General features: G+C 71.0%; 98 protein-coding genes, 3 tRNA genes and 2 pseudogenes. 38 read left to right on the top strand and 65 right to left on the bottom strand.

The annotated features are described in order from the left end of the window. The first annotated feature begins 413 nt into the window (after positions 1-413). Complete coding sequence (locus tag ACFWFI_RS01025; RefSeq protein WP_387384006.1) at positions 414-1,430, top strand: ArsR/SmtB family transcription factor; 1,017 nt, start codon at positions 414-416, stop codon at positions 1,428-1,430. 128 nt (positions 1,431-1,558) lie between these two features. Further along, on the top strand, positions 1,559-1,975 hold the full coding sequence (locus tag ACFWFI_RS01020) for a VOC family protein (RefSeq protein WP_387384004.1): 417 nt from the start codon (positions 1,559-1,561) through the stop codon (positions 1,973-1,975). A gap of 59 nt (positions 1,976-2,034) precedes the next feature. On the opposite strand, the gene ACFWFI_RS01015 is transcribed toward ACFWFI_RS01020, so the two are convergent. The 4 genes from ACFWFI_RS01015 to ACFWFI_RS01000 form a co-directional block, all read right to left on the bottom strand. Then, the gene (locus ACFWFI_RS01015; RefSeq protein WP_387384002.1) at positions 2,035-3,201 is read right to left on the bottom strand and encodes an alkaline phosphatase PhoX; all 1,167 of its coding nucleotides are present in this window, start codon (positions 3,199-3,201) and stop codon (positions 2,035-2,037) included. A gap of 116 nt (positions 3,202-3,317) precedes the next feature. Further along, positions 3,318-3,677 (bottom strand): nitrite reductase small subunit NirD, encoded by a 360-nt coding sequence (gene nirD / locus ACFWFI_RS01010; protein WP_387384000.1) that lies wholly within the window; start codon positions 3,675-3,677, stop codon positions 3,318-3,320. Further along, positions 3,677-6,262 carry a nitrite reductase large subunit NirB gene (nirB, locus tag ACFWFI_RS01005; RefSeq protein WP_387383999.1) on the bottom strand — a complete coding sequence of 862 codons (2,586 nt, stop codon included), beginning with the start codon at positions 6,260-6,262 and terminating at the stop codon, positions 3,677-3,679. Before nirB ends, nirD begins: the two co-directional genes overlap by 1 nt. Continuing rightward, the gene (locus ACFWFI_RS01000; RefSeq protein WP_387383997.1) at positions 6,262-7,527 is read right to left on the bottom strand and encodes an NAD(P)/FAD-dependent oxidoreductase; all 1,266 of its coding nucleotides are present in this window, start codon (positions 7,525-7,527) and stop codon (positions 6,262-6,264) included. The genes nirB and ACFWFI_RS01000 overlap by 1 nt, the downstream gene beginning before the upstream one ends. A 150-nt stretch (positions 7,528-7,677) precedes the next feature. On the opposite strand from ACFWFI_RS01000, the gene ACFWFI_RS00995 reads away from it, so the two are divergent. Beyond that, positions 7,678-8,469 (top strand): sulfite exporter TauE/SafE family protein, encoded by a 792-nt coding sequence (locus tag ACFWFI_RS00995; protein ID WP_387383996.1) that lies wholly within the window; start codon positions 7,678-7,680, stop codon positions 8,467-8,469. Here ACFWFI_RS00995 and ACFWFI_RS00990 read toward each other — a convergent pair whose 3' ends face one another. The 4 genes from ACFWFI_RS00990 to ACFWFI_RS00975 form a co-directional block, all read right to left on the bottom strand. Then, positions 8,470-9,102 (bottom strand): class F sortase, encoded by a 633-nt coding sequence (locus tag ACFWFI_RS00990; RefSeq protein ID WP_387383995.1) that lies wholly within the window; start codon positions 9,100-9,102, stop codon positions 8,470-8,472. A 23-nt stretch (positions 9,103-9,125) separates the two neighbouring features. Further along, complete coding sequence (locus tag ACFWFI_RS00985) at positions 9,126-9,830, bottom strand: hypothetical protein (RefSeq protein WP_387383993.1); 705 nt, start codon at positions 9,828-9,830, stop codon at positions 9,126-9,128. 355 nt (positions 9,831-10,185) lie between these two features. Then, on the bottom strand, positions 10,186-10,662 hold the full coding sequence (locus tag ACFWFI_RS00980) for a DUF5990 family protein (protein ID WP_387383991.1): 477 nt from the start codon (positions 10,660-10,662) through the stop codon (positions 10,186-10,188). Between the two features lie 29 nt (positions 10,663-10,691). Beyond that, the gene (locus ACFWFI_RS00975; protein WP_387383989.1) at positions 10,692-11,486 is read right to left on the bottom strand and encodes an aminotransferase class IV family protein; all 795 of its coding nucleotides are present in this window, start codon (positions 11,484-11,486) and stop codon (positions 10,692-10,694) included. Positions 11,487-11,555: 69 nt separating this feature from the next. Here ACFWFI_RS00975 and ACFWFI_RS00970 point away from each other — a divergent pair, with 69 nt between their 5' ends. The 3 genes from ACFWFI_RS00970 to ACFWFI_RS00960 are packed head-to-tail and all read left to right on the top strand — an operon-like array spanning position 11,556 to position 13,012. Beyond that, the gene (locus tag ACFWFI_RS00970) at positions 11,556-12,134 is read left to right on the top strand and encodes an NADPH-dependent FMN reductase (RefSeq protein WP_387383987.1); all 579 of its coding nucleotides are present in this window, start codon (positions 11,556-11,558) and stop codon (positions 12,132-12,134) included. A 57-nt stretch (positions 12,135-12,191) separates the two neighbouring features. Continuing rightward, on the top strand, positions 12,192-12,530 hold the full coding sequence (gene cutA, locus ACFWFI_RS00965) for a divalent-cation tolerance protein CutA (RefSeq protein WP_387383986.1): 339 nt from the start codon (positions 12,192-12,194) through the stop codon (positions 12,528-12,530). Further along, positions 12,527-13,012 carry a gamma-glutamylcyclotransferase family protein gene (locus ACFWFI_RS00960; protein ID WP_387383984.1) on the top strand — a complete coding sequence of 162 codons (486 nt, stop codon included), beginning with the start codon at positions 12,527-12,529 and terminating at the stop codon, positions 13,010-13,012. Before cutA ends, ACFWFI_RS00960 begins: the two co-directional genes overlap by 4 nt. On the opposite strand, the gene ACFWFI_RS00955 is transcribed toward ACFWFI_RS00960, so the two are convergent. Next, positions 12,975-15,050, bottom strand: coding sequence for a molybdopterin oxidoreductase family protein (locus ACFWFI_RS00955; protein WP_387383982.1), 2,076 nt, complete (start codon positions 15,048-15,050; stop codon positions 12,975-12,977). The two genes, ACFWFI_RS00960 and ACFWFI_RS00955, sit on opposite strands and share 38 nt — an antisense overlap. A 67-nt stretch (positions 15,051-15,117) precedes the next feature. After that, positions 15,118-15,873, bottom strand: coding sequence for a SanA/YdcF family protein (locus tag ACFWFI_RS00950; RefSeq protein ID WP_387383980.1), 756 nt, complete (start codon positions 15,871-15,873; stop codon positions 15,118-15,120). 181 nt (positions 15,874-16,054) lie between these two features. On the opposite strand from ACFWFI_RS00950, the gene ACFWFI_RS00945 reads away from it, so the two are divergent. From ACFWFI_RS00945 to ACFWFI_RS00925, 5 genes are all read left to right on the top strand, one after another. Then, positions 16,055-16,960, top strand: a complete 906-nt coding sequence (locus ACFWFI_RS00945) for a sirohydrochlorin chelatase (RefSeq protein WP_387383978.1) — start codon at positions 16,055-16,057, stop codon at positions 16,958-16,960. 36 nt (positions 16,961-16,996) lie between these two features. Further along, the gene (locus tag ACFWFI_RS00940) at positions 16,997-18,307 is read left to right on the top strand and encodes a deoxyguanosinetriphosphate triphosphohydrolase (RefSeq protein ID WP_387383976.1); all 1,311 of its coding nucleotides are present in this window, start codon (positions 16,997-16,999) and stop codon (positions 18,305-18,307) included. A gap of 118 nt (positions 18,308-18,425) precedes the next feature. Beyond that, entirely contained in the window at positions 18,426-19,685 is a 1,260-nt protein-coding gene (locus ACFWFI_RS00935) for an NAD(P)/FAD-dependent oxidoreductase (RefSeq protein ID WP_387383975.1), read from the top strand. A gap of 96 nt (positions 19,686-19,781) precedes the next feature. Further along, a complete protein-coding gene (gene dnaG, locus ACFWFI_RS00930; protein WP_387383973.1) occupies positions 19,782-21,686 on the top strand; it encodes a DNA primase in 1,905 nt (634 codons plus the stop codon). 177 nt (positions 21,687-21,863) lie between these two features. Beyond that, positions 21,864-22,940, top strand: coding sequence for an RNA polymerase sigma factor (locus ACFWFI_RS00925; RefSeq protein ID WP_387383971.1), 1,077 nt, complete (start codon positions 21,864-21,866; stop codon positions 22,938-22,940). A gap of 80 nt (positions 22,941-23,020) precedes the next feature. Here the strand turns inward: ACFWFI_RS00925 and ACFWFI_RS00920 are convergent, their stop codons facing one another. The 4 genes from ACFWFI_RS00920 to ACFWFI_RS00905 form a co-directional block, all read right to left on the bottom strand. Further along, positions 23,021-24,946 carry an ABC transporter ATP-binding protein gene (locus tag ACFWFI_RS00920; protein WP_387383969.1) on the bottom strand — a complete coding sequence of 642 codons (1,926 nt, stop codon included), beginning with the start codon at positions 24,944-24,946 and terminating at the stop codon, positions 23,021-23,023. After that, a complete protein-coding gene (locus ACFWFI_RS00915; protein ID WP_387383967.1) occupies positions 24,946-26,679 on the bottom strand; it encodes an ABC transporter ATP-binding protein in 1,734 nt (577 codons plus the stop codon). Before ACFWFI_RS00915 ends, ACFWFI_RS00920 begins: the two co-directional genes overlap by 1 nt. A gap of 111 nt (positions 26,680-26,790) precedes the next feature. Beyond that, positions 26,791-28,236: an FGGY family carbohydrate kinase gene (locus ACFWFI_RS00910; protein WP_387383965.1), complete on the bottom strand. Its 1,446-nt coding sequence runs from the start codon at positions 28,234-28,236 to the stop codon at positions 26,791-26,793. Between the two features lie 82 nt (positions 28,237-28,318). Further along, entirely contained in the window at positions 28,319-28,621 is a 303-nt protein-coding gene (locus tag ACFWFI_RS00905; RefSeq protein WP_387383963.1) for a YtxH domain-containing protein, read from the bottom strand. Positions 28,622-28,802: 181 nt separating this feature from the next. Here ACFWFI_RS00905 and ACFWFI_RS00900 point away from each other — a divergent pair. The 3 genes from ACFWFI_RS00900 to ACFWFI_RS00890 all read left to right on the top strand — a co-directional run bounded on the left by ACFWFI_RS00900 (position 28,803) and on the right by ACFWFI_RS00890 (position 29,242). Next, positions 28,803-28,875, top strand: a tRNA-Asn gene (locus ACFWFI_RS00900). Between the two features lie 5 nt (positions 28,876-28,880). Next, positions 28,881-28,953 (top strand) — tRNA-Asn (locus ACFWFI_RS00895). Positions 28,954-29,165: 212 nt separating this feature from the next. Beyond that, positions 29,166-29,242 (top strand) — tRNA-Ile (locus tag ACFWFI_RS00890). Positions 29,243-29,428: 186 nt separating this feature from the next. On the opposite strand, the gene ACFWFI_RS00885 is transcribed toward ACFWFI_RS00890, so the two are convergent. Beyond that, complete coding sequence (locus tag ACFWFI_RS00885) at positions 29,429-30,367, bottom strand: GlxA family transcriptional regulator (RefSeq protein WP_387383961.1); 939 nt, start codon at positions 30,365-30,367, stop codon at positions 29,429-29,431. 208 nt (positions 30,368-30,575) lie between these two features. On the opposite strand from ACFWFI_RS00885, the gene ACFWFI_RS00880 reads away from it, so the two are divergent. After that, positions 30,576-31,265 (top strand): DJ-1/PfpI family protein, encoded by a 690-nt coding sequence (locus ACFWFI_RS00880; RefSeq protein WP_387383959.1) that lies wholly within the window; start codon positions 30,576-30,578, stop codon positions 31,263-31,265. Between the two features lie 48 nt (positions 31,266-31,313). Then, positions 31,314-31,640, top strand: a complete 327-nt coding sequence (locus ACFWFI_RS00875) for a hypothetical protein (protein ID WP_387383957.1) — start codon at positions 31,314-31,316, stop codon at positions 31,638-31,640. A 77-nt stretch (positions 31,641-31,717) separates the two neighbouring features. Here ACFWFI_RS00875 and ACFWFI_RS00870 read toward each other — a convergent pair whose 3' ends face one another. Further along, positions 31,718-31,840, bottom strand: coding sequence for a hypothetical protein (locus tag ACFWFI_RS00870; RefSeq protein ID WP_387383956.1), 123 nt, complete (start codon positions 31,838-31,840; stop codon positions 31,718-31,720). Between the two features lie 189 nt (positions 31,841-32,029). Between ACFWFI_RS00870 and ACFWFI_RS00865 the strand changes: the two genes are divergently transcribed. Both ACFWFI_RS00865 and ACFWFI_RS00860 read left to right on the top strand, forming a co-directional pair. Next, complete coding sequence (locus tag ACFWFI_RS00865; protein WP_387383954.1) at positions 32,030-33,298, top strand: MFS transporter; 1,269 nt, start codon at positions 32,030-32,032, stop codon at positions 33,296-33,298. Between the two features lie 349 nt (positions 33,299-33,647). Beyond that, on the top strand, positions 33,648-34,763 hold the full coding sequence (locus ACFWFI_RS00860) for an LLM class flavin-dependent oxidoreductase (protein ID WP_387383952.1): 1,116 nt from the start codon (positions 33,648-33,650) through the stop codon (positions 34,761-34,763). An 82-nt stretch (positions 34,764-34,845) separates the two neighbouring features. Here the strand turns inward: ACFWFI_RS00860 and ACFWFI_RS00855 are convergent, their stop codons facing one another. The 4 genes from ACFWFI_RS00855 to ACFWFI_RS00840 all read right to left on the bottom strand — a co-directional run bounded on the left by ACFWFI_RS00855 (position 34,846) and on the right by ACFWFI_RS00840 (position 39,812). Further along, positions 34,846-35,643, bottom strand: coding sequence for a VOC family protein (locus ACFWFI_RS00855; protein WP_387383950.1), 798 nt, complete (start codon positions 35,641-35,643; stop codon positions 34,846-34,848). 82 nt (positions 35,644-35,725) lie between these two features. After that, a complete protein-coding gene (locus ACFWFI_RS00850) occupies positions 35,726-37,060 on the bottom strand; it encodes a carboxyl transferase domain-containing protein (RefSeq protein WP_387384016.1) in 1,335 nt (444 codons plus the stop codon). 16 nt (positions 37,061-37,076) lie between these two features. Further along, positions 37,077-38,540, bottom strand: coding sequence for an acyl-CoA synthetase (locus tag ACFWFI_RS00845; protein WP_387383948.1), 1,464 nt, complete (start codon positions 38,538-38,540; stop codon positions 37,077-37,079). 60 nt (positions 38,541-38,600) lie between these two features. Beyond that, positions 38,601-39,812, bottom strand: a complete 1,212-nt coding sequence (locus tag ACFWFI_RS00840; protein WP_387383947.1) for a nitrate/nitrite transporter — start codon at positions 39,810-39,812, stop codon at positions 38,601-38,603. 160 nt (positions 39,813-39,972) lie between these two features. Here ACFWFI_RS00840 and ACFWFI_RS00835 point away from each other — a divergent pair, with 160 nt between their 5' ends. Beyond that, positions 39,973-40,404, top strand: a complete 432-nt coding sequence (locus tag ACFWFI_RS00835) for an Lrp/AsnC family transcriptional regulator (RefSeq protein ID WP_103760962.1) — start codon at positions 39,973-39,975, stop codon at positions 40,402-40,404. Here ACFWFI_RS00835 and ACFWFI_RS00830 read toward each other — a convergent pair. The 3 genes from ACFWFI_RS00830 to ACFWFI_RS00820 form a co-directional block, all read right to left on the bottom strand. After that, entirely contained in the window at positions 40,382-41,890 is a 1,509-nt protein-coding gene (locus ACFWFI_RS00830; RefSeq protein ID WP_387383944.1) for a sensor histidine kinase, read from the bottom strand. The genes ACFWFI_RS00835 and ACFWFI_RS00830 overlap by 23 nt on opposite strands. Before the next feature lie 18 nt (positions 41,891-41,908). Beyond that, entirely contained in the window at positions 41,909-42,946 is a 1,038-nt protein-coding gene (locus ACFWFI_RS00825; RefSeq protein ID WP_387383943.1) for a rod shape-determining protein, read from the bottom strand. 133 nt (positions 42,947-43,079) lie between these two features. Then, positions 43,080-43,652, bottom strand: a complete 573-nt coding sequence (locus tag ACFWFI_RS00820; protein ID WP_387383941.1) for a hypothetical protein — start codon at positions 43,650-43,652, stop codon at positions 43,080-43,082. A 123-nt stretch (positions 43,653-43,775) separates the two neighbouring features. Here ACFWFI_RS00820 and ACFWFI_RS00815 point away from each other — a divergent pair, with 123 nt between their 5' ends. Beyond that, the gene (locus ACFWFI_RS00815) at positions 43,776-44,468 is read left to right on the top strand and encodes an SCO2400 family protein (RefSeq protein ID WP_387383939.1); all 693 of its coding nucleotides are present in this window, start codon (positions 43,776-43,778) and stop codon (positions 44,466-44,468) included. Positions 44,469-44,485: 17 nt separating this feature from the next. Here the strand turns inward: ACFWFI_RS00815 and ACFWFI_RS00810 are convergent, their stop codons facing one another. After that, positions 44,486-44,920, bottom strand: a complete 435-nt coding sequence (locus ACFWFI_RS00810) for a MarR family winged helix-turn-helix transcriptional regulator (protein WP_387383937.1) — start codon at positions 44,918-44,920, stop codon at positions 44,486-44,488. A gap of 112 nt (positions 44,921-45,032) precedes the next feature. On the opposite strand from ACFWFI_RS00810, the gene ACFWFI_RS00805 reads away from it, so the two are divergent. Then, complete coding sequence (locus ACFWFI_RS00805) at positions 45,033-46,052, top strand: NADP-dependent oxidoreductase (protein WP_387383936.1); 1,020 nt, start codon at positions 45,033-45,035, stop codon at positions 46,050-46,052. A gap of 31 nt (positions 46,053-46,083) precedes the next feature. Here ACFWFI_RS00805 and ACFWFI_RS00800 read toward each other — a convergent pair. After that, positions 46,084-46,299 (bottom strand): annotated as a pseudogene (locus ACFWFI_RS00800) (cytoplasmic protein); the annotation flags it as partial. Here ACFWFI_RS00800 and ACFWFI_RS00795 point away from each other — a divergent pair. Together ACFWFI_RS00795 and ACFWFI_RS00790 are read left to right on the top strand one after the other, a co-directional pair. Next, complete coding sequence (locus ACFWFI_RS00795; RefSeq protein WP_387384014.1) at positions 46,300-46,722, top strand: organic hydroperoxide resistance protein; 423 nt, start codon at positions 46,300-46,302, stop codon at positions 46,720-46,722. Between the two features lie 183 nt (positions 46,723-46,905). Further along, the gene (locus ACFWFI_RS00790) at positions 46,906-48,423 is read left to right on the top strand and encodes an arabinosylfuranosidase ArfA (RefSeq protein ID WP_387383934.1); all 1,518 of its coding nucleotides are present in this window, start codon (positions 46,906-46,908) and stop codon (positions 48,421-48,423) included. A gap of 72 nt (positions 48,424-48,495) precedes the next feature. Here the strand turns inward: ACFWFI_RS00790 and ACFWFI_RS00785 are convergent, their stop codons facing one another. The 7 genes from ACFWFI_RS00785 to ACFWFI_RS00755 form a co-directional block, all read right to left on the bottom strand. Continuing rightward, positions 48,496-49,653 (bottom strand): aldose epimerase family protein, encoded by a 1,158-nt coding sequence (locus tag ACFWFI_RS00785; protein WP_387383932.1) that lies wholly within the window; start codon positions 49,651-49,653, stop codon positions 48,496-48,498. Between the two features lie 27 nt (positions 49,654-49,680). Further along, the gene (mmsB, locus tag ACFWFI_RS00780; RefSeq protein WP_387383930.1) at positions 49,681-50,925 is read right to left on the bottom strand and encodes a multiple monosaccharide ABC transporter permease; all 1,245 of its coding nucleotides are present in this window, start codon (positions 50,923-50,925) and stop codon (positions 49,681-49,683) included. Continuing rightward, positions 50,922-52,472 carry a multiple monosaccharide ABC transporter ATP-binding protein gene (gene mmsA / locus ACFWFI_RS00775; protein WP_387383928.1) on the bottom strand — a complete coding sequence of 517 codons (1,551 nt, stop codon included), beginning with the start codon at positions 52,470-52,472 and terminating at the stop codon, positions 50,922-50,924. The genes mmsB and mmsA overlap by 4 nt, the downstream gene beginning before the upstream one ends. Positions 52,473-52,504: 32 nt before the next feature. After that, entirely contained in the window at positions 52,505-53,614 is a 1,110-nt protein-coding gene (chvE, locus tag ACFWFI_RS00770; RefSeq protein WP_387383926.1) for a multiple monosaccharide ABC transporter substrate-binding protein, read from the bottom strand. A gap of 130 nt (positions 53,615-53,744) precedes the next feature. Next, complete coding sequence (locus ACFWFI_RS00765; protein WP_387383922.1) at positions 53,745-54,728, bottom strand: hypothetical protein; 984 nt, start codon at positions 54,726-54,728, stop codon at positions 53,745-53,747. Between the two features lie 111 nt (positions 54,729-54,839). Then, complete coding sequence (locus ACFWFI_RS00760; protein WP_387383920.1) at positions 54,840-55,859, bottom strand: zinc-dependent alcohol dehydrogenase; 1,020 nt, start codon at positions 55,857-55,859, stop codon at positions 54,840-54,842. After that, positions 55,856-57,010 carry a mandelate racemase/muconate lactonizing enzyme family protein gene (locus tag ACFWFI_RS00755; protein ID WP_387383919.1) on the bottom strand — a complete coding sequence of 385 codons (1,155 nt, stop codon included), beginning with the start codon at positions 57,008-57,010 and terminating at the stop codon, positions 55,856-55,858. Before ACFWFI_RS00755 ends, ACFWFI_RS00760 begins: the two co-directional genes overlap by 4 nt. A 111-nt stretch (positions 57,011-57,121) precedes the next feature. On the opposite strand from ACFWFI_RS00755, the gene ACFWFI_RS00750 reads away from it, so the two are divergent. Continuing rightward, positions 57,122-57,913, top strand: coding sequence for an EI24 domain-containing protein (locus ACFWFI_RS00750; protein ID WP_387383917.1), 792 nt, complete (start codon positions 57,122-57,124; stop codon positions 57,911-57,913). A 52-nt stretch (positions 57,914-57,965) separates the two neighbouring features. Here ACFWFI_RS00750 and ACFWFI_RS00745 read toward each other — a convergent pair whose 3' ends face one another. Further along, positions 57,966-58,958, bottom strand: a complete 993-nt coding sequence (locus tag ACFWFI_RS00745; protein WP_387383915.1) for an aldose epimerase family protein — start codon at positions 58,956-58,958, stop codon at positions 57,966-57,968. A gap of 11 nt (positions 58,959-58,969) precedes the next feature. Continuing rightward, the gene (locus ACFWFI_RS00740) at positions 58,970-59,884 is read right to left on the bottom strand and encodes an SGNH/GDSL hydrolase family protein (protein ID WP_387383913.1); all 915 of its coding nucleotides are present in this window, start codon (positions 59,882-59,884) and stop codon (positions 58,970-58,972) included. Positions 59,885-60,242: 358 nt separating this feature from the next. Between ACFWFI_RS00740 and ACFWFI_RS00735 the strand changes: the two genes are divergently transcribed. Beyond that, the gene (locus tag ACFWFI_RS00735; protein ID WP_329228467.1) at positions 60,243-60,737 is read left to right on the top strand and encodes a DUF3145 domain-containing protein; all 495 of its coding nucleotides are present in this window, start codon (positions 60,243-60,245) and stop codon (positions 60,735-60,737) included. A 246-nt stretch (positions 60,738-60,983) separates the two neighbouring features. Here ACFWFI_RS00735 and ACFWFI_RS00730 read toward each other — a convergent pair whose 3' ends face one another. From ACFWFI_RS00730 to ACFWFI_RS00690, 9 genes are all read right to left on the bottom strand, one after another. Beyond that, positions 60,984-61,838 carry a histidine kinase gene (locus tag ACFWFI_RS00730; protein WP_387383911.1) on the bottom strand — a complete coding sequence of 285 codons (855 nt, stop codon included), beginning with the start codon at positions 61,836-61,838 and terminating at the stop codon, positions 60,984-60,986. 21 nt (positions 61,839-61,859) lie between these two features. After that, complete coding sequence (locus ACFWFI_RS00725; protein ID WP_387383909.1) at positions 61,860-62,471, bottom strand: hypothetical protein; 612 nt, start codon at positions 62,469-62,471, stop codon at positions 61,860-61,862. 12 nt (positions 62,472-62,483) lie between these two features. Further along, the gene (locus tag ACFWFI_RS00720) at positions 62,484-63,935 is read right to left on the bottom strand and encodes a hypothetical protein (RefSeq protein ID WP_387383907.1); all 1,452 of its coding nucleotides are present in this window, start codon (positions 63,933-63,935) and stop codon (positions 62,484-62,486) included. 49 nt (positions 63,936-63,984) lie between these two features. Next, on the bottom strand, positions 63,985-64,464 hold the full coding sequence (locus tag ACFWFI_RS00715; RefSeq protein ID WP_387383905.1) for a hypothetical protein: 480 nt from the start codon (positions 64,462-64,464) through the stop codon (positions 63,985-63,987). 306 nt (positions 64,465-64,770) lie between these two features. Next, on the bottom strand, positions 64,771-66,033 hold the full coding sequence (gene fabF, locus ACFWFI_RS00710; protein WP_387383904.1) for a beta-ketoacyl-ACP synthase II: 1,263 nt from the start codon (positions 66,031-66,033) through the stop codon (positions 64,771-64,773). A gap of 79 nt (positions 66,034-66,112) precedes the next feature. Continuing rightward, positions 66,113-66,361 carry an acyl carrier protein gene (locus ACFWFI_RS00705; RefSeq protein WP_028439857.1) on the bottom strand — a complete coding sequence of 83 codons (249 nt, stop codon included), beginning with the start codon at positions 66,359-66,361 and terminating at the stop codon, positions 66,113-66,115. 63 nt (positions 66,362-66,424) lie between these two features. After that, positions 66,425-67,456: a ketoacyl-ACP synthase III gene (locus ACFWFI_RS00700; RefSeq protein ID WP_387383901.1), complete on the bottom strand. Its 1,032-nt coding sequence runs from the start codon at positions 67,454-67,456 to the stop codon at positions 66,425-66,427. A 13-nt stretch (positions 67,457-67,469) separates the two neighbouring features. Continuing rightward, the gene (locus tag ACFWFI_RS00695) at positions 67,470-68,384 is read right to left on the bottom strand and encodes an ACP S-malonyltransferase (RefSeq protein ID WP_387383900.1); all 915 of its coding nucleotides are present in this window, start codon (positions 68,382-68,384) and stop codon (positions 67,470-67,472) included. Between the two features lie 89 nt (positions 68,385-68,473). Beyond that, complete coding sequence (locus ACFWFI_RS00690; protein ID WP_387383898.1) at positions 68,474-69,673, bottom strand: PucR family transcriptional regulator; 1,200 nt, start codon at positions 69,671-69,673, stop codon at positions 68,474-68,476. An 81-nt stretch (positions 69,674-69,754) separates the two neighbouring features. Between ACFWFI_RS00690 and ACFWFI_RS00685 the strand changes: the two genes are divergently transcribed. Continuing rightward, entirely contained in the window at positions 69,755-70,423 is a 669-nt protein-coding gene (locus ACFWFI_RS00685) for a pirin family protein (RefSeq protein WP_387384012.1), read from the top strand. Between the two features lie 86 nt (positions 70,424-70,509). On the opposite strand, the gene ACFWFI_RS00680 is transcribed toward ACFWFI_RS00685, so the two are convergent. The 5 genes from ACFWFI_RS00680 to ACFWFI_RS00660 all read right to left on the bottom strand — a co-directional run bounded on the left by ACFWFI_RS00680 (position 70,510) and on the right by ACFWFI_RS00660 (position 75,879). After that, positions 70,510-71,166, bottom strand: coding sequence for a response regulator (locus tag ACFWFI_RS00680; RefSeq protein ID WP_387383896.1), 657 nt, complete (start codon positions 71,164-71,166; stop codon positions 70,510-70,512). A 1-nt stretch (position 71,167) separates the two neighbouring features. After that, positions 71,168-72,352, bottom strand: coding sequence for a sensor histidine kinase (locus ACFWFI_RS00675; protein WP_387383894.1), 1,185 nt, complete (start codon positions 72,350-72,352; stop codon positions 71,168-71,170). A gap of 4 nt (positions 72,353-72,356) precedes the next feature. Then, positions 72,357-74,561, bottom strand: a complete 2,205-nt coding sequence (locus ACFWFI_RS00670; RefSeq protein ID WP_387383892.1) for an MMPL family transporter — start codon at positions 74,559-74,561, stop codon at positions 72,357-72,359. Between the two features lie 120 nt (positions 74,562-74,681). Then, complete coding sequence (locus tag ACFWFI_RS00665; protein WP_387383890.1) at positions 74,682-75,356, bottom strand: HD domain-containing protein; 675 nt, start codon at positions 75,354-75,356, stop codon at positions 74,682-74,684. A gap of 49 nt (positions 75,357-75,405) precedes the next feature. Beyond that, positions 75,406-75,879, bottom strand: coding sequence for a hypothetical protein (locus ACFWFI_RS00660; RefSeq protein ID WP_387384010.1), 474 nt, complete (start codon positions 75,877-75,879; stop codon positions 75,406-75,408). An 86-nt stretch (positions 75,880-75,965) separates the two neighbouring features. Here ACFWFI_RS00660 and ACFWFI_RS00655 point away from each other — a divergent pair, with 86 nt between their 5' ends. Together ACFWFI_RS00655 and ACFWFI_RS00650 are read left to right on the top strand one after the other, a co-directional pair. After that, on the top strand, positions 75,966-76,307 hold the full coding sequence (locus ACFWFI_RS00655; protein WP_387383888.1) for a PadR family transcriptional regulator: 342 nt from the start codon (positions 75,966-75,968) through the stop codon (positions 76,305-76,307). Then, complete coding sequence (locus ACFWFI_RS00650) at positions 76,304-76,978, top strand: permease prefix domain 1-containing protein (protein ID WP_387383886.1); 675 nt, start codon at positions 76,304-76,306, stop codon at positions 76,976-76,978. Before ACFWFI_RS00655 ends, ACFWFI_RS00650 begins: the two co-directional genes overlap by 4 nt. A gap of 34 nt (positions 76,979-77,012) precedes the next feature. On the opposite strand, the gene ACFWFI_RS00645 is transcribed toward ACFWFI_RS00650, so the two are convergent. Then, positions 77,013-77,390, bottom strand: coding sequence for a winged helix-turn-helix transcriptional regulator (locus ACFWFI_RS00645; RefSeq protein ID WP_387383884.1), 378 nt, complete (start codon positions 77,388-77,390; stop codon positions 77,013-77,015). 103 nt (positions 77,391-77,493) lie between these two features. On the opposite strand from ACFWFI_RS00645, the gene ACFWFI_RS00640 reads away from it, so the two are divergent. Beyond that, on the top strand, positions 77,494-77,859 hold the full coding sequence (locus ACFWFI_RS00640) for a DoxX family protein (RefSeq protein ID WP_387383882.1): 366 nt from the start codon (positions 77,494-77,496) through the stop codon (positions 77,857-77,859). 12 nt (positions 77,860-77,871) lie between these two features. On the opposite strand, the gene ACFWFI_RS00635 is transcribed toward ACFWFI_RS00640, so the two are convergent. Genes ACFWFI_RS00635 through ACFWFI_RS00615 form a run of 5 tightly spaced genes read right to left on the bottom strand, consistent with a single transcriptional unit; the run spans position 77,872 to position 80,246 of the window. Further along, entirely contained in the window at positions 77,872-78,273 is a 402-nt protein-coding gene (locus ACFWFI_RS00635) for a hypothetical protein (protein ID WP_387383880.1), read from the bottom strand. Positions 78,274-78,322: 49 nt separating this feature from the next. After that, positions 78,323-78,847, bottom strand: a complete 525-nt coding sequence (locus ACFWFI_RS00630) for a hypothetical protein (RefSeq protein ID WP_387383878.1) — start codon at positions 78,845-78,847, stop codon at positions 78,323-78,325. Positions 78,848-78,892: 45 nt separating this feature from the next. Further along, a complete protein-coding gene (locus tag ACFWFI_RS00625; protein ID WP_387383876.1) occupies positions 78,893-79,159 on the bottom strand; it encodes a DUF397 domain-containing protein in 267 nt (88 codons plus the stop codon). Continuing rightward, positions 79,119-79,967 carry a helix-turn-helix domain-containing protein gene (locus ACFWFI_RS00620; RefSeq protein ID WP_387383874.1) on the bottom strand — a complete coding sequence of 283 codons (849 nt, stop codon included), beginning with the start codon at positions 79,965-79,967 and terminating at the stop codon, positions 79,119-79,121. Before ACFWFI_RS00620 ends, ACFWFI_RS00625 begins: the two co-directional genes overlap by 41 nt. Positions 79,968-79,985: 18 nt before the next feature. Further along, positions 79,986-80,246: a hypothetical protein gene (locus ACFWFI_RS00615; RefSeq protein WP_387384018.1), complete on the bottom strand. Its 261-nt coding sequence runs from the start codon at positions 80,244-80,246 to the stop codon at positions 79,986-79,988. On the opposite strand from ACFWFI_RS00615, the pseudogene ACFWFI_RS00610 reads away from it, so the two are divergent. Next, positions 80,142-80,465, top strand: a pseudogene (locus ACFWFI_RS00610) (ATP-binding protein); the annotation flags it as partial. The gene ACFWFI_RS00615 and the pseudogene ACFWFI_RS00610 sit on opposite strands and share 105 nt — an antisense overlap. Before the next feature lie 2 nt (positions 80,466-80,467). On the opposite strand, the gene ACFWFI_RS00605 reads toward ACFWFI_RS00610, so the two are convergent. Continuing rightward, positions 80,468-81,289 (bottom strand): serine hydrolase domain-containing protein, encoded by an 822-nt coding sequence (locus ACFWFI_RS00605; RefSeq protein WP_387383872.1) that lies wholly within the window; start codon positions 81,287-81,289, stop codon positions 80,468-80,470. A gap of 86 nt (positions 81,290-81,375) precedes the next feature. On the opposite strand from ACFWFI_RS00605, the gene ACFWFI_RS00600 reads away from it, so the two are divergent. Together ACFWFI_RS00600 and ACFWFI_RS00595 are read left to right on the top strand one after the other, a co-directional pair. Beyond that, the gene (locus ACFWFI_RS00600; RefSeq protein ID WP_387383870.1) at positions 81,376-81,831 is read left to right on the top strand and encodes a MerR family transcriptional regulator; all 456 of its coding nucleotides are present in this window, start codon (positions 81,376-81,378) and stop codon (positions 81,829-81,831) included. Positions 81,832-81,836: 5 nt separating this feature from the next. Continuing rightward, entirely contained in the window at positions 81,837-82,853 is a 1,017-nt protein-coding gene (locus tag ACFWFI_RS00595) for an aldo/keto reductase (RefSeq protein WP_387383868.1), read from the top strand. A gap of 138 nt (positions 82,854-82,991) precedes the next feature. Here ACFWFI_RS00595 and ACFWFI_RS00590 read toward each other — a convergent pair whose 3' ends face one another. From ACFWFI_RS00590 to ACFWFI_RS00580, 3 genes are all read right to left on the bottom strand, one after another. After that, positions 82,992-83,813, bottom strand: a complete 822-nt coding sequence (locus ACFWFI_RS00590; RefSeq protein ID WP_387383866.1) for a hypothetical protein — start codon at positions 83,811-83,813, stop codon at positions 82,992-82,994. A 799-nt stretch (positions 83,814-84,612) separates the two neighbouring features. After that, positions 84,613-85,635 (bottom strand): ABC transporter permease subunit, encoded by a 1,023-nt coding sequence (locus ACFWFI_RS00585; RefSeq protein ID WP_387383864.1) that lies wholly within the window; start codon positions 85,633-85,635, stop codon positions 84,613-84,615. Then, positions 85,632-86,618 carry an ABC transporter ATP-binding protein gene (locus tag ACFWFI_RS00580; protein ID WP_387383862.1) on the bottom strand — a complete coding sequence of 329 codons (987 nt, stop codon included), beginning with the start codon at positions 86,616-86,618 and terminating at the stop codon, positions 85,632-85,634. Before ACFWFI_RS00580 ends, ACFWFI_RS00585 begins: the two co-directional genes overlap by 4 nt. A 291-nt stretch (positions 86,619-86,909) precedes the next feature. Between ACFWFI_RS00580 and ACFWFI_RS00575 the strand changes: the two genes are divergently transcribed. Both ACFWFI_RS00575 and ACFWFI_RS00570 read left to right on the top strand, forming a co-directional pair. Beyond that, positions 86,910-88,109 carry a sensor histidine kinase gene (locus ACFWFI_RS00575; protein ID WP_387383860.1) on the top strand — a complete coding sequence of 400 codons (1,200 nt, stop codon included), beginning with the start codon at positions 86,910-86,912 and terminating at the stop codon, positions 88,107-88,109. After that, the gene (locus ACFWFI_RS00570) at positions 88,106-88,762 is read left to right on the top strand and encodes a response regulator (protein ID WP_387383858.1); all 657 of its coding nucleotides are present in this window, start codon (positions 88,106-88,108) and stop codon (positions 88,760-88,762) included. The genes ACFWFI_RS00575 and ACFWFI_RS00570 overlap by 4 nt, the downstream gene beginning before the upstream one ends. A 24-nt stretch (positions 88,763-88,786) precedes the next feature. Here the strand turns inward: ACFWFI_RS00570 and ACFWFI_RS00565 are convergent, their stop codons facing one another. The 7 genes from ACFWFI_RS00565 to ACFWFI_RS00535 form a co-directional block, all read right to left on the bottom strand. Then, positions 88,787-89,998, bottom strand: coding sequence for an acyltransferase family protein (locus tag ACFWFI_RS00565; protein ID WP_387383856.1), 1,212 nt, complete (start codon positions 89,996-89,998; stop codon positions 88,787-88,789). Then, positions 89,995-91,038, bottom strand: a complete 1,044-nt coding sequence (locus ACFWFI_RS00560; RefSeq protein WP_387383854.1) for an alpha/beta hydrolase — start codon at positions 91,036-91,038, stop codon at positions 89,995-89,997. The genes ACFWFI_RS00565 and ACFWFI_RS00560 overlap by 4 nt, the downstream gene beginning before the upstream one ends. A gap of 166 nt (positions 91,039-91,204) precedes the next feature. After that, on the bottom strand, positions 91,205-91,885 hold the full coding sequence (locus ACFWFI_RS00555; RefSeq protein ID WP_387383852.1) for a response regulator: 681 nt from the start codon (positions 91,883-91,885) through the stop codon (positions 91,205-91,207). Beyond that, positions 91,882-93,231, bottom strand: coding sequence for a sensor histidine kinase (locus ACFWFI_RS00550; RefSeq protein ID WP_387383850.1), 1,350 nt, complete (start codon positions 93,229-93,231; stop codon positions 91,882-91,884). The genes ACFWFI_RS00555 and ACFWFI_RS00550 overlap by 4 nt, the downstream gene beginning before the upstream one ends. Positions 93,232-93,414: 183 nt before the next feature. Further along, positions 93,415-94,338, bottom strand: coding sequence for a DUF4429 domain-containing protein (locus tag ACFWFI_RS00545; protein WP_387383848.1), 924 nt, complete (start codon positions 94,336-94,338; stop codon positions 93,415-93,417). Positions 94,339-94,445: 107 nt separating this feature from the next. Further along, positions 94,446-95,657, bottom strand: a complete 1,212-nt coding sequence (locus ACFWFI_RS00540) for an alpha/beta hydrolase (protein ID WP_387383846.1) — start codon at positions 95,655-95,657, stop codon at positions 94,446-94,448. A 235-nt stretch (positions 95,658-95,892) separates the two neighbouring features. Continuing rightward, positions 95,893-96,561 carry a TetR family transcriptional regulator gene (locus ACFWFI_RS00535; protein ID WP_387383844.1) on the bottom strand — a complete coding sequence of 223 codons (669 nt, stop codon included), beginning with the start codon at positions 96,559-96,561 and terminating at the stop codon, positions 95,893-95,895. Between the two features lie 238 nt (positions 96,562-96,799). Here ACFWFI_RS00535 and ACFWFI_RS00530 point away from each other — a divergent pair, with 238 nt between their 5' ends. The 4 genes from ACFWFI_RS00530 to ACFWFI_RS00515 all read left to right on the top strand — a co-directional run bounded on the left by ACFWFI_RS00530 (position 96,800) and on the right by ACFWFI_RS00515 (position 100,589). Continuing rightward, the gene (locus tag ACFWFI_RS00530; protein ID WP_387384008.1) at positions 96,800-98,287 is read left to right on the top strand and encodes an MFS transporter; all 1,488 of its coding nucleotides are present in this window, start codon (positions 96,800-96,802) and stop codon (positions 98,285-98,287) included. A gap of 209 nt (positions 98,288-98,496) precedes the next feature. Then, positions 98,497-98,925, top strand: coding sequence for a peptidase inhibitor family I36 protein (locus ACFWFI_RS00525; RefSeq protein WP_387383842.1), 429 nt, complete (start codon positions 98,497-98,499; stop codon positions 98,923-98,925). Positions 98,926-99,147: 222 nt separating this feature from the next. Beyond that, positions 99,148-99,726: a carboxymuconolactone decarboxylase family protein gene (locus ACFWFI_RS00520; protein WP_387383840.1), complete on the top strand. Its 579-nt coding sequence runs from the start codon at positions 99,148-99,150 to the stop codon at positions 99,724-99,726. After that, positions 99,723-100,589: an RNA polymerase sigma-70 factor gene (locus tag ACFWFI_RS00515; protein WP_387383838.1), complete on the top strand. Its 867-nt coding sequence runs from the start codon at positions 99,723-99,725 to the stop codon at positions 100,587-100,589. Before ACFWFI_RS00520 ends, ACFWFI_RS00515 begins: the two co-directional genes overlap by 4 nt. Positions 100,590-100,654 lie beyond the last annotated feature (65 nt).

The raw sequence follows: 100,654 nt of genomic DNA, 5'->3' as shown, positions 1-100,654 counted from the left end.
CGCGGGGGGGGCGGGTTACCCGGTACGGGGCGGCACCCTGTGCGGGGGTGCCGCCGCTTCGTCAATTGAACGGCGAACCATTTGAGGTGGTTGGCTTTTCACCGTTCGGTGCGCAAATCAGGGACGAACGGCCTGGGTGCGGCCCAGGGATCCCCACCCCTGGACCGCACCCGCTTACCCCTGCCGGGTACGGAGCCGCACCGTCGTTCACCGCCGCCGAACGGGCAAAGCCCCCCACGGCCCTCACCCGCTCTTCGGTGACTCCGGTAACGCACCCGACGTCGTACAGCTTTTCGGGTGGCGGGGATGCGGGCGAGACATTTCAACTGTGGCCGAAACCCCGTGGTGACCTCCTGTGACGCTGTGCATACGCTTCGGCGGGGGCAATTGCGGGTGCAACAGGTGGGGGTTCGGTGCTTCGTATTCATGTGTCCGGGGTGGACCTTTCGCGCGTGCGGATGGCCACGAGGCCGGACGCGATGTGGGAAACCATTCTCAGTTTCCACCGGTTGAGGGACCGGCGGGGTTCCACCGTGTTCGGGAAATGGCGGAAGGAATCCCGAACCCGGTTGAATGGTGAAGCACGTCTGCTGTCCACGGTCGTTCCGCCCCGCGGCTATTTCCCCGACTTCCTGACGCCTTCTCAGGGGAGTGCCGAGCCATTCGGGCTCGATGCCGGAATGGAGGCGCTGCGCGACACCCCGGTGGATCGGATCCAGGAGGAGCTCGGACTGCTGGCGCGAAATGCCCCCCTCGCGCGGAGGGCGTCCGCCGGACCCCCGTCGGCCGCCGCGCTGCCGGAGGCGCTCGCAGAGGGGCGTACGGAGCCGCTGGGGCGCCTCATCTCCACCCTGCGCGCATACCACCGCGCCGCGGTCGAGCCGTACTGGCCGCACATCCGGGCGAGCGTCGAGGCCGACCGGGCCGTCCGGGGCCGCGCCCTGCTGGACGGCGGCGCGGACGAGCTCCTGGCCACCCTGCCGCCGATGATCCGCTGGCGTGCCCCCGTGCTGGAGGCGGACTATCCCGTCGACCGGGAACTGCGCCTGGACGGGCGGGGTCTGCTCCTGCAGCCGTCGTTCTTCTGCCGGGGCACCCCGGTCGTCTACCGCGACCCGTCCCTCCCGCCGGTCCTCGTCTACCCGGTCACCCACCCCGGCGCCCCGGCCGTCGCCGAGCCCGGCCCGTGGCTCGGCCGGCTCGTGGGCCACACGCGCTCGGCGGTCCTGCGGTCCATAGGCAACGGCTGCACGACGAGCGAGCTGGCCCGCAGGACCGGGGTGTCCCTCGCCTCGGCGAGCCAGCACGCCTGCGTGCTGCGCGAGGCCGGCCTGGTCCGCACCCTGCGCCACGGCAGCTCGGTCCTGCACACCCTCACGCCGCTGGGCGCCGCCCTGATCAGGGGCGGAGCCCCGCTCGCTGTGCCCTGAGGCCCGCGGCGCCGGAACGGCCCGGCCGGCGGCGATGAGTTTCGCGGTGCCCCGTCGTCTACCTCTCGTAAGCGCTCGTACGGAGCGCCCGGAGCACCGCAGAGTGCCGGACGGAAGAGTGGAACATCATGCCTCAGCCCCAGATGATCTTCGTGAACCTGCCGGTCAAGGACCTCGGGACGACGAAGAGCTTCTTCGCGAAGCTCGGCTTCGGCTTCAACCCGCAGTTCAGCGACGAGACGACCGCCTGTCTCGTCATCAGCGACACCATCTTCGCCATGCTCATCAGCGAGCCCCGCTTCAAGGAGTTCACCAAGAAGGAGATCGCCGACTCCTCCAGAACGACCGAAGTCCTCATCGCGCTGAGCGCGGACAGCCGCGAGAAGGTCGACGAGCTGGCCGACACCGCGCTGGCCAACGGAGGGTCGCCCGCCAACGACCCCATGGACGAGGGCTTCATGTACGGCCGCTCCTTCCAGGACCCCGACCACCACATCTGGGAGGTCGTCTGGATGGACCCGGCGGCGGTCGAGGGCCAGGCCTGAGACCCGGGGAGGCAGCGGTCGCGGAACCGGCGCCGCGACCGCCGCCTCCCGGGGGTGGGTCAGGAGCGGAACGGCCCCGTCACCTCGTAGGTGATGCCACCCGACGAGCTCCCGCTGGTGCCGCGCTGCGAGGAGAAGTACAGGCGCCGTCCGTCCGGGGAGAACGCCGGCCCGGTGATCTCGGAGCCGGACTGGCCGCTGATCCGCAGGAACGGGGCGACGGTGTCGTCCGGTGTGATCAGGCAGATCTCCATGTTCCCGCCGTCCTCCGCGACGTACAGGTCACCGGAGACGGCGCGGGTGACGTTGTCGACGCCGGTCAGCGGGGCGCTGCCGCCCGTGACGAGCGAGTCGTCGTAGACGAGTGAGAGGGACGAGGCGTTCGCGTCGTACGCCCACACACGGTTGTCGCCCTTGGTGGTGAACCAGCAGGTGCCCGCCGCGTAGAAGCAGCCCTCGCCGCCGTTGAACACCTTGGCGCCGGAGACCTGGTAGCGGGTCTGGGTGGGCGATCCGTCCGGGTCGGGGACCGTCGTCCAGGTCACCGGGCCCGAGGTGCCGGTGCCCGCGACCAGCACCTGGAGCGTGCCGGACGACAGACTGCCCCACGTGGTGGGGCGGAAGCGGTAGAAGCGGCCGTCCGTCTCGTCCTCGGTCAGGTAGACGTAGCCGTGGTCGGGGTCCGCGGCCGCCGCCTCGTGCTTGAAGCGGCCCATCGCGGGGCGCTGCACGGCGGCGTTCACCCCCCACGGGTCGGTCTCGTACACGAAGCCGCGGGTGACCTCCTCGCAGGAGAGCCAGGTGTTCCACGGGGTCCGGCCGCCCGCGCAGTTGGTGTTCGTGCCGGACAGGATCCGGTACGCAGAGGTGACGGTCCCGGAGGAGTTGAAGCGCACCGCGCTCGCCCCGCCGCCGCTGCTCGCGGACACCTCGGCGTTGGAGACGTAGATCCAGCCGCTGCCGTCGGTGAAGGTGGCACCGCCGTCAGGCGCGCTGTGCCAGGTGTACGAGGTGCCGGGGACGGTCTGCCCGGAGCGGGCGATGATCCTGCTGGTGAAACCGCTCGGCAGCAGGATGCCGTTGCTGTTCGCCGCCTGCAGCGCGCCGTAGGGGCCTGTGGCCGGCTGGGCCGGGTCCGCGAAGGCGGCACCCCGCCACAGGGTGCCGCCGAATGCCGCCGCCGAGGTGCCGATCACCGCTGTGCGCAAGAAGGTCCGACGTTCCACGATCACTCCACGGGTGACGTGCGGGCCCGCCGGTCCGGTCGGACCGGCGGGTCGAACGTCAGGACAGTAGAGGCGCGTGGTGGCCGGAGCTCCAACGTGTCATGAACGGGGCGGGGTCAGTCCGCGCGGACCGAGAAGACCGGCACGGTGACGTCGTCGTCGTCCAGGCAGGCGCCCGTCTCCAGGTCGAAGCGCTGCTTCAGCAGCGGCGACGCGACGAACGGCCGCCCCCCGGCGGAGCCGACCAGGCCGCGGGAGAGGACGTACGCACCGGTGAACGGGTCACGGTTGTCGATCGCGTACGCGCGCCCCGACCGGTCCACGAACAGCGCGACCTGCCGGCCGTCCGGGAGGAGAGCCGCCACACCGCGCCCCGGGGTCAGCAGCGAACGGTCGCAGACCGTGAGCCAGGCGTCCCCGTCCGCGAGCTGGATCGTCCGGGTGTCCTGCGCCGTTTCCATCGTCTGGGTCGTCATCAGGAGGAAGTCCCTTCAAGAGTACGGATGGCAAGCACCGGGCCCGCGAGGATGTCCAGGTCGGGCTTGACCTGGTCGCGCTCGGGGACGAACTTGACCGAGGGGTCGGGTGCGTCGGGGGCGTTGACGAAGGTGACGAAGCGGCGCAGCCGCTCCGGGTCGTTGATGGTCTCGGCCCACTCGTCGCGGTAGCCGCGGACGTGGTCGGCCATCAGCCGCTCCAGCTCGTCGCACAGCCCCAGCGAGTCGTGGACGACGACGTCCCGTACGTGGTCCAGGCCGCCCTCGATCCGGTCCAGCCAGGTCGAGGTGCGCTCCAGCCGGTCGGCCGTGCGGATGTAGAACATCAGGAACCGGTCGATGAGACGGACCAGTTCGGCATCGGACAGGTCCTGGGCCAGCAGGTCCGCGTGACGCGGTGTGGCCCCGCCGTTGCCGCCGACGTAGAGGTTCCAGCCCTGGGCCGTGGCGATGATCCCGAAGTCCTTGCCGCGGGCCTCCGCGCACTCGCGGGCGCAGCCCGAGACAGCCGACTTCAGCTTGTGCGGCGAGCGCAGACCCCGGTAGCGCAGCTCCAGGTCGATCGCCATCTTCACCGAGTCCTGCACGCCGTAGCGGCACCAGGTCTGCCCCACACAGGACTTGACCGTGCGCAGCGACTTCCCGTACGCGTGCCCCGACTCGAAGCCCGCGTCCACCAGGCGTGTCCAGATCAGCGGCAGCTGGTCGACGCGGGCGCCGAACAGGTCGATCCGCTGGCCGCCGGTGATCTTCGTGTAGAGGCCGAAGTCCCTGGCCACCTCGCCGATCACGATCAGCTTCTCCGGGGTGATCTCACCGCCGGGGATGCGCGGCACGATCGAGTAGGAGCCGTTGCGCTGGAGGTTGGCCAGGAAGTGGTCGTTGGTGTCCTGGAGGGCCGCCTGCTCGCCGTCCAGGACGTAGCCGCTCGCACCGACCGTCGGGGCCAGCGACGCGATGATCGAACCGACCGTGGGCTTGCAGACCTCGCAGCCGTCACCACCACGGGCCGCCTCGCGGCCGTGCGAGTCGAGGAGGTCGGCGTACGTCGTGACACCGAGGGTGCGGACGATCTCGTACAGCTCGCTGCGGGTGTACTCGAAGCAGCCGCACAGCCCCTGGTCCTCGGGCTGCGGCAGCAGCTGGCCGATGACCTTGACGCAACTGCCGCATCCCGTGCCGGCCTTGGTGCACTTCTTCACCTCGGGCAGCGTGGTGTGCTCGCAGATCGCGCCCTTGGTCACGTTGTGGCAGGAGCAGATCACGGCCTCGTCGGGCAGCGAGGAGGGGCCGAGGGTGACCGGGCCGCCCGCACCGGCCGGCAGCACCAGCTGCTCCGGGGCGACGGGGAGGACCGTGCCGGTCATCGGCCGCAGCGTGCCGTACTGGTCGGCGTCCCCGACCAGGACACCGCCGAGCAGCGTGCCGTCCTGGCCGATCACCAGCTTCTTGTAGACACCCGAGCGGGAGTCCGCGTACACGACGTCGAGACAGCCCTCGGCCGCGCCGTGCGCGTCACCGAAGGAGGCGACGTCCACACCGAGCAGCTTCAGCTTCGTCGAGAGGTCGGCGCCGGTGAAGGAGGCCGCGTTGCCCGCGATCACCTCGGCGACCGCGACCGCCATCTCGTAGCCCGGCGCCACCAGCCCGTAGACCCGGCCGTCCGAGGCCAGCGCGCACTCGCCGATCGCGAAGACGTCGCTGTCCGAGGTGCGGCACTCCTCGTCGACGATGATGCCGCCGCGCGGGCCGACCGCCAGGCCGCAGTCGCGTGCCAGCTGGTCCCGGGGGCGCACACCGGCGGAGAAGACGACGAGATCGGTGGCGAGCGAGGAGCCGTCCGAGAGCGACATGCCGTCGACCCGGCCGTCCTCGCCCGCGGTGACCTCCTGGGTGCCGACGCCCGTGTGGACGGAGAGACCCATGTTCTCGATGGTGCGCAGCAGCGCGGCGCCGCCGCCGTCGTCGACCTGGACCGGCATCAGCCGGGGCGCGAACTCTACTACGTGCGTGCTGAGTCCGAGACCCTTCAGCGCGCCCGCGGCCTCAAGGCCGAGGAGCCCGCCACCGACGACAGCGCCGGTCTTCGCGGTTTTCGCGTACTCCTCGATCGCGAGGAGGTCCTCGATGGTGCGGTAGACGAAGCAGCCCTCGGTGTCCTTGCCGGGAACGGGCGGGACGAAGGGGTACGAGCCGGTGGCCAGTACCAGCGTGTCGTAGGAGAAGGTCTCCCCGGAGCGCGCGGTGACGGTGCGCGCCTCGCGGTCGATGCTCTCCGCCGGGTCGCCGACGCGCAGCTCGATGCCGTGGCGCTCCATGAAGTCCGGCTCGACGAGCGAGAGGTCCTCCGGCGTCTTCCCGGAGAAGTACGAGGTCAGCTGCACCCGGTCGTAGGCGGGGCGGGGCTCCTCGCAGAGCACGACGACCCTGGCGGTGCCCGCGGCGGCGGTCAGGCCGCGGTCGGCGAGTGCTTCCAGGAACCGCTGTCCGACCATGCCGTGCCCGACGACCACGATCGTCGGCACGCCTGCGGTGGGGGCGGTCGGGGGAGTGGACACCGGCATCAGAAGCCTCCGTCGTTGGTGAGCAGGTGGAGCAGGGACATGTCGGCGGGGAGGGGGTCGTCGTCCTGCCAGGTCCGGGCGAGGGTGCCGACCGCGGCGAGATCGCCGAACAGCACCCCGCCCGCCAGCCGGTCGCCCCGGACGACGACCGTGCGGTACGCGCCCCGGGTGGCGTCGGCCAGCCGGATCACGTCGTCGCCGGGCATCGGGCGGGAGTCGCCGAAGGCGGCCAGGTCGAGACCTCCTGACGTCCCGGAGACGACGGTGGCTCCGGTGGTTCCGGCAGTGACGGGGGTGGAGGCGGGGGAGCGCAGGGTGAGCCGCGTCAGGGCCCTGGTGCCTCCGTAGCGGGCGGGGCGTCCGGCCAGCACCTCGGCCAGCACGTCGGCCTGTTCGAGCGCGGCACCCGCCAGCCCGTAGACCGTCCCGTCGTGCTCGGCGCAGTCGCCGACCGCGTGGATGTACGGGTCCGAGGTGCGCAGCTCGTCGTCCACGACGACGCCCTTGCGGACCTCGAGCCCGGCGGCCTGGGCCAGACCCGCCCTGGGGCGTACCCCGCAGGCCAGCACCGTGATCTCGGCCTCCAGCTCGTAGCCGTCGGCGAGTTCCACGGCGCGCACCGCCGGTGTGTCCCCGTCGGTGCAGCGCAGCCCGCGCACCCGGCACTCGGTGTGCACCTCGACCCCGAGGGCCTCCAGGTGACGGCGCAGCATCCCGGCCGCCTCGGCGTCCAGCTGGCGCTCCATGAGGTGCTCGCCCTGCTGGGCCAGCACCACCTGGGCACCGCACTCGGCCAGTGCGCGGGCGGCCGACACCCCGAGGAGCCCGCCGCCGATGACGACGGCGCGTACGCCGGGGCGGACAGCGGCGCGCAGAGCCAGGCAGTCGTCGAGGGTGCGGAAGGGATGCACCCCGTCCGGCAGCGTGTGGCCGAGGCCCCGCAGCGGCGGGAGCACCGGGTTGGAGCCGGTGGCCAGCACCAGGCGCTCGTAGCCGATGACGCTGCCGTCGTCGCAGAGCACCTGGCGCTCCGCCCGGTCGATCCGCACGACACGCACCCCGCGCCGCACCTCGGCGGGCGGCAGCGCGATCACGTCCGGCTCGTACCGGCCGGCGAGCACCTCGGCCAGCAGCACCCTGTTGTACGGGGCGTGCGCCTCCTCGCCGATGACGGTGACGCCGGGGACCCGGGCGGCGAGCCGTGCGCCCGCCATCCCGGCGCCGATCACCACCACCCGCGCCGCGTTCTCCGTCTGTGTCCTCATGCCAATGAGAGTGCGCGGCGGGTGTTACCCGACCGCATCCCTCCTGTTTCCCGGGAGGAACCTTGCGCTCAGCGCGTCACGACGCCCTCTGTGAGGGCGGGGACACAACCGGTTGGACGGTGTACCCACCACCTGCTTAAGGTCGCGAGCATGCCTGAGATCACCCTCACCACCCTGGTCCTCCTCTGTCTGGCCGCCGCGGCGGCCGGCTGGATCGACGCCGTGGTGGGCGGCGGCGGGCTCCTCCTCCTGCCCGCCCTGCTGCTGGGCCTGCCGCACGTCCCGGCCGCGCACATCCTCGGCACCAACAAGGCCGTCGCCATCGTCGGCACGTCGGGTGCCGCCGTGACCTACGTACGCAAGGCGCCGGTGCGGGTCGGGACCGCCGTGCGGATCGGGCTCATGGCGCTCGTGGGATCGATGACGGGCGCCTTCTTCGCCGCGGGCATCAGCAGCGACGTGCTGCGCCCTGTGATCATGGTGGTGCTGCTCGCCGTCGCGGCCTTCGTGATGCTGCGGCCGTCCTTCGGCACGGCGGCGGCCGGCGACGGTAAGGGCCAGAAGGTCACCCGGGCCCGTACGGTCACCGCGATCGTGCTGGTCGGCGGCGGTATCGGCTTCTACGACGGGCTGTTCGGGCCCGGCACGGGCACCTTCCTGGTGCTGGCGCTGACCGCCGTGCTCCACCTCGATCTGGTCACCGCGTCCGCCAACGCCAAGATCGTGAACGTCTGCACGAACGGCGGCGCGCTGGCGATGTTCGCCTACCAGGGCACCGTCCTGTGGCAGCTGGCCGCCCTGATGGCCGTATTCAATCTGGCGGGCGGGATGCTCGGGGCGCGGATGGCTCTCAGGAAGGGCAGCGACTTCGTCCGCGGGGTCCTGCTGGTCGTGGTGTTCTCGCTGGTCGCCAAGCTCGGCTTCGACCAGTGGACGGCTTGATCAGCGCACTTCCGTGAGGTGGGCGTACGCCACCACGTTGCCCAGGTAGCCCGTCTCGCGGGTGAAACCGCCGCCGCAGGTGATCAGCCGCAGCGAGGCGTGCGGGGTGGCACCGTAGACCCGCTTGTCCGGGAATTCGTCGTTCTCGTACACCTCGACCGCGTCGACCGAGAAGACGGCGGTGCGGCCGTCCCCGCGGTCGATCTCGACCACGGCGCCCTTCTTGAGGGAACCGAGGGAGTAGAACACGGACGGCCCCTCCGCGTTGTCGACATGGCCTGCGACTATCGCCGTGCCCTTGGCGCCGGGCGGTGTGCCGTCCTCGAACCAGCCCGCGAGGTTGCGGTTCCCGGCGGGCGGTGCGTCCAGGCTGCCGTCCGCGCCCAGCCCGAGACCCGTCATGGGCGCGTCCACGCCGATGCCGGGGATGCGGATCCTGACCGGCGCGGAGGGGCGCAGCGGGTCGGCGACCCGGGTGCCGGGCCGTGGTTCGGGGCCCGCGGCGAACGCCTCGGCGGTGGACGGCTGGGGGGCGACGGTGCGGGTGGCCGCGCCGTTGTGGACAAGCCATATCCCGCACAGCGCGGCGATGCCCACCAGCCAGGCCCTGGCCTTCAGTGCCGTCCTGTCCACGTCCCGACCCCTGCCGGTCGCCTTCAGCGGCGGAAGTCGTACGTGCGGCGGCGCCGCAGCAGCAGGGCACCGGCGAGGGCTGCCGCCCCGACGAGGCCGGCGCCCGCGGCGAGCTGGGCGGTATCGGGGGAGGCGCTGCCGCCGACACCCGTCCCCACGTGCCCGGAGGGTCGGCTGGGGCTGGGGCTGGGGCTGGGCGCGGTCGTGGGCCGGTGCCCCGGGGGCACGGGAGGCTTCGCGGATCCGGGGTCGGTCCCCGACGAGGGCACGGGTTCGGGGCGGGTTCCCGTTCCGGGCGGTGTCCCCGTGCCTACCCCGGGCGGCTGGACCGTTCCGGCCTCGTCACCGGTCCCCGCCCCGCCCTCCTCCGTCTCCGGCCAGGTGGGCCCCGACACCGCTGCCGGGTCGTCGGGCGCCTCCGGGCCGTCGACCGGGTCAGGGTCGTCGACCGCTGCCGGATCCTCGGCCTCCAGGCCCGCCAGGGGATCCAGTTCCCCGGCCGCTCCCAGATCATCGGCCGCCACCCCGCCGCTGTCGCAGGAGGCCGCCGGCGGGGTGCCTGCCGTGTCTTCGGGCCCGCAATCCGCCGCGCCGGGCGCGGCCGTCGCGGCGGTGAGTTCCGGGCCGCCGAGGCCGTCCGCGTATGCGTACGGGGTGGCGAGGCCGAGCGCGGCGGCGGTGAGGGCCGCAGCGGCGGTACCGGTCACGAGGCGGGCAGGGCTACGCATGGGAATCCTCCGGGCAGACGGATGTGTCCTGCCTCCGAGGTAACGGGCCGGGCCCGTCGGCCGCATGCTGACGCATCGTCAGCTTTCACCCGTACGGACCCGGGGAGCGCGCCCGCCCGCTCGGCCCCGTGCAGGTCGCGGCGGTGGCGGAGACCGCCGGGTCCGCCCGGTGCCGATCGGGTGACCTCCCGGTCCATCAGTGTGACGCAGGTCACAAGAATGGACTCGGATGGACCGGGCACACGGTCCCTACCCCCCCACGGGACGGCAGCCCCCCCGCCGGCCCCACGGCAACTGCCCTCACCGGCCCACCCCCCCCCGGGACCGGTGAGGGCGGTGTCATGTCTCCCCTGACTCAGGCCCCGCGAGGTTCACTCCCGTCCGTCGCGGACCAGGTGATGTCCGGCGGGCGCACACGGGCGCACCGCGGCTGCCCCCGGCCGTCGCTCAGGCGCAGGCGCGCGGTGAGGTGACCTGTCCGTGCGGCGGCCCGGAGCACCTCCGGGTCGATGTCGCTCATCATCAGCTTGGCCCGGCGGAACATGGTGAAGGCGCCGGAGCCGTCCACGGTGCCCCAGGACAGATAGACGAAGCGTCCCCCGAGCCGGTTCTGGACGTACGGCCCCGACACCTCGATGCCCTCCGCGGTGGACACGGCGGTGCAGTCCAGGGTCCAGGAGGCCCCCGCCGCGTCGCCGGGATGCAGGCCGAGCAGCTCGTCGGGCCGGTCCTTGCGCTGCACGCCGACGTGAATGTTGTCGAAACCGGCGAAGTCGGTGTCAGGGCCGCAGGTGCGGCCCGGGAGTTCTGAGGCTTCGATATGGATCTGCATGGTCCCCATGGTCCCGTACGTCGAGGAGGTCAGACGGGCTCGCGAGGGGCGTCCTCGTACACCCGGCCGAGCAGCTTCATCAGGTCCTCGTCGACGGCGAAGAGGGTGTCGTCGATCCGGTGGACCGGGGCGATGCCCTGCGAGTTGGTGACGAACGCCGCCCGGTACGCGTCCAGCCCGTCCAGCGTCACTCCGCGCCGCACCGAGGGCCGGTCCGTCCGCGCGAGTCCGCGCTCCAGCAGCGCCATGGTGATGCCGGTCAGTGCCGGGGCGTCCGGCCAGACCACCGAAGTGCCGTCCCAGAAGCCGATGTTGGTGATCGATCCTTCGGTCACCATGCCGGCGGGCGAGGTCAGGAGCGCCTCGTCGAAGCCCGCCCGCCTGGCCTGCTGCCCGTAGTAGGTCTGGCCGAACTCGCCGGGGCGCTTGATGTGCGGCACGGAGCGGGCGAAGGGGACCGACATCAGGCTCTGCGGCGCACCGTCCGCGCGGACCGGCTCCCGCACCGTCACCATCGGTACCGTCGCCGCGCTGCCCGGCGGCATGAAGCCGTGCACCCGGACCGACGCGTCCCGTGTGCCGGCGCCGTCGAGCGCGTGCCCGATCAGCCGTCGCACGCGCTCCCCGTCCAGGGGTGCTCCGAACAGTTCCAGGTTCGCGGAGTCCAGGCGGTCCAGATGCAGGGCGAGGCCGCGTACCGTGCGGTCCCTGACCTGCATCGCGGTGAAATGGCCGTAGCCCGCGAAGGCCGGGATCCGCAGATCCTCCTCGGTGGCCGGGTGCCCGTCGAACTCGACGTAGAGGTCCGGTGCGGATGTCGTCATGGCTTCCAGCGTAGGTGCCGCGACACGGCGCTTGACCTCAATCTAGGTTGAGGTGTGAGTCTGCGGTGCATGGACATCGACACACCTGCTCCCACTCCGTCCGACGCCCCGCTGAAGGTGGCCGTCATCCTCGGCAGCAACCGCGAGGGCCGCTTCGGGCCCGTCGTCGCCGAATGGTTCCTCGGACGGGCGGCCGGCCACCCGGACATCGAGACCGAACTGATCGATGTCGCCGAGACCGAGCCGCCTGCCACCGGAGCCGCCCTGGCGACCCCGCGACTCGCGCGCGCCGACGCCTTCGTCGTGCTGACCCCCGAGTACAACCACTCCTACCCGGCCCCGCTGAAGAACCTCATCGACCGGCACTTCGCCGAATGGCAGGCCAAGCCCGTCGCGTTCGTGTCGTACGGCGGGATCTCCGGTGGCCTGCGGGCCGTCGAGCACCTGCGCCAGGTCTTCGCCGAACTGCACGCCGTCTCCGTGCGCGACACCGTCTCCTTCCACAACGCGGGCGCCCTCTTCGACGACCGGGGGGTGCCCAAGGACTCGGCCCAGGCCGACGGGGCGGCCAAGAGGATGCTCGACCAGCTGGTCTGGTGGGGCCGCGCCCTGCGCGAGGCCAGGACCCTGCACCCGTACGGCGGCTGACGCGGCGGGAGCCGACAATCGAGGGGCCACGGACGCCGAGAACGAGGAGACCCGGGGATGACCGAGCCCGTATGGCTGACCGTACTGACCACGACGGACAGCGAGGAGAAGGCCCACACCCTGGCCCGGGGCGCGGTGGAGGCACGGCTCGCCGCCTGCGCCCAGATCTCGGCGCCCGTCACCTCCGTCTACCGGTGGGAGGGCGCCGTCGAGACCGGCGAGGAGCGGCAGGTGCTGTTCAAGACGACCGCCGAGCGGTACGACGAGCTGGAGGCCCACCTCGTCGCGGCGCACGACTACGGGACGCCGGAGATCATCGCGGTCCCCGTCGTACGCGGCAGCGATCGCTACCTCGCCTGGGTGTCCGCGGAGACGGCGCCCGTGGCGACGCCGTGACGGACGTCCGGCTGCCCTTCTTCGTGTACGGCACGCTGCTCCCCGGAGAGGCCAACCACGACCGGTTCCTCCTCGGCCGCACCCGCGAGGAGCTCCCGGCGGTGCTGCCGGGAGCCCTCCTCTACGAGGGCCCCGGCTACCCGTACGCGATCGAGGGCCACGGCACCGTCCACGGCGCGCTGGTCACCGCCGCGCCCGGGGCGTACGCCGAGCTGCTCGGGCTCCTGGACGACCTGGAGCAGTACCTGGGGCCGGACCACCCGCGCAATCTGTACGAGCGGGTGGCCCGCCGGGCCTTTCCCGGGACGCTGCCGGACGCACCCGCCGGCGGTTGTGACGAGGGCGTCCCCGGTGAGCCCGTCCGCGCCTGGGTCTATCTCGCCGCGACCGCCGTCGCCCGCTCCCTGCGAACCGGCGGGACGCCCGTACCGAGCGGCGACTGGCTCAGCCGGCGGCCTCCACCCGCACCGCGCACACCTTGAACTCCGGCATCCGCGACACCGGGTCCAGCGCCGGGTTCGTCAGGGAGTTGGCCCGGCCCTCGCCCGGCCAGTGGAACGGCATGAAGACGGTGTCCTGCCGGATCGCCACGGTGATCCGGGCCGGTGCCACCGCCCGCCCCCGCCGCGAGGTGACCGCGACGCTCTCGCCCTCGGCCACCCCGATCCGCTCGGCGAGCCGCGGATGCAGCTCCACGAACGGCCCGGGCGCGGCCGCGTTCAGCTCGGCCACCCGGCGGGTCTGCGCCCCCGACTGGTACTGGGACACGACCCGTCCGGTCGTCAGCACAACCGGGTACTCCGCGTCCGTCTCCTCAGCGGCGGCCCGGTGCGTGACCGGGACGAACCTGGCCCGCCCGTCGTCCGTCGCGAACCGCTCCAGGAACAACCGCGGCGTCCCGGCGTGCTCCTCGTCCGGACAGGGCCAGAACACCCCGTCCTCCGCCGCGATCCGGGCGTACGTGATGCCGGCGTAGTCGGCCGGGCCACCCGCCGACGCCCGGCGCAGTTCTTCGAAGACCTCCTCCGGATCGGCCGGGAACCCCTTGCCGTGCCCCAGGAGCCCGGCCAGCGCGTTCAGCACCTCCAGGTCGCTGCGCACCCCCTCCGGCGGCATGACCGCACGCTGCCGCAGCAGCACCCGGCCCTCCAGGCTGGTCGTCGTCCCGCTCTCCTCCGCCCACTGCGTCACCGGCAGCACCACATCGGCCAGCGCCGCCGTCTCGGACAGCACCACATCCGCGACCGCCAGGAAGTCCAGCGACTTCAGCCGCTCCTCGATGTGCCCCGCGTTCGGCGCCGACACGACCGGGTTGGACCCCATGACCAGCAGCGACCGCACATCCCGCCCCAGCGCGTCCAGCAGCTCGTACGCGCTGCGCCCCGGCCCCGGCAGCGTGTCGGGGTCGACGCCCCACACCCCGGCCACATGGCGGCGCGCCGCTGGGTCCGTGAGCTTGCGGTAGCCGGGCAGCTGGTCGGCCTTCTGGCCGTGCTCCCGCCCTCCCTGGCCGTTGCCCTGGCCGGTCAGGCAGCCGTAGCCGGACAGCGGGCGGCCCGCGCGGCCGGTGGCCAGGCAGAAGTTGATCCACGCCCCCACCGTGTCCGTGCCCTTGGCCTGCTGCTCGGGTCCCCGCGCGGTGAGCACCATCCCGCTCTCCGCCCCGCAGAACATCTCCACGGCCTCACGCAGCTGCGGCACGGGCACCCCGGTGAGGCGCTCCACCAGTTCCGGCCAGTGCGCCATCGCACCCGCCCTGGCCTCGTCCCAGCCGGTCGTCCGGGTGCGGACGAAGTCCTCGTCCACCCGCCCGTCCGCCACGACCAGATGCAGCATGCCGAGCGCCAGGGCCAGGTCCGTGCCCGGCCGGGGCGACAGGTGCAGATCCGCCTGCTCGGCGGTCCTGGTCCGGCGCGGATCGATGACGATCAGCCTGCCGCCGTTCTCCCGCAGCTCGGTCAGATAGCGCAGCGCGGGCGGCATCGTCTCCGCGAGGTTCGAGCCGACCAGGATCACGCACCCGGTCCGGGGGATGTCCTCCAGCGGGAAGGGCAGCCCGCGGTCGAGGCCGAAGGCCCTCTGGTGCGCGGCGGCCGCCGACGACATGCAGAAGCGGCCGTTGTAGTCGATCTGCGAGGTGCCGAGCACCACCCGGGCGAACTTCCCGAGGGCGTACGCCTTCTCGTTGGTGAGCCCACCCCCGCCGAACACACCGACGGCGTCCGCGCCGTGCTCCGCCCGCGTCCCGCGCAGCCCGTCCGCGATCCGCTCCAGCGCCTCGCCCCAGCTCGCCGGCGCCAGCTCACCGCCCGCGTCGCGCACGAGGGGCCCGGTCAGCCGGACACCGGCGGCGAGCACGGCGGGCGCGGTGCGCCCCTTGCCGCACAGGGCTCCCCGGTTGACGGGGAACTCGGTGCGCTCCACGACCTCGACCACCCCGCCGTCGGTGACCGGTCGCAGCTTCATCCCGCACTGGAGCGCGCAGTACGGGCAGTGGGTGGACGTCTCGGTGCGGGCCATACACCCAGCGTGCGAGGCCGGTATTACGAGTACCGGTGCGTCCGGTTACGCCCCCGGTACGCGCACCTCAGCCCGCCCCGCCCGTCGCCGTGAGGTCACCCGCGAGCGCCTCCGCCACCCCCGGCTCCCGCGGACCCAGGAAGTGCGGATCCGGCTCGAACACCGCGTCCAGGAGCGCCTTGCCCGCCGCGAACACCTCCCGCGTCCCGCCGTAGTACCAGGTCACATCGTGTACGGCGTCGACCCCCACCCCGTACGCGTCGATCCCGGCCGAGCGGCACAGCGCGATCGCCCGCCGGATGTGGAAGCCCTGGCTCACCAGGACGGCCCGGTCGACCCCGAATATCTTCTTGGCCCGGACGCAGGAGTCCCAGGTGTCGAAGCCCGCGTAGTCGCTGACGATCCGCCCGTCCGGCACACCGCGCGCCGTGAGATACGTGCGCATGGCATCCGGTTCGTCGTACTCCACGCGGCTGTTGTCCCCGGTGACGAGCACGACCCGGACCTTGCCGGCCCTGTACAGCTCGGCGGCGGCGTCCAGCCGGTGTGCGAGATACGGCGACGGACGGCCCTCCCACAGCCCCGCCCCGAACACCACTGCGACCTGCTGCGCAGGGGCGTCGGCCGTCGTCCGGACCCGGGCGTCGGCCGTGGTGTGCAGCCACGTGGCGGGCGCCAGCGCCACCGCACAGGCGACCATCAGCGCCTGCACCAGCCGCCGCTGCCCCCGACGGGTCCTCGGCAGCCGCGGCCGTGCGGCGGCGAGCCCTCTCAGGGCCCTCAGCCGCGCACGGCCGAGTCCCTCCGGTGTCCTCAGCCGCATGCGGCGCCCCCCCGCGCTCGTACCGGTTTCCTCATGGAAGGGACGAACGACGAGGGCGAAAGGTTCGCCGGGCCGGTATGAACAGGTACTGACACCGCCGGCGCCCTTGCCGTGAGACAGAGGCAAACACCCGTCACCGGTGCGAAACGGCCCGGCAACGTCCGCCCGGCACCATCGGTCCATGACGGAGTCGGCATCGGAACACCCCCGTGAGCCCCTGCCCCTCGACAGCACAGCGCAACTCCTGACCCGCATCACCTCCCAGCTCGGAACCCAGCTCAGCCTCGTCTCCCTGAACGGAACCCGCAGGCCTATGCACCGCATACGGAGATCCGCCCCCACCCTGGTCGCCGTCGCGCACGGCAGCCGGGACCCGCAGGCCCTGCGCACCGTCCTGGAGCTCCTGGACCGGGTACGGGAGCTGCGGCCCGGCCTCGACGTCCGGCTCGGCCACATCGAGCTGAACGAACCCCTGCTGCCGGACACACTGGACGGCATCGGACGGGGTGACGCCGTGCTGGTGCCGCTGCTGCTCGGCCGCGGCCACCACGTCCGGCACGACCTGCCCCTCGCCGCGGCGGCCGCGAGCCACCTCCGGACCCGTGTGGCGGCCCCGCTCGGACCGCATCCGCTGCTCGTCGAGGCCCTGTACGAGCGCCTCGTCGAGGCCGGCTGGCGGGACGAGGACGGCACGAGCCGCAACGCCGCCGTCGTGCTCGCCGCCGCCGGGTCACGCGACCCCGACTCGGACGTCGACGCGCGCCGTACCGCCGCCATGCTCAGCGACCGCCTCGGCGGGGTCCCCGTCGTCCCCGCGTACGCGTCGGCGGCCAGGCCGGACGTGCCGGCCGCCCTGCGCGCACTCGCCGCACGCGGCCGCCACCGGGTGGCCCTCGCCTCGTACTTCACGGCACCCGGCCGCTTCGCGACCGTCTCGGCCGCCGCAGCACCGGGCATCGCCGCCGCACCGCTCGGCGCGCACCCGGCGATGGCACGTCTCCTGCTGCACCGCTACGACAAGGCCCTGACCGGTGAGGCGCCCGCCTACGGCGCCCTGACGCACCCGCAGCTCCTGGCCTCCGCCTGACCCTCCCCGTCAGTCCGTCCGTCTAATCTCGGGGACATGGACGGTACGCACGACCCCAGGGACACGCCGTACGGCGCAGCTGACACCGAGCGCTGGGACACCGAGCCCGACAAACGGCCCGGCCGCACCGCGTTCCAGCGCGACCGGGCGCGGGTGCTCCACTCCGCCGCCCTGCGCAGGCTCGCCGGCAAGACCCAGGTCGTCACGCCCGGCACCCGGAGCGGGGCCTGGGACGCCAGCCCGCGCACCCGCCTCACCCACTCCCTGGAGTGCGCCCAGGTCGGCCGGGAGCTCGGTGCCGCCCTCGGCTGCGACCCCGACCTCGTGGAGGCGGCCTGCCTCTCCCACGACATGGGCCACCCGCCCTTCGGCCACAACGGCGAACAGGCGCTCAACGACTTCGCGTCGGACTGCGGCGGCTTCGAGGGCAACGCCCAGTCGCTGCGGCTGCTGACCCGACTCGAACCCAAGCGCTTCGTCCGCGACCCCCGCAGCGGTGAGCTCGTCAGCGTCGGGCTCAATCTCACCCGGGCCGCCCTGGACGCCGCCACCAAGTACCCCTGGCCCCGGGGCGCGCACCCCACCGACCCCGGCTCACCGAAGTTCGGGGTGTACGAGGACGACCTGCCGGTCTTCGCCTGGGCCCGCAAGGGGGCGCCGCAGGACGGCAGATGCTTCGAGGCCCAGGTCATGGACTGGTCCGACGACGTCGCCTACTCGGTCCACGACTTCGAGGACGGACTGCACGCCGGACACATCGACCCCGGCTGCCTCTTCTCCGGGCCGGAGCGCGCGGAGATCTGGGACGTCGCCATCGGCCGTTACGTCCCGGCGGACACCGACCCCCAGGAGCTCGCCGACGCCCTCGACCGGCTCACCGCCCAGGAGTGGTGGCCGCACGGCTACGACGGCACCGCGGTCGCCCAGGCCCGGCTGAAGGACGCGACGAGCCAGCTCATCGGCAGGTTCTGCCTCGCAGCCGAGGCCGCGACCCACGCCGCGTACGGGCCCGGACGACTCGGCAGATACGGCGCCGAGCTCATCGTCCCGCGCGAGGTCCGCAACGAGTGCGCCGTGCTCAAGGCCGTCGCGGACCGTTACGTCATGCAGCGTGCCGAACAGGAGGTCATCCGCGCCGGGCAGCGGATCGTCATCGCCGAGCTCGCCGCCGCCCTCACCGCACGCGCGCCCGAAGGACTCGAGCCGCAGTTCCGCGCCCTGTACGCGGCGGCGCCCGACGACCGGGCCCGCAAGAGGGTCCTCGTCGACCAGATCGCCGCACTGACGGACGCCTCCGCGCGGTCCCTTCACGGAACACTCACGGGCGCCCGGCAGACTGGACCATGACCGGGCCACATGCCAGCGGCTGTGACCTGATCGGGGCACACCCTCTTTCGCCATCACGCTGCGTGCGGGACGCTCGCAGGTGGAGGCGCCGCGCAGCCAAGTACCGAGGAGGCATCAAGTGGTCGACGCACATCGGACGTTCGTCATCATCGGCGGAGGACTCGCCGGAGCGAAGGCGGCCGAGACACTCCGGGCGGAGGGTTTCAGCGGCCGGGTGATCCTCATCGGCGACGAGCGCGACCATCCGTACGAGCGGCCTCCTCTGTCCAAGGGCTATCTGCTGGGCAAGGACGAACGGGACTCCGTCTTCGTCCACAGGACCGCCTGGTACGCGGGCGCCGACATCGAGCTCCACCTCGGCCAGGTGGTCACCTCCATCGACCGGGAAGGCCGGTCCGTCCAACTCGGCGACAACACCGTCGTCCACTACGACAAGCTGCTGCTCGCCACGGGCGCCGAGCCCCGCCGCCTCGACATCCCGGGCACCGACCTGGTCGGCGTCCACCATCTGCGTCGTCTCGCCCACTCCGACCGGCTGCGCAACGTCCTCGCGGCCCTCGGCCGCGACAACGGACACCTGGTGATCGCCGGAGCCGGCTGGATCGGCCTGGAGGTCGCCGCGGCGGCCCGCGGCTACGGCGCCGAGGTCACCGTCGTCGCCCCCTCGGCGACCCCGCTGCACCACGTCGTCGGCCCGGAGGTCGGCCAGATCTTCACCGATCTGCACGCCGAGCACGGCGTCCGCTTCCACTTCGGCGCCCGCCTCACAGAGATCACCGGGGAGGACGGCCTGGTCCTCGCCGCCCGTACCGACGACGGCGAGGAGCACCCCGCCCACGACGTGCTCGCCGCGATCGGCGCGGCCCCGCGCACCTCGCTCGCCGAGGCCGCCGGGCTCGACATGGCGGACCGGGCCCAGGGCGGCGGTGTCGTCGTCGACGCCTCGCTGCGCACCTCCGACCCGCACATCTACGCCGCCGGGGACATCGCGTCCGTGGACCATCCGCTCTTCGGCGGGCGGCTGCGCGTGGAGCACTGGGCGAACGCCCTGAACAGCGGACCCGCCGCCGCGAAGGCCATGCTGGGCCAGGACGTGACGTACGACCGGGTGCCGTACTTCTTCTCCGACCAGTACGACCTCGGGCTGGAGTACTCGGGCTGGGCGCCGCCCGGTTCGTACGACCAGGTCGTCATCCGGGGCGATGCCGGCAAGCGCGAGTTCATCGCCTTCTGGCTGAAGGACCGCCGGGTCCTCGCCGGGATGAACGTCAATGTGTGGGACGTCACCGAGGACATCCAGAAGCTGATCAAGGCCGCCCGGCCGGTCGACCCGGACACCCTGGGCGACCCGTCGGTGCCCCTGGATTCCCTGCTCTGACCGGTGGCCCGGACATCCGGGACGTCCGGCGCCCGGGGGCGGTGCCCCCGCTGCCGGCCGGTCCCGGATGTCCGGCCCCACCCGTAGACTTCACCCGTGGCAGGCAGGATCAATGACGACGACGTGAAGGCGGTCCGGGACGCGGTCCCGATCGACGCCGTCGTGTCCGAGTACCTTCAGCTGCGCAACGCGGGCGGCGGAAACCTCAAGGGTCTCTGCCCCTTCCACGACGAGAAGTCCCCCTCCTTCCAGGTGAGCCCGGGCAAGGGCCTGTTCCACTGCTTCGGCTGCCAGGAGGGCGGCGACACGATCGCCTTCGTGATGAAGATCGATCACCTCACCTTCTCCGAGACGGTCGAGCGCCTCGCCGCCAAGGCGGGCATCACCCTGCGGTACGAGGAGGGCGGCTACAACCCCTCCCACCAGCGCGGCGAGCGGATCCGGCTGGTCGAGGCACACAAGATCGCCGCCGATTTCTACCGCGAGCAGCTGAACGGCCCCGAAGCCGAGATCGGCCGGAAGTTCCTCGCCGAACGCGGCTTCGACCAGGACGCGGCGGCCCACTTCGGCGTCGGCTACAGCCCGGCGGGCTGGGACCACCTCACCCGCTATCTGCGCGGCAAGGGCTTCAGCGACAAGGAGCTCATCAGCTCCGGCATCTCCCAGGACGGCCGCCGCGGCCCCATCGACCGCTTCCGCGGCCGGCTGATGTGGCCGATCAGCGACACCTCCGGAGAGATCGTCGGCTTCGGCGCCCGCAAGCTCCGCGACGACGACAACGGCCCGAAGTACCTCAACACCCCCGAGACCTCGATCTACAAGAAGTCCCAGGTGCTGTACGGCATCGACCTGGCCAAGAAGGACATCGCCAAGGCGAGCCGGGCCGTCGTGGTCGAGGGCTACACCGACGTGATGGCCTGCCACCTCGCCGGGATCACCACGGCCATCGCCACCTGCGGGACGGCGTTCGGCGGCGACCACATCAAGATCCTCCGCCGGCTCCTGATGGACAACGGCAGCGCCCGGGTGATCTTCACCTTCGACGGTGACGCAGCAGGTCAGAAGGCCGCCCTGCGCGCCTTCGAGGACGACCAGAAGTTCGCCGCCGAGACCTACATCGCGATCGCCCCGGACAACATGGACCCGTGCGACCTGCGGCTCGCCAAGGGCGACGACGCCGTCCGCGACCTGGTCGAGCCCCGCACCCCGCTCTTCGAATTCGCGCTCCGCCAGATCGTCGGCCGCTACGACCTGGAGACCCCGGCCGGCCGCGCCGCGGCCCTGGACGAGGCCGCGCCCGTCGTCGCCAAGATCAAGACGAGCAGTGTGCAGCGAGAGGTGGCCGTCCAGCTCGCCGGCTTCGTCGGCATCCTCGACCAGGAATTCGTCGTCCACCGGGTCAACCAGCTCGCCCAGTGGGCCCGCGGGCGGGGAGAGCAGCGAGGACCCGGGCCGGCCTCGCGCAAGGGCGCGCAGCGCCAGCAGGTCCAGGCCCCCGCTGCCCAGTCCGGCCCCGCGCTCAATCTCCGCAGCCCCGCCCACCGCACTGAGCGCGAGCTGCTCAAGCTCGCCCTGCAGAAGCCCGCGCTGGTGTCGCCCGCATTCGACGCCTACGGCATCGACGAGTTCACCGCCCCGCCGTACGCGGCGGTGCGCCAGTGCATCGCGGAGGCCGGCGGCGCCGAGCTGGGCGTCGCCGAGACCCGCGAGTACCTGGTCCAGGTGCTCGACGCCACCCCCGACGACACGGTGCGCAAGCTCGTCACAGAGCTCGCGGTCGAGGTCTTCCACGGCAAGTCCATCGACGAGTCGTACGCCGGCCAGCACCTGGTCAAGGTCCGCCTCCGCGCCGTCGACCGCAGGATCGACGACGTCCAGGGCAGCCTCGCCCGCCTCGGCAGCAATGTCGCCCCGGAGCACCTGGCCGCCGCTCAGAACGAGGTCTGGGTCCTCCAGCAGTACGCCCAGTCGCTGCGGAGCCACGGCGCCGACGCCCTCTGAGCCGGATCAGCACCCCGTTACGCTCCGGACGCAAAAAGTCACCGCACGCCCCTCGTGGCGGTGATGTGTCGTACCCCACACTGGGTGGCGGTGCCTGAGTCATCGGAGCGCGACCGGTCCGTCCGGGACGGACCTCCATCCCCGCGATCCGGCAGCGATCACCTGGAGGTCGCCCCCGTGCAGACCCGGACCGTGCCGACCACGACCGAGCATGTCCCGGCGATTCCCGCGCAGAACCGGGTCACACGTCACCCGGAGACGGCGGGCACGCCCGAACCGGTACTGGAGGAACCGGTGGAGGCCCCGGAGCTCCCGGAGCCGCGGAGCCGTCCGGAAGCAGGCGGCCCGACGTCCGACCTCTTCCGCCAGTACTTACGGGAGATCGGACGGATACCGCTGCTCAGCGCCGCCGAGGAGGTGGACCTCGCCCGCTGCGTCGAGGCGGGGCTCTTCGCCGAGGAACGGCTCGCCGGCACCCCTGACCCCGACTCCCGGCTCGCCTTCGATCTGGACCGGCTCGTGGTCATGGGGCGGATGGCGAAACGCCGGCTCATCGAGGCCAACCTCCGCCTCGTGGTCTCCGTGGCCAAACGCTACGTGGGCCGGGGCCTGACCATGCTCGACCTGGTCCAGGAGGGGAACCTCGGACTGATCAGGGCGGTCGAGAAATTCGACTACGCACGGGGCTACAAGTTCTCCACCTACGCGACCTGGTGGATCCGTCAGGCGATGTCCCGCGCACTGGCCGACCAGGCCAGGACCATAAGAGTCCCGGTGCACGTCGTCGAGCTGATCAACCGGGTCGTGCGCGTCCAGCGCCGCATGCTCCAGGAACGCGGCTACGAGCCCACCCCCGAAGAGGTCGCGGCCCAGCTCGACCTGACGCCCGAACGCGTCGGCGAGGTCCTGCGTCTCGCCCAGGAACCCGTGTCCCTGCACGCCCCCGTGGGCGAGGAGGACGACGTCGCCTTCGGTGACCTCATCGAGGACGGTGACGCCGCCTCACCCGTGGAGTCCGCGGCCTTCCTGCTGCTGCGCGAACACCTGGAGGCGGTGCTCTCCACGCTCGGGGAACGGGAGAGGAAGGTCGTCCAGCTGCGCTACGGACTGGACGACGGGCGGCCCCGCACGCTCGAGGAGATCGGCAGGATCTTCGGCGTGACACGCGAACGCATCCGCCAGATCGAGTCCAAGACCCTCGACAAGCTGCGGGACCACGCCTTCGCCGACCAGCTCCGCGGCTATCTGGACTGAGCGGCACGGCGGGGGGCGGGGACCGCCCTCACGAGCCGTCCCCGCCCCCGTTCCCCTCGTCACGCCGCCGGACGGAGCCGTCAGTCGACCTCGGCCAGGGCCTGGGCGAACTGTGCCGCGTAGAGCCGGGCGTAGGCACCCTCGGCCGCCAGGAGCTCGTCGTGCGTGCCCTGTTCGACGATCGAGCCGTTCTCCATCACCAGGATCATGTCCGCGTCCCGGATGGTGGAGAGCCGGTGCGCGATCACGAAGCTCGTACGGCCGTGGGCCAGCCGCGCCATCGCCTTCTGGATCAGGACCTCGGTACGGGTGTCCACCGAGCTGGTCGCCTCGTCGAGCACCAGGATCACCGGGTCGGACAGGAACGCCCGCGCGATGGTGATCAGCTGCTTCTCGCCCGCGCTGACCCCGGCACCCTCGTCGTCGATCACCGTGTCGTAACCGTCGGGCAGCGTACGGATGAAACGGTCGGCGTGGGCCGCCCGCGCAGCCTCCTCGATCTCCTCCCGGGTCACGTCGCGCGAGGCACCGTAGGCGATGTTCTCCGCGATCGTGCCGCCGAACAGCCAGGTGTCCTGGAGCACCATGCCTATGCCCGACCGGAGTTCGTCGCGCGACATCTTCGCCGCGTCGACCCCGTCGAGGGTGATCCGGCCGCCCGACACCTCGTAGAACCGCATCAGCAGGTTGACCAGCGTCGTCTTGCCGGCGCCGGTCGGGCCGACGATCGCGACCGTGTGGCCGGGCTCGACGCTCAGCGAGAGATCCTCGATGAGCGGCTTCTCCGGGTCGTACCGGAAGGACACGTTCTCCAGCGAGACGCTGCCGCGCAGCTCCTCCGGCCGCTCGGCCGGATCGGGGTCGGGAGCCTGCTCCTCGGCGTCCAGCAGGCCGAAGACCCGCTCGGCCGACGCGATGCCCGACTGCACCAGGTTCGCCATCGAGGCGACTTGCGTCAGCGGCATCGAGAACTGCCGCGAGTACTGGATGAACGCCTGCACGTCACCGATCGACAGCGCGCCCGACGCCACGCGCAGCCCGCCGACGACGGCGACCAGCACATAGTTCAGGTTCGACACGAACATCATCAGCGGTTGCATGATCCCGCTGTTGAACTGGGCCTTGAACCCGGCCTCGTACAGCGCGTCGTTCTGCTCGGCGAAGTCCCTCGCGGACTCCTCCTGCCGCCCGAAGACCTTCACCAGGGTGTGGCCGGTGTACATCTCCTCGATGTGGGCGTTGAGCTTGCCCGTCACCTTCCACTGCGCCACGAAGTGCGGCTGCGACCGCTTGCCGACCCGCGCCGCGACGAACACCGACAGCGGGATCGTCACCAGCGCGACCAGGGCCAGCAGGGGCGAGATCCAGAACATCATGATCAGCACGCCGACGATGGTCAGCAGTGAGTTGATGAGCTGGCCCATCGTCTGCTGCATCGTCTGCGAGATGTTGTCGATGTCGTTCGTCGCGCGGCTCAGCACCTCGCCGCGCTGCCGCCGGTCGAAATAGGACAGCGGGAGCCGTGCCAGCTTGGTCTGCAGGTCCTCGCGCAGCTGGAAGACGACCCGGTTGATCACCCGGATCGACAGCCGGGTCGACACCAGCATCAGCAGTCCCGCGCCGACGTAGACCACCAGCGCCGCCAGCAGGACCTGGCCCACCGCACCGAAGTCGATGCCCTCGCCCGGGGTGAAGTCCACCCCGGTCAGCATGTCGGCGAGCCCGCCGTTGCCCTGCTCGCGCAGGCCGTCGATGGCCTGCTCCTTCGTCGTGCCGTCCGGCATCTGCCGTCCGACGACACCCCCGAAGATCAGGTCCGTGGCCCCGCCGAGGATCTTGGGCCCCACGACGGAGAGCGCCACGCTCAGCGTCCCGGCGCCCAGCATCAGATACAGCGAGGACTTCTCCTTGCTGAACCTTCTCAGCAGCCGCTTCCCGGACCCCTTGAAGTCCATGGACCGCTCGGTGGGCCCTCCGGCCATCATCCGTCCGCCCGGTCCTGCCATCAGGCGGCCTCCGCTTCCGTCAGCTGGGAGAGCACGATCTCCCGGTAGGTTTCGTTGCCTTCCATCAGCTCGTGATGGCTTCCCGTCCCGACGACCCGGCCCTCGTCCAGCACCAGGATCCGGTCGGCGTCACGGATCGTGGAGACCCGCTGGGCCACGATCACCACGGTCGCCCCCGCCGTCTCGCGGGACAGCGCGCCGCGCAGCGCGGCGTCCGTCGCGTAGTCCAGGGCCGAGAACGAGTCGTCGAAGAGATAGATCTCCGGCTGCTGCACCAGCGTCCGCGCGATCGCGATCCGCTGCCGCTGGCCGCCGGAGACGTTCGTGCCGCCCTGCGAGATCGGCGCGTCGAGGCCGTGCTCCAGCCGCTCCACGAAGTCCTTCGCCTGCGCCACCTCCAGCGCGTGCCACAGCTCCTCGTCGGTCGCGTCCGGATTGCCGTAGCGCAGATTCGTCGCGACCGTCCCCGAGAACAGGTACGGCTTCTGCGGGACCAGGCTGACGGTCTTCGCGAGCAGGACCGGATCCAGCGTCCGCACGTCCGTACCGTCGACGAGTACATCGCCGTCCGTCGCGTCGAACAGCCGCGGTACGAGTCCGAGCAGCGTCGACTTCCCGCTGCCCGTCGACCCGATGATCGCGGTCGTCTCCCCGGGCCTCGCCACGAGATCGACCGAGCGCAGCACCGGCTCCTCGGCGCCCGGGAAGCGGAACTCCGCGCCCCGTATCTCCAGATGGCCGTGCTTGAGCAGCTTCGTGACCGGAGCGGTTGGCGGCACCACGCTCGAGTCGGTCTCCAGGACCTCCTGGATGCGTTCGGCACAGACCTCGGCGCGCGGCACCATGATGAACATGAAGGTGGCCATCATCACCGCCATGACGATCTGCATCAGATAGGCGAGGAACGCGGTCAGCGCCCCGATCTGCATCCCGCCGCTGTCGATGCGGTGCGCCCCGAACCAGACCACGGCGATGGACGACAGGTTCACCACCGTCATCACCGTCGGGAACATGAGGGCCATCAGCCGTCCCGTCGACACCGCGACGTCCGTCAGCTCCGTGTTGGCGCCGCGGAAGCGTTCCTCCTCGTAGCCGTCGCGGTTGAAGGCGCGGATGACGCGGTTTCCGGTGATCTGCTCGCGCAGCACGCGGTTCACCGTGTCCAGCCGTACCTGCATCGTGCGGAACAGCGGCCGCATCCTCCGCACGATGAGGCTCACCGAGATGCCGAGGACGGGCAGCACGGCCAGCAGCACCGCCGACAGCGGGACGTCCTGGCCGAGCGCCATGATGACGCCGCCGACACACATGATGGGCGCCGACACCATGAGGGTGAACGCCATCAGGACGAGCATCTGGACCTGCTGCACGTCATTGGTCGTACGGGTGATCAGCGACGGAGCGCCGAACCGGCCCAGCTCGCGCGCGGAGAACGACTGAACCCGGCCGAAGACCGACGCCCGCACGTCGCGTCCGAGCGCGGACGCCGTCCGGGCCCCGTAGTAGACCGCCCCGATGTTGCAGACGATCTGGATGACACTGACGGCGATCATCACGCCGCCGAATTCCAGGATGTAACCCGTGTCACCCTGCACGACACCGTTGTCGATGATGTCCGCGTTGAGGCTGGGCAGATAGAGGCTTGCGCAGGTCTGGAGGAGCTGGAGCAGCACCAGCAGCACGATGGGACGTCTGTACGGACCCAGATAGGTCCGTAGGAGTTTTATGAGCACACGAGTCTCTCGGAGTCGGCGGATGGCAGAGGCCGATCCATACTCCGGCACTCCGGTCCACGACCGCCAACGCTTTTGCTCAAGCCCGGGTCAAATTCCGGGACTCGCTCCTCAGACGGTTCCGCCGAACGCCCCGGGGTGGATCTGGTCCCGGGTCGCCCCGTACTGCTGGCGCACCGCGCGGCCCACCGCGAGCTCCTCACCCGGCTCCAGCACCTGCGCCGCCGCACCCTGCCAGGCCGGGGGAGTGCGCGGATCGAGCGTCCCCTGCGAGACCCCCAGGGCCCACGCCGCCTGCCGGGCCGCACCCAGCGCCGCGTACTCGGCGGGCTGCGGCACGACGACCTGGGTGCCGAACACCGCGGGCGCCAGCGCCTGTACGGCGGGCAGTTCGGCGGCCGCGCCCAGCAGGAACACCCGCCGCGCCTCCACGCCCCGGTCCCGCAGCACGTCCAGCGCGTCGGCCAGCGAGCACAGCATCCCCTCGAAGGCGGCCCGCGCCAGGTGCTCGGGCTTCATCGACTCACGCCGCAGCCCGCTCAGGGTTCCCGCGGTGTGCGGCAGATGCGGGGTGCGCTCACCCTCCAGATACGGCAGCAGGACGAGGCCCGAGGCCCCCGGCGTCGACTTCAGCGCCAGGGCGGACAGTTCGTCCAGTCCTTCCAGGCCCAGCATCTCCGCCGTACCGCGCAGTGCGCGGACGGCGTTCGACGTGTGGACCACCGGCAGATGCATGCCGGTGGCGTCGGCGAAGGAGGTGATCATCCCCGTCGGGTCGGCCAGCGCCTCGTGGTGCACGGCCATCACCGAGCCCGAGGCCCCCAGTGAGACGACGGCGTCCCCGACGGCGACGCCCAGCCCGAAGGCTGCGGCCATCGTCTCGCCGGTGCCCGCCGAGATCAGCAGCCCTTCCGGCGTCGTCCCGGCGGCGTCGGCCGGGCCGAGGACCTCGGGCAGCGCGGCCTGGTGGCCGAGCGCCAGCTCCACGAGATCGGGCCGGTAGGAACCGGAACCCGCCGACCAGTAACCGGTGCCGGACGCGGCACCGCGGTCCGTCGTCCGTCGGGCGGGCCGGCCGAGGAGCTGCCACACCAGCCAGTCGTGCGGCTGCAGGACCGCGGCGACCCGCTGCGCGTTCTCCGGCTCGCTCCGCACCAGCCAGCGCAGTTTCGCCACGGGCTGCGAGGCCTGCGGCACTGCCCCGACGGCCTCGGCCCAGGGCTGCCGCCCTCCGAGCCCGTCGATCAGATCGGCCGCGGCCGCCTGCGCCCGCCTGTCGTTGCCGAGCAGCGCCGGCCGCACGAGATTGCCCTGGTGGTCCAGCGGCACCAGCCCGTGCTGCTGCGCGGACACACCGATGGCCTGCACGCCTTCGAGCAGCCCTCCGGAGGCCGCCTCACCGAGTGAGAGCAGCCACGCCTGCGGATCCACCTCGGAGGCCTTCGCCTCGATGGGATGCGCGGCGTACCCCTGCCGCAGCACCTCACCGGAGTCCGTGTCGCAGACGACGATGTGCGTGAAGGCGGATGAACTGTCCAAGCCGGCCACTATGCCCATGGACAAGATTCTGCCGCACCCGCGGACCGTTCCCGTACCGGACCGCTCCCGTGACGGGAACCGCCCGGCACGGGAGCGGGCCTCAGGTGTTCGTCGTACCCCAGTCGTCGCTGCCGTTGTGGCCGCTGCGCTCCCGCAGCGAGCGCACCCGGTCGGAGACGGACACGGGGACCTTGTCCCCGACCTTCTCGCTCACCGAGTGGTACGCCTTGCCGGCGAAGTCCCGGCTGCCGTGCGCGGCGGACTCCGCCGCGTTCCTCACAGCGGGATTCTCGGCCAGCGTCTGCGCGGCCTTCTTCAGCTGCTCGTAACGCTCGCGCCCGGCTCGCGTGCCGAGCACGTAACCGAGCGCCACTCCGGCGATGAACGTGAGCCGGTACCGCATGGGTGCCACCCTTCCTTCGCTCCGTGCGACGTGTGCTGCCCGCCTACCCGCAGACACCCGAGATCACCCCGGGGGATACCGATTGGCGGAGCACCCCCCTGCTTGCGCTAATGTATGTGTCGCAGCGAACGCGCGCCGCTCGGCAGCAGCCAGGCAGGTACGATTCGAGGCAACGCAGCAATCCCCTGTAGCTCAATTGGCAGAGCAGCCGGCTGTTAACCGGCAGGTTACTGGTTCGAGTCCAGTCGGGGGAGCGCGATCCCCTGTAGCTCAATTGGCAGAGCATTCGGCTGTTAACCGGAGGGTTACTGGTTCGAGTCCAGTCGGGGGAGCGATACGGAAAAGGGCCCTTCGGGGTCCTTTTTCGTGTGCCCGCGAGGGGCCGGTCCGTGACTCTTTCGGAGTGATTCCGTACGGCCTGGAACCGGGCAGCACGCTGCGAGGTCTTCATGGTCACGCGAAGCCGACCATCCGCAGCAGGAGATCGTATGACCGGCTATGCTGCGGCAGACGGCGCGCACACTTGTACGCGCCACGCCGAAACGGGGCGGTAGCTCAGCCGGTTAGAGCAGCGGACTCATAATCCGTCGGCCGTGGGTTCGAGTCCCACCCGCCCCACCAAGGTTTCACAGGCAGGAACGTTTCTACTGCCGCAACGCCGGGCCGAATGCCCGTGCCCCCGCAAGAGCGCCCCCCGTGAGAGCGGGCCCGTGCGGGCAGTCTCGCCCCTTCCCTTCCCTGGCGCCGCGCCGGTCACCGGATCGTACGACTGGCTCGTCCACTGCGGAGGGGCCGTCTGCGGCTGTGTCAGCTGAAGGCGCGGCGGTAGCTGTGCGGGCTGACGCCGGTCGTCTTCTTGAAGCGGTCACGGAAGGCGGTCGGTGAGCCGAAGCCGACCTGCGCGCCGATGCGTTCCACCGTGTGGTGGGTGGACTCCAGGAGGTGCTGGGCCTGGCGGATGCGGGCGCGGTGGAGCCACTGGAGGGGGGTCGTGCCGGTCTGTTCGCGGAAGCGGCGGATCAGCGTCCTGGTGCTGGTTCCGGCGTGGGCCGCGATGTCGGTGAGGGTGAGCTCGGTGGCGAGGTTCTCCTGGAGCCAGCCGAGAAGGGGGTCGAGCGTGCTCCCCCGAGGGGTGGGCGCGTAGTCGTGGACGATGAACTGCGCTTGTCCGCCCTCGCGTTCCAGCGGCATGACGGACAGCCGGGCCGCGTAGGCGGCGACGGCGGATCCGTAGTCCTTGCGGATCATGTGCAGGCACAGGTCCAGGCCGGCGGCGGCGCCGGCCGACGTGAGGATCTGGCCGTTGTCGACGTACAGGACACCGGGGTCGACCTCGACGTCCGGGTACGAGGCGGCCAGGAGGTCGGCCGCGATCCAGTGGGTGGTGGCCCGCAGACCGTCCAGAAGCCCCGTGGCGGCCAGCGGGAACGTGCCCGAGCAGATGGACGCGATGCGTGTGCCGTCCTGGGCGGCGGCCCGCAGTGCGTCGCGGACGGCGGGGCTGATCGGTGCCGCCGGGTCGGCGGTGCCGGGCACGATGATCGTGTCCGCGCCCGCGAGCCCTTCCAGCCCCCAGGGCGCGCGCAGGGTGAAAGAACCCGTGTCCGTCTCGGGCTGCTCGGCGCACACACGGATCTGGTAGCCGGGACGGCCGTCGGGGAGGAGCGTGCGGGTGAAGACCTCGATCGGGGTGGAGAGGTCGAACGGGATCACCTTGTCCAGCACGAGGACGGCAACGGTATGCATGGCGCGAAGATACCTGTCCGCCGGATGGCCGCCAGCGCCCAGGGATCAGAGAATCCGTTGTAGTCCCAGCTCAGGAGGCCATGGCTGACCATGGCGCTATCCCGTTGGTATGTGGCGTTCACGCCTGTGGGAGGCAGGGGCGCGGCGGATTAGCGTCGGAGGCGAACCCGGCGCGGACCGGGCCGCCCGGACCCCGAGGACTCTCCCCATGCACGCCCAGATCGTCCTGTTCGACGGTTTCGACCCCCTCGACGTCATCGCGCCGTACGAAGTTCTCCACGCCGGCGGCGCCGCCTCCGGCGGGATGGTGACCGTGGAGCTCGTGTCCGCCGAAGGACCGCGCGAGGTGGTCAGCGGCACCGGGGCCCTGGCGCTGCGCGCCACGGCCGCGCTGGACCCCGCACGAGCGGGCCTGATCCTCGTCCCCGGGGCCTCGGGCCGCGTCGGCGAACCCGGCGAGGTGCCCGAGCACGAACTGGGCGCCGGGCAGTGGCAGCAGGACGAATTCATCCCGGTGCTGCTGGGCCGCACGCTGACCACCGAGCTGCCCGCTCTGCTGAGGGAAGCGGTGGACAATCCCGAAGTGATCGTCGGCGCGGTGTGCGGCGGCTCGCTCGTCCTGGCCATGGCCGGCCTCCTGGAGGGCCGGCACGCCACCACCCACCACATGGGTCTGGACATGCTCGACGCCACCGGCGTCCACGCGGTGCGGGCACGCGTCGTCGACGACGGCGACGTCATCACAGGTGCGGGCGTCACCTCCGGACTCGACCTGGCCCTCCACCTCCTGGAGCGCGAGGTGGGCCCGCAGATCGCCCACGCCGTCGAGGAGCTGTTCGCCCACGAGCGACGCGGCATCGTCTGGCGTGCCCAGGGGCCGGCCGCCGCCGCCCTCTGACGAACGCCTCCGCCCGCTCGCCCCACACCTCACCGAAGGAAAGTGCACATGCCCGTCGAAGGCACCTGGGACCTGTCCGTCGCCACGCCCATCGGCTCGATCGAGGCCGTCGTCGAACTACGCCGTGAGGGCGGCGTCCTGTCCGGGGTCGCCCACGGCGCGGGGGAGGAGGTCCCGCTGAGCGATGTCGCCCTCGACGGCGACCGTCTCACCTGGAAGCAGGCCGTCACCAAGCCCATGCGCCTGAACCTGTCCTTCGCCGTGACGGTCACCGGCGACACCCTGGCCGGTACCTCAAAGGCCGGAAGGCTGCCCGCCTCCAAGGTCACCGGCCGGCGCCGCACCGCCTCGGCGGCCGAGGAAGTCCGACGATGACGAAGTCTTCGTCTCCCCGCACGTCCTGGCCGCGGTCCTGGCCATCCCCGAACCGGTGCCCTCGAAACGGGGTGACGTCAGCGCCGTCCCCGGCGGTAGGCCAGCACGATTCCGACAGCGGCGAGAGCCACCACCACGACGACGAACCAGGGCGGCATCAGGTCGAGCCCCTTGTAGCCCAGCGTTCCGCCGGCAGGCATGGGTCCTCCTCGTGGACGCCCTCCACAGGGCGCCGTCCACCTCACGCGTGCCCGGGAACTCCGCCGACAGACCACCGTCCCGGCGCGAATCGAGCCGTACGGTGCCGGAGCGGTCCTGCCAGGTAGTCGTGAGATCGGGTCCTCACAGGTGCCGGTCCGGCTCCCCGGACGGGGTCGCTACCATCCCGTGTGACCGAAAAAGCCAAACAAGGTGTACCTCGCACACGCATACTCGCCGACCTGACGCCACTGCGTTCCTCCCCCGACTACCGGCGGCTCTGGTACGGGAACACCGTTTCCTGGATAGGGCAGGGCATGACGGCGCTGGCCGTCTCCCTCCAGGTCTACGACATCACCGGGTCCGCGTTCTCCGTCGGGCTGATCGGTCTCTGCTCGCTCGTCCCGCTGGTGCTCCTCGGGCTGTACAGCGGGGCGGTCGCCGACACCGTCGACCGGCGCAAGCTGGGGCTCTTCAGCGCCACCGGATCGTTCCTGCTCTCCGTCGTGCTGGCCGCGGTGACCTTCGCCGGGGTCGAGCACGTGGGGCTGCTCTACGTGGTCGTCGCCCTCCAGGCCGTGTGCTTCGCGCTCAACTCCCCGGCCCGCAGCTCGATGATCGCCCGGCTGCTCCCGGCCGAACAGCTGCCCGCGGCCAACGCGCTCAACGCCATGACATCCACCACCGGCGGCCTGGCCGGGCCGATGCTCGGCGGCCTCATCGTCGGCTGGTGGGGATACAGGGCGGCCTACACCGTCGACGCCGTCACCTTCACCGCCTCGCTGTACGCGATGTGGCGGCTGCCCTCGATGCTGCCCGACCGGGCGGAGGGGGAGAAGGGCGCCAAGCGGGCGTCCGTCCTGGACGGTCTGCGCTTCCTCGGCACCAGGCCCAATCTGCGGATGACCTTCTTCAGCGACCTGAGCGCCATGGTGCTCGCCCACCCGCGCGCCCTCTTCCCGGTGGTCGCCGTGGTCTGGTTCGGCGGCGACGCCAAGACCACCGGACTGCTGGTAGCCGCCCCGGCACTGGGAGCCCTGCTCGGCAGCGTGTTCTCGGGCTGGCTGAGCCGCATCCGGCGGCACGGGCTCGCGGTGCTGATCGCCGTGTGCGGCTGGGGCGGGGCCATCGCCGTGTTCGGGCTCACCCGGCAGCTCTGGCTCGGGCTGGTCCTGCTCGCGCTCGCCGGGTGCGCGGACTCCATCTCGATGGTCTTCCGCAACACCATGCTCCAGGCGGCGGTCCCGGACGACATGCGCGGCCGGCTGCAGGGCGTGTTCATCGTCGTCGTGGCGGGCGGCCCACGGCTCGGCGATCTCGTGGCCGGATCCGTCGCCGACCTGACGTCCCCGGCCGTGGCGGTCACCGGCGGCGGCATCGCCTGTGTGCTGGTGGTGTGCCTGCTCGGGCTGCGCTGGCGCGGCTTCGCCCGGTACGACGCGCGCGATCCGCAGCCCTGAGTGCTGTCCCGTGGAGAGCCTCTCGTCCATTTCTCGATACGGCGCTGTCCGTCATACGGGCGCCGCTTGTCCCCGTGCCCGTGGCGCCGACAGGATGCCCGCATGGTCACAGCTCTCGTGTCACGCCGTCACGTGGATCTCCTGCGCATATCGACCATGCTCTGTCGGGCCGGCTTCCGCTGTCCGTCCTGTCGCTGACGTGACACCCCACCGGCCTCCGCAGCCGGCCTTCTGACGCCTTCGCGTTCCTGCTCTCCACCCGGACACCCCGGCTGGCCGGTGCACCCGTCCACCTGTGCACCCGTACGCCCGTCGTGCGTTCCCCGCCACCGATCCACGAGGACCCGCCATGCCCGAGAACCCGCTCCTGCTCCACTGGTTCCTTCCCACGGGCGGCGACGGCCGCGATCCCGGCGGGGTCACGGCCGTTCAGGGGAGGACCGGCGCGGCCACCCGCCGTCCCGCGGACATCGGCTATCTGACCCAGGTGGCACGCGCCGCCGAACAGGCCGGATTCCACTCGCTGCTGACCCCTGTGGGGCTCGGATGCGTCGATCCGTGGATCCTCACGGCGGCTCTCACCCAGCACACCGACCGCATCGGGTTCCTGGTCGCTTTCCGTGCCGGGTTCGCCAGCCCGACCCTGCTGGCCCAGCAGGCCGACGCCTTCCGGCGGTTCGCCGGCGGGCGGCTCAGGCTCAACGTCGTCACCGGCGGCGACCCGGACGAACAGCGGGCGTACGGCGATCACCTGGCACACGACCAGCGCTACGCGCGCACCGACGAGGTGATGGCCGTCCTGCGTGACCTCCTCGACGGCAAGCGCGTCGACCACAGCGGTGAGCATCTGCGGATCGAGGGCGCCCAGCTCCACGACCCGGCCCTCCAGCACCCCGTCCCCCTCTATTTCGGCGGCGCATCCCCGGCCGCCGAGGCCGTCGCCGCGCGCCGGGCCGACGTACAGCTGCTCTGGGGTGAACCGCCCGCGGCCCTCGCACAGCGCATCGCCCGGCTCCGCGAGGCCGCCCCCGAGCTGCGCTACGGACTACGGCTGCACATCATCAGCCGGGACACCGCCACCGAGGCGTGGGCCGAAGCGGACCGCATCCTCGCGGGCATCGACCCTGAGGCGGTCCGGGCCAGCCAGGAACGGTTCGCCCGCATGGACTCCACCGGGCAGGCCCGGATGGCCGCGCTGCACGGAGGCTCGGCCGACGCCGCGAAGCTGGAGGTCGCCCCGAACCTCTGGGCGGGCATCGGGCTCGTACGGGAAGGGGCAGGCACGGCGCTCGTCGGCTCGCACGACGAGGTGGCCCAACGGCTCCACGAGTACCAGCGCCTGGGGATCGGCGAGTTCATCCTCTCCGGCTATCCGCACCTGGAGGAGGCCTACCGGGTGGGCGAGGAAGTCGCCCCTCGGCTGCGCGCGCTCGTCGCGGGGGCCGGAGCGGCGAACGGGGCGTGACCGCTGCCGGGCCGACGGCCGAGCGGGTGACCCCAGGGCCACCAGGTCCTGGGGCCGCGGCCGGAAGGGTCCGGGAAACCGGTCAGGAGACCTCCGTGACGCTCGGCATCTCGCCCCCGGTCGTCGAGGGGTCGAACAGTGAGAACACCGCGCCCTGCGGGTCCGTCAGGGACGCGAACCGGCCGAACGGGATGGTCATCGGACCGAACCGGAGCTCAGCCCCCAGCGACTTCGCCTTCTCCACCGCCGCATCGCAGTCGGCGACGCCGAAGTAGACGTTCAGATGGGCCGGCACCTGGGGCGGGAACTCCTCTCCCATCTTCATCCGGCCGAGCACCGGGTCGGCGCCCAGGTCGTAGAGCGAGAAGTCGATCGCGGCGTCGTCCAGGTGCTTCACCCCGTACCCGAAGACGCCCGAGAAGAAGGCGTCCGCCTTCGCCGGTTCCCGGGTGTAGACCTCGGCCCAGGCGAAGGCGCCGGGCACCGCCTGCGCCTCGAACCCCTTGTGGCTCGCCGCCTGCCACACCCCGAAGGCCGCCCCGCCGGGGTCGGCGGCCAGCACCATCGTCCCGAAGTCGCCGACCCGCATCGGTTCCACCAGCACATCACCGCCGTGCTCGCGGATCTTCGCGGTGGTGGCGGCGGCGTCCGGTGACGCGAGGTACAGGCACCAGGCGTTCGGTGCCTCCTGGCCCGGCATGGGAGGCGACAGCGCGGCGACCGCCTTGCCGTCCGCATAGGCCTGGGTGTAGTCGCCGTACTCCGGCATCGATTCGGCGTACGTCCAGCCCAGGAGCTCACCGTAGAAACGCTTCGCCCCCTCGAGGTCGCCGAACGTACCGTCGGCCCAGCACGGAGTGCCCTCGGATTCTGCGGCCATGACTCGGACCTTTCTTCAGTCGACGGGTGGTCCTTTTTGTCACGCTAGCCAACCGTCGCCCGAGCGGCGCGCCGAGTGCGTCTCAGCCCTCCGGCCCGGCGGGGCCGACGACCGACCGGGCGATTCCGAGCTCCACCAGGTCCTGGGGGCGCAGCCGGAGCTGGTCGGCGGTGGACCGCACCTCGTCCGGACCGCGCTTCAGGATGGCCGCCGCCAGTTCCGGCGCGATCACCGAGAAGTAACTGTCCGCGGTGACGTGGGTGTTGCCCGGTGCGGCCAGTGCCAGTGCGCCGCCGGAGCCGCCCTCGCCGATCACGAGCGTCGTCACGGGGACACGGGCACCGGCGACCGCCGCGAAGGCGTCGGCGATGGCCGCGCCCGCGCCCGCCCGCTCCGCATCGGCGTCGTTGGCCGCGCCGGGGGTGTCGATCAGGGTGAGTACGGGGAGGCCGAGCCGGTCCGCGAGCCGGATCACCCGGGCAGCCGTGCGGTAGCCCGCCGGGCGGGTCGCGGTGCCGCACTGGGCGGCGTACGCCACCGGCCGCCCGGCGTGCAGGCCCACTCCGCAGAGCAGCCCCGGATCCCTGCCGCCGCAGCGGTCGCCGTTCAGCGGCAGCCGGTGTTCGAAGTACGCGTCCAGATAGGCCTCGGCCCGGGGCCTCGACGCCGCCCGTGCCTGCCGCACCGCGTCCCAGCCGGTCGCGGGCAGCCCCGCGGCCGACAGTGCGACCGGCACCGGGGCGGCCTGCGCCGGGCCCGTGACCGTCAGTGCGGCCAGCCAGCGGCCCAGCGTCCCGGGCAGCTCGTCCGGTGTGACGACCGCGTCGATCTGGCCCGCCGCCAGCTGCCCTTCGGCGGTGTACGCGTACGGATCCGCGTCGGCGGGCCGTACCCGGGAACCCGCGAAACCGATCTGAGCCCCGGGCAGCGCCAGCACCACATCGGCGCCCGCGCCCACCGTGGCCCAGCCGCCGCCGGTCGTCGGATCCCGCAGTACCGCGATCTGCGCCAGCCCTTCGGCCCTCAGGGCGGTGGACGCGCGGGCCACCCGCTGGAGCTGTATCAGCGCGATCATGCCCTCCTGCATCCGGCTGCCCCCGGTGGCGACGAGTGAGACGAGCGGCAGCCGCCGTTCACCCGCCAGCGCGTACGCGGCTTCCAGACGGTCTCCGGTGTGCCCGCCCAGTGAGCCGCCCAGGAAGCCGAATTCGAAGGAGACCAGGACGCACTCCCGGCCGCCGACGACGGCGGTCCCGTAGAGGACGGACTCCTCCTCGCCGGTCCGCGCCGAGGCGCGCGCCCTGGAGTCCCCGTAGCCGCTCCAGCCGAGCGGACCGTCCGGGGGGACGGGGCGCTCGGCGGGACGGTGTTCCGTGAAGCTCCCGGTGACGGCGGAGATCGCCTCCCGCGCCGACAAGCGGTCGCACGAGGTGTCAGACACCGAGCGACCTCTTCATGATCTTGCCCAGCTCGTTGCGCGGCAGCGCGTCGAGGTAGCGGACGACGCGCGGGCGCTTGTGCGGCGCCAGCAGGTCCGCCACATGGTCCGCCAACTCCCGCTCACCGGGGGGCGACCCGGGGTCGTCCGGCACCACCCAGGCGACGATCCGCTCGCCGAGGTCCGCGTCCGGCTCGCCGGTGACGGCCGCCTCACGCACGCCGGGATGGTCCAGCAGGGCGTTCTCGATCTCGCCCGCGCCGATCTTGTAGCCGCCGCTCTTGATGAGGTCGGTGGCCTTGCGGCCGACGATCCTCACGTAGCCGTCGGCGTCGATGGTGGCCATGTCGCCCGTGCGGAAGAAGCCGTCCTCGGTGAAGGCGGCCGCCGTGGCGTCCGGGCGGTTCAGGTAACCGGTGAAGAGGTTCGGTCCGCGCACCTGGATCTCGCCGATGGACGCGGTGTCCCGGAGCACGGTGCCGTCCTCCTCGACGAGCCTGAGCTCCACGCCCGGCAGAGGCGGGCCGACCGTCCCGGCGCGCGGCGCGCCGTCGGCCCGCACACCCGTGTTCATCAGGGTCTCCGTCATCCCGTACCGCTCGATGACCCTGCGGCCGGTGGCCGCGGCGATCCGTTCGTGGTCGTGGACCGGGAGCGCCGCCGAGCCGGAGACCAGCAGCCGGGCGCCCGCCAGGGCCTTCGTGAGGCTTCCGGAGCCGGCCGGATCGGTCAGCGCACCGGCCAGCCGGTGGTACATCGTGGGCACACCGAACAGCATCGTCCCACCGGAGAGCAGCTCCCGGGCCACCCCCTCGGCCGAGAACCGGCCGAGGTGACGCACGGAGCCGCCCCGGCGCAGCGGGCCGAGGACGCCCAGGATCAGCCCGTGCACATGGAACAGCGGCAGGGCGTGGACGAGGACGTCCTCGCCGGTCCACCCCCACGCGTCCTCCAGCGCGTCCAGCGACGCCGCGATCGCCCGGCGGGGCAGGACGGCACCCTTGGGCGGGCCCGTCGTGCCGGAGGTGTAGACGACCAGGGCGGGGGAGTCCTCGGAGGGCTCGGGCAGGCCGGCCTCCGGGGAGCGGGTGGCCGCGGCCGTGCTGACGTCCAGCCGCTCCAGGCCGCCCAGCGCGGGTGGCAGTTCGTCGGCCGCCCCGGCCAGCACCACCGTGGGCGCGCTGTCGGCGACGATGTGCGCGAGCTCCCGCTCACCGGTCTTCGGGTTGAGCGGTACGGCGGGCACCCCCGCCCGCAGTGCCGCCACGACGGCGACGACTGTCTCCGGGGTGGACGTGGCCCAGACGGCGACGCGTCCCGCCCCCGCGATCCGGGCGGCGAGAGAGGCGGAGGCCTCGGCCAACTGTGCGTAGGTCAGGACGTGTTCGCCGAACCGGACGGCCTCGGGGGAGTCCGTACGGCCGGACGCTCCGCGCAGCGCGGGCAGAAGAGAGGTCACGCGGCGAGCCTAGGGGGTCTCCGCAAGGCCGCCCGGCTCCACGGCCGGCCCTCGCGACGGTCATCCGTCGCGCTTGATGGTCCGCATCCGGCCGTAGGCGTACACCGCGCCCGCCAGGGCCAGGTCGGAGAGAAGCATGAAGCCGATCGAGTACGAGTTCTTCGCGCTGTAGATCGCGCCCATGACCAGCGGGGGCACGAATCCGCCGAGCCCGCCCATCGCGCCGACGATGCCGGTCACACTGCCCACCTTGGCCTGCGGAGTCACCTGCGAGACCAGGGCGAAGACGCTGCCGCTCGCGGTGCCGAGCCCGGCCGCCATGCAGAGCAGCGCGATCGTGCCGAGCGGATTCAGCGGCGGGTCGAAGGCCTGGATGATGGCCATCAGGGCTGCCAGCAGCAGCGCCCCGGCCGTGACCAGGGCGGGGTGGATCCGGTCCGACAGCCAGCCTCCGATCGGCCGGAAGACGACCGTGACCAGTGCGAATCCCGCCGCCTTGGTGCCTGCCTCGGTCGGCGACATCTCGTACCAGGTCTTCAGATACGTCGGCAGATACACCCCGAACGCGACGATGCCGCCGAAGCCGATCGCGTACAGCGCGGACAGCTCCCAGGTCACCCGCAGCCGGCCCGCCTGCCCCAGTCGGTGGCCCAGCGAGTCCGTGGGCACCTTGCGGCCCGGGTGGTCGGAGATGAGGACCGCGGCCAGGAGCGAGTACACGAGGAGCGCGCCGGCGACGATCCAGAACGGGAGGTTCACGTCGTGCTTGGCGATCCGCGGCGTGAAGTAGCCGGACAGTGCGACGCCGCCCATGCCCATACCGAACACCCCGAGGGCGAGTCCCCGTTTCGCGGGCGGGAACCACGAGTTGACCAGGGGGATACCGATCGCGAACGTCGTGCCGCCGAGCCCGAGCAGGAAGCCGACGGCCAGCATCGCCCCGTAGCTGTCCTTCGCGGGGATGAGCAGCAGCACCGGGACGATCGTCAGGGCCGAGACGACGGGGAACATCAGCCTGGCGCCGAACTTGTCGGTCAGCGCGCCCGCCGGGATACGGCCGAGCGAGCCGACGAGTACGGGCACCGCCACCAGCAGCGACTGCTGGAAGGAGCTCAGCCCCAGCCGGTCCTTGAAGTCACCCGACAGCGGGGAGATCAGGTTCCACGCCCAGAAGGTGAGCGTGAAGCCGATCGTGGCCATGATCAGGTTCCGGTAGGCGGCGGCGGATTGTTTCCGGTCCGGGGCGGGGGCCTGCTTGGCGGTTGTGTCCACACCGCAAGTCAAGGGCGGAGGGGCGGGCGGAGCACGGCGGGCTGGGCCATCCGGGTAGGGCCTCGCACGGCAGGCGCCCCATGGGCAGAAGGCCTCTCCGCGGCCCCGGGAAGGACCGCTCGCCCGTCGTTTCCCGCCCCGTGCTGCGAGAATCACCGGTATGGACCGGCTGGACAGAGAGATCCTCGGCATTCTCCAGGAGGACGCCCGGATCTCGTACCGCGATCTGGGCGTACGCGTCGGGCTCAGTGCCAACGCGGCGGGCGACCGTGTGCGTCGTATGCGCCGCGACGGGGTGATCCGCGGCTTCACGGTCATCGTCGACCCGGCCGCCGACACCCGTTCGGGCCTCGTCGTCTTCATCGATGTGTCGCTGCGCCTCGACACGACGAACGAGGAGTTCGAACGCTCGGTGCTCACCCTGCCCGGCATCACCGAGGTGGTGCACGTGACGGGCGGCCACGACTACCTCGTACGCGCCACGGCGGCCGATCCCGGCTCCCTGGACGCACTGTTGCGGCGGTTGAAGAAGGACGCGGGTGTGGCCCACTCCAACACCCGGATCGCGCTCAGAGCGGCGCCTGCCAGATGACCGTCGGCGACCGGTCGCCGTCGTCGGCGCGCCCGTCGTCCGCGACCACGAGCCGCACCGCCGCACGCCCGTCGGGCAGCCGCGCCGTCGCGTCCACCTCCACCTCGACGGCCGACACCCCCGCCCGCCGGTGCGCGGTGGCCAGCGCCCCGCGCAGCACGTCGAGCAGTTCGCCGTCCACCGGCTCCGTCACCAGGGCGTCCACCGCGCCGGTGAACTGCACTGACGGCTGGAAGCCGAGCACCGCCGCCGCGCCGCCGGTCTCCCTGAGGACCCGGCCGCGGAAGGTCGTGGGCGCTTCGGCGGGCGGCTGCTGGAGTGCGAAGATCGCGGTCCTGACCTCCTGGATGGTGGAGTCCAGCTCGTCGACCGCGTGTCCGAGCAACTCGGCGGTCCCGGTGTCGCCGGCCAGATCCTTGCGACGGGTCGACTCCAGCATCATCTCCGTCGCGAACAGCCGCTGTACGACGAGGTCGTGCAGGTCACGTGCGATGCGGTCGCGGTCCTCGTAGACCGCCAGCTGCTCCCGGTAGTGCTGCGCGTCGGCCATCACCAGGGCCAGGGCGGCCTGGGAGGCGAACTGGGAGGCGAGCTGCCGGTCCATCGCCGTGTACGGGGCCCCGCCGCGCCGGCGGGGGAGGGCCAGCGTGCCGATGAGCCTGCCCCCGCTCTGCAGGGGCAGCATCATGCTGGGGCCGAACCGGGACCGTACCGGGGTCGTCATCCGGTCGTCCGTCGCGGAGTCCTCGATGAAGACCTCCTCGCCGCCCAGCAGCTGGACGAGGACGGGGGAGCCCGGCTCGATGGCCGTACCGACGAGGCCGGCCGGGTCGTCGAGGGTGGAGGCGGCAACGATCTCCATCCCGCCGCCCGGGGTCGGCTGGAGGATCACCCCGGCCGCCGCGCCGGCCAGCACCCTGGCCCGCTCGGCGACAGTCGTCAGGGCGTCGGCCGTGCCCGCTCCGGTCAGCAGCGCCCGGGTGACGGCGGCCGCGCCCTCGATCCAGTGCTCCCGCTGACGGGCCGCCTCGTACAGGTGGGCGCCGCTGATCGCCGCTGCCGCCTGGGAGGCGAGCAGCCGCAGCAGCGCCAGCTCGGTGTCGGTGAAGCGACCCGGTTCCTCCGCGGTGAGACAGAGGCTGCCGAGCACCTCGGTGTGCACCCGGACGGGCGCCCCCAGGAAGGAACGCATCGGCAGGTGCTGACCCGGCAGCACCTCGCGGGGGTGCGGACCCGCCGTCAGATCATCGACGCGCACGGCCTGCGCGTCGTCGACAAGAACCCCGAGCACTCCCGTGCGCCCGTCCAGGAGCGGGACCGCGGCGCGGCGTTCGCTGTCGGACATGCCGGCGGTGAACAGGTCGGTGACACGGCGGTCCTCCCCGTGGAGGAGGGCCAGGGCGCCGTGGCGCGCCCCGGCCAGCGCCGTGGCGGTGTCCACGATGTGCTGGAGGGTGGTCCGCAGGTCGAGCCCCGTCCCGGCCACCGGCGCGCCCTCCGGCTCTCAGCCTGCGAGCGGGGCGAGGACCAGTGGCTGGACCGTGCCGTCCAGCATCGCGCCCAGCCCCAGCACGGAGCAGACGTCGGGCCGTTCGGCGATGTTCACCGGTACGCCCGTCGCGTCGCGCAGCATCTGGTCGAGCCCCGGCAGCAGGGCGCTTCCGCCGACCATCATGATCCCGGACTCCGCGATGTCGGCCACCAGGTCGGGCGGGCAGTCGCGCAGTACCTTGCCCAGCCCGTCGAGCACCGCGGTGAGCGGGGCGTGGATCGCCTGGCGTACGGCGGCGGTGTCGACCTGTACCGAACGGGCCAGGCCGGTGGCCACGTCACGACCGTGGATCTCCGTCATCGCCGGACCGTTGAGCGTGAGGCCGTTGCCCCGGAGCGCCAGTTGCAGGGGGCGCACGGACTGGCTGGGCAGCATCAGCTCGTGGTGCTGGCGCAGATGCTGGATGACCGCGTGGTCGATGGCCTCGCCGCCGATCGGGATGCGTACGGCCGTCACGATCGAGCCGAGCGAGAGCACGGCGATCTGGGTCGTCGCCGCCCCGCACACCATGATCATGGTGGCGGTCGGCTGCTCCACCGGCAGCCCGCAGCCGATGGCCGCCGCGATCAGGGTGTCGACCAGCTCCACCCGCCGCGCGCCGAGCCCCACGAGGGTCTCGACGGTCGCCCGCTGGGCCAGCGGATCGGCGTCGTGCGGGGTGCAGGCGGCGGCCCGCAGCCGGGGCTTGCGGCGCAGCTGGCGGCGGAGCTTCTCGCCGAGCAGATGGCGCAGCATGCGCTGCGCCATGTCGATGTCGACGACGGTCCCGCCGGAGACCGGGCGGGCCACGCGGATGTACGCGGGCGTACGGCCGGTCATCTGTTCGGCGAGCGCGCCGACGGCGATGAGGGAGCCGGTGCGCGTGTTCACGGCGGCGACACTGGGCTCGTCGACGACGAGCCCCACTCCCTTGACGTACACACGGGTCCTCGCGGCCCCGAGATCGACGGCGATGTGGCAACGGCGCAACTGTTCGAGACTGACGGTCACGGCAAGGTCTCCCGAGAGCGCTGGCGGCGGGCACCGGCGGCAGCCGGTCCTCCTTGCATCGTCACGCCGTGGCGGGCCGGGCGCGCGCTGGGTGGGCCGTAGGGGGGACCCGGAGCTGACGGCGCGACAGGTCTCATGCGCCGCCCGGCAGCAGTCGCTGGAACAGTCCCCAGGTGAACTCGGCGACACGGGGCCGGCCGTCGGCCGGGTCGGTGAAGGCCAGTGCCCAGCGGGTCGGCGCGCTGCCCTCCATGGGGCGCGCCGGGGCGAAGGCCCTGCCCACCTCGTCCACGGTGCAGGACCACGGGCGCAGGTCGGCGGCGGTGCGCAGCTCGGGGCCCGCCGAACCAGGGGCGCGGACCAGCCATTCGTTCCATACGGCTCCGCCCGGACCCGCCATCACCTCGAACCGCAGGCCGGGCCAGAGCGGCAGCGGCCACAGCAGCGCGTCGCACTCCAGGTCGCCGACCTTGCGGCGTACGGACGACTCGGGCTCGCCCAGGACCGAGCGGTAGCGGCGCAGCGCGCCCCGGCCGCGCGGGGCGCGCAGCATCGCCTGCCAGCGACGGTTCGCCTCCCGCATCTCGGCCAGTGAGGCACTCAGTTCATGACGGGCGTCCTCGACGAGGTCCGGCTGGTGGTCGGCCATCCGGCGCAGCAGGACGAGCTGGAACTGGAGCGGCCCGAACGGGGTGGGTGCGGTCATGGAATCCATCCTGCCGCGTGGCACGCGCGGTGGGCGGCCCGCATCGGAGTCCTCGATTCCACACAGGATCCTCACCTGTGCGGCTTCCTGTGTTGTTCTCCGCCCGTCTAGTCTGCGGGCGCCATGGATTACTGCCACCCGTGCCAACGACACCTCAACGGGGCGCTTGCCTGCGCCGGTTGCGGGACCCCCGCCGACGCGCTGGTCCCCTATGCCGTCGTGGACCGGTCCGGCCGTGACGCGGAGCCCGCCGTCGAGACCCTGGAAGCCTCCGGGGCCGCCGGTCACCGCCGCCGTGCCCGGCCCGCCGCCGGACGCCGGCGCCGGGGGCACCGCCGGCGTGGCCGCGCGCTGCTGCTGACGGCGGCGGGCGTGGTGCTGGCGCTGGGGGCGCTGAGCCTGGCCGAGCTGGCCATGGAGCCGGAGGGCGACAGCGGTGCCTCGGAGTACGTGAGCGAGGCCACGCTCACCGCCACCGAGCCCGGCCCGTCCGCCTCGTCGAGCACGGAGCCCGACGACCCCGGTCCGGTGGACGCCCCCACGGTCGTGCCGGTCACCGACTCCCACTCCGCGACGGCCACGGGCGGACCTGCCGAGGACGAGGCGCCCGGGGCCTCCCCGGCGGCCCCGGCCCCCGCGGAGACCTCGGCCTCCGCCTCGGCGCCGGCCTCCGGGGATCCGGACGGGACCGAGGCGCCGGCCGAGCCGTCGGGCTCGGGCAAGCCGTCGGCGGAGCCGACGCAGCCGGAGCCCTCGGACGACCCCACTCCCACCCCGTCGCCCTCCGAGACCTGCAGATGGTGGATCTTCTGCTGACGCGGTAGGGGAGCCTGCTAGGCGGCGTCCTCGCCCAGCATCCGGCGCAGCAGGTCGCGCAGCACCGTCCGCTCCGCCTCCGACAGCTCGGCGAGCGGCTCCCGGGCGAAGTCCAGTGCGTCCCGCAGCTGCCCTGCCGTCCGGATGCCCTCCTCGGTCGGGGCGGCGAGCTTCACCCGCCGGTCGGCCGGGTCCGGGCGGCGTTCCACCAGGCCACGGAGCTCCAGCCGGTCGACTATGCCCGTGATGTTGGACGGTTCGCACTTCAGTTTCCGGGCAACCTTGCGCATGGGCATCGGTTCCAGCGAGAGCAGCCCGAGCACCCTGGCCTGGGCACCGGTCAGCGCGTGTGTGGCCGCGGCCCGGTCGTACTCCTCGTGGTAGCGCGCCACGACTCCGCCGATGAGCTGGATGACGTCGAGGGTGAGTGGGTCCGTGTGCGAGGTGGCCATGACACCCAGCGTACCGAATTACTTGACAAGGTGAAATATCTGGACGCATGGTTGTTTCATGTCCTGAAGCTTTTCGCTTCCTTCCGTACGACATCGAGGAGAACCCGAGCCCATGTCTGCACTCCCCACGTCCAGCCGCGAATGGCACCTCGTCGCCCGCCCGCACGGCTGGCCCGAGCCCACGGATTTCGCGCTGCGCGAGGCGCCGGTGGCCGCTCCCGGTGAGGGCCGCGTCCTCGTCCGCAACCTCCACTTCTCGGTCGACCCCTACATGCGCGGCCGGATGAACGACGTGAAGTCGTACACCCCGCCCTTCAAGCTCGACCACCCCATGGACGGCGGCGCGGTCGGCGAGATCGTCGCGTCGAACGCCGAGGGCTTCGCCGTGGGCGACCACGTCCTGCACGGTCTCGGCTGGCGCGAGTACGCCGACGTCCCGGCCAAGCACGCGGTCAAGGTCGACGCCTCGCTGGCCCCGCTGTCCGCCTACCTCGGCGTGCTCGGCATGACCGGGCTCACCGCCTACGCCGGTCTGTTCGACGTCGCCTCCTTCAAGGAGGGTGACGCCGTCTTCGTCTCCGGCGCGGCCGGTGCGGTCGGCAGCCAGGTCGGCCAGATGGCGAAGCTCAAGGGTGCCTCCCGGGTGATCGGCTCGGCCGGCTCCGACGAGAAGGTCAAGCTCCTCGTCGAGGAGTACGGCTTCGACGCGGCCTTCAACTACAAGAACGGCCCCGTCCGCCAGCAGCTCGCAGAAGCCGCCCCCGACGGCATCGACGTCTACTTCGACAACGTCGGCGGCGAGCACCTCGAGGCAGCGATCTCCTCGCTGAACGTCCACGGCCGCGCCACCATCTGCGGGATGATCGCCCAGTACAACGCCACGGAGCCCACCCCGGCCCCGCGCAACCTGGCGCTCGTCATCGGCAAGCGGCTGCGCCTGCAGGGCATGCTCGTCGGCGACCACGCCGATCTCCAGCCGCAGTTCGTCCAGGAGGTGGCCGGCTGGCTGGCCTCCGGCGAGCTCAAGTACCGCGAGACGAAGGTCGAGGGCATCGAGCACGGTTACGACGCCTTCGTCGGCCTGCTGCGCGGCGAGAACACCGGAAAGATGATCGTCTCGCTGGACGCCTGACCGGTCCCCGGCCGGCCCGTGATGCCGTCCGTCACTGCCCTCCGCGGTCCGAGGGAGGCCATACGTACGGCAGATCGGGCGGTACGTCCGGAAACAGCGGGCGGTAGTACGCCGGGTCCTTGCGCACGAGCGCGGAGCGGTGGCTCCTGTGCAACGGCTCGTCACCCAGCCACGGGGGCAGTTCGTCCGCCGCCGCGAGCTCGGTGGCGGAACGGACGGTGGTGCGCCGGAGCGATGCGGCGAGGTCGTGGCGCAGATAGACGTGGCCTACACCGCCGTCGCCACCGCCGAGAACGGCCGTGACGGCCGCGTCTCCACCGACGACGGCAAGCTCGACGTCGTCGTCAACCCGCCGAAGGAGATGGGCGGCAGCGGCGCGGGGACCAACCCCGAGCAGCTCTTCGCGGCCGGCTACAGCGCCTGCTTCCAGGGTGCGCTCGGCGTGGTCGCCCGTCAGGAGAAGGCCGACATCTCCGGTTCGACGGTGACCGCGTCGGTCTCCATCGGCAAGACCGAGGCGGGCGGCTTCGGCCTGGAGGTCGCGATCAGCGCCTCCATCCCGAACGTCGACACGGCCACCGCCCAGGCGCTCATCGAGAAGGCGCACCAGGTGTGCCCGTACTCGAACGCCACCCGGGGCAACATCAAGGTCGAGCTGTCGGCCGGCTGAGCCCCTGGTTCTTCGCGTACGTCCGAGGGCCGCATCCCGTCACAGGGGTGCGGCCCTCGGTCGTGTGCCGACGCCCGTATCCGTAAGAGCGCGCGCAAAAGCATTGACTGCCGTGGAGGTTGAACTTTACGGTCCGTTCGAGGTTACGAGCAGCATTCGAAATACCGAACGAGTTAGGAAGTCATGACCCGCACCGCGCGCTTCACCCTCGACCCGGCCTTCACCGTCGGCGACGTCGACCCACGGCTCTTCGGCTCCTTCGTCGAGCACCTCGGCCGCTGTGTCTACGACGGCATCTTCGAGCCCGGCCACCCGTCGGCGGACGAGGCCGGCCTGCGTACCGACGTCCTGGATCTCGTCCGCGAACTCGGTGTCACCGCCGTCCGCTACCCCGGTGGCAACTTCGTCTCCGGCTTTCGCTGGGAGGACAGCGTCGGCCCCGCCGACGAGCGCCCCCGCCGTCTCGACCTCGCCTGGCGCTCCACCGAGACGAATCGTTTCGGCCTCTCCGAGTACATCGACTTCCTCAAGAAGATCGGCCCGCAGGCCGAACCGATGCTCGCGGTCAACCTCGGCACCCGCGGCGTCCAGGAAGCCATCCAGCTCCAGGAGTACGCCAACCACCCGGCGGGCACAGAGCTGTCCGACCGCCGCGTCGCCCACGGCGACAAGGACCCCTTCGGGATCAAGCTGTGGTGTCTGGGCAACGAGATGGACGGCCCGTGGCAGACCGGCCACAAGACCGCCGAGGAGTACGGGCGGATCGCCGCCGAGACGGCGCGCGCGATGCGGCAGATCGACCCGTCCGTCCAGCTCGTCGCCTGCGGGTCCTCCAGCCGCGCCATGCCGACCTTCGCCGCCTGGGAGGCGACGGTCCTCGCCGAGACCTACGACCTCGTCGACTACGTCTCGCTGCACGCCTACTACGAGGAGACCGACGGCGACCGCGACTCGTTCCTCGCCTCGGCCGTGGACATGGAGTCCTTCATCGAGAGCGTCGTCGCGACCTGCGACCACGTGGGGGCGCGCCTCAAGTCCACGAAGAAGATCAACCTCTCCTTCGACGAGTGGAACGTCTGGTACCTGAGCCGCTACCAGAAGGAGGCGGAGGAGAACCCGCTCGACTGGCCCGAGGCCCCGCGGCTGCTGGAGGACAACTACAGCGTCACCGACGCCGTCGTCTTCGGCAGCCTGCTCATCGCGCTGCTCCGCCACGCGGACCGGGTGACCGTCGCCTGTCTCGCCCAGCTCGTCAACGTGATCGCGCCGATCATGACCGAGCCCGGCGGGCCCGCCTGGCGGCAGACCACCTTCTTCCCCTTCGCCCAGGCCGCGCGGTACGGGCAGGGCCAGGTCCTGGACGTACGGGTGGACTCGCCCACGTACGGGACCGCGAAGTACGGCGAGACGGACCTGCTGCACGCGACCGCCGTCCGGGACCCGGAGACGGGTGCCGTCACGGTCTTCGCCGTCAACCGCAGCCAGGACGCCCCGCTGCCGCTGGAAGTCGCCCTGCCGGGACTGGACCTGGACCGGGTCGTGGAGCACCAGGTCGTCGCGGACGCCGACCCGGAGGCAGGCAACACCCTCGCCGAGCCCGAGCGGGTGCTCCCGCACGCCGCAGAGGGCACCGAGCTGGCCGGCGGAACGCTGAAGGCCGTGCTGGAACCGCTGTCCTGGAACATGATCCGGCTGGCCTGACGACGGCGAACGGCGCCCTCCCCGGGCTGGGGGAGGGCGCCGTTCGTGGTTCCGCGTGCGGGTAAGGCGTCTTCAGCGTGCCGAGAAGGCGTGCACCGTCGTCGAGCGGTAGGTGTCGCCGGGCCGCAGCACCGTCGAGGGGAACGACGGCTGGTTGGGGGAGTCCGGGAAGTGCTGGGACTCCAGGCAGAACGCGTCGCCCTGCCGGTAGACCCGCCCCGAGGTGCCGGTCAGCGTGCCGTCGAGGAAGTTCCCCGTGTAGACCTGCATGCCGGGCTCCGTCGTGTACATCTTCATCACCCGGCCGGAGCCGGGATCCGTCACGGTCAGCGCGTACTCCGGGCGGGCCGTGATGCCCTTGTCCAGCACGTAGTTGTGGTCGATCCCCTGGCCGTATCCGACCTGCTCGTGCGGGGTGCGGACGGCCTCCCCGATGGCCCGGGACCGTCGGAAGTCGAACGGCGTACGCGCGACCGGAGCGAGCTCACCCGTCGGGATCAGCGTCGCGCCGACCGGCGTGTAGCGCGCCGCCGCCAGCTCCAGCAGATGCCCGTCGACGCTGCCGCTGCCCTCACCCGCCAGATTGAAATAGGTGTGGCTGGTCAGGTTGAGGACCGTGGCACGGTCCGTGGTCGCCGTGTAGTCGATGCGCCACTCACCCCGGGAGGTGAGGGTGTAGACGACACGGACGGCGAGCGCGCCCGGGTAGCCGGCCTCGCCGTCCGGGCTGGTCCGGGTCAGGACCAGACCGACGTCGCCGCGCCCGGTGAACGGCTTCACGTCCCAGACCCGCTTGTCGAAGCCCTGGTCGCCGCCGTGCAGGCTGTTGGGGCCGTCGTTGACGGGCAGTTGGTGCGTGGCACCGTCGAGGGTGAAGCGGCCCTCGGCGATGCGGTTGCCGTACCGCCCGATCAGCCCGCCGAAGTACGGGGACTTCGCCACGTAGTCCGCCAGGTCGCCGAAGCCGAGCGAGACGTTCGCCGTCCGGCCCCTGCGGTCGGGGGTCTCCAGGGACTGGACGACACCGCCCCAGGAAAGGACCTTCAGCCGGGTCCCGCCGTTGGCGAGGGTCCAGCGGTGCACCTTCGTCCCGTCGGCGAGCGTGCCGAAGAGTTCCTTGGACGGGGTGCGTCCGGTGGCCGCGGCGTGCGCGGCCGGGGTGCCCGCCGCCACGGCCAGCCCGGCGGCGGCCGTGGCCGCCAGGACCGTGCGTCTGCTGGTTCCGGTCATGAACAACTCCTGTGGGAAGAGGGGATGTTACGAGCCGACCTTGCGCTTGTTCCAGACGTCGAAGCCGACCGCGGCGAGCAGCACCGCGCCCTTGATGACCTGCTGCCAGTCGGTGCCGATTCCGACGAGGTTCATACCGTTGTTCAGCACGCCCAGGACCAGACCACCGATGATCGCGCCGAGGACCGTGCCGACGCCGCCGCTCATCGACGCGCCGCCGATGAACGAGGCGGCGATGGCCTCCAGTTCGAAGTTGAGGCCCGCCTTGGGCGAGGCCGCGTTGAAGCGGGCGGCGAAGACCAGACCCGCCAGGGCCGCGAGCATGCCCATGTTCAGGAAGACCAGGAAGGTGACCTTCTTGTCCTTCACGCCGGACAGCTTTGCCGCGGGCAGGTTGCCGCCGATGGCGTAGATGTGGCGGCCGATGATCGCGTTGCGCATCAGGTAGCCGAACCCGACGACCAGCACGCCCAGGATGAGCAGCACGACCGGGGCGCCCTTGTAGCTGGCGAGCAGCAGGGTGACGACGAGGACGGCCGAGACCAGTGCGACCAGCTTCAGCAGGAACAGCTTGACCGGCGGCACGTCGAGGGCGAACTCCTGCTGCCGCTTGCGGTCGCGGACCTCCTGGAGGACCACGAAGGCGATCAGGGCGAAGCCCAGCAGCAGGGTGAGGTTGTGGTAGTTGGTGGTCGGGCCGACCTCGGGAAGGAAGCCGTTGGCTATCTTCTGCAGGTCCTTCGGGAAGGGGCCGAGGGTCTGGCCCTTCAGGAAGATCTCCGTCAGACCGCGGAAGAGCAGCATGCCCGCGAGGGTCACGATGAACGACGGTATGCCGAGATAGGCGATGAAGAACCCCTGCACCGAGCCGGCGACGGCGCCGATGGCCAGGCACAGCACCACCGCGAGCGGCCAGGGGAGATCGTGTTCGACCATCAGTACGGCGGCCATCGCGCCGATGAACGCGGTCAGCGAGCCGACCGAGAGGTCGATGTGGCCCGCGATGATGACGAGCATCATGCCGATCGCGAGGATCAGGATGTAGCTGTTCTGCAGCACCAGGTTGGAGACGTTGCGCGGCAGCAGCAGGTCGCCGTCCGTCCACACCGCGAACAGCACCACGATCAGGCCGAGGGCCATCAGCATGCCGTACTGGCGCATGTTGCGGCGCATGCCGCCGAGCATCAGCTGCAGCAGGCCGTCGCCGGAGGCCGATCCGCCTTTGCCGGGCGGCGCGGGGGCCGGGGTCTTGGCGGTCACGTCCGTGCTCATCGGGTTACCTCTTTGTCCTTCGTCATCTGACGCATCAGCGCTTCCTGCGAGGCCTCGGCCCGCGAGAACTCACCCGTCAGCCGTCCCGCGGCCATCGTGTAGATGCGGTCGCACATGCCGAGCAGCTCCGGCAGTTCGGAGGAAATGAAGACGACCGCCTTGCCCTGGGCGGCCAGCCGGTCGATGACCGTGTAGATCTCGTACTTGGCGCCCACGTCGATGCCGCGCGTGGGCTCGTCCAGGATCAGCACCTCGGGACCCGCGAAGATCCACTTGCTGAGGACGACCTTCTGCTGGTTGCCGCCGGACAGCTTGCCCACCGGCTCGAAGACGGTCGGCGCCTTGATGTTCATGGACTTGCGGAAGTCCTCGGCGACCTGCCGTTCCCCGTGCTCGTCGACCACACCCCGTTTGGCGACCTTGCCAAGCGCGGTCAGCGAGATGTTCCGGTTGATGGTGTCGATGAGGTTGAGGCCGTAGTGCTTGCGGTCCTCGGTGGCGTACGCGATGCCGTGCTTCACCGCCTCCGGGACGGACTTCGTACGGATCTCGGTGCCGTCCCTGAGGACGGTGCCGCCCGCGTACCGGCCGTAGGAGCGGCCGAAGACGCTCATCGCCAGCTCGGTGCGGCCGGCGCCCATGAGCCCGGCGATACCGACGATCTCGCCGCGCCGCACCTCGATCGAGACGTCGTCGACGACCTTGCGCTGCTGGTCGATGGGGTGGTGCACGGTCCAGTTGCGGATCTCCAGGGCGGGCGCGGTCCCCTCCTCCGGGTGGTGCGGGGTCCGTTCCGGGAAGCGGTTCTCCAGGTCGCGGCCCACCATCCCGCTGATGATCCGGTCCTCGGTCGTCGCCTCCGCCTTCACGTCGAGCGTCTCGATGGAGCGCCCGTCGCGGATGATCGTGACCGAGTCGGCGACCCGGCGGATCTCGTTCAGCTTGTGCGAGATGATGATCGAGGTCATGCCCTGTTCCTTCAGTTGAAGGATCAGGTCGAGGAGCTTGCCGCTGTCCTCGTCGTTGAGCGCCGCCGTCGGCTCGTCGAGGATGAGCAGCTTCACCTTCTTCGACAGGGCCTTGGCTATCTCCACCAGCTGCTGCTTGCCCACGCCGATGTCGGCGACGCGGGTCTCCGGGTGCTCGTCGAGACCGACGCGGCGCAGCAGTTCACCGGCGTGCCTGAGGGTGTCGTTCCAGTTGATGAGTCCGCGCTTGGCGTGCTCGTTGCCGAGGAAGATGTTCTCCGCGATGGACAGATACGGCACCAGCGCCAGCTCCTGGTGGATGATCACGATGCCGTGCTGTTCGCTCGCCCGGATGTCCTTGAACCGGCAGGTCTCGCTCTCGAAGAGGACGTCCCCTTCGTAGCTGCCGTGCGGATGGACGCCGGAGAGGACCTTCATCAGGGTCGACTTGCCGGCGCCGTTCTCTCCGCAGATGGCGTGGACCTCGCCCTGACGGACGGTCAGTGTGACGTCCGAAAGCGCTTTGACACCGGGAAAGGTCTTGACGATCGAGCGCATTTCCAGGACGGGTCCCGCCATGGTCTTGCCTTCCAATCCTTGAGGGGGCCCGGTTACTTGATGTCGTTCTCGGTGTAGTAGCCGCCGTCGATGAGGACCTCCTTGTAGTTGGCCTTGTCGACGCTGACCGGCTGCAGCAGGAAGGCGGGGACGACCTTGGCGCCGTTGTCGTAGGACTTGGAGTCGTTGACCTCGGGCTTCTTGTCGTTCAGGACCGCGTCGACCATGTTCGAGGCGACCTTGGCGAGCTGGCGCAGGTCCTTGTAGACGGTCTGCGTCTGCTCGCCCGTGACGATCGACTTCACCGAGGCGACCTCGGCGTCCTGGCCCGTGACGACCGGCATCGGCTTGGCCTTGGTGCCGTAGCCGTCCGACTTCAGGGCGGAGAGGATGCCGATCGAGATGCCGTCGTACGGCGAGAGCACGGCGTCGACCCGGGTGCTGCGGTAGCTGGACGTCAGCAGGTCGTCCATGCGCTTCTGAGCGGTGCCGCCGTCCCAGCGCAGGGTGGTGACCTGGTTGAGGGCGGTCTGCTTGGACCTGACGACCAGCTCGCCCTTGTCCACGTAGGGCTGGAGGACGTTCATCGCGCCCTGGAAGAAGTACTTGGTGTTGTTGTCGTCGTTGGAACCGGCGAACAGCTCGATACTGAAGGGGCCCTTCTTGCCGTCCTCCAGGCCGAGCTTGTTCACGATGTACGAGCCCTGCAGCTCGCCGACCTTCTCGTTGTCGAACGAGGCGTAGTAGTCGACGTTCTCCGAGCCGAGGATCAGCCGGTCGTAGGAGATCACCGGGATGTCGGCGTCCTTGGCCTGCTGAAGCACGTTGTCGAGGGACTTGTTGTCGATCGCCGCGACGATCAGGGCGTCCACGCCCTGCGTGATCATGTTCTCGATCTGCGAGACCTGCTGGTCCGGGTCGTCCTCGCCGTAGACGAGCTTGGTCTCGTAGCCCTTGGCCTTCAGTTCCTTCACGACGTTGGCGCCGTCGGAGATCCAGCGTTCGGAGGACTTGGTCGGCATCGCGACGCCGATGGTGGCGCCGTCGGAGCCACCCTTGTCCTCCCCGCTGCCGCCCTCGCTGTTCTGGCCGCAGGCGGTCAGAGCGAGGGCGAGGGAGGCGGCGGAGGCTATGGCGGCGAGTGCGGCTCTGCGGTTGCGCATAGTCATCATCCTTGATGTGGGTCAGGGCTCGGTCCGGTCGTGCCAGATCGCTGAGGGCGGATCGACCGAGAACAGGTGTGTGGGATTGTGCGCGGCTGTGTCTTCTTTTGGGGAGAAGGTTTCCGGAACGTTATGACGAGATCTCGAAGCGGTTGAGCGGGCCCGGCAGCCGGCTGCCGAACGGAGCCATGCCCCCGTCCGCCCCGTGTCGGGCGAGCAGGTCCAGCGCGAGCCGGCCGCGCCGCACCCGCTCCTTGGCGGTGGTCAGCGCCAACTCCCGCAGGTGCTGGCCGTACGGGTAGATCCCGGGCGACTTGGCGAGGCCGAACTTCAGGTACAGCGGCGCGCCCCGCCGGATCAGTTCGGCGACCTCGTACATCCGCACATAGCCGCCGAGGTCGTCCGGGGCCTCGATGTAGAGGTCCATCGGAGCCCGGGAGACCCGGCGGATCTCGGTGAACTGAGCGAGCGTCAGGTCCGACGGGATGTTGATCGAGTCGGCGCCGAGCTGCTCGAACACGGCGAACGACGCGGGGTTCACCGGCCCGATGAGCGCCGACACCTTGAAGGTGGTGTCCGCGGGCAGGACACCCTGCTCGCGCAGCCGGTGCAGGGTCCACAGCACGCCCTCGTCGGCGACGAGCAGGCACTTCACCCCGAGTCCGGTGGCACGCAGGGCGTCCTCGACACAGCCGGCCAGGGCGTCGTGGCCGCGGGAGCGCAGCCCGGCGCCGCCGGAGTCCGTACGGACCGACGCGCCGGTGTCCCAGGTGCCGCGCGGCCCCGTGAACAGGCAGAGCTCGATGTCCCGTTCGGCGCAGCCCTCCACCATCTCGGTGATCTCAGCGTCCGTCAGCATCCAGACGCCGCTGCCCTGGCTGATGCGGTGGACCGGGACGTCGAGCCTCGCGGACTCCTTGAGCACGACACCGAGGGCCTCCGGACCCTCCACGGACGGCACCTCGGTGCGCCAGCTCCCGCCGTCGGGGAAGGAGTGCGGGGAGGCGTCGGCCGGGGACAGGGGCGCCGGGCCGAGGCCGAGCCCGGTGAGCACGGCCTCACCGGGACGGCGGGCGCCGGCGGCACCGGGGGAAGAGACAGGGGCGTCGTTCACGACTGGTCCTTCACGTTCGGTATTTCGGACGAAGTTCGGATCTTTGGGGGTACGCCGGTGCGGAGGCGGTCAGGACGCCGCCGTACCGGCGTACGGATCAGGGCGGGCCCGTCACGGCCGCAGCAGCACCTTCCCGGTCTCCGGATCCCCGGATCCCACCAGCGCCACGGCTTCGGCGAACCGCTCCAGCGGGAACTCGTGGGTGATCAGCGGCGCCGGATCGAGCAGGCCGGCCGTGAACGCCCGCACCGCGTAGGACCAGGCCGCGGAGGGCGCCCCGAAGACGCTGCGCACGGTGAGCTGGCTCAGCGACAGGTGCACCGGGTCGATGCCCACGGCGCCCGGGGTGAACATCCCGGTCAGCACCACCCGCCCGCCACGACGCGCCAGCAGGCACGCGTCGGCCGCGGTCGACGGCGCTCCGGCCGTCTCCACGACCAGGTCGTAGCGGCCCCGCACCTCCTCGGCCTCCTTGGGCGTCCGGGCCTCGCTCGCCCCGAAGTCCAGGGCCTGGGCGGCCCGTCCCTCCCTCGGGTCGATCACGGTGAGCTCCGCGGGCGACACCGCCGCCAGCAGCTGCACGGCGAGCAGGCCGAGCGTGCCCGCCCCCAGTACGGCGATCCGCTCACCCGGCTCGGGTGCCCCGGCCCGCACCGCCGCCGCGATCACCGCGGCCGGCTCCAGCAGGGCCGCCGCCCGCAGATCGGCGTCGTCGGCCAGCGGGTGCAGCAGCCGTGCCGGGACGACCAGGTGGTCGGCGAACGCGCCGGGCCGGGTGAACCCCGTCTCGTCGTACCCCGCCGTGCACAGGGAGGTCTCCCCGTACCTGCACCGTTCGCAGCGCCCGCACGCCCGGAAGCCCTCGGCGACCGTACGCCGGCCGGTCAGCGCGGGATCCACACCCTCGCCCACCGCGTCGACGGTCCCCGACCACTCGTGACCAGGCACCACGGGGTAGCGCACATAGGCCGGGTCGCGGTGGCCGTCGTACACCTCGCGGTCGCTCATGCAGATCCCGGCCGCGGCGACCCGCACCCTGACCTCGCCGGGGCCCGGCTCCGGGAGCGGTCCTTCGGTCAGCCGGTGGCTGCCCGGCCGCTCGATGGTCAACGAACGCGAGAGGGCGGTCACTTGGGCTGCCTCTTCTCCCAGCCGTCCGCCCACAGGTCGAACCGCGCCTGCTGCTGCGGGAATTCCGCCGCCGCGTCCACGTCCAGCTCCACGCCGAGCCCGGGTGCGTCGGAGAGCTCGAAGCAGCCGGTGGCGGGGTCGACGGCCGGGGCGCCCTTGACGACCTTCTTGATGTCCGCGTCCGCGAAGTCGTTGAAGTGCTCGAGGATCTTGAAGTTGGGGGTGCAGCCGGCGACCTGGAGGCTGGCCGCGGTCAGCACCGAGCCGCCCACGTTGTGCGGAGCGATCAGCGTGTAGTGCGTCTCCGCGGTCGCCGCGAGCTTGCGGGTCTCCAGGATGCCGCCGATGTGGCCGACGTCCGGCTGGATGATGTCGACGGCCTGCGACTCGAAGAGCTCGCGGAACTCGATCCGGTCGTGGATGCGCTCACCGGTCGCGATCGGCAGGTCGACCTTCTCCGCGACCTTGCTCAGTGCCTTGAGGTTCTCCGGCGGCACCGGCTCCTCCAGCCAGGCCGGCTTGAAGGGCGCCATCTCGCGGGCGATCCGCACCGCCGTCGACGGGCTGAACCGCCCGTGCATCTCCAGCATCAGCTCGGTGTCGGGGCCGATCGCGTCCCGCACGGCCTCGATGAGGGACACGGCGTAACGGGTCTCCTCCTGGCCCAGCTCGAAGTGTCCCGTACCGAAGGGGTCGATCTTCAGCGCGCGGTATCCGCGCTCGACGACTCCCTGGGCCGCCTTGTGGTACGCCTCCGGGGTGCGCTCGGTGGTGTACCAGCCGTTGGCGTACGCCTTGACCCGGTCGGTGACCTTCCCGCCGAGCAGTTGCCAGACGGGGACGCCGAGCGCCTTGCCCTTGATGTCCCAGCAGGCCATCTCGATGACCGCGATGCCGGACATCACGATCTCCCCGGCCCGCCCGTAGTCGCCGTACTTCATCCGGCGGACGAGGTCCTCGATCGCGAACGGGTCGGAGCCGTTGATGTGGTTGGCCGACGCCTCCCGCAGATAGCCGAGCAGCGCGTCCGTGCGGCCCAGCATCCGGGTCTCGCCGACTCCGGTGAGGCCCTCATCGGTGTGAACCTGGACGTACGTGAGGTTGCGCCACGGCGTGCCGACGACATGCGTACTGATTCCGGTGATGCGCACGGATGTTGCCTCTCAACTTGTTCGGTATTTCGTCACTCGTTCGAAATGCTGGCGTGACGGTAATGACGGGCCAGGGGACGTGTCAATGGTTCGCGCAAGTACGCTGACGTCATGAGTGATCTCGGGGCGGGTTTCGGTTACTTGATCAAGGGCCAGCGCTGGGCCTTCGGGCACGGCCGGTGGTTCGGCTTCGGCCTGCTGCCCGCGTTGATCACTCTGGTCATCTACGCCGGCGCGCTGGTCGGACTGGGGTACGGCGCCGACGACTTCGTCGGCTGGGCGACCCCGTTCGCCGACGACTGGTCCTCGCCCTGGCTGGGGCTCCTGCGCAACACCCTGGTCGTCCTGGTCTTCATGTTCGGGATATTCCTCGCCGTCATCACCTTCACCGCCGTGACCCTGCTGGTGGGCCAGCCGTTCTACGAGTCGCTCTCCGAGGAGGTCGACCGCAGCGAGGGCGGCGAGGTGCCGGTGTCGGGCCTGCCGCTCTGGCGCGAGCTGTGGATCTCCGCCCGCGACTCCCTCCGCATCCTGCTGCGCGTCGCGGTGTACGGCGTGCTGCTCTTCGCCCTCGGGTTCATCCCCGTCGTCGGGCAGACCGTGATCCCCGCCCTCGGCTTCTGCGTCTCCGGCTACTTCCTCTCCGAGGAGCTGACCGCCGTCGCCCTCCAGCGCCGCGGCATGGTCCTGAAGGACCGCCTCGCACTGCTGCGTGGCCGCCGCATGATGGTCCTGGGCTTCGGCGTCCCGCTCGCGCTCGCCTTCCTCGTCCCCCTGGTCGCCGTGTTCCTGATGCCGGGCGCCGTAGCCGGGGCCACGCTGCTGGCCCGCGAGCTCACGGCACCGCCCGCGGCGGACCCGGAGCCGGTTCCGTCGTCGCCGTACACCCTGCACAAGGACTGAGAGGGCCGGGCGCCGGGCACGCGAACGGGCCCGGCGCGCGGTGGGAACGGGCTCAGCGCACGGAGAATCCGTACACCGTCGTGGAGGCGAACTCCTCGCCCGGCCGCAGCACCGTGCTCGGGAACTCCGGGCGGTTCGGGGAGTCCGGGAAGTGCTGCGTCTCCAGCGCGATCCCGGCGCACGGCACGAACGGGTCGCCGCCGAAGTGGTCGGCGGTGTACAGCTGGAGCCCCGGCTCCGTCGTGCGGACCGTCAGGAGACGTCCCGACGCCGGGTCGTACAGCTCGGCTACCGGCTCCCCGCCGGTCTCCTCCAGCGCGTAGTTGGTGTCGTAGCCGGGGCCCACCGGCTTCGGCTCCCGGAAGTCGTACCGGGTCCCCTCCACCGGCAGGAGCTCGCCGGTGGGGATCGACTCCTCGTCCCCCGGGGTGATCCGCCCGGCCGCGAGCCGCAGTTCGTGACCGAGCGCGCTCCCGCTGTCCGCCCCGGCCAGATTCCAGTACGTGTGATTCGTCAGGCTCACCACTGTCGGCGCGTCCGTCGTCGCCCGGTAGGCGATCCGCAGCGCGCCGTCCTCGTCCAGGGTGTACGTCACCGACACCGCCAGCCGCCCCGGGAAGCCCTCCTCGCCGTCCTCGGCGACCAGGGAGAGCCGCACACCGTCCGGCACCTCCTCGGCGTCCCACACCCGCTTGTCGAAGCCGCGCTCACCGCCGTGCAGGGTGTTGCGGCCCTCGTTCCGCGTCACCTGGTGCGTACGCCCGTCCAGGACGAAGGATCCGCCCCCGATCCTGTTCGCGTACCGGCCGACCACGGCGCCGAAATACGGACTCGGGTGCGCCTCGTACCCCTTGACGTCCGGCAGCCCCAGGGCCACCTCCGCCCGGGTGCCGTCCCTCCCGGGCACCGCCACGGACTGCACCACGGCGCCGTACGTCAGCACCCGCACCCGTGTGCCCTCGCGCTCCAGGGTCCAGCGCCGGACCGGCGTACCGTCCGTGAGCGTGGAGAAGTCTTCGCTGTGCACCGCTGAACCCGTCGTCATGATCAAGAACTTTACGCCGGGGGCCCGGACGCCGTGACATTGCGGTAAGCGATTTCTGCCAGCCTGGCCTGGCCGTCGCGGCCCGGATGGAACCAGTCCCACTCGCTCAGCTGCTCACCCGTGAACCGGTAGTCGAACACCGCCCCGCCGTCGTAGCGGCAGCGCTCGTCCCGCGCGCAGACGTCCCGCAGCACCCCGTTGTACGCGACGACCCGCTCCTGCACGGCGTCGCGCCGTGAGACCGCCGCGGCCCCCATGTCGTCGGCGTCGCCCAGCATCGACCGGCAGATCCCCAGCTTCCAGATCTGCTTGCCCAGGGGGTTCTCGCGCCCGGTCGACCAGAGCCGCTTGAGATCCGGCACGCTCGACACGTACACCTGCGTCTTCGGGGCCGAGGCGCGCAACTGCCGCATCGACGCCTCGAAGGAGGCCCGGAAGTCGGCCACCGGAGTCATCAGCCGCACCGAGTCCCGGCAGGCGTCGTTCGCGCCGATCATCACCGTGACCAGCTCCGGATCGTCCTTCGCGGCCTGCGTCATCTGCTCGGGCAGCTGCGCCATCCGGGCGCCCGACACGGCGTGGTTCCAGCTGTGCGAGGCGGCCTTCGACGCCCCCAGGAGACGGACGGCGAGGCTTCGCACCCCGTCGTCGGTCCCGGTCGCCCAGGACACCTCGGGGCAGTCGGCCAGCACCGAGCAGGCGTCGAAGCCCCGGGTGATGGAATCCCCGACGGCCGCGACGGAGGCGGGGCTCGCGTCCCACACCGGCGTCGGTGAGGGGGAGGGGCTCCGCGCGCCCCCGGTGCCCCGCGCCGCCGTTCCTCCGTCGGAGGTGCAGCCCGTGAGTGCGGCGGCACCGATGAGCGCGACCGCCGACAGAGTTGCTGCGGCGCCTCGGACGCGGCGACGTGACGAACGCTCAGGCATCCCTGCTTCCCCTCCGGTCACACGGGTGATTGTGCCTCCGGCACAACCGGACAGCCCCAGGTGGAGGGCCCTCGCGCCCTCGCGGGTGAATGCGGAGCGAATCATGGGCCCAGGACCGACGGTACGTCACACGTCCGGCCCCGGCGCACGGTAGCTTTTCCCCGTCGAACCAGTGGCGCCCGACCGGCCCGCGGACGAATGGGTCCGGTAAGTTAACTCACGTCACATACTGTCCCTTTTCAGAGGATTCACTCCCGATGCTGTTTACTGATGACAACCTCGGGAGCCGGCCGGGAAGAGACGGTACGGGCGCGAGGCCGCTGGGGAAGGCGAACCTCGTCCCACACTGGAGGTCCCGGTGACGACACGTGGAGTCCTGTACGTTCACTCCGCACCGCGCGCGCTGTGCCCGCACGTCGAATGGGCGGTGGCGGGTGTACTCGGTGTGCGGGTCCAGCTCGACTGGATCAGACAGCCGGCCGCTCCCGGCACCTGGCGGTCCGAATTCTCCTGGAAGGGTCGTGCCGGTACGGCTTCGGAGCTGGCCTCGGCCCTCCGTGGCTGGGACCTGCTGCGCTTCGAGGTGACGGCGGAGCCCTGCCCCACGGCGGAGGGCGAGCGCTACAGCTCCACACCGGGCCTCGGCATCTTCCATGCCGTCACGGGCATGCACGGCGACATCCTGGTCCCGGAGGACCGGCTGCGGGCGGCGCTGGCGCGGTCCCTGCGCGGCGAGACGGACCTGGAGGCCGAGGTCGCCAAACTCCTGGGCAAGCCGTGGGACGACGAGCTGGAGTCCTTCCGCCACGCGGGAGAGGGCGCCCCGGTCCGCTGGCTCCACCAGGTGGTGTAACCGGGCCGACCCGTTCGGGTCGCCGGTCGCCGGCTGAGCAGAAACGTTTGCCCTCGCGCGCCGGGGCGAGCTGGACGGTGCTCCCGTATCGGCGTAGCCCCCTTGTTTCGTGCTCCAGGGCGGAGGGCGAGCGGCTGCCCGCCGGTGCCGCTGCACGGGTGACCGCGGTGCGGTCCACGGGCCGCTTGCGACGGGCCCGCCAGGGAGCGGGAACGCCCCCGCGGCAGGATCCCGTCGGCCGGGCCGCTAGGCGGCACCCGCCCGTCCGGCGGCATGCCGCAGCTCGTCCGTGCCGGGCAGGAGCTCGGTGATACGCGTCCAGATCGTCCTGGCGTCCACGTGGACGAGCCGGAAGGGAGAGCCGGGGACGACCCGTTCCTCGGGCACGGGTTCGGTGGGCAGCTCACGCAACCAGTAGCCGAGGGGACCGCAGTCCCAGACGGCGAAGCCGCGGGCCTCCGTGCCCTCCCGGCCCTGGGCCCGAACCTGCCAGGCCGAGGTCAGGCGCCAGCTCGAACGCAGCTCGGAGATCAGGTCGGTGAGGAGCGTCAACGACGGCTCACCAGGGCCGCCGCCCGCTGCGAGAGCACGGTGGACCGTCTCCCGTTCCTCGTCGGCGGCCCGCGCGGCCCGCTCCCTCTCCAAGACCGCGAGCCCCGCCTCGACGGCGCCAATGGTCGTCTCTACGACGGGGACGGCCGTCTCACGGGCCACCGGGGCCTGCTGGAGGTTCACCATGTCGGCGAGCTTCCACACCAGCATCTTGGGCTCGACGCAGGAGTACTCCGCCTCGGCCGCACCGGGCCACGCCTCGTGCGCGACGACGTGTTCGTCGCCGATGAACATGCCGTGGTGCAGTTTTCCCTGGCGGCCGGCGGCCTCCAGTGTGATGATCACTCCCGGCGCGAGGACGGTCTTCATCAGCGGCAGCAGCAAAGGGGAGAGCTTGCCCTCCTCGTTGATGAGCCCGCAGTCCGCCAACTCCTCACGAGCCTGTGCGAACTCGTCCGGCGACGCGTTCCCCGCCGCCAGCTCGGAGAGCACGATCAGGTGCCCGTCGGCCAGTCTGAAGCGGGACCGGGAAATGTCGAACGAAGGCATACTCACTCACTTGGTAGGGGCTCAGGCCTGGGCTTCGGCCCAGAAGTTGAAGATCCTCGAGAAACCTGCGCGGATCGCCCCGCGTCGTGTCAGTACGGACCGGTCGACCCCGGTGAAGAGGACCGCGAGGGTGATGTCGGCGGGCAGGACCCGGCCCGCCGACTGCACGGTCACCCGCCGACCGCTTCCGATGCCGGACTGCCGCACAGTGACGGCACACCCCGGGTCTTCGGGGTCGGCCTGCCGGGACAGCACGTACGAACGGCGATTGAGCGCCTTGAGTCTGTACGTATCGCCCAGGTACGTCATCCGAAGAGCGCGGCTCCCGTGAGTGGGCGCCCACCGGCTCCGGCTCATTCGCACGAGTCCGTCCCCCACGCGGAGTGTCGATCGGTTGAGGGTCGGCATCGAGACGACCTCTGCGTGCACACCACGCGTCTCGAACAGGGCCGTGGGGATCAGGCTGCCACGCACCTCTGTGGCCAGCGCGTTGGGCAGGTCCCTGCCTGCCGGGTACACCACTCTGATGTCGCCGAACTCGGAGGAGGTCCCCTGCCAGCCGAACTTCTTGCGCCCGACCGGCTGTTTCTCCGTCAAGTGGGCGAGCGTGAACGGGCTGATCGTCGTGTGCATGTTCTTCCCTCGCTAGTCGAACGGGTTGAGGGCGCTGCCCAGCTTCTTTGCGCCGTCGGCGATACCGTCCCCCATGTCCGAGGCCTTGTCGCCCACCCATTCCCCGGCCTCCTCGATCCCGTCGCCGATGGCCTCGTGGTTGTCCCAGACCAGACAGCCGGCGTACACCAGACCCGTGCCGACCGCCAGACCGGCCGTGACCGGGTTGGGCGCCACGGTCAGCGCGGTCATCGACGCGCTGAATGCTGTGCCGCTGAGGTCGCTGGCAAATTTCGCGGGATCAGCCTTGATCATGTCGGTGTCGTACGTGGCCAGGTTCGCCACCCCGTAGGCCGTGGCCGCGACGCCGCCCACGACACCCGCGCCCCGGATCCAGCCGGCAGCCTTCGCGGCGTTCGCGAGCCCCCCGTTCTGCGCGACTTTGGCCAAGTTGGCCTCCGCCGCGCTCGGCATGAAGAAGGAGCCGTTGCGCATGAACCCGCCGAGCATGGCGGCCTCGTCGGACCCGGTGAGGGCGGTGACCATACCGGGCGGCACCTTGCTCAGCAGGCTTCCGGGCACAGCACCGGCCATGCGGTTATTGATGAAGGTGGAAAGGAAGGTGCCGGGCGCGGTGACGTCCTTGCCCTGCTTGAGGTACTTGAACAACTTGAAGGCGCCGCCCGCGCTGCCGCCGACGGCTGCGGCGAACGCGGACGCGGTGATCGTGCCCTTCTGTACGGCGGCGAAGAGCTCCGCGAGCCGCCTGCTGCCGGTTATCTTCTCGACGCCGTCCTTCTGGAGGCGCTGGATGTAGTCATCGAGCGTCTCGCCGTCGCGCATGGCCAGCGAGGCGAGCTGCATGCGGTCCTGTTCCTGCTGGGCGTCAGCCGTCGCGACCTTGTCGGCGTTGCCGTTGAATCCGCCCGTCGTGCCGTCGCTCTTCCCGCCGCCGGTGTCCTTGACCACGGCTTCGAGGTCCTTCTGGAAGTCTTTGTCGGCTTCGTCGACGAGCTTCACGCACGACTTGATGTACTCGGCCCAGGACTGCTCGCTGTCCCGGACGCTCTTGGCGTAGTCCGGATCATGACGGAGGGCATCGCGTTCGCTCTCGGTGGCCCGCTCGTAGTCGAAGGCCACATTGCCCTGCTCGGAGACCCGCATACCGGCCTTGACGGCGTCGGCCCGGCCCTTCTCCAGCCGCTCCTTCAGTTCGACGAACTGGGTGTGCGCGTTCATCAGGAGTGTCGCGGTTGCCTTGGCTTGCGTCTGGGCTGCCTGGTACTCGTACCGGGTCGCCGCGAAGTTCAGGGATGCGGCATCGGCGCTGACACCCTGCCAGGAGTCGCCGAGTGTGACCTTCTGAACACTGTCGCGATATCGCTTCTCGACCTTCCCGAATTCCTCCGCCATCGACTTCCACTTGTCGGCTGCGGCGGAGAGCTTTCCGAAGTCGGTCGTCATGACGTCGCTATAGGTCAGCATGCCCGGTCCTCGTGGAACGTCTCGAATCGGCATGGCGGCAGATGTACGTTCACTGGTACCCGTCCATCGCCGAGGGCAGCCTGATGACATCGATCCCGTCGCGACGGTCGATGTCGACGCCCCTCAGGGTGGTGGCGGTGTTCCTGAGGCCGTCACGCTCGCGTCCCAGCCGGTCGAGGAGCGTCTTGACCTGCCCGTCCCAGGTGGTCTGCACCTTCTTCAGCGCAGACGCGGTCGCCCATCCGCTGAAAGCTGTGACCGCGCCGGTGTTTGACTCGTCCGCATGGTCACCCGCCTTCTTGGTGCTCGTCAGCAGCTCGTTCTCGATGACGCCGGCGGCGGCGTTCTTCTCGGACGCCGTCGATGAGAGTGTCGACGTTCCGCCGGGGCCGTACCCCGGGGTCGCCCCCTCCTCCGGGAGGCCGTTCAACTGCATGCCCGTGGAGCCGCGTTCGGCCGCCACGGTCCGCAGGGCGGCCCATTCCTCGTCGAAGCCCATTCCGCGTTGACTCCCGATACCGATGATCACGAAATTGCTTTGCATTCTATAGGTGAGCCCCGGGCGTCACTCCGTGACTCCTGAGGTATCGGAATTGATGACGCGTGACGTGTGGCTTCGGTTCCCGTCGTGATATATCAGTCGCTTATGGTGGAATCACGGATATGACTGGATTAGCTGAAAGGGTGTCGGTAAGTCTTGGAGCGGCCGGTGGCCGGCCGTCAGGTCCTTCTCGGCGGCAGTCCCTCGACCCGCTGGCCACCCCGGCCCGCGGTCCCCTCGCATGCGAGAGGCCCGCCTCCCGTCACGGGAAGCGGGCCTCTCGGCAGGCTCGGGTCAGACCGAACGGAACGCCAGCACCACGTTGTGGCCACCGAAGCCGAACGAGTTGTTGATCGCGGCGATCGACCCCTCCGGCAGCGCCCGCGGCTCACCGCGCACGACGTCCGCGTCGACAGCCTCGTCGAGGTCGTCGATGTTGATGGTGGGCGGCGCCAGGCGGTGGTGCAGTGCCAGCACCGTCGCCACGGTCTCGATACCGCCCGCGCCACCGAGGAGGTGACCCGTCATGGACTTCGTGGCGGAGATCGCGACATGGTCCAGGTCGTCGCCCAGCACCGCACGCAGCGCCTTGATCTCGGCGACGTCACCCTGCGGCGTGGACGTGGCGTGCGCGTTCAGGTGCACGACCTCCGACGGCTTCAGATCCGTGGAGTCCAGCAGGTTCTGCATCGCCGCGGCGATGCCGCGCCCGGTGGGCTCGGGCTGCGCGATGTGGTGGGCGTCCGCGGACAGGCCCTGGCCCAGCACCTCGCAGTAGACCTTGGCGCCTCGCGCGGCCGCGTGCTCCGCGGACTCCAGGATCACGACACCCGCGCCCTCGCCGAGCACGAAGCCGTCACGGGCCGTGTCGTAGGGACGCGAGGCCTTCTCGGGCTCGTCGTTGCTCTTGGACATCGCCATCATGTTGGCGAACGCGGCGATCGGCAGCGGGTGGATGGCCGCCTCGGTGCCACCGGCGACGACCACATCGGCCCGGCCGGTGCGGATCATCTCGACGGCGTAGCCGATGGCCTCGGCGCCCGACGCGCAGGCGGAGACCGGGGTGTGGACACCGGCCTGGGCGTTGACCTCCAGGCCGACGTTGGCCGCCGGGCCGTTGGGCATGAGCATGGGAACGGTGTGCGGGGAGACGCGGCGTACGCCCTTCTCCTTCAGCACGTCGTACTGGTCGAGCAGGGTGATCACGCCGCCGATGCCGGAGGCGATGACCGAGCCCAGACGCTCGGGCTGGATCTTCTCGTCCTCACCGGCCTTGCCGGTGAAGCCGGCGTCCGCCCACGCCTCGCGGGCGGCGATCAGCGCGAACTGCGCCGAGCGGTCCAGCTTGCGGGCGAGCGGTCGGGGCAGTACCTCGCCGGGATCGACGGCCGCGAGGGCAGCGATCCGGACGGGAAGTTCGGCGAAACGTTCGCCCTCGAGAGGCTTGACGCCGGAACGGCCGGCCATCAGACCTTCCCAGGTCGATGCGGAGTCGCCACCCAGCGGAGTGGTTGCGCCGATACCGGTGACGACCACGGTGCGATTGGTCGGGCTCACTGGAAAATCTTCTCCACGTGTAGAGGGTCGTGAATCAGCGGCGCCACCGCCGGGTGGCGACACACGGGACGGGCTGGGATCAGCCCTGGTGCTTCAGGATGTACTCGGCGGCGTCGCCGACCGTCTTGAGGTTCTTGACGTCCTCGTCGGGGATCTTGACGTCGAAGCGCTCTTCGGCGGCGACGACGACCTCGACCATGGACAGCGAGTCGACGTCCAGGTCGTCGGTGAAGGACTTGTCCAGCTGGACGTCCTCGACCGGGATACCGGCGATCTCGTTGACGATCTCGGCGAGACCGGTGACGATCTCTTCCTGAGTGGCGGCCATGTTGGCGCTCCTTCGATGTGTTTCTGCAGGGTTCGGGCGTGCGGACCGAAAGGTCCGGTGTGCCTAGGGGAGGGTAACGACCGTCGCGGCGTAGACGAGACCCGCCCCGAAGCCGATGATGAGCGCCGTGTCGCCGCTCTTGGCCTGACCGGTCGCCAGAAGCCGCTCCATTGCGAGCGGAATCGAGGCGGCCGACGTGTTGCCGGTGGTTTCCACGTCACGGGCGACCGTGACGTGCTCCGGCAGCTTGAGCGTCTTCACCATCGAGTCGATGATCCGCATGTTTGCCTGGTGCGGAATGAAGACATCCAGGTCCTCCGGGGAGATCCCGGCCGCTTCCAGCGCTTGCTGGGCGACCTTCGCCATCTCGAAGACGGCCCAGCGGAAGACCGCCTGGCCCTCCTGCGTGATGGCCGGGAACTTGACCTCGCCCCGTCCGTTGAGCGGAAGGTTCGAGACGTCGCCGACGTGCAAGTCGTTCCACGCCACGGTCTGCTTGATCGTCTCGGACTTGTCGCCCTCGGAACCCCAGACCGTGGGGCCGATGGCCGGGTCCTGGGACGGGCCGACCACGACCGCGCCCGCGCCGTCGCCGAACAGGAAGGCCGTCGCGCGGTCCTCCAGGTCGGTGAGGTCGCTGAGCCGCTCGACGCCGATGACAAGTACGTACTCCGCCGAGCCCTCGACGACCATGCCCTTGGCGAGGGTGAGGCCGTAGCCGAAGCCCGCGCAGCCCGCCGAGATGTCGAAGGCGGCGGGCTTGCCCGCACCGACCTTGTGCGCGATCTCGGTCGCGACGGCGGGGGTCTGCTTGAAGTGCGAGACGGTGGAGACGATGACTCCGCCGATCTGCTCGGGAGTGATCCCGGCGTCCGCGATCGCCTTGCCGGATGCCTCCACGGACATCATCGACACGGTCTCCTCGTCGGAGGCCCAGTGGCGGGTGGAGATACCGGAGCGGGAGCGGATCCACTCGTCGGACGAGTCGATCGTCTCGAGGATCACCTCGTTGGGCACTACACGGGTCGGGCGGTAGCCGCCCACACCCATGATCCGTGCGTACGGGGCGCCCTTGCTGGGCTTGATCTTCGACATGCTCTCGGGCTCCTTAGGCGCCTGCGTGCTCGGAGATGAGCGCGCGGGCCGCGTCGAGGTCGTCGGGGGTCTTGAGCGCGAGGGTCTGCACACCGGGCAGCGCGCGCTTGGCGAGCCCGACCAGGGTCCCACCGGGCGCCGCCTCGATGAGCGCAGTGACACCGAGCTCGGCGAAGGTCTCCATGCACAGGTCCCAGCGGACCGGGTTGGCGACCTGGCCGACGAGCCGCGAGATGACCTCGTCGCCGGTGGCGACCGTCTTCCCGTCGGCGTTCGACACGTACGTCACCTTCGGGTCGGTGACCTTCAGGTCGGCGGCCGCCGCACGCAGCTTCTCCACGGCCGGAGCCATGTGGTGCGTGTGGAACGCGCCGGCCACCTTGAGCGGCACCACGCGGCGTACGCCTTCGGGCTTGTCCTCGGTCAGCGCGGCGATCTGGGCCGCGGTGCCGGCGGCGACGATCTGCCCGCCGCCGTTGACGTTGGCCGGGGTGAGCCCCAGCTTCTCCAGGTGCGCGACCGTGACGTCCGGGTCTCCGCCGAGGAGCGCGGCCATGCCGGTCTCCGTGACCGCGGCGGCCTCGGCCATGCCGAGCCCCCGGGTGCGTACGAAGCGGAGCGCCGCCTCGTCGTCGACGACACCGGCGAGCGCGGCGGCGGTGATCTCACCGACGCTGTGGCCGGCTACGACGCCGGGCGAGGCGTCCAGGGCCGCGGCGGACAGGAGACCCGCGGCGACCAGCAGCGGCTGAGCCACCGCCGTGTCGCGGATCTCGTCCGCGTCGGCCTTCGTGCCGTAGTGGGCAAGGTCGAGCCCGATGGCGTCGGACCATCCCGCGATGCGGTCGGCGGCACCGGGGAGTTCGAGCCATGGAGTCAGGAAGCCGGGCGTCTGAGCGCCTTGGCCGGGAGCGACGAGTACGAGCACCCTCACACTCTCTCTTGTGGACGGCCCCGGACGCCCGTGGGGACAAGGACGAAGAACCGTCAGGGTAATTGTTGAAGTTCGACAAAAGTCTAGGACTGAGTATCCCCGGCGGCCAAGCGCCCCAGGATGAGGGCGATCCGCAGCGTGAACGCGGAGCGGACGTCGGAGGGTGACCACCCGGTGACGTCGGTCACACGTCGCAGCCGGTAGCGCACGGTATTGGGGTGCACGAACAGCATCCGTGCCGCGCCCTCAAGACTGCTCGCCTGCTCCAGATACACACTCAGCGTCTCCAGAAGTGCCGAACCCGCTTCTTCGAGCGGTCTGTAGATCTCCTCCACCAGCTGATCGCGCGCGGCAGGGTCGCCCGCCATCGCACGCTCAGGAAGGAGATCGTCCGACAGGACGGGCCTCGGAGCGTCCTGCCACGCCGAGCAGGCCTTGAGACCGGCTGCCGCGGCTTGCGCGGACCGGGTGGCCGCGAGGAGGTCGGGCACCACGGGGCCGGCGACGACGGGACCTGCCGCATAGGGCCCGATCAGCGACTTCGCCACGTTCAAGGGGTTGTCGCTGCCCCCCGCGATCACGACCAGGCGATGTCCGAGGACCCCGGTCAGGACCTGGAGCTTGGCGTGCCTGGCCGCCCGCCGGATCGCCTCCACGGTGAGCTCGCTGTCGCCTTCGGGAGCGGTGCCGAGGATGACGCACACATGCTCGGGGGAGTTCCAGCCGAGGGCGGCGGCCCGGGACACCGCCCCCTCGTCCGCCTCGCCGGACAGCACCGCGTTCACCACGAGCGACTCCAGCCGGGCGTCCCACGCGCCGCGCGCCTCGGCGGCCTGCGCGTACACCTGGGCGGTCGCGAAGGCGATCTCACGCGCGTACACGAGCAGCGCCTCACGAAGCACCGACTCGTCGCCGGGCGCCGCGACCTCCTCGATCGCGGTCTCCATGACCTCGATCGTCGTACGCACCATCTCGACGGTCTGCCGCAGGGTGATCGCCCGGGTCAGCTCGCGCGGAGCCGTGCCGAACACGTCGGTGGAGATCGCCTGCGGTGTTTCCGGGTGCCTGAACCACTCGGTGAACGCGGCGATACCGGCCTGGGCGACCAGGCCGATCCAGGACCGGTTCTCCGGTGGCATGGCCCGGTACCACGGCAGCGTCTCGTCCATGCGGGCGATGGCGTTCGCGGCCAGCCGGCCGGAGGACTGCTCCAGCCGTTTCAGGGTCGCGGCGTGGAGATGGGGGTCATGAGTGGCGGGCTGCTCAGGATCGGGTCGGGGCACGCACACAAGACTGCCTTATCGGGACAGGTACCCGGAGAGGTGGGGCGGGAGGTCGGCCGACGGGGATACCTTGGTGGCGTGATGGACGTACGCCGCTCCGGGGACCGCTTCCGCGGCGGGGACCCGGCAACGGGTGACTCCGCGGGCATCGAGACGCTGCACGCCTTCTCCTTCGGGCGGTTCTACGACCCGGACAATCTGCGCTTCGGGCCGATCCTGGCCTGCAACGAGGAGCGTCTCGCCCCCGGCGCCGGCTTCGACGAGCATCCGCACAGCCACACCGAGATCGTCACCTGGGTGGTGGAGGGCGAGCTCACCCACCGCGACTCGGCCTCGCACGCCACCGTCGTACGGGCCGGGGACGTCCAGCACCTCAGCTCGGCCGCCGGGGTGCGGCATGTCGAGCGCAATGACGGGGAAGACCCGCTGACGTTCATTCAGATGTGGCTGGCGCCTCTGGAGCCCGGCGGGGAGCCCTCCTACACCCACGTCGCCGGGATAGCCGACTCCACCCCGTACGCCCTCCCCGAGGCGGGCGCGATGCTCCATGTGCGCAGGCAGTCCGAGGGCGAGCGAACCGCCGTGCCGGACGCGGCGGGTGTCTACGTCCACGTCGTACGGGGCGAGGTCCGACTCGGCGGCGAGTCGCTCGGGGAGGGCGACTCGGCGCGGATCACGGAGTCCCGGGGGCTGGATCTGTTGGCGCTGCGGGACGCCGAGGTGCTGGTGTGGGAGCTCGGCGCGGTGTGAGGGCCGCGGCAGCCTCCTGAGGGACGAGCACCCGTGCACCGTGCGGGAACGGGCCTCCGCGCGCCGTGGACGGCCGGGACGCATGTCTACGGGCGCCGCTCCAGCAGCCCGAGTCCGAGCGCTGTGACCACCGCGTGCGTACGGTCGCTGACGTCGAGCTTGGCGAAGACCCGCAGCAGGTGCGTCTTCACCGTGGCCTCACTGATGACCAGCCGGCGGCCGATCTCCACGTTGGACAGCCCGTCGGCCACCGCGCCCAGCACGTCCACCTCGCGCCTGGTCAGCGTCACCGGGGCGGGTCTCCGCATGCGGGCCACCAGCCGCGCCGCGACGCGCGGAGCCAGGACGGTCTCGCCGCGGGACGCGGAACGGACCGCGTCCACCAGCTGCTCGCGGGTGGCGTCCTTGAGCAGGTAGCCGATGGCGCCGGCCTCGACGGCGCGCTCGATCTCCGCGTCGGTGTCGTACGTGGTCAGGATCAGCACCCGGGTCCGGGTGCGGCCGGCGACGATCTCCTCGGTGGCGCTCGTCCCGTCGAGGACGGGCATCCGCAGATCCATCAGCACCACATCGGGCTCCAGCCGCTCGACGAGCCCGACGGCCGCCCGCCCGTCCTCGGCCTCGCCGACGATGTCGATGGTGGGTTCGTCGGCCAGCAGGGCGACGACCCCGGCGCGCATCACCGTATGGTCGTCCGCCACCACGATCCGGAGCTTGCGTCCCGTCTCAGCGCCCTGTGTCATGTCAGCCCTGTCCGTCGGTGGGAATCATGGCGAGGATGCGCGTGCCGTCGCCGACCGAGCTGGTGACGGTGAGCTCACCGCCGAGCTCGTCGAGGCGTTTGCGCATCCCGTTCAGTCCGAAGCCGTGGGAGTCCTCGGTCACGAAGCCGCGGCCGTCGTCGGTGATCTCCAGCTCCACGCCGTACGGCTGTGCCGTGAGGACCACCGCCACCGTGGTGGCCGCCGCGTGCTTGCGGATGTTGGCGAGGGACTCCTGGGTGCAGCGCAGGAGCGCGATCCGGGTCTGCTGGTCGCATGCGACCTCCGGCAGTTCCGAGGTCACGCCGAGCCCGGTGTCCTCGGTGAACCGGTCCAGGGTCCGGCGCAGGGTGTCCGCCACCGAGCCGGGTGCGACACCGCTCCGCGGGGCCGCACCGACGAGGACCCGTGCCTCGGCGAGGTTCTCGCGCGCGGTGTTCTCGATCGCGAGCAGTTGCTTCGCGCTTCTGCCGGGATCGGTCTCCAGGCCGGACCGGGCAGCCTCCGCGAGCACGATGATGGACGCGAAGCCCTGGGCCAGCGTGTCGTGGATCTCCCGCGCGAGCCGTTCGCGCTCGTCCGCGGCTCCCTGGCGGTGGTGCGCCTCCACCAGCCGGATCCGGGCGTCCTCCAGGTCGGCGCTCAGCCGGCGGGCACGCGCGTCACCGTCCTCGGTGATGTGGCGCAACCCCAGCCCGATCAGCACGCCCGCCGCGTAGCCGATGAGCGTGAAGATCACGTTGCCGGTGAAGAACTCCCCGTCCCAGCCCTGCCGTACGACGTTGCCGGCGATCACCCCCGCCGCGGCGATGCCGCTGAGGGTGATCGCGGCACGCGCGCCGGTGGTGTAGATCCAGAAGTGCGGCAACGTCACCACGAAGAGCGCCGCGCTGCCGTCGAGCAGGTACGACATCGCGCCGAGGCCCACGACGAGTACGTACAGGTAGGGGCGGGGGCGCAGGACGGGGCTGTTCGGGAACAGCCCCACCGCGCCGTAGGACAGGGCGAGCACGGCCAGCAGCGCCAGCACCGGGTACCTCGTCGCGCCGGGTGCGTCCGCGACCGCGATGGCCGGTGGGACCACGCCCAGCAGCACCCAGAGGACGGCGTTCCACCGGTGCAACGACGGCACCGTCAACTCGGCGCCGGACTGCGGCCGTTGATTCACCGCGTCAGCCTACTTCTGCCAGAGGTCCGGCGGCCGGCGCCTCGGCGCGCCCGCCCCGCACCGGACGCGCGGGCCACCAGGCGCGCTCACCGAGCAGCAGCAGGACCGACGGCAGGACCATGAGCCGGATGACGACGGCGTCCAGGAGGACGGCCACGGCCAGGCAGAAGCCCATCTGCTTCATCTCGGTGAGGTGCAGGGCCACGAACGCACCGAACACCGTCACCATCACGATCGCCGCACTGGTCACCACCTTGGCCGACCGGTTGATGCCCTCCAGCACCGCGTCACGGGCGGACATGCCGTTCCGCCTGGCCTCCTGGATCCGGCTGACCACGAACACCTGGTAGTCCATCGACAGGCCGAAGAGGATCACGACGAGGAACAGCGGAACCCTGGACGCGATCGCGCCGAGGGAGTCGAAGGCCAGCAGGTCCTCCGCCCACGTCCCCTGGAAGAACAGGACCAGCATGCCGAGCGAGGCGGCGGCGGACAGCAGATTGAGCACGACGCCGATGACGCCGATGACCACCGAGCGGAACGCCCACACGGTCATCAGGAAGGTCATCAGCAGCAGGAACCCGATGACCAGCGGCAGTTTGCCGCTCTCGTGGGCCACGTAGTCGCGGCCCCGGGCCACGTCGCCGCTCACCGCGGTCTCCACGTCGGGCAGTTGACCGACGGTCGTGGGTATGAGGTCCTGGCGGAGGTGGCCGAGTGATTCGATCGCCTCGGCGGAGGGCGCGGGGAACGGGACCGCGAGTTCCAGCACGCTGATCCGGCCGTCGGGCGACGTACGGACCGTCGGCTCCGCGCCCTTCGCGAACAGCGGATCGGCCTGGGCCCGCTGTCCCAGGTCCACCAGGGCCTGCTTCACCTGTGCGGCTCGCTCCGGGGTGGAGCGGGCGACGACCTCGTGCGTGACGAAGAGTTCGGGGAAGCTCCCGGTCAGCCGGTCGTAGACCTGCATGGCCGGGATGTCGCGGGAGAAGGTGTCCTTGCCCGGGTCGATGAGCTTCATGCCGAGCGCGGGCGCGGCCAGGCCGAGCATGACGAGGACCGACAGGCACAGGGTGAGGGCGGGCCGGGTCCGCGCGGGTCGCAGCAGGGTGCCGAACACCCGCCCGGTCTCCGGCTTCGCGCTCCGGTCCGGCTTGCCGCGCTTCGCCCGGCGGGCGGCCCTGCGGGGGGCGAGGCGTTCGGTGCGGCGGCCGATCTTGACCAGCAGCGCGGGGAGCACGGTGAGCGAGCTGGCCACGGCGACCGCGACGACGAGGATGGTGCCGGTCGCCAGCGAGGAGAAGATGACGTCCGTGGCCAGATACAGGGTGGCCGTGGAGACGATCACGGCGAGGCCCGAGACCACGATGGCCCGCCCCGCGGTCGCCGCCGCCAGCTCCACGAGGGCTTCCGAGCCGATCCGCCCGCCGGCGCGGGCCCGCTCCTCCCGTTCGCGCTCGAGGTAGAAGAGCGTGTAGTCGACGCCCACCGCCAGGCCGATGAGCAGGATGAGGTTCATCCCGACTCCCGCGTCGGGAAGGACGTGCGAGGCGACCATGGACAGCCCGATGGCCGCGGCGATCGAGGAGAGGGCCAGCAGCAGCGGCACACCCGCCATGATCACCGAGCCGAACACGGCCAGCAGCGTGATGACGGTGACGGGCAGGCTGATGCGTTCGGAGAGGGCGAGGTCCTCCCCGCGCTGGTCGTTGACGCCCTTGCTGATGGAAGGGGATCCGGTCTCCTCCACCACCAGGTCCGGGTGGCTCGCCTGCACCTCGGCGGTCCGGGCGAGGAGCGGTACGACGTTCTGCCTGCCCTCCAGCTCGGGGCCGTTCAGGACCACCGAGACCAGCAGGGCCTTGCCGTCCTTCGAGCGGACGGGTGCAGCCACGCTCTCCACCTCGGGCAGGTCCCGCATCCGCTCGGTCACGTCCCGGGCCGCCGAACCGGCCGCGGCCGTGTCCAGAGGCCCCGACCGGGCCCGGATCGTGATCCGCTCGGTGGGTTCGCGCTGCAGGCCCCCTTCGGTCGCCATCGACTCGGCGTGTCCCGCCTCACCGACCCAGAAGTCCTTGGTGGTGGCCTGGTTGGTGCCCACCGCGATTCCGGCCGCGAGGCAGAGGACGACGAACGCGAACCAGCCGGCGATCGCGCGTCCGGCGTGCCGCGCGCTCCATCGGGCCATCCGTACAGGGAGTTGTCTCATGCCGGAAATCCTGGTCGGCGAGGGGCCCTCCCCGGCACGTCCGGCCGGTTGAACCTGTTGTCCACCGGCCGGTGGACAACAGAGGTGGGGCTACCGGTACCACCGTGCGGCAGCGTGCGCTCAGCGCACCGGCCGGTAGCCGTCGTAGTCGTTCCAGGAAGGCTGCTGGGTCATCAGCTCCTCCCAGGTCGGCCACACCTCGCCCGTCCTCTGCCGGACGAGCTCGCCCGGCATGCTGAACGGTGGGGCCTTGTGCGGTTTGACGAGGGCCTGGCCGACGACGGTGTCGTGGAGCACCGCCGCGGCGTGCAGCCTGGGCAGCGCGGCGTGGATACGCCGGACGTAGTCGGCCGCAGGGGTGTGCGGCCCTTCCGGGCCGAGGTCGTATCCGGCGCCGATCGTCACCAGGGCGATCTCGGGACGCTTACGGACGGCGATCCCGTAGTGCAGGTGCAGGGCGATCGCGTCCCACACGACGTCGACCTTCCCGGGCGCCAGCCCCTGGTCGGTGAGGAAGCGGGCGGCCAGGTCGGCGCCGTCGATGTCGAAGGGCTGATCACCGTCGCCCTCCGGGCTGAGCCCGGCGTCATGCAGGACGCAGCCCAGGAACAGCAGCTCGTCGTCGTAGTCCTGACCGGGCCGCAGGCCTTGCTGTTCGCCGGCGGAGCGCCCGTAGAGGTAGCTGCGCATGCTGTGGTTGAAGAGGGCCGGTGACTCGATCCCCTCCACGTATCGCACGGTCCTGAGTGCCAGGTCGGTGCGCGGAAAGGGTAATTCCCGGTAGGCGTCGTTCATCGGCGGGACCTCCTGGACATGGCTGCGGCAAGGGACGCGGGCAAGCGGGTCACACGCTCGTGGTGGAGCCGGGGCGGACGATCATCAGGACGACGACCACGGCCCAGATGAGGTTGAAGATGCCGGTGAGCATCGTCAACCGGGTGGCCGTGGGGCGCGCCGCCTCCTCGGCGAGCGCGTCCTCGCCCTCGGCGAGCAGGAGCCGCTGCCCGGGCAGGATGGCGAACCCGAGCAGGACCGCGGCGATCACGGTGAGGACGAGAGAGACGATCAGCCAGGCGTCGGTGAGCACCCCGAGCGCGGCGCCGGTCGCTATTCCGAAAACGGGTACGACGATGCCCCCGAGCGCGTAGCCGTAGCAGACGCGGTGCAGGAGCGCGGCGACCCCGGCGGACCGGCCCGCCCCCTCCGTGCCGTCCAGCGCCCGCAGTGCGTAGCGCGGGAACATCGAGGCGGCGACGGTGATCGACCCGACGGTCACGATCGCCGCCAGGACATGGATGGATAGCAGCAGCTTGGTCACTGCGGGTGCCTCCTGCTCGGACACGCGTATATGTTGGCTGCCAATACATACACTGCCTACGGCTCTTTTGGGTAGGCTGCCTACTCATGAAGGCGGATGCGGTACGAGGGCACCTCGACGGACTGTTGCTTGCCGTGCTGGAACAGGGCCCACTGCACGGGTACGCGATCATTGCCGCCGTGCAGCGCCGCAGCGGGGGAGTCGTCGAGCTGCGCACGGGCACGATCTATCCGGCCCTGAACCGGCTGGAGCGGATCGGGCTGCTGAGCAGCAGCTGGGAGTCCGTCGGCGAACGGCGCCGGCGCTGTTACGAGCTCACTGGGGAGGGTCGGCGCACCCTGGCGGGGGAGCGGGCGGCGTGGGACGAATTCACCACGGCGATCGGTTCCGTCCTCAACCCTTCCACCCTGCCCGGGCTGACCACGTGAACGCCGAAGGCGGACCGGCCGACCCCGTCGCGGACTACGAGGCGGCCCTGACGGCCGCCCTGCACGGGCCTGGTGGGGACAAGGCCCGCATGATCGAGGAACTGCGCGACGGCCTCGCGGGCACGGTCGAGGCCCACGTCGGCGAGGGGAAGCCCTACGAGTACGCGGCTCGTCTGGCGGTGCGGGAGTTCGGGACCGTCGAGGAGATCGCGCCGGCCTGCCAGCGCGAACTGACCATCGCCCAGGCTCGGCACACGGCACGGGCGGCCGTCCTCACCGCGCCCTTCCTGATCGCCTGCTGGTACCTGGCCCGGACGTCCGGCGTCCCCGGGACGGCCTGGCAACTGGCGCGCACGGCCCAGTCGCTGGCCGTTCACCTGGCCGGCGTCGCGATCGCCGCCGCGCTGCTCGCCGCGTCGACGCTCGCCGCCACCGGGGCACTCGCCCGCCGGCTGCCCACGCCGCACCGGCTGCCCCTGGTCGTCGCCTGGGCCGGCACCACGACCAGCATCACCATGGCGGTCGCGACGCTCGCGCTCACCGTCGCCGCCGCGCTCGCCACGGACTGGGCGCTGCTCGCCCTGGCCGGCACCCTCTCGGCCGCCTCGCACGCCGTGGTGGCGTCCTCGGCCCGCGCCAGCCGCCGCTGTGCCCGGCTGACCCTGGTGTAGAGCGCGGGTCCGACCCGCCCCCGCGTGTGGATGACTACTTGCTCCGGGTGTCGTAGGCGTCCCGGCTGGCCTGGATCTCGCCGTTGTGCTCGATGGCCCAGCGGGCGAGCGCCAGAGCGGGCGGGATGAGGCTCTTCCCCCGGGGAGTGAGCGCGTACTCGACGCGTGGTGGGACCTCCGCGTAGGCGGTGCGGGAGACGAGCCCGTCCCGTTCGAGGTTGCGCAGGGTCAGTGTGAGCATCCGCTGCGAGATGCCGGGGATGTGCTTGTGCAGGTGGGAGAAGCGCATCCGCCCCTCGTCCAGCGTCGCCACGATCAGCATCGTCCACTTGTCGCAGATCCGGTCCAGGATCGCCCGGATCGCCTGGCCGCCGTCCCCCCGGATCATGCAGGTGTGTTCGTACTGCTCCACGACAGCTCCTTGTGCGTAGCTCACATCCGTGTGCCTTTTGTAGGCCTCCCGATAGTGACTCATGATGAGGCAACTTACGGTTCGTAACTAACGGAGGTCTGCCATGCAGGTCGCGTACTGGATCGTCGCCGCGCTCCTGGCCCTGCTCTACGTTTATTCGGGCGGCATGAAGGTCCTTCAGGACCAGGAGAAACTACGGCCGATGATGGGCTGGGTCGACCAGGTGCCCATGCCGCTCGTCAGAGCCATCGGGGCTCTGGAGGTTCTCGGGGCGCTGGGCCTCGTCCTGCCGCCCCTCACCGGCATCGCGGTCGTGCTCGCCGTCGCGGCCGCGATCGGACTGGTCCTGGTGCAGATCGGCGGCATGGCGCTGCACCTGTCCCGCGGCGAGGTGCGGGTGATCGGGCTCAACATCGTCCTTCTGGTGCTGGCCGCGGTGACGGCCTGGCTGGGAACTGTCTGGCTCTGACCGTGCCGGCCCTCAGGCCTTCGACTTGTCCGCCAGCTTGTCCAGCTCGCGCATCGCCTGACCGTGCGAGCTGATCCGGCGCGACACGGTGCCGACGGCGAAGAGCGTCCCGCCGGTCACCGAGATCGGCACGGACGCCCCGAGCACGGCCAGGACCTCCGGCCAGTCCCGTTCCTGTGCGCAGTAATCCCCGTGCAGCTCACCCTCGTTGGCGGTGCCGCGGTCAGTGAAGAGCCGGGACTCGCAGTCGTCGGGGTACTTGTCGTCGGGCTTCCTGTCCGCCTGGTAGGGCATCGTCAGCAGCACGGCGCACCAGACCCACAGGACAGCGGCCAGGGACAGAAGGACGACGCCCCAGGTGCGGGTCTTCGTGGCCTTGTCGCGGAAGTCGAGGTCGAACTCTCGTGAGCGCATGGCGGCCGAATCTATAGGAGCCGAATGCGCGCGGTCCGTCCGGGTGGGATCAGGCCGCGAAACACCGCAGCCACGCGTCCAGGGCGGCGAAGTCCGCGCCGGTGAGCCCCCGCCACGCCTCGACGCGATGGAGCAGTGCCGGTCCTGGGTGGTGCGCCTCCACCCAGGACCGGTCGATGTCCGTGATCTCGTCGTCGACCCAGGCGAAGGGGCGCCCGGAGGCCCACCCGACGAGCCCGGGGGTCTTCCAGTGCAGCCCGTGCGCCCCCTCGTCGACGGGCGGATCCGGCCAGTTCACCACGGGCAGTTCCGGCAGCCCGAGCCACGGAGTGAGGTACGCGTTCGCATCCGACATCCACGTCGTGGCCCACACCAGTTCGCAGGGCAACGCCATCAGCCGGGGCCCCTGGCTGGGGTCGACCCTGTTGACCAGCGGATTCGCGTCTGCTTCCTCGGGGTCGCGCCTCGAATCGAAGACCGGATAGCCGTCCGGGAGCTGCTCCCGGGTCGCGCCGAAGGGGATGAGCGGGCCGTCGACATCGAGGAAGAGAAGGGGCGGAGGGGATCCGGTCACGCCTGCACGGTAACGCTGGTCAGCCCTGCTCGCCGTACGGTGCGGTCAGCGGAGCCCGTCCACGAAGGCCTGCCAAGCGTTGGTGCCCAGGACGATCACGGGGCCGGCCGGGTTCTTGCTGTCGCGGACGGGGACGGATGCGGAGCAGTTGTCGGCGACCTCGACGCATTCGCCGCCGTTGGTGCCGCTGTAGGAGGACTTCCGCCAGGCGGCACCGCCGGTGACGGTGCACTCGACGCATTCGCCGCCGGTGCTCCCGCTGTAGCTGGACTTACGCCACACCGCGCTCTTCAGGTTCGGACCGGTCGCCATAACGCTCCTCCATCACACGGGTGATCAGTGCCGCGGAGTCCTCGACGGAGAGTGCTGCGGCCTGCAAATGAGCGTAACGGCGGGCGGCCTCCCTGATGGTCTCGGGGTTGGCGGTCATATGGCCGGAGATGAGGTCCTCCGTGTAGATGATGTCCGGATCCTTCTCGAATCGCATCGCGGTGAACGAGCCGTCCAAGCTTGTGTGTTCACCCATGACGAACGGCAGCACCTGGATCCGCATCCACCGGTGCCCCGTGAACTCCAACAAGCGGGCGAGTTGGTTCCGCATGACCTCGTGCCCGCCGATCGGCCGGTGCAGCACTGCCTCGTCCATGATCGCCCAGGCCAGCGGGGGCTGTTCCCGCTCCAGGATTCGCTGGCGTTCCATCCGGGCCGCGAGCAGCCCCTCCAGGTCGTCGGGCATACCGGTGGCCAGTACGGCCCTCGCGTACTCCTCCGTCTGTAGCAGCCCGTACACCAACTGCCCCTGGTACGTGGAGATGTAGGTCGCCCGCGCCTCCATCTCCGCGTACGGCTGGAACCAGGTCGGCAGTTGGCTTCGCAGGACCAGGCCGACCAGCCGTGAGAACACCCCGTCCGTGCCCAGCGCCGCGTCCAGGCGCTCCGAGAAGTCGCGGGTCGGTACCTTCTTCGTGGTCTCGATCTGGCCGACCAGCGAGCCCGTGCAGAAGATGATCTCGCCGAGCTGGCCCTGTCGCAGGCCGTTGGCCTCCCGCTGGCGGCGCAGCTCCCAGCCGTAGTAGTCCAGTGGAGAAGCGCTGGGGTCGAGTGACTGCACGTTGGCCACGGCGGGGCGCCTCTCGCTTCAACGCCTGACGGCGTTCGTTTCAGGTGGTAGCCGAGAGTAATCAATCCGCTGCACGCTGGTGACATGAATCACGTATCCGATACCCGGACCGGTGACGCCGAGGCTGCGGTCTATCGCGCCGATCTCGCGATGGGCGAGCACTCCGCCCGTCATCTGCGGCGCATCCTGCGGCTGTACCTCACCGGCTGGGGCCTGCTCGGTCTGGCGGACGCGGCGGAGCTCGCCCTGACCGAGCTCATCGCCAACGTCGTGCGGCATGTTCCCGGCCGCCGGGGTCAGGCGCTCATCTTCCTGCTCCCCTCCGGGGGCGTCCGTGTCGAGGTCGCGGACTCCTGCCCCCGGCTGCCTTCGCCCGCCCTCGCCGGGGATGTGCTCGACGAGGGTGGGCGGGGGCTGTTGCTGGTCGATGCAGTCACCGACAGCTGGGGCGTGGAGGCGCGACGCGACGGGCGCGGGAAGACGGTGTGGTTCGAGTGCTCTCAGCGGGAGGCGCCGAGCTCCGCCAGGACCGCGTCGGTGAACGGCGTCCAGACCTCGGCCGCCCACGGTCCGAAGGCCCGGTCCGTCAGTGCGACGCAGGCCGCGCCCGCAGCCGGGTCGATCCACAGGAACGTGCCGGACTGGCCGAAGTGGCCGAAGGTGGCGGGAGAGGACGAAAGGCCGGTCCAGTGCGGCGACTTGGAGTCACGGATCTCGAAGCCGAGTCCCCAGTCGTTGGGGTTCTGGTGACCGTAGCCGGGAAGCACACCCTTGAGTCCGGGGTGGACGACGGTCTGCGCCTCAAGGACCGTACGCGGGTCGAGGAGCCGCGGGGCCTGCACCTCCGCGGCGAACCGCACCAGGTCGTCCACGGTCGAGACGCCGTCCTTCGCGGGGGAGCCGTCCAGGGCGGTCGACGTCATGCCGAGGGGTTCCAGGACCGCCTGGCGCACGTACTCGGGGAACGGGATGTCCGTGGCCTTCGCGATGTGGTCGCCGAGCACCTCGAAGCCCGCGTTGGAATACAGCCTGCGGGTGCCGGGCGGTGCCGTGACGCGGTGCTCGTCGAAGGCGAGACCGCTGGTGTGCGCGAGGAGGTGGCGGACGGTCGAGCCCTCGGGGCCGGCCGGTTCGTCCAGCTCGACGGCGCCTTCCTCGTAGGCCACCAGCGCCGCGTAGGCGGCGAGCGGTTTGGTCACCGAGGCCAGCGGGAAGCGGTGCGCGGTGGGACCATGGCTACCCAGGAGCGTGCCGTCCGAGGTGACGACGGCGGCTGCCGCGGTGGGTACGGGCCAGTTCTCGATCATCGCCAGGCTCTGCATGCGTACGAGCCTAACGGGAGCCCGAATCCGAGATCGCACCCGATTACGCTTGCTTGGAGTGCACTCCAAGGTTCTAGCGTGGAGGCATGACGGTGATGGAGAGCACTTCCGCACGGACGGACACCTGCGCTTCTGCCCCGAAGGCGCACCCGCGCCCCGAGGGCCAGGACCACTACACCATCAGCGAGGTCGTGGCGTTCAGCGGGCTCACCGCCCACACACTGCGCTGGTACGAGCGGATCGGGCTCATGCCGCACGTCGACCGCTCCCACACGGGCCAGCGACGGTTCAGCAACCGGGACCTGGACTGGCTCGCCTTCGTCGGCAAGCTGAGACTGACCGGAATGCCGGTCGCCGCCATGGTCAGGTACGCCGAACTGATCCGCGAGGGCGACCACACCTTCGCGGAGCGGCAGGAGCTGCTGGAGCAGACCCGGCGTGACGTGAAGACCCGGATCGCGGAACTCCAGGGGACCCTGGCCGTCCTCGACTTCAAGATCGACTTTTATGGCGGCGTCCGCACGGCGTCGGAAGGGGTCTGAACGACATGAGCGACACCGGAAAGATCGCGACAGCGGAGCTCGGCACCGGAGGCCCGCAGGTCGGTGTGCAGGGGCTCGGCTGCATGGGGATCAGCGAGTTCTACGGGGACACCGACGAGGCGGCCGCCCGGGACACCCTGGAGGCGGCGCTGGAGGCCGGCGTCACCCTCTTCGACACCGCCGACGTCTACGGGCGCGGGGCCAACGAGACCTTCCTCGCCCCGTTCGTGGGAGCGCACCGCGACGAGATCACGCTGGCCACGAAGTTCGCCATCGAGCGGACCGACGACCCGCACTACCGTGGGGTTCGCAACGACCCCGCGTACATCCGTGAGGCGGTCGAGGCCAGCCTGCGCCGGCTGAACACCGACGTCATCGACCTGTACTACATGCACCGCCGCGATCCGCTCGTACCGCTCGCCGACTCGGTGGGCGCGATGGCCGAGCTGGTGCGGCAGGGCAAGGTCAAGCAGCTCGGGCTGAGCGAGGTGACCGGGGACGAGCTCCGCGAGGCGCACGCCGTGCACCCGATCGCCGCCCTCCAGTCCGAGTGGTCGCTCTTCAGCCGGGACGTGGAGCACAGCGCCGTGCCCGCGGCCGTCGAGCTCGGGGTGACCCTGGTGCCCTACTCCCCGCTCGGCCGTGGGTTCCTGACCGGGGCGTTCGCGGACGCGGTCAAGGACCTGGGGCAGGGCGACTTCCGTGTGCACCAGCCGCGCTTCACCGGCGAGAACGCGAAGACCAACGCGGCCCTGCTGGAGCCGGTGCACAAGATCGCTGCCGCACACGGCGCGACGGCCGCGCAGGTCGCCCTGGCCTGGGTGCAGCAGCGGGCGCAGGTGCACGGTCTGACCGTGGTGCCGATCCCGGGCACGCGTAAGCGCAGCCGTCTGCTGGAGAACGTCGGGGCGACCGGGCTGACCCTGACCGGGCAGGAGCTCGAAGTGCTGGAGCCCATCGCGGGCCAGGTGGCCGGCGACCGTTACCCGGACATGAGCAACACGGCCACCGCACGCGAGTAGGCGGCTTCTCCGACGTACTCCTGTGGACCGTTCGACCGTCGGCAAGGGAATCAGGCGCAGACGAACGGTGCGCGCGTAGCGCGGTGGTGGTCCCGAACCGAGGTCGCACTGTCGGCGCTCGGCCGGATGGTCGTCAGCTCACCTGTGCTGCACCGTGTACCCGCTGTTCCGGAGCGTCGAATCAAGGTGGGAGGGGAAGAACCCGCTGCCGTCCTGACCGTAGGACGCGTATTGCGTGGTTTCACCCCGTCCAGGAGCGTCAGCCGGCGACGGCCATGAGTGGTTCTCGCTCGAGCTTGCGTACAGGGCGTGGTCGAAGGTGTGGGAAGTCTCGACGGTCCGAGTGAATTCGTCTGTGAGGCGCCGGTGGCGGCCCCGGTCGCGGCGTACCTGCACGAGGCGGCCCTCTGCGTACAGCAACTGGGCCCGGGAGACCAGTTGCGTGAGCCCGATGCCGAGTTGGGCGGCAAGGGCTGCCGCATCCGTGCCCTTGTTCCAGCCGTCCACGAGCAAGGAGTCGCGAGCATCCGTCCACTCCTTCATTCCCGTGGGCGCCGCAGGTGCCGCCTGTTGAGTGGAGGACTGTTCCACGCGGGGTGACGGAATGGAGGACTGCGTGGACTCCAGCCGTACGGTGACCGCGGGGTTCCCGCCCTGGGGAGAGGGCAAGGGCTCGCTGTTGCCGGAAGCGGCCTTCGTTGCCGCGCCGGCGCCCGGAGCGTCGGTCGGCGGATCATTGAGCAGCGCTCCGGCGAGCGAGCGGGCATCGCTCTTGCCGACGGTACGGCGGGCAAGCCGCACTTCGCGCTCGTTCAGTCCCAGCAATTCGGCAACAGCGGCGTCATTACCCACAGTGACGGCGAAAGCGGCGAGAGTTCTCGCGCGTTCCGCCTGCGCCCCGTCGAATACCGACTGCGCCTCACGCACGCGGTCGTCCGCACCGCAGAAGGCGTCGGCCAAAACTGCGTGCCGCCTCCACATCTCCCTGGCTTCCACGGTCGATCAACGGCCGTTGCGGCTGAATAGGATCTAGCAAGATCCAGAAATAACCCGATTGGACGCGTGAGGTCACATCTGACGAACATCATTCCGCATCATGTTCCCGGCCGTTCGTGCTCTTAGTTCGCGAACCGGGATTTCTTCCGGCCGTCACATCATCTGATCGGCATGCTTTTTTGAAGGCGGAGTATCCGCAAGGTTCGCTCGATCTCTTCCTGGTGGTGACGATAGGAGATGAGCCGGCGCCACTCCGGATCCGGGACGCCGGGGAGCGCGTTACCGCGAGCGGCCCAGAGCCGGAACAACTCCTCATACATCGGCGTTTCTGTTCTTTCCCGGCTTGCTTTCGGGGAAGCCGTAAGCGGTCGCGACTCATAGCCGTGCTCCGCGGCCCTGGGGCCGGGCACGCTTCTCGCTCTTCCAGGCGTATGTTCCGAAACGAAAGATGCGTAGCCGGTGCCCGTTGTCGTCGGGGCATCAGATGTATTCATGCCTGAGAAACGAACGTCCACCCCACTTGTCACTACTCGTGCAACTGCGCCGCCGCATTGGCGGGTTCATGGCCGGCAGTTCGGGCGAGCGTTCCGGCGCGGCTCGGAACTGCCGTTCAAAGTGCGCACGGCCATGCGCAGTGACTTCGCGAGGGCCTTCGAATCCACCGGGTACGAGCTGGGTCCTGAGGTCAGGGCCGCCACACGCCCGGCGGCCGAGGAGGTCCTGGCAGTCCAGGCACTCCTCGGCCGGCTCAGGACCGCTCGCGTCACAGGAGCCGCTTGCGGCCCCAGACGATGACGAAGGTGGCGACGGCCGCAGCGAGGGCGAACATGGCGCCGGCCCCGAGCCACTGCATCGTCTGCATCTGGGAGACGTCGAGGTAGTCGAGGGACCAGCCGATGACGTGCTTCGACTCCAGGCAGGCGGTGTGCGCCCGGTCGTTGTCCATCTGGTCGAGGCAGGTGGTCCAGTCCAGGCGGTCTCCGGAGCTGGTGAGGAAGTAGGTGCCCTGTCCCTGCTGCTCCGCCTGGTCAGGCAGCTCCGGCGGTACCAGACCGGCCCCGACACCCTTGTCGGTGTTGATCGACATGACGTGCCCCAGGCTCCGCCAGGCCTCGCTCCAGACGAACTCGATCGCCACGACGATGCCGAGCGTGACCACCATCGACACCAGCGTGCGGCGCAGGAGCAGGCCGACCGCCACACCCACGGTGAACGTGAGCAGGGCGTAGGCCACCGGTACGGCCCCCGTGACACTGAAGAGCGAGGTCCAGATGAGGGCGTCGGAAAGCCCCTTGAGCGGGCGCCACCACCAGGTGAACATGGCGCTGAGCATGCCGGTCGACAGAGCGAGCACCGCGGCGGGAACGGCGAGTTTCATGATGAGCCACCGCAGTCGGCTGACGGACTGCGAGGTCACCAGCTTGGCGGTGCCGGTCTCCAGGTCGCCCGCGATGAGCGGAGCCCCGAGGAAGACACCGGCCAGGACGGGGATGTAGCTGAGGTAGCTCCCGATGCTGTGCAGACGGTCGACGTGGGTCTCGAAGTCGGACGGCAAGCCGCCCAGCCTCCGCGAGTTCGGGTCCTGGGCGGCCAGGAAGTCCATCGCCTGCCCGCGCAGGTAGGCCATGACGGCCACGCCGAGGAGCATGACGGCGACGAGCGTCCAGAACGCGGCGCGGTGCTGGCGCCAGACGAGCCAGACCGGGCCGCCGAGCCGGGGGATCCAGCTGTTCCGCAGGGATCCGGCGGGCGCCGTACGGGCCGGGTCACGAGTGAGGGTGGTCATGCGGTCACAGCCTTCTGCCGGTCGCGGGTGATGATGTCCTGGATGTCGCCGACCTGGGCGCTGGGAGCGATCAGCGGCGGCGCGTCGGGTGACCGCAGATACGCCAGCAGAAGCTCCTCAAGGGTGGGAGGCTCCGCCTGCCCGCCGTACTCGACCGGTCCGCCGAGACGCACCAGGACGCCCGGCCGGCCCTCGTTGCGGGGCTCGATGACCCTGTGCGGCGCGAGTGCGGGGGACGAGCCGTCCCCCGGGACGGCGAACAGCGCGTGCGCGGCGCGCAGCTCGTTCACCTCGCCCGCGAGACGCAGACCGCCGTTCGCGATGACGAGGAGGTAGTCGCAGATGTGCTCCAGCTCGGCGAGCATGTGCGAGGAGACCAGCACCGTGGTGCCGTGTTCGGCGGCCTCCTTCGTCAGGGTGGCCATGAGCTCGCGGCGGACCAGCGGGTCCAGATCGGCCATCGGCTCGTCGAGGATGAGCAGATCAGGGCGCTTCCCGAAGGCCAGGGCGAAGGCGACGCGGGTGCGCTGCCCCCCGGACAGTGTTCCGACCTTCGCTTCCAGCGGCACCTGGCCCGCACGGACGATGCCCTCGGCGATCTCCTGGTCCCAGCGAGGGTTGAACTCGCGGCCCAGTCGCAGGGTTTCAGCCACGGTGAAGCGCCGGAACAGCGGCTTCTCCTGGGTCAGGAAGGCGGTCCGCAGGACGGCCTCGGTCGATCCCGGCTCCGCGCCGAACACCCGCAGGGCGCCGGACGTCGGCCGGATCATGTTCGTGGCCATGCCCATCAGGGTGCTCTTACCGGAGCCGTTGGGCCCGACGAGGCCGCACACCCGCCCGGCCGGCAGCCGGAAGGAAACGTCCTGCAGGGCCCAGCCGCGCCGGTACTTCTTCCCGAGCCCCTGGGCCTCGATCGCAGCCGCGCCGACGGGCGGCCGCACGGACTCCGTTCCGCTTCCGTGGTGCGACTCTGCGTGATTCATCCGTGGCTCCTGTGCGTGGGGGAGGGGCGGGCCCTGTACGTGGGGGGAGGGCCCGGCCGTGTGCGCTGTCGACCGGTGGGTCGCGATGTCGCCTAAGCGGGGTTCCGCTTCGAGGCGAGGCCGGCCGCGATCGTGACATCCTCCTCGTGTGATGAACGGCGAACGCCGCCCGATGGAGACAACTCTTGTCCATCGCGCCTCGCGGCGGATCGGGCGAAAGACAGATCATGCGCGGCCGGCTCCGACTTTCGGCCGGTCGGCGGGAGGACGGTGAGAGAGATGCTGGAGAGGTTGGCCGCACCCACAGCCACACGGGGGAAGGACCATCCGCAGCTGCTTGTCACGATCCGGCTGGTGCTGGTCGTGGCCCTGGTCGGCCTTGTCGTGCTGGACTGGGTGGGCGGCGGTTTCTACCGGATCGGGAACAACGGCGCCTCCGCGCTGGGCCCCGCCAAGCTGGGTGGTGCCCTGCTGGCCATCGCTCTCGTCGTGGCGTCTCCCCGGCTCGGCAGCCGGGCGCTGCCGGCAGCCGGCTGCATCCTGGCGTTCGTGTCGCTGTGTCTCTCGGTGGTGCTGCACATGGAGATGTCGGTCGGGGTGCAGGCGCTGGGATACGCCGAACCGGCGGCTCTGGTGTGGCTCCTGCTGGTCGTCGCCCGACGCGGGGTGCCGTCGTGGGCGGCGGTGGCCATTCCGCTGCTGTACCTGGCGATCGTGCTGCGACCGGTGTCGGTCCAGGCCAAGCAGTCCACGACCATCTTCGCGCTGATGTACGCCCTGGTAGCGCTCCTGGTGTTGGGCATCGGCCTCGGGACGCGCCTGCTACTCGTGGACCGGCGGCGGCAGGCGGCGGCTCTCAAGCTGGAGCAGCGGACGGAGTTCGCCAGGGACCTCCACGACTTCGTCGCCCACCACGTGACCGGCATCGTCGTACAGGCACAGGGCGCCCACGCGATCGCGGGCCGGAAGCCCGAACTGGTGCCGCCCGCGCTGCAGCGGATCGAGCAGGCGGGCTCGGAGGCGCTGACCTCCATGCGGCACATGGTGGGGATGCTGCGCGACGCCGACGGAGAGGTGGCGCTGACGCCGCTGGCGGGCATCGGTGAAGTGCGGTCGCTGGTCGAGGAGTTCTCAGCCGTCGGCGGGGCGCGGGCCCGGCTCGAACTGGAGGGGACCTTCGACGACCTTCCGGTGGAGGTGACCACCACCGCCCACCGCGTGGTGATGGAGGCCCTCACCAACGTACGCAAACACGCCCACGGATGCACCGAGGTGCGGGTGCGCGTGAAGCGCTCGGGAGACCGGCTCACCGTGCGGGTCAGCGACGACGGGCGGCCACGCCATGTCTCGCAGAGCGGCTTCGGACTGAAGGGCCTGAACGAGCGGGTGGGCCTGATCGGCGGAAGCGTCCAGGCGGGCCCGGTGACAGCCGGTGGCTGGGGTGTCGAGGCGACGCTCCCCGTGTCCACGGCAGGGGCGGCGGTCTCATGACGATCCGTGTGCTGATCGCCGACGACCAGGCCATGGTCCGTGCCGGATTCGCGATGATCCTCGCCGCGGAGGACGACATCGAGGTCGTCGGTGAGGCCGCGGACGGGGTGCACGCCGTGGAACTCGCCGGGCAGCACCGGCCCGACGTGGTGCTGATGGACATCCGCATGCCCCGCATGGACGGGCTGGAGGCACTGCGCAGACTGACCCGCCCCGGCACCGTGAACCCGCCGAAGGTCGTCGTGGTGACCACGTTCGACGACGACGAGTACGTCCAGCGAGCCCTGAGCGAAGGCGCCTCCGGTTTCCTGATCAAGGACTCCGGCCCTGCCCTGCTGGTCGAGGCCATCAGGGCGGCGGCCTCCGGCGAGGCACTGGTCAGCCCGGCCATCACCGTACGGCTGCTGCGGCGCCTCAACAGCGCGGTGCCCGCGCCTCGGGAGCCGCACACCGCGCTCTCCGCACGGGAGAAGGACCTGGTACGTCTGGTGGCCAGGGGGCTGACCAACGCCGAGATCGCCACCGAACTGTCCATCTCCGTGGGCACGGTGAAGACCCATCTCGGCAACGTGCAGATCAAGCTGTCCGCCCGCAACCGTGTGGAGATCGCCGCCTGGGCCTGGGAATCCGGCCTGGTCGAGGGGCGACGGTAAGCCGTCCCACCGGGCGTCGAGGGTTCAGGCCAGCCGCAGCGCGAAGACCGCGAAGCCCGCCGCGAGCAGCCCGGCCGCTGCCCGGCGGGCGTTCGTGGCGCGGCTGCCCGTGGAGTCCCAGGGGGCCTCGAACCTGCGGGCGTACCGGGAGATCACCACGAGCAGGGCGGCGAACAGCGGCATCCAGGCCAGCCGGGCGAGGATCCAGCCGACCGAGTCCGGGTCGGTCGTCAGCCCGGGTACGGCTCCGGCGAAGGACGCCGGGACGGCCGCGGCCAGCATCGCCGTCTGGTGCCAGCACAGGATCGTCATCGCCGACAGGTTGATCACCACCACGGGGGCCCACAGCACCGGGCGGCGCAGCGCCCGGCCGATCCGGTCGTGCAGCAGGACCGCCGCACCGCTCTGCGCCGAGGCCAGCGCGAGGACCAGCAGCGACGGCGGATGCGAATTGGTCCGCGCCTCGCCCGGTACGCCGACCATCGACGCCGGGTAGTGGAAGGCGAGCAGCAGCACGGCGAACAGGGCGGTGCCGCCGACGAGCAGGAGCCGGGCGCCCCGCCGGGAGAGGCGGCCCTGGCCCCAGCAGACGCCGAGTTGATACGCGAAGAGCCAGCCGGGCAGGATGTTCAGCAGGCTCAGCCAGGACGGCACGGCGTCCGCGTACGGCCCGTAGCGCAGGAAGTCGACCGCGGCGACCGAGCCGATCAGCGGGGCGGCAGCCCAACCGCCGAGCCGCCGGGCCAGACGTACGCAGTACGGCGTGAGCGCCGTGACCACTGCGTACACCCCGACGAACCAGAGCGGCTGGATCACCAGCTTCGCCCCCGTACGCAAGGTGTCCTCGGGCACCCCGGCCGCGTACAGCACCGGAATCATCAGCGCCCACACGGCGGTCACACCGAGCACGGGCCTGCCCAGCCGGACCATCCGGCCGCGCAGCCAGGCGCCGGTGGTGGACGGGCGGCGGTGGTAGGAGAGGACGGAGGCGTAGCCGCCGACCAGGAAGAAGACGCCCAGCATCTGGAGCACCCAGCTCACCGGGGAGAACACGGCGAAGGCCGAGAGCGGGCTGGCGTTGTGCAGGGCACCGTCGCCGTCCAGGGTGAAGCCGCCGAGCAGCCAGTGCCCGGCCGGCACGGCCATCAGCGCGAGGGCGCGCAGCCCGTCGACCGCACGGTCACGGTGGGCGGGGGTGCCCGCGTCGATCCGGGAGACCAGTTGCCGCACGCTCATCGGGAGGCCCCCTCGGCGATGGCGGCGAAGGCGCGGAGCGAGTCGGTGCCGGGGACGAAGTAGCCGGTGTGGCCCTCGGCGTCCTCGGCGGGCACCCGCCGCGCCCCGAACTCCTCGTCGGCCGGGTCGGCGCCGTGTCCGAGACCCGCCACCTCGACATGCGGTACGTCGTCGATCCAGTCGGTGTCGTCCTTGGCCGCCCAGACCTGGGCGGCGGTGTGCAGGCCGGCGACGTCGTCCGCGCGCATCCCGGGGGAGCCGAGCACGACCAGGTCCGTGGCGCCCAGCCCCGAGGCCGCGAGCCCGCACACCACCGAGCCGTAGCTGTGGCAGAACACGACGGGCGCGGGCAGGCCGTCGGCCGCCAGTCCCGCGGAGAACCGGGTCAGCCGCTCGGCCCCCGCCTCCGCCAGACCTCCGGTCGCCGCGTCCAGGCCGAGGCCGACCGGGGTGGTGTAACCGGCCCAGGCGATCACCGCGCTGCCCTGACCCGTCTCGGCGTACAGCGACTTCGCCATGCCCGCCGGAGTGCCGTACACGTCGCCGCGCCGGTCGAAGGTCCCGGCGTCGATGTCCGACCCGGGTACGACGACGGACACATGACGCGCGGAGCGCAGATCCCCGAACACCTCGGCGACCTGGCCGCGTCCCCGCGGATCGAAGGCGAGGATCTGCCGCCCGGGTGCGGCGAGACCCTTGAACCGGGGGTCGTGGGAGGCCCGCAGCGCACGGGCGTTGGCGCGGTAGCGGAGCTCCAGCGGCGCCCCGTCGAGATTGCCGACGACCAACGGGTGCCGCTCCAGCAGCACCTGCTGCTCCGAGGCACTCAACCCACGGAAGAAGAGGCCTACTTGCGCCGGAGTCGAACTGCCCGGGTCGGGCAGCGCCCGCCCCAGCACCCAGTCGGACCGCCACGAGGCACTGCCGGGCGGCGGCCCCGTCACCGCCCGCTGGGTGGTGCCGGACGCCCAGCCGGCCGTCCCCGCCACCACTGTGGTCGCCAGTGCGACCGCGGCCAGTGTCCTCGCGAATCGGCGCATGATGCCCTCCCCGTACGGCGTGCGCACACCGTTCGGTGTGCAGGGGAGGAAGGTAGGAAGACGACGGGTGCCGGGGCGTCACCCCGGGGAGCCAACTCTCCGGTGGTACCGGGGTAGGGGCTGTACGGGGGGACAGCCCTACGCCGCCCCGGGGGGCACCAGGAAGCTACGCCTCTCCCGGAGCCACCAGCCCCGACTCGTACGCGAAGATCACGGCCTGCGCCCGGTCCCGGAGACCGAGCTTGGCCAGCACCCTGCCGATGTGGGTCTTCACCGTCTGCTCGGCCAGCACCAGCCGCGCCGCGATCTCCTGGTTCGACAGGCCCCGGGCGATCAGCTCCAGGACCTCCGTCTCACGCGGTGTCAGACCGTTCAGCCTCAGCGCCGGTCCGCCGGACGGCGCAGCCGGCCGCTGACGCGCGAAGTCCGCGATGAGCCGCCGGGTCACGGACGGCGCGAGCAGGGCGTCCCCCGCCGCCACGACCCGGACCGCCGAGATCAGGTCCGCCGGCGGGGCGTCCTTCAGCAGGAACCCGGACGCGCCGGCGCGCAGCGCCTCGTAGACGTAGTCGTCGACGTCGAACGTGGTGAGCATCAGGACCTTCGGCCGGTGGACCACGCCCACCGGCGGGGTCAACAGCTCACGGGCGGCGGCCAGTCCGTCCATCTCCGGCATCCGGACATCCATCAGGACGACATCCGGATGCACCGACCTGCTGACCTCGATGCCCTGGCGCCCGTCCGGGGCCTCGCCCACCACGTCGATATCGCTCTGCGCGGCCAGCAGAGCGGCGAACCCGGCCCGCACCATGGCCTGGTCGTCGACGATGATCACGCGGATGGTCACGGTTCCTCCGGAGTCACGGATGCCGAGGGCGGCTGGGGCGGCGGCAGCGGGAGCCGCGCGGCCACCCGGAAGCCCCCGTCCGGCAGCGGGCCGGTGTCGAGTGTGCCGCCGGTCAACCGTACGCGTTCCCGCATGCCGACCAGCCCGTGTCCCGTCCCCGCCGCCTCCAGCGGCGAACCCGGCTTCTGTGCTTCGTCGTTGACGACCAGTACCGTCAGATGGCCGTCCCGTGCCGTGACCGACACCCGCGTCCGCGCACCCGGCGCGTGCCGGACCACATTGGCCAGCGCCTCCTGCACGATGCGGTACGCCGACAGATCCACCGCCTGCGGTACGCCGCCCCGCTCCACCGCCTCCGCCACGTCCGCCGCCAGCGACAGCTCGGCCGGGAGCCCCGCCCGCACGGTCGCCTCCACCAGCTGCTGCACCCGGTCGAGACCGGGCTGCGGGGCCAGCTCGCCCCGGGTGCCGTCACTGCGGAGCACCGACAGCAGCCGTCGCATCTCGGTCAGCGACTCCCGGGCGCCTGCCGCGATCGACGCGAACTCCGCCCGCACCTCCTCGGACATCCCGCCGATCCGGTACGGAGCCGAGTCGGCCTGCACCGTGATCACCGACATGTGGTGGGCGACCACGTCGTGGAGCTCACGGGCGATCCTGGTGCGCTCCTCCAGCAGCGTCCGCTGCGCCCGCTCGGCCTCGCTGATCGTCTCCTGCTCGACGAGCCGGCGCTGGGCCTCGCTCCGCTCGCGTACCGCTGCCCCGATCACCAGCACCGTCCCGCTCAGGATGAACAGCAGGAGCGCGCTGTCGTCGTTGTGCGAGGGCCTGACCAGATGCAGCAGAAGGCCGGCCGCACCCGTCGCCAGCCAGACCCCGGACACGGTCCGCCGGCTCTCCCGCAGCCCGAGGGCCAGCAGCACGAAGAGATAGCCGACGAGGCCCGGAGGGGTCCAGGGCCAGAGGGTGTCCGGTCGGAGCCCCTGCCCCAGCAGCACCAGGGCGCCCACGATGTCGGCGGCGAAGACGATCCACCATGCCTGTAGCGGCCGGTGCGCCAGCATCAGCAGGGGGGCGGCCTGCCCGACCGCCAGGGCTCCGGCCAGCGCGCCGGGCACCCCGTAGTCGTTGGCCAGCACCTGGATCGTGACGGGGATGAAGACGGCGGCGAGGGCGAGCACGACGACGTACGGCAGCAGCCGCAGCCAGCGTCTCGGCGAGTCGGCGAACAGCGGGGTCGGCGGATGGGACGCGTGGGACAGCCCGTGGGCGAGCTCGCGCAGGTTGCGGCGGGCGGCGCTCAGCAGACCGTCGGCGGGCGGGGGCCCGGCGGAGGAAGGGGGCATGATCGAGTCAGAGTAGGCGCGGAGTGTGCCGGGCGGCGTCATACCGAGGGGTGGACCGCGGACCCCCCGGCCCCGTACCTGAGTAGGGGGACGGCCCCCGCTCCCGGGCGGGGTGCGAGGGGGGCCCGGCACGGGAGGGCCGGGGCATGTGAGGTCTCCCGCGGCCGTCGCCCCGGACACCGTCTACAGCTCGGCGAGGAGCTCCGTCTTCTTCGCGCTGTACTCCGCGTCCGTCACCAGGCCCGCCTGGTGCAGGTCCCCGAGGTGGCGTATCCGTTCGGCGATGTCCGCCGGGTCGCGCCGCGCGCCGCCCACCGGGACGGGAGCGGTCGCCACAGGAACCGACTGCGTCCGGCGGACGGACTCCAGGACCGCCGCGGCGAAGGGCAGCGACTCGTGCACCGGCCCGTAACCCAGGCCGAACACGACCGCGGCAGGATCCTGGTCGGGCTGGACCCGCCCCACGGACGGCTGCCCCCCGCCGGGCGCCGGGTCGGGACCGGGCCCGTCCGCCTCGGAGCCGGCCGCGCCGCGCGGCACCAGCCGGAGATACCCCTCGAAGGCCTCGGGTGAACGCCACTCGATCCCGCCCAGATCGGCCACGGGAAACGTCTGGTCGCCCGCCTTCCACTTGGCGCTCGACGCCCCCGTCCAGAACCACCGGAAGGAGACCAGAGACCCGTCGAAGCCGGCGCGGCCGTCGTACGCCTTGAAGTGCATCGGCGCCTCGGGGGCCGTCACCAGGAAACGTTCGGCGGGAAGCGACGCCTCGGGGCCGAGCAGGGCGCGCAGCTCGTCGGCGTAGTACTCGGCGAGCGTCTCGCGTTCGGCGGGCAGCACCAGACGGTAGGGGTCGCTGCCCTCCTTGAGCTGCCCGGCCGCAGCCTCCAGCAGCGGATCGGCACCAGGTCTCGGCACCGCGTGCAGCACCACCGTGCCCCGCTTGCCCGGGGTCAGCGTCACCGACGACAGCGCCGCGTACGGAATGCGGCGCTCACGCAGGCTCTGGAAGAGCCTCGGCGTGCGGATTCCCCCTCCGAAGCGGATGAGCACGGAGTCGGTGTCGAACTCCCAGGTGGCATGAATTCCGGCCAGCACATCACCCATGTGCCTCATCGTATGTGGCACAGGCCCGCACGTCCCCCTCCGGTACAGGCGAAATCGGGCAGGCCGTTCGCCGCTCTCTACGCGCGTCAGACGTCCTTCTACGCGCGTCAGGCCCCTGACTCGCCGGAAATCTCCCGGTGGCACGCATCATCGGAGCTCGCGCAATTGACCGAGTCATAGGCGCCCACGCCGATCGCGGCGAAGTTGCTGAGACTCTCCGTGCCCGGCTCGAAATAGCCGCTGTGCCCGACCGCGCCGTTCGCCGACACGATCCGCGCGCCGAAGGCCGGGTCGACCGGATCGGCACCGTGCCCGAGCCCGCCGACCGCCATGTTCGGAACATCCGCGATCCAGTCGTCGCCGTCCCGCATGGCCCACACCCTGGCCCGGGTGTGCAGGGCGCCGGCGTTGTCCGCCCGCATCCCGGGACTGCCCGCGACCGCGATGTCGGACACCCTGGACGGCAGCTCGTGGGCGGCCACGCCGCACAGCACCGAGCCGTAGCTGTGGCAGAACAGCGAGACGTCCGAGGTACCGGGCAGTGCCTTCACGAGGGCGTTCAGCCGCAGCGCACCCTCGTTCGCGAGCCCGCCCAGCGCGGCGTCCATGCCGATCCCGGCGGGCGCGGTGTAGTCGGCCCACGCGATGACCGCCGTGCGCGAAGCGGGACTGGCCGAGCGCTCGGCACCGTACAGCGACTGAGCCATGCCGACGGGCGCCGCGTTCTTCTTCACGCCGGTGCGCTCCAGCGTCAGAAGATTCGTATCGACCCCCGGCACGACGACCGAGACCCGCTCGGCCCTGTCGAGGTCGCCGAAGACCTCGGCGGCCCGGCCGCGGCCCGACGGGTCGAAGGTGAGGATCTGCCGGTCACCGGCGAGCAGGGAGCGGAATCGGTCCAGCCGGTGCACGGCCTGCTGGCGCCCGTCCGGAGAGAGCCGCGTGTCCAGCGTCCGCTGTTCCTCGGCCGATTCCGCCTGCTCCAAGGCGTGCCGGTTCGCCCGGTAGCGCAGGGTGACCGGCGCACCGTTCAGATTCCCCACCACCAGCGGGTACTTGTCGGCCAGGGCGACCTGCTGGCCCGCCGTGAGCGTCGCGAAGAAGTGGGCCAGCCGGTACGCCGGGGCGCCCACGTCCGGGAGAGCGTGACCGGCTATCCGGTCCTTCGCCCAGGAAGCGAGCGCGATCTCGCGCGGCGCGGCGGAGTGCTGATGACGCACGGCGGTCCAACCGGTGGTCGCCAGCATCACGAACACGACCGCGATGGCGAGCAGCGCGCGCCATGCGGTGAGAGTGGGGGAGGAATCGAAGGAAGTCACTGCGCCCCACCCTAGGAGACGCTCACTTGTCGTCGTGGCAGGGGTGACACGGATCACTCGACCGCGGGGAATTGACCGTCCGTCTCTTACGCTCCGTGTGCGCCGGATCCACACTCCGGCGCGCCGGAAGCCCGCCGGTCACCCGAAATGGCCTGAGGTGCCAGGGCATTGTGAGTTCGGCCATGCGGGAGCGATGAGGAGTGCGGCACAACTGTGCGGTTCGCGTAAGGACGTCCTACGCGGCGCGCCAGCTCCCGGAGAGCGCAGGTCCGAGCTGGTCCAGGTGGAGTTCGGTCAGCTCCCGGAGTGCGTCCGCCCCCGCGTCCTTCCGCCTGCCCCACAGCTGTCCGGTCATCCGCATCACCCCGGAGAACGCGGCGACGGCCACCCGTGGGCGCGGATCCGTCTCCAGGTCGAGCCCCTCACGCTCCGCGATCAGCAGGGCGGTCTGCTGCTCCAGGCCGATGTTGCGTTGCGTGTGCGCGGCGTGCAGCGCGGGCGTCGATTCGATCATCCGGTAGGCCCGCATCTGGAGTTCGGCCGTAATGTCCTTTTCGTCGGCTTCGGCGAGGGTGCTCCAGGCGTTCAGAGCGGCCCGGCGCATTGCCTCGAAAGGGGCCTCCGTGGCAGGACGTTGACGCAGCTCCGCGAGGAAGCGGGCGTCGACCGCCTCCTGGACGGCGAAGGCGACGGCCTCCTTGTTCGCGAAGTAGCGGAAGAAGGTGCGCTGGGAGACCTCGACGGCATCGACGATCTCGTCGACCGTGGTCCGGTCGTACCCCTGCGTCGTGAAGAGCCTGAGGGCGGCATGCAGCAGGGCCTCACGGGTGCGCCGTTTCTTGCGTTCGCGCAACCCGGCCGGAGCCCCCGGCACGGGAGCCCCGGATGTCTGCCTGCGTGTCACGTACCGGACCTCTTTTCACTGCTTTTACCTGTTCAGCCTACCTGTGAGCTACGTGACAGTTACTGTCTTGTGAATTGGTTTGTCAACTGTCAGTAGCTGACATAACGTCCTGCGCATGACTAGTCAGACCACTGTCGAGAAGGCGCCGCGGGAGCCTGAAGACACCCTCGTTCCCGCACCGGCGAAGGGACTGCGCGGCCATCCCTGGCTGACGCTCTTCGCCGTCGCCATCGGCGTGATGATGGTGGCGCTCGACGGCACGATCGTCGCGATCGCCAACCCCGCGATCCAGCAGGACCTCGGCGCCTCGCTCGCCGACGTCCAGTGGATCACCAACGGCTACATGCTCGCCCTCGCGGTCTCCCTGATCACCGCCGGCAAGCTCGGTGACCGCTTCGGCCACCGCCAGACCTTCCTGATAGGAATCGCGGGGTTCGCCGCCGCCTCTGCGGCCATCGGCCTGTCCGACAGCGTGTCCCTGGTGATCGTCTTCCGCGTGCTGCAGGGCCTCTTCGGCGCGCTGCTGATGCCCGCGGCGCTCGGTCTGCTGCGTGCCACCTTCCCCGCCGAGAAGCTGAACATGGCGATCGGCATCTGGGGCATGGTGATCGGCGCCTCGACCGCGGGCGGACCCATCCTCGGGGGCGTGCTCGTCGAGCACGTCAGCTGGCAGTCCGTCTTCTTCATCAATGTGCCCGTCGGCGTGATCGCGCTCCTCTTCGGCCTCGTGATCCTCAGGGACCACCGCGCACAGAACGCGCCGAAGTCCTTCGACATCGGCGGCATCGTCCTGCTGTCGCAGGCGATGTTCTGCCTGATCTGGTCGCTGATCAAGGGCTCGGAGTGGGGCTGGGGCGACTGGAAGACGCTCGGCTTCCTGGGCGCCGCCGTCGTCCTGTTCGTCGTGTTCGCGCTCTCCCAGAAGAACGTCCGCGAGCCGCTGATCCCGCTCGCCATGTTCCGCTCCGTGCCCCTGTCGGCCGGAGTGGTCCTGATGGTGCTGATGGCGTTCGCCTTCATGGGCGGCCTGTTCTTCGTCACCTTCTACCTGCAGAACGTGCATGGCATGAGCCCGGTCGACAGCGGTCTGCACCTCCTGCCGCTGACCGGAATGATGATCGTCGGCTCACCGCTCGCCGGCGCCGCGATCACCAGGTTCGGCCCGCGCGTGCCGCTGGTCGGCGGCATGGTGTCCGTCGCGATCGCCATGTTCGGCATGTCGCAGCTGACCATCGGCACAGGCACGCTGACCATGTCGCTCTGGTTCGCACTGCTCGGATTCGGCCTCGCGCCGGTCATGGTCGGCGCCACCGAGGTCATCGTGGGCAACGCCCCGATGGAGCTCTCCGGTGTCGCGGGCGGGCTCCAGCAGGCCGCGATGCAGGTCGGCGGCAGCCTCGGTACGGCCGTCCTGGGCGCCGTCATGGCCGCTCAGGTCGACGCCGAGCTCGACGACAACTGGAAGGCCGCGGAGCTCCCGCCGGTCGACCCGGCGCAGCTCGACCAGGCATCCGCAGCCATCAAGGTCGGTATGCCGCCGATCGCCCCCGAGACTCCGCCGGAGATCGCGGTCAAGATCACGGACGTCGCCCATGACACGTTCGTGTCGGGCATGAGCTCCGCCTTCATGGTCGCGGGCATCGTCGCCGTCGTCGCCGCCCTGGTCGCCACGCTCACCAAGCGCGGTGCGAACGCCGAGGCCGGGACGGGCGCGGGCCACATCTGATCCCTCGGCGACACCTGGCCCGCCCCGGGCAGCCCCTGGGCCCCAGGCGTCAACACAGCGCACCCGACAGCCCCGCCGGACGGTTCCGGCGGGGCTGTCGCCTATCAGGGTGGTCCGCCGCCCGCCCCCTTCCCGGCCCGTACATCCGCAGGTCAGAGTGCGGACATGGCGAGCCACCCGGCTCGCTCGACCACGGGGGTTGATCCACCATGCGCACGACCGTCCTCGCCGCCACCCTGGCGGCCACCGCACTCGTCCCGGCCACCGCCCTGTCCTCGGGGGCCGCGCCGGCCGCCCACCACGGGCCCACCGGGCAGGAGCGCTCCCGCAGCGCCCCGCAGGCCGCACCGGCAGGGCTGGCGCCGTGCGGCGCTGGACAGCTCTGCCTCTGGGCGAAGCCCGACTTCACCGGGGCCACGCAGGTCCACGAGCTCTCCACCGTCGACATCGAGAGCTGCGTCCCGCTGCCGGCCGGCCGCAGTGCCCAGGCGCTCGTCAACCGCACCGGGCGCCCGGTCACGACCTTCCAGTCGGCCGAGTGCGCGGAGACCGGCGAGTTCGAGACGTACCCGGGCGGCGGCACCTGGGTGCCCCGGTCGCCGTACACGGTGAGGGCATTCAAGATCTGGGAGAGCTGACCGGACGCGAAGGGCCGTCGGGTGCGGGGCTCGTACGGGGGTGGTGATCCGGCGGCGTGTGGAAAGCGGCAGCGGGACCTCCACGGCGCCGGGGCATCCGGGCAGAAGTGGGGTGCGCCCGGGCCACCGCCCGCACCCGATGTCACATTCGCCGATCCGGTGGTGTCTTCATGTCTGCAAGGCCGACGCCCGGACATGAAGACCTACAAGGAGAGCGACATCATGACGCCACGAGTTCCGAAGGCCGAGCTTCCCGCCGAGCTCAGCGAAAACATGATCAAGCAACTCGGTGCCGTGCCCGACCCCGTCGCGGTGGTGTGGCACAGCCCCGAGGTCGCCACGGCCAACCTCGACTTCTCCGCCAGGCTGGCCGGGTGGAAGGCGGCCGACGCCGGCCTCAAGACGTACGCGCACATGGCCGTCGCGGCACAGGTCGGCTGCGGCTGGTGCCTCGACGTGGGTTACTTCCAGGCCGGGAACCAGGATCTGGACCTGGCCAAGGCGAGCCAGGTGCCGCGCTGGCGGGAGTCGGATGTGTTCGACCCGCTGGAGCGGGACGTCCTCGAATACGCCGAGGCCATGACGAACACCCCGCCGACCGTCACCGATGAGCTGCACGCGAGCCTGCTCGACCGGCTCGGTCCTGAGGCCATGGTCGAACTCACCGCGTACATAGCCTTCGTCAACATGGCGACCAGGAACAACAACGCGCACAGGATCGCCTCGCAGGGCTTCTCCGACGCCTGCGGGATTCCGCTCTCCGGGCGACCTGCGCCGTCCGCCGCGGCGCCGACAAAATGACCGAGGACCCGTTCGTCGCCCATCGCGGCCTGCTGTTCACGGTCGCCTACGAGATGCTCGGCTCGGCGGCCGACGCGGAGGACGTCCTCCAGGACTCGTGGCTGCGATGGGCCGCCGTCGACCGTACGCAGGTGCGCGAGCCGCGGGCGTACCTCGTCCGGACCGTCACACGGCAGGCGCTCAACCGCCTGCGGGCGTTGTCGCGCAGCCGCGAGGACTACGTGGGCGAGTGGCTGCCGGAACCGTTGCTCACGAGCCCTGATGTCGCCGAGGACGTCGAGCTGGCGGAGAGCCTCTCGATCGCCATGCTGACCGTTCTGGAAACGCTCGGGCCGACGGAACGGGCGGTGTTCGTGCTCCGTGAGGTCTTCGAGATGCCCTACGGCGAGATCGCCGGGGCGACCGGGAAGTCCGCGGCGGCGGTGCGCCAGATCGCACGGCGGGCACGCGAGCACGTGGCTGCCCGGCGGCCGCGGGTGCGGGTGGACAGTTCGGAGCAGCAGGCCGTGGTGGAGCGGTTCCTTGCGGCGCTGCGCACCGGGCGGTTGCAGGAGCTGATGGAGGTCTTGGCGCCGGACGTGGTCATGATCGCCGATGGCGGCGGCGTGGTGGCCGCGGCGCGGACTCCGATCCACGGGGTGGACTCGGTGGCGCCCCTGCTCGCGCGCGCCCACACGGTGGTGGACGAACTCGGGACGACGGCTGTCTGGCTCAACGGCGCGCCGGCGGGCGTGATCGAGTTCGACGGAGAACCGGCAGCGGTGAGCATCGAGGTGGAGAACGGGCGCATCACCCGGATCTACGTCGTCAGGAACCCGCGGAAACTGACACATCTGGACGAGCCGGCCGAACTCTCCAGGTGATCACCGCTCTCCGCCGCCGTGATGAACGCGGCGGGCCGGACACGCCGGAGGGCGGCGGGGTCGTG

The organism is Streptomyces sp. NPDC060209 (genome assembly GCF_042728155.1).
GTDB lineage: Bacteria > Actinomycetota > Actinomycetes > Streptomycetales > Streptomycetaceae > Streptomyces.
This window is presented reverse-complemented; position numbering and strand designations above follow the sequence as displayed.

Excerpts from the sequence above, each read along its gene's own strand:
- ACFWFI_RS01020 (WP_387384004.1), top strand. The coding sequence starts at position 1,559 with ATGCCTCAGCCCCAGATGATCTTCGTGAACCTGCCGGTCAAGGACCTC.
- nirD (WP_387384000.1), bottom strand. The coding sequence starts at position 3,677 with ATGACGACCCAGACGATGGAAACGGCGCAGGACACCCGGACGATCCAG.
- nirB (WP_387383999.1), bottom strand. The coding sequence starts at position 6,262 with ATGCCGGTGTCCACTCCCCCGACCGCCCCCACCGCAGGCGTGCCGACG.
- ACFWFI_RS01000 (WP_387383997.1), bottom strand. The coding sequence starts at position 7,527 with ATGAGGACACAGACGGAGAACGCGGCGCGGGTGGTGGTGATCGGCGCC.
- ACFWFI_RS00995 (WP_387383996.1), top strand. The coding sequence starts at position 7,678 with ATGCCTGAGATCACCCTCACCACCCTGGTCCTCCTCTGTCTGGCCGCC.
- ACFWFI_RS00985 (WP_387383993.1), bottom strand. The coding sequence starts at position 9,830 with ATGCGTAGCCCTGCCCGCCTCGTGACCGGTACCGCCGCTGCGGCCCTC.
- ACFWFI_RS00980 (WP_387383991.1), bottom strand. The coding sequence starts at position 10,662 with ATGCAGATCCATATCGAAGCCTCAGAACTCCCGGGCCGCACCTGCGGC.
- ACFWFI_RS00975 (WP_387383989.1), bottom strand. The coding sequence starts at position 11,486 with ATGACGACATCCGCACCGGACCTCTACGTCGAGTTCGACGGGCACCCG.
- ACFWFI_RS00970 (WP_387383987.1), top strand. The coding sequence starts at position 11,556 with ATGGACATCGACACACCTGCTCCCACTCCGTCCGACGCCCCGCTGAAG.
- cutA (WP_387383986.1), top strand. The coding sequence starts at position 12,192 with ATGACCGAGCCCGTATGGCTGACCGTACTGACCACGACGGACAGCGAG.
- ACFWFI_RS00955 (WP_387383982.1), bottom strand. The coding sequence starts at position 15,050 with ATGGCCCGCACCGAGACGTCCACCCACTGCCCGTACTGCGCGCTCCAG.
- ACFWFI_RS00950 (WP_387383980.1), bottom strand. The coding sequence starts at position 15,873 with ATGCGGCTGAGGACACCGGAGGGACTCGGCCGTGCGCGGCTGAGGGCC.
- ACFWFI_RS00945 (WP_387383978.1), top strand. The coding sequence starts at position 16,055 with ATGACGGAGTCGGCATCGGAACACCCCCGTGAGCCCCTGCCCCTCGAC.
- ACFWFI_RS00940 (WP_387383976.1), top strand. The coding sequence starts at position 16,997 with ATGGACGGTACGCACGACCCCAGGGACACGCCGTACGGCGCAGCTGAC.
- ACFWFI_RS00920 (WP_387383969.1), bottom strand. The coding sequence starts at position 24,946 with ATGGCAGGACCGGGCGGACGGATGATGGCCGGAGGGCCCACCGAGCGG.
- ACFWFI_RS00910 (WP_387383965.1), bottom strand. The coding sequence starts at position 28,236 with ATGGGCATAGTGGCCGGCTTGGACAGTTCATCCGCCTTCACGCACATC.
- ACFWFI_RS00905 (WP_387383963.1), bottom strand. The coding sequence starts at position 28,621 with ATGCGGTACCGGCTCACGTTCATCGCCGGAGTGGCGCTCGGTTACGTG.
- ACFWFI_RS00885 (WP_387383961.1), bottom strand. The coding sequence starts at position 30,367 with ATGCATACCGTTGCCGTCCTCGTGCTGGACAAGGTGATCCCGTTCGAC.
- ACFWFI_RS00880 (WP_387383959.1), top strand. The coding sequence starts at position 30,576 with ATGCACGCCCAGATCGTCCTGTTCGACGGTTTCGACCCCCTCGACGTC.
- ACFWFI_RS00875 (WP_387383957.1), top strand. The coding sequence starts at position 31,314 with ATGCCCGTCGAAGGCACCTGGGACCTGTCCGTCGCCACGCCCATCGGC.
- ACFWFI_RS00870 (WP_387383956.1), bottom strand. The coding sequence starts at position 31,840 with ATGCCTGCCGGCGGAACGCTGGGCTACAAGGGGCTCGACCTGATGCCG.
- ACFWFI_RS00860 (WP_387383952.1), top strand. The coding sequence starts at position 33,648 with ATGCCCGAGAACCCGCTCCTGCTCCACTGGTTCCTTCCCACGGGCGGC.
- ACFWFI_RS00855 (WP_387383950.1), bottom strand. The coding sequence starts at position 35,643 with ATGGCCGCAGAATCCGAGGGCACTCCGTGCTGGGCCGACGGTACGTTC.
- ACFWFI_RS00835 (WP_103760962.1), top strand. The coding sequence starts at position 39,973 with ATGGACCGGCTGGACAGAGAGATCCTCGGCATTCTCCAGGAGGACGCC.
- ACFWFI_RS00820 (WP_387383941.1), bottom strand. The coding sequence starts at position 43,652 with ATGACCGCACCCACCCCGTTCGGGCCGCTCCAGTTCCAGCTCGTCCTG.
- ACFWFI_RS00815 (WP_387383939.1), top strand. The coding sequence starts at position 43,776 with ATGGATTACTGCCACCCGTGCCAACGACACCTCAACGGGGCGCTTGCC.
- ACFWFI_RS00810 (WP_387383937.1), bottom strand. The coding sequence starts at position 44,920 with ATGGCCACCTCGCACACGGACCCACTCACCCTCGACGTCATCCAGCTC.
- ACFWFI_RS00805 (WP_387383936.1), top strand. The coding sequence starts at position 45,033 with ATGTCTGCACTCCCCACGTCCAGCCGCGAATGGCACCTCGTCGCCCGC.
- ACFWFI_RS00790 (WP_387383934.1), top strand. The coding sequence starts at position 46,906 with ATGACCCGCACCGCGCGCTTCACCCTCGACCCGGCCTTCACCGTCGGC.
- ACFWFI_RS00785 (WP_387383932.1), bottom strand. The coding sequence starts at position 49,653 with ATGACCGGAACCAGCAGACGCACGGTCCTGGCGGCCACGGCCGCCGCC.
- mmsB (WP_387383930.1), bottom strand. The coding sequence starts at position 50,925 with ATGAGCACGGACGTGACCGCCAAGACCCCGGCCCCCGCGCCGCCCGGC.
- mmsA (WP_387383928.1), bottom strand. The coding sequence starts at position 52,472 with ATGGCGGGACCCGTCCTGGAAATGCGCTCGATCGTCAAGACCTTTCCC.
- chvE (WP_387383926.1), bottom strand. The coding sequence starts at position 53,614 with ATGCGCAACCGCAGAGCCGCACTCGCCGCCATAGCCTCCGCCGCCTCC.
- ACFWFI_RS00750 (WP_387383917.1), top strand. The coding sequence starts at position 57,122 with ATGAGTGATCTCGGGGCGGGTTTCGGTTACTTGATCAAGGGCCAGCGC.
- ACFWFI_RS00745 (WP_387383915.1), bottom strand. The coding sequence starts at position 58,958 with ATGACGACGGGTTCAGCGGTGCACAGCGAAGACTTCTCCACGCTCACG.
- ACFWFI_RS00740 (WP_387383913.1), bottom strand. The coding sequence starts at position 59,884 with ATGCCTGAGCGTTCGTCACGTCGCCGCGTCCGAGGCGCCGCAGCAACT.
- ACFWFI_RS00730 (WP_387383911.1), bottom strand. The coding sequence starts at position 61,838 with ATGCCTTCGTTCGACATTTCCCGGTCCCGCTTCAGACTGGCCGACGGG.
- ACFWFI_RS00725 (WP_387383909.1), bottom strand. The coding sequence starts at position 62,471 with ATGCACACGACGATCAGCCCGTTCACGCTCGCCCACTTGACGGAGAAA.
- ACFWFI_RS00720 (WP_387383907.1), bottom strand. The coding sequence starts at position 63,935 with ATGCTGACCTATAGCGACGTCATGACGACCGACTTCGGAAAGCTCTCC.
- ACFWFI_RS00705 (WP_028439857.1), bottom strand. The coding sequence starts at position 66,361 with ATGGCCGCCACTCAGGAAGAGATCGTCACCGGTCTCGCCGAGATCGTC.
- ACFWFI_RS00700 (WP_387383901.1), bottom strand. The coding sequence starts at position 67,456 with ATGTCGAAGATCAAGCCCAGCAAGGGCGCCCCGTACGCACGGATCATG.
- ACFWFI_RS00685 (WP_387384012.1), top strand. The coding sequence starts at position 69,755 with ATGGACGTACGCCGCTCCGGGGACCGCTTCCGCGGCGGGGACCCGGCA.
- ACFWFI_RS00680 (WP_387383896.1), bottom strand. The coding sequence starts at position 71,166 with ATGACACAGGGCGCTGAGACGGGACGCAAGCTCCGGATCGTGGTGGCG.
- ACFWFI_RS00670 (WP_387383892.1), bottom strand. The coding sequence starts at position 74,561 with ATGAGACAACTCCCTGTACGGATGGCCCGATGGAGCGCGCGGCACGCC.
- ACFWFI_RS00665 (WP_387383890.1), bottom strand. The coding sequence starts at position 75,356 with ATGAACGACGCCTACCGGGAATTACCCTTTCCGCGCACCGACCTGGCA.
- ACFWFI_RS00655 (WP_387383888.1), top strand. The coding sequence starts at position 75,966 with ATGAAGGCGGATGCGGTACGAGGGCACCTCGACGGACTGTTGCTTGCC.
- ACFWFI_RS00640 (WP_387383882.1), top strand. The coding sequence starts at position 77,494 with ATGCAGGTCGCGTACTGGATCGTCGCCGCGCTCCTGGCCCTGCTCTAC.
- ACFWFI_RS00635 (WP_387383880.1), bottom strand. The coding sequence starts at position 78,273 with ATGCGCTCACGAGAGTTCGACCTCGACTTCCGCGACAAGGCCACGAAG.
- ACFWFI_RS00625 (WP_387383876.1), bottom strand. The coding sequence starts at position 79,159 with ATGGCGACCGGTCCGAACCTGAAGAGCGCGGTGTGGCGTAAGTCCAGC.
- ACFWFI_RS00615 (WP_387384018.1), bottom strand. The coding sequence starts at position 80,246 with ATGCCGCACGACGTTGGCGATGAGCTCGGTCAGGGCGAGCTCCGCCGC.
- ACFWFI_RS00605 (WP_387383872.1), bottom strand. The coding sequence starts at position 81,289 with ATGCAGAGCCTGGCGATGATCGAGAACTGGCCCGTACCCACCGCGGCA.
- ACFWFI_RS00600 (WP_387383870.1), top strand. The coding sequence starts at position 81,376 with ATGACGGTGATGGAGAGCACTTCCGCACGGACGGACACCTGCGCTTCT.
- ACFWFI_RS00595 (WP_387383868.1), top strand. The coding sequence starts at position 81,837 with ATGAGCGACACCGGAAAGATCGCGACAGCGGAGCTCGGCACCGGAGGC.
- ACFWFI_RS00585 (WP_387383864.1), bottom strand. The coding sequence starts at position 85,635 with ATGACCACCCTCACTCGTGACCCGGCCCGTACGGCGCCCGCCGGATCC.
- ACFWFI_RS00580 (WP_387383862.1), bottom strand. The coding sequence starts at position 86,618 with ATGAATCACGCAGAGTCGCACCACGGAAGCGGAACGGAGTCCGTGCGG.
- ACFWFI_RS00570 (WP_387383858.1), top strand. The coding sequence starts at position 88,106 with ATGACGATCCGTGTGCTGATCGCCGACGACCAGGCCATGGTCCGTGCC.
- ACFWFI_RS00565 (WP_387383856.1), bottom strand. The coding sequence starts at position 89,998 with ATGAGCGTGCGGCAACTGGTCTCCCGGATCGACGCGGGCACCCCCGCC.
- ACFWFI_RS00560 (WP_387383854.1), bottom strand. The coding sequence starts at position 91,038 with ATGCGCCGATTCGCGAGGACACTGGCCGCGGTCGCACTGGCGACCACA.
- ACFWFI_RS00550 (WP_387383850.1), bottom strand. The coding sequence starts at position 93,231 with ATGCCCCCTTCCTCCGCCGGGCCCCCGCCCGCCGACGGTCTGCTGAGC.
- ACFWFI_RS00545 (WP_387383848.1), bottom strand. The coding sequence starts at position 94,338 with ATGGGTGATGTGCTGGCCGGAATTCATGCCACCTGGGAGTTCGACACC.
- ACFWFI_RS00530 (WP_387384008.1), top strand. The coding sequence starts at position 96,800 with ATGATGGTGGCGCTCGACGGCACGATCGTCGCGATCGCCAACCCCGCG.
- ACFWFI_RS00525 (WP_387383842.1), top strand. The coding sequence starts at position 98,497 with ATGCGCACGACCGTCCTCGCCGCCACCCTGGCGGCCACCGCACTCGTC.
- ACFWFI_RS00520 (WP_387383840.1), top strand. The coding sequence starts at position 99,148 with ATGACGCCACGAGTTCCGAAGGCCGAGCTTCCCGCCGAGCTCAGCGAA.
- ACFWFI_RS00515 (WP_387383838.1), top strand. The coding sequence starts at position 99,723 with ATGACCGAGGACCCGTTCGTCGCCCATCGCGGCCTGCTGTTCACGGTC.